Source organism: Palleronia aestuarii (assembly GCF_003253995.1).
Taxonomy (GTDB): domain Bacteria; phylum Pseudomonadota; class Alphaproteobacteria; order Rhodobacterales; family Rhodobacteraceae; genus Palleronia; species Palleronia aestuarii.
On the sequence record NZ_QKZL01000012.1, the window covers coordinates 1 to 96,003 of the forward strand.

Below are 96,003 nucleotides of genomic sequence, written 5' to 3' on the forward strand. Positions count from 1 at the left end.
CAACAGGCTCGCCACGAAGCCCGTTGTCTGGCGAAGCGGCAGGCCGAACAGCACCTTGATGGTCAGGCACGCTTGGATCGCCGCGTCCGAGAAGGTTTGCTGCCGCCCCTGCTTGCCCGAAGGCGCCGCGTGCCAAGCCATGCCCGGGTCGAACCAGACCGTCAGAGACCCGCGCTCACGCAGCGACGCGTTGTAACTCGACCCGTTCAGGGTGCGGCAACGGGTGGGCGCAGGCTTGGACATGCCGGACAGCTATGTCGCTGGACTCACGATGTGAATCCCACGCAGGCTTTCTGCAACAAGGCCAGTCACCACTATAAACCTCTTGACCGGCGGCATTAGCTAATAATGTAGTCTCCACTACAAATCATCATGATAGGACATGCAATTACGTCAGAGGCATGATCCGTATTGGTTTTGGGAGGTAGCCGCGGCATCGGTGCAGCCATCGTGCGGCGCTTCGCCGAGGAGGACGCCCGGGTGACGTTCACCTATGCCGGTTCGCATGAGGCAGCCGAACAGTTCACCAGGGAAACGGGCAGCGTCGCGGTACAGACCGACAGCGCCGATCGGGACGCAGTGATCGCCCGCGTGAGGGACAGTGGCCCCCTCAATGTCCTGGGGGTCAACTCTGGCATCGCGATCATCGGAGATGCGCTCAAGCAGCCCCCGGACGAGATCGACCGGTTGTTCCGGATCAACGTCCATGCGCCGTACCACGCCTCGGTGGAGGCCGCGCGGCAGATGCCGGATGGCGGCCGGATCATCATGATAGGCTCCGTGAACGGAAACCGGATGCCCGTCCCCGGAATGGCATCCTATGCGCTCAGCAAGTCCGCCCTGCAGGGGCTCACGCGCTGACTTGCACGCGATTTCGGACCACGCGGCATTACGATCAATGTCGTGCAGCCCGGGCCGATCGATACCGACGCCAATCCGGCGGACGGGCCAATGAAGGATCTCATGCACAGCTTCACGGACATCAAGCGCCACGGACAACCGGAAGAGGTAGCGGGCATGGTCGCCTGGCTGGCCGGTCCCGAAGCCAGCTTCGTAACCGGTGCGATGTACACAATCGACGGTGCATTCGGCGCGTGAGGGCCGTTTGCTTCGCACCACGGCACACGCCGCCAAGCGCGGGGCGTATCTGCGCGAAACCTTCAGGAGGTATAGGTGACAACGATTGCGATCATCGGTGCGGAAGCTAAACGGCCTTGCTGTCGGTGATGGCATGGAGCTTGGTGTTCATACCGCCGTCCTCGGTGAAACGATCCGCTGGATCGTTTCCTGATCCTCGAACTCCGCCGGATCAGCCTGCCACGCCCCCCTTTTTCAATCGTAGCTTGGAGGCCGTGCAATGTACTTTGGGATACTTTCGCAGGATCTCCCGAACGCAAGGCGTTCCCCTGCTCACTTCGATCATGATCGTCTTGCGCTCTGGGCTATCGGCCGCCAGGCCATCCATGATCTTGGCGAACACCCCCATATCGCTCCACCGCTTCCACCGGTTGTAAAGCATCTTCGGCGGAGGTCCTGAGCCTAAGCTGCACTCCCTGCGCCGCGCCTTGATGACGCTTCTTCTTGGGAAACCAAGTGACATTACGAATGCTCTCGGCACAAATCGCGTGCTGCCTCAGTTACGGCGCTTGCAAGTAAATGGGGTTTACAGCGTAGGCCTGATCTTCTCAAAAGCTGAAGCGAGCGAGAGTTTCGCCGTCGGACGGCTCATCGTTTCGCTCTGCCTTTAACGTATGTACACTGCCACGATCCCGATCTATGGGTCCCCTTTCTCCCAATGGATCGCGTAGTGCGACACCGCATGCCCGAGCGCAGATCGGCCCCGCCATGATTAATTCCCTGTCTGACGCTCTCGAAGAGCGTGGCTATACCACGTTGACCCCGGTTCAGGAGGCCGTCACCGCGCCGGGTCTGGAAGGCGCCGATCTGCTGGTCTCCGCGCAGACCGGTTCCGGCAAGACCGTGGGGTTCGGCCTTGCGATCGGCTCCACGCTCCTGGGCGAGGACAACCTTTTCGGACCCGCCGCGTCGCCCCTGGCGCTCGTGGTCGCTCCGACGCGGGAACTGGCGTTTCAGGTCATGCGCGAGCTTGGATGGCTTTACGCGAAAGCCGGTGGACGGGTCGTCTCCTGCGTGGGCGGCATGGACATGCGCGACGAACGCCGGGCGCTCGAACGGGGCGCGCATATCGTCGTCGGCACGCCCGGGCGGCTGCGGGACCATATCCAGCGCGGCTCGCTCGACATGGGATCGCTGCGCGCCGTCGTCCTCGACGAGGCCGACGAGATGCTCGATCTGGGCTTCCGCGAGGATCTCGAATTCATGCTCGGGGAGGCACCGACCGGGCGGCGCACGCTGTTGTTCTCGGCCACGGTCCCACCGATGATCGCCACCTTGGCGCAGCATTATCAGCGCGATGCGATCCGGGTCGACACGAAGTCCGGTGGCTCCCAGCATGCCGACATCGCCTACCAGGCCCTGAACGTCGCGCCGCAGGATGTCGAGAACGCGGTCATCAACGTCCTGCGCTACCACGAAGCGCCGAATGCCATCGTCTTCGCCAATACCCGTGCGACGGTGAACCGACTGACGGCGCGCTTCGCCAATCGTGGATTCCAGGTCGTGTCCCTGTCGGGAGAGCTGAGTCAGACCGAGCGCAGCCACGCCTTGCAGGCGATGCGCGACGGGCGGGCGCGGGTCTGCGTCGCGACCGACGTGGCCGCCCGCGGCATCGACCTGCCGAACCTGGACCTGGTCATTCACGCGGAGCTGCCGTCGAACGCCGAGGGTCTTCTGCACCGCTCGGGCCGGACGGGGCGCGCGGGGCGGAAGGGGATCTCGGCCCTGATCGTGCCGTCCCGGGCGACCAAGCGCGCCGAACGCCTTCTGAAGACCGCCCGTGTCAACGCGGAATGGATCGCCGCCCCCACCGCCGAGGAGATCCGGGCCCGAGACGAAGAGCGGCTGCTCTCCGACCCGACCTGGGCGGAGGAGATCTCGGACAGCGAGGCGGCCTTCGCCGAGCGCCTTCTCGCGAGCCGGGACCCCCGCGCCATCGCGGCGGCCTATCTGCGCCTCTACCGGACGCAGCATTCGGCCCCTGAAGAACTGAGCCCCGCAGGCGCACGCCCGACCCCGAAGGAACGGACCCCGTTCGGGGATAGCGCTTGGGTCGCCCTGTCGGTCGGCCGCAAGCAGGGCGCGGAGCCGCGCTGGCTGCTGCCGCTTCTCTGCCGCACCGGCGGTCTCGACCGGGACGCCGTCGGCGCGATCCGGATGCAGGAGGACGAGACGAGCGTGGAAATCTCCGCCGCAGCCCTGCCCGCCTTCCTGGAGGGTCTGGGGCCCGATGGCGTCATCGAGAAAGGGATCGCTGTTCGGCGGATCGACGGACCGCATGGATCGGCCGCGGCCACTTCCCCCCGAGAAACGGCCGAGGAACGCCCACGCGACCGCAAGGCGCCGGCGCCGAGTGCCGGAGACAAGCCCAATCCGAAGATCGCCATGGATGTCGATCGCTCCTCGGCAACGGCAAAACCGCAAAAGCCCCCGCGCCGTGCCGATGCGGCATCCAAGCCGCCCCGCGACGCAAGACCGACGAAGCCGGCAAAGTTTGCCGCGAAGAGCGGAAGGAGCGTCAAAGCCGGGAAGGCCGGAGACGCATCCAACACGTCGAAGCGATTCAGCCCGTCGAGCAAGCCAGACCGTGCTAAGACGAGGGGCAGCGGTCCCAAACGACCCTCCCCTGCTAGTGGCAAACGCGGAAGCCGATAGGGTTCGCTCGGCGCTACTGGCGCCAGCGTACTGCCAATTGTTGGAATATCCGTGCCCGCGTGGTGGCAACTACTTCTACCCGCATTCGAGCGTTTACGGGCTCGATCGGCAGGGATACAGGACCCGGGCAGGAAAAGTCCGAACGTCGAGTGGAATTGCCCCCCGAACGGCGACAATTATGGGAGCAGGGTACGACTTGAAGATCCGACGAGCAGCTTTGGATCGGAAAGTCCCCTTCCGAGGAATAGAGAATACCCACGGAACTTTCAGGGGAAAGGACGGCTGCTGGCTACCGCGGGCGGGATCCGGTCGATCTACTTCTTCCCCGACCGGACAGCGGAGCAGTCGCGGATCTAGCCGAGGCCGTCGAAGGCGACTTGGCGGAGCTCGCTCAGTACCTCGTCGAGATCAATAGCCGGAAATCCGCCAACCGGAACGCCAGCGCGGCGAAAGAGATTAAGGGAGTCGCTTACTCAGAGCTCCGCCCCATAACTCACGCCGGGGTGATCCGCGGCGCTCGGGCGCTGATGTAAGCTATGATCTTAGATCGCCAGTTCTTCGGTCGTCAGCTGCCCAGATCGGCTTTCCACCTCGCCGGCATCCCCGGCTCGCGTGCGTCAGCCATCGTTAATCGCGCGCCCCGATCTTGCTGAAGCGTCAGCGAGCCTCGCCCACCTGTAGTATCCGCAGAAAGGCCGGCACGATCAGAACGAGGAGCAGGATCCGCGCGAAATGGTGGATCGCAACGTAGGCGGGCTCTGTTGCGCGGAACGCCTGAAGGCCGCGTTTCTCCTCTTTGTTGCCTATGTCAGCCGACGGGTTGCGTGACGGGGATGCCGAGGGCGGTGAAGCGGTTCGGGATGGCAATGCGGATTTGAAGCTCGGCGGTCTGTCGGTCGAAGGCGAGGCATCGAGCCGCCATCGGTCCGAGGCCGATGCCGAACGGCCATGAGCTTCTGACCGAGCAGCTTCATGCAGTTCATTTTCGTCTCGGCGAAACTTCGGCGATGGTATCCGCTCCAGCGCCGCCAGATAGTCCGGCCGAGGCGTATCATGGCACGCAGCGCCTCGTTCCTGCTTGTCGCTCCGGGGCTGTCTTTCTTCAACGGCCTTGCATTGCGCCGGGGCGGCACGACCGCGTCCGCGCCCCGGGGCGCGATGGCATCGCGGCAGGTGAGCTGGCGCGGCGCCACCGGTTCAAGCCCGCTGGCGAACGGTGTCGTAGGCACCGTCGGCGGTAACGGATGCGATTGGTTCGTCCACAGGGACTTGGCCAAGCAGGTCGGGCAATGAGGAGGAACAGGGATCGATCCAGTGGATCGATCCCCCGACGAATGGCGCATCGCCGACGCCGCTGCCGTCCACTGGCTCTCTCGGACCAGTGGCATTCGCCAGTGAACTCTCAACTGCACGGATCTCGAGCGTGCTCTCATCGACGGCGAGGTGGACCTTGCACCAGACCCGCCTGCGCGCTCCACCATGCTTTCGGGCATGCCATTCGCCCTCGCCGCGGACTTTGACGCCATTCGGCATCGTCCTCGGACCGATGGCGGTCGATGCCTCATTGTCTACGAGCAGGTGCAAAGGGTCGCCGCTACCACGGTCAGGCAACTGCACGGCCTAGGTCTTATGCCGTCGGCAGAGCGTCGAGACTGAGGAGGATCAGCAAGCCTTCCAGTGGAAGGATCGCCCGACGAAGGGCACCGGCCAGTCGAGGTCTGCCAGCTTCGGAAGGCTCGCGACGAAGCCCGTCGTCTGACGAAACGGCAGGTCGAAAAGGACCTCAATCGTCAGGCAAGCCTGAATCGCGGCGTCGCCGTAGACCGGTTGGCCGCCACGCTTGCCCGATGGCACCGCGTGCCAAGGCGTCGAAGGGTCGAACCAGACGGTCAACGACCCACGCTCGCGCAGCGAGGCGTTTTAGGCGGACCAGTTCAGGGTGCGGTAGCGGGTCGGGACGGGCTAAGACATGCCGCCCAGCTATGCTGCTGGGCTCGCAATGTGAATCCCAGGCAGGCTTGGTACAACAAGGCCTTTACAAGACGATGAGGACGGAGGGGTTCACCGTCCAGCCCGATGTCGTGATCTCTTCCGCCATGGACCTGCAGGTGGCGCTGGTGAACCTGGAGATGGCAAGACGCATCTATCTCTCCGCCGCGACCACTCCGCCCGACCGGGCCAATTGGCGATCCGAACTCTTCGGTTTCACGTTCGAACCCGCCGCCATGATCTATGATCGTCGCGCCATCTCGGAAGACGAGATGCCTCGCAACCACCAGGATCTCGCGGCCTTCGTGCGCGATAACGAGGCGCGCTTCGAGGGTCGGATCGGGACCTACGACGTCGGCGCTTCGGGGATCGGGTATCTCTATGCGACGCAGGACAGCCTGCAGGGACCGCAGACACAGCGACTGATCGAAGTGCTGGTGCGCGCCGGTGTGCGGACCTTCTGCTGCACGTCGGAGATGTTCGACGCGACCGCCCGCGGTGAGCTTATTCTGGCGATCAACACGATCGGCTCCTACGCCGCCGCGTATACCCGGAATGCGCCGCATGTGGGTCTTCATTTCTTCGACGACTACAACCTCATGATGACCCGCACAGCGTTCGTCCCGAAAAGTGCGCGGCATCCGGCCCTCGCGACGCGCTTCGTCGAATTCCTCCTGTCGGAAGCAGGACAGAGCATCATGGCCGCGTCTTCCCCGCTGATCCCGCTCGATCCCGGTCCCGACCTGCGACAACCCATTCTGGGCAGATCGCCGAGCGACGGGGGAGTTTCCTGCCGATCCGCCTGAGCCTCGGCCTCATGGCGTTCCTCGATCAGTCGAAACGCGACAGGTTTCTGAAGGCGTGGGACACTTCGCTGAGTGATCGGCCTCTGACTTCAGACCCTTGATGGTGAACGCCGGGAGCGTAAGGGGACTACAGACAAGAGGAAGCCCGTCGGATTCCGCCCGTCAACGCCTCTTCGACAGTCGAGCCTGCCCGCACGATCTCGATCCGGTCCCGCCGCCTGAGCGACGCACGGCGTTCAGGATGAGCTTGTCGACGAATCCGCGACTGGAATGCAGACGCGGATCTCCCTGCCTTTCGATGCGCTCCGGAAGCACCCGGGGCCGTTGCTAGGATCAAACGGGCTCCAAATTCACGTCGAGTCGGAGAGAATGGCATGAACTTTCGCGCTCGCGCCCGAGAGATCCCCCAGCATCTCGCCCGAAGCGATGCGGCCGCGGTTGCGGTTCGCGCGGGCTTGCCTCGCCTGGCCTTCGATCAGCACGTCCTCCGCTTCGTCGGCGGGCAGGACGAGCGCCCCGGAATTATCCAGCAGGACGAGGTCTCCCGGCAAGACTGGAACCCCGCCAACCGCAACGGGAAGGTTCAGCGCGCCACCCAGATCGTCTAGTCGCGAGGTGATCGCCGAGATCCCGCGGCAGAAGACCGGCAACCCCACCTCCGCGATCTCCTCGGCATCGGTGCAGGGACCGTCGAGAAGAACGGCGAGCGCACCAGCCGTCTTCGCCGCGAAGGCGACGCCGCCGCCAAGGCATGCATGTCGATCGTCGCCCAGCCGGTCGATCACGAGCACGTCCCCGGGCCGGATCGCGGAGATAGCATGGTGCAGCATGGTCGAATCCGTTCCGGGGATGGCAACGGTGATCGCCGTGCCGGCCATTGTCCCGTCGATCCGTCCGAGGGGGCGGATCGCATTGTGAACGAAGCCGCGATGGCGGAAATGACCGATCGTTGCGATCTCGATTCCCGCGAAGGACGTGATCAGTTCGGCTGGAAGACGGGCCGGATCTTGTCCAATCGCGTATTTTTTCATGTGGACTCGTTCCTTGCGGGATCGGTGTAGAGATGCCCCTCGCGGCCGGGAACGGCGGCGAGGAGTTCGCGGGTATAGGCCTCGCGCGGATTGGCGAAGAGTTCCGCGGGCGGGCCTTCCTCGATGATGCGGCCCCCGCGCATGACGGTGATCCGGTCGCAGATGCGGCTCGCCACGCGCAGGTCGTGGGTGATGAAGAGCATGCCGAACCGGAGCCGCTTCTGCATGCTCGCGAGCAGATCGAGGATTTGCGCCTGCACCGAGACGTCGAGGGCCGAGACGCTTTCATCCGCGATGAGCAGATCCGGCTCCACGGCGAGCGCCCGCGCGATGCAGATCCGCTGGCGCTGCCCGCCGGAAAACTCGTGCGGGAAGCGCTCCGCCGCCGAGGCATCGAGGCCCACCGCCGCCAGCAGATCGCGCGCCCGGGCCCTCGCATCGCGGCGCGAGACCCCGTGGATGATCGGTCCCTCCGCGACGGCATCTCCCGCGCTCTGCCGCGGATCGAGCGCGGCGTAGGGGTCCTGGAACACGATCTGCACCCGCTGGCGCGCGGTGCGCAGGGTCGCCCCTTCGAGGTCGGTGAAATCGCTCCCCGCGATCGAAAGCGCCCCTTCGTCGGGTCGTTCGAGCCGGATCACGCATTGCGCGAGCGTCGATTTCCCGCTGCCGCTTTCGCCGACCAGTCCCACCGTCTCGCCGCGACTGATCGACAGATCGACCCGGTCGACGGCGCGCGTCTCGCGCAACTTGCCGAAGAGGGTCCGGGTGCGGAACGTCTTGCTCACGTTGCGCGCGGAAAGCGCCACGTCGCCGAAATCCGTGCGCCGCTCGCGCGGCTCGAGGCGCGGCACCGCGTCGAGAAGCTCGCGGGTATAGTCGGCCTTCGGTCGGGTCAGCACCTCCTCGGCCGTGCCGATCTCGACAAGCCGTCCGTGACGCATGACGCCGACGCGGTCCGCGATCTCCGCTACGACGCCAAAATCGTGGGTGATGAAGAGGATGCCGGTGTCGTGCGTCCGCCTCAGATCGAGCATCAGCTTCAGGATGCGCGCCTGCGTGGTCACGTCGAGGGCGGTCGTCGGCTCGTCCGCGATGAGGAGCGCGGGATCGAGGGCGAGCGCCGTCGCGATCATCACTCGCTGGCATTGCCCGCCCGAGAGCTGGTGCGGATAGGCCCGGACGATCTGCTCTGGATCGGGCAGCCGCACCTCGCCGAAGAGCTCGATCACGCGACGGCGGATCTGGGCGTCCTTCATATCAGTGTGCAGGCGGAAAACCTCCGCCACCTGCTCCCCGACGCGGTAGACGGGATTGAGGACGGCGATCGGCTCCTGGAACACCATGGCGAGCCGCCGTCCAGTCAGCCGCCTGCGCTCCGCGGGGGAGAGGCGAAGGAGGTCGCGGCCCTCGAACCGGATCTCGCCGGTGGGTTTCGGGAGGTTCGGCGGCAGGAGGCCCATCGTCGCGAAGGCGCTGAGCGACTTGCCGGAGCCCGTCTCGCCCACGATGCAAAGGATTTCACCCTTCTCCAGCGTGAGGTCGAGCCCGTCGACCGCGAGGGGTCGGTCGGCGCCGGGGGGAAGCGGAACGCGGAGGTCGCGGATGTCGAGCAGCGGTTCCGTCATCGCGCGCCCGTGCCCATGGGATCGCGCGGGTCGCGCTCAGCCAGGTGAGTGACGAAACGGGCGCAGTGATCCACCAGATGCTCGAAGATCGCGCGTCCGATCTCGGCGGAGGCGAGAGCCGGGTCGCCTCCCATCATGCCGTCGGGGTTCACCTCGTCCGCATCGAGCGGCAGGGCGATTGTCGCACCGTCGAAGAGGACCCCGCCGGCCCCGACCGTCGGCAACCCGAAGGCCGCGGCGCGGACGGAGGGCGTGGCGAGGTCGGGACGCATCCTCTCGGGGTGGAGATACATGCAGACGGAGGTGATCGGATCGCCGCCATGACCTCGCGCCTCATGCGCGCGCTCGCCGTGGAGCCGCGTCCAGAGATCGGACGGGATCGACCGCCAGAGGTCGATGGACGGAACGGCGATCCCGCTCGCCCGGCGGATGTCGCGCAGGGTCTCGTCGATCAGCGGCGCATTGGAGGAATGCCCGTTCAGGATCAGGACCCGGTCGAGCCCATGATCGAGGAACGCCTCCACCATATCGCGGATCACGGCGCGGAAGGTCGGGGCGCGGAGCTGCATCCCGCCCGGAAACGGGCGGAAGAACTCGGCGCATCCGAAGGGCAGGCAGGGCGCGGTCACGGCGCCCGAGCGTTGCGCGACCGCATCCGCAATGTCGGCGGTCAGCGCGAAATCCCCCATCGGGCAATGCGGGCCCTGCACCTCCTGGCTGCCCAGAGGCAGGAGGATGACGGGATTCTCGGGCAGTCGGTCGCGAAACTCCGCGACCGTCATGTCCTGCAGCGCGTACTTCATGCCGGCAAGGTGAGGTAGTCGCCGAACATCCGCATCTCCCCGTCGGGGCGCGCGATCCACTCGATATCGGCGCGGTGCGCCCAATTGTAGACGCTCTTCCAGAGGTAATAGCCGGGATAGACGTCGAGCCAGGCCTGGCGCAGCTTCTCGAAGGCCGCCTGACGCTCCTCGAAGGTGATGGCCGCCTCGAACTCGCGCCCCGCAGCGAGATATTCGGGCGTCGGATCCCAGGTCTTCCACTGCGCCGTCGCCCGGCTCGAGGTCGGGCCCCAATCGAGCCAGAGCGGCTGGTAGGGGTCGCCGGGGATGAAGTCCGTCGACATCGACATGTTCATCATGTGGTAGGGCCGCGTGTAGACGAGCTCGAAATTGTCGAGGATTTCGGCACGCACGTTGACCCCGACCTGCCGCCACATCTCCACCATGATCTCGGCCGCGGCTTCGTAGTTGGGATAGAACTGCCGCGTGATGTGCCAGTCGAGCACCTGCCCGTCATAGCCGGATGCCGCGATCTTCTCGCGCGCCGCCTCCGGGTCGTAGGGCAAGGGGTTTTCCATGTCCGGGCGGTAGTAATCGCCGTATTCGGGGAAGTTGAAGGGCACGTCGGGGTGGAACGTCTTGTCCCCGAAAAGCGCCTGGACGATCGCATGCATGTCGATGGCCTGCACCATCCCCTTGCGGAGATTCACGTCGACGAGGGGATTGTTCTCCGGGTCGGCGCGCGTGTTGAACGCGAAGGCCGGGTAGTTGCTGGCGAGCGCGCGGGCGACGGTGACGCCGTCGTAGCTTTCGAGTTGCGGTTCCTGGTCGGTGGGGATGTTGACCATGAAGTCGAACTCGCCCGAGACGAGGCCTGCCATCCGTCCGGCGAATTCCGGCACGATGCGCCAGACCACCCTCGCGGCGGGCGGCGGGCCGTCCCAGTACTCGTCGAACGCCTCGAGTTCGAGCACTTCGCCGGAGCGGAATGTCGCGACGCTGTAGGGTCCGGTCCCGACGGGCGCCTGTCCGAACGCATCGACGCCCACCTCGAGGTAGTACGCCTTCGGCACGACGAACCCGATATACCCCGTGAGCTTGCCGGGGATGAACGGATCCTCTTCCGCCGTCTCGATCTCGACGGTCAGGTCGTCGACCGCCTCCACCCGGACGAAGCCCGCGGTGAAGGTCTTGCCGCGCGGCTCGAACGGCTCCTCGCCCCAGAGGCGTTCCGGACCGAGCGTGAAGGCCACGTCCTCGGCCGTCATCGTCTCGCCGTTGTGGAACTTCACGCCCTCGCGCAGCTTCAGCGTCCAGACCTTGCCGTCGCGGCTCCATTCCGTGGCGAGGCCGGGTTTCAGCTCGATCCCCTGTTCGTCGGAAATGTAGTCCCGTTCGACGAGGTGCGAATAGAAGTTGGGGAAGAACCGCCGCGTCGTCGTCGAGATACCGTTGATCGGGGCGATGTTGGCCCAGAGATTGTCGACCGCCACGGTCAACGTCGGACGCTCGCCCTGCGCGCGGAGCGGGCGCGCATACCCCGGAAACGCCAATGCTCCCACGCCGATGGAATACTTGCCGAAGGTGCGTCTCGTTATCATGGGATGACTCCTCTGGTTCAGGTGGTTCGTTGCTTGAGCATCGGATCGAGCCGGTCGCGCAGCGCATCGCCGAGGATCGACATGGAGAGGGTGATCACGAAGATGAGCGTGCCGGGCCAGACCGAGATCCACCATGCCGTCGAGAGATAGTCGCGCCCGTCGCCGAGGATCTGCCCGAGGCTTGTCAGCGGCGGCTGGATGCCGAGGCCGAGAAAGGAGAGCGAGGTCTCGAGAAGGATGATCTGCGGGAAGGTCAGCGTCAGCTGCACGATGAGCGCGGAGGCGACGTTCGGAAGGACATGGCGGAGATAGAGCCGCATCGGATGCGCCCCGAGCGCGACGACCGCCTTGGCGTAGGGCTGGGAGGTGGCCGAAAGAACGACGCCGCGGGCGAGGCGCGCGTAGGTTTCCCACCCGAAAAGGCCCATGAGCAGGATGAAGAGCGTCAGCGAATTGCCGAAGAAGGCGAGAAGCGTGAGCGCGATCAGAATGAAGGGGAGCGAGGCCTGGAAATCGACGAGCATCATGAGACCCTCTTCGACGAGCCCCCGGAAATGGGCCGCGACGAAGCCGATCAGCGTGCCGAAGACCGCCCCGATCAAGGTCCCCGCGAGCGCCACCGAGAGCGACATCCGAAGCCCCTCGACGAGCCGCGCAACCATGTCCCGGCCGATCCGGTCGGTACCGAGCGGATATTCCGCGGGACCGCCCAAAAAGGCCGGGCGGGCGAGCCGGTTCAGCAGATCCTGATCCGTGGTCGCGAAGGGCGTGAACACGTTGCCGATCAGAGCGACAAGGACGACGGCCGCGAGAAAGAGCGCCGCGAGGAGGACCGGTACCGACGGGCGGCTCATCGCGCACCTCCCCGAATGCGTGGATCGAGCAGGCCGTAGAGCAGATCGACGAGAAGGTTGGCGAGCACCATCGTCGCCGCGATGACGAGGACGAGGGCCTGCACGACGGCGAGGTCGCGGGACGACACGGCCTGCACGAGCAGCCGCCCGATGCCGGGCCAGCCGAAGACGGTCTCCACCACGATCGCGCCCGCGATGAGCTGCCCGAGGTTCAGGCCGATCACCGTGACGATCGGGATGGCGGCGTTCGGCAGGGCGTGGAACAGGACGCGCTTCCAGGCCGGCACCCCCTTCGCCGCCGCGGCCCGCATGTAGGGACGATCGAGCACCTCGAGCATCGCCGAGCGGGTGAAGCGCGCGAGCGTTCCGGCGGTGAACGTGCCAAGGGTGATCGCCGGCATCACCAGATGCGCGAGGGTGCCGGAGCCGGAAGAAGGCAGGATTTGGAGAAACAGGGAGAAAAACAGGATGAGCAGGATGCCCAGAAAGAAGTTCGGCAAGGCGAAGCCGAACACCGCGAAGGCCATGATCGCACGGTCGAGCGTCCGGCCTCGCCGAAGCGCGGCCGCGATCCCGGCCGGAATGCCGATGACGAGCGCGGCGCCGTAGGCCACGAGCCCGAGCGCGAGGGTCGCCGGAAGCCGCTCCATGATGATATCGATGACCGGGCGCTGGTCGCGCAGGGACGTCCCGAACTCACCGAGCGCCATCTGACCTACATAGCGGAGGTACTGGACGAACAGGGGCTGATCGAGGCCCCATTGCCGCCGGAACTGCTCGATCTCGGCGGGCAAAGCGTCGGCCCCGATCAATGCCACCACCGGATCGCCGGAGGTTCGCAGCACCACGAAGGCGAAGGTGACGACGAACCAGAGCGTGAGGATCGTTCTGAGGAACTTTATCGTCCAGAATCGGGTCATGTTCGGGAGGGCAACTCGCGGTAATGTTCAATCGAGCGTGAGCGAAGCACGACATTCATTGTCGATCAATTCGCAATAATCCCATGATTTGATATGCAATGGATATGAATACCGGGATCGACCTCAGACAGCTCAGATACTTCGTCTGCCTCGCGGACGAGCTGCATTTCGGACGGGCCGCTGAAAGACTGGGCATCAGGCAGGCCCCGCTCAGCCAGCAGATCAAATTGCTCGAGGATCGGCTCGGGACGATGCTGTTTCACCGCACGACGCGGCGCACCCGATTGACGCCCGCGGGCGAGACGATGCTGCGTCACGCGCGGGAGCTCCTCGACGGGATGGACCGTGCGATCGCGCATACGCGCGCGATGGCCAGCGAATCGACGGGGCGGCTGACAGTGGCGGGCGTGCAGGTCGCGCTGAGCCACGTCCTGCCCCCGATCCTCGAGGCGTTCCGGCAGAGCTGGCCCGCGGTCATCATCGACGTGCGTCACCTCGGGACGGGGGACCAGTTGCGGACGCTCGAGGCCGGGGAGATCAACATCGCGCTGATCCGGCCGACCGGCCAGGCGCCGTTCATGCAGACGCGGCGGCTCGTAAGCGAACCCCTGCTCGCGGCGCTGCCGCGAACCCACCGCCTCGCGGATCGCGCGGAGCTCCGGCTGAGCGATTTCGAGGGCGAGGACATGGTGGGCTATGCCGATGTTCTGGGCGCGCCCTATTCCGGCGTCGTGGCGGAGGCGTTCCGCCGCGCGGGCGTGCATCCGCGGGTGGTTCAGAAATGCACCCACACGATGACGATCGCGACCCATGTCGCCTCGGGTCTCGGCCTGGCAATCGTTCCCTCGTGGATCTCCAACATGCGCTCGCCGCGCCTCGTGTTCCGGCCGATGCCCGAACTCGACCAGGGCATCGATCTGCTGATCGCGTGGCCCTCCGGAGAAACCGCGCCCGTCATCCTCGACTTCGTCCAAACCGCGGAACGTGTCTGCGCGGAGATCGCGCCGGAGATCGGGATGGTCTCCGTCGCACGCGCGAAGTCCGGTCGGGGCGGCTAGACGAGGACGTCGATCTCCTGCGGCGGCGTGCCCGTCGCGATAGCGTTCAAGTTGCGCATGATGCGGGTGATCGAGGTGCTGAAGCTCGTCGCGGAGACAGCGCCGATATGGGGCGTCAGGATCACCCGGTCGAGACCAATGAGGGGATTGTCCGGCCGGATCGGCTCCTCTGCAAATACATCGATCGCGGCACCGGCAAGATGGCCGGACCGGATTGCCTCCGCGAGGTCGGCCTCCACGAGGACACCGCCGCGCGCCACGTTGACGAGCAGCGCGCCTGGCTTCATCGCGTCGAGCGCGGCTCGGTCGATGAGGTTCCGCGTGCTGTCGTTCAGCTCGCAATTCAGCGTCACCACGTCCGCTTCGGAAAGGAGAACATCGAGCGGAGCATAGCGCACGCCGAGCGCGGCCGCCTCCGCCTCGGGGATGGGGGTGCGCTTGGTGTAGAGGACGTCGCAGCCGAACCCGACGAGGAGCCGCGCGAGGGCGGCGCCGATATATCCCAGCCCCACGATCCCCACGGTGCGCCCGGAGAGCGTCATCGAGCTCGGCGCGAGTTCGCCCTTCGCCCAAGCGCCTGCCGCGATGCCCGCATGACCCCGCACGAGGTTGCGCCCGAGCGCGAGGATCAATCCGAGCGTCGTCTCCGCCACGGCGACGGCGTTGGAACCGGTCGTCCGCAGGACCCGGACGCCGGAGGCACGCGCGGCGTCGATGTCGATGTTGTCGTACCCCACCCCCCATTTGTGGACCGCCCGAAGGCCCGGGACGGCCATCATCCGGGCGTCGACCGGCGCATCGCCGGTGATCGCGAATTCGGCTTCGGAGAGGGCTTCGAGCTGATCCTCGGACGCGCGGGACGTCGCAGTATGGAGCGTCCACCCGTCAGGCAGGTAGGGCCGGATACGGTCGAGCCGTTCGGGTGCGGCCGGGTCGAGAAGGACGATGCGAGCCACCGACGTCAAACCTCGAACCGGGCGCCGGGCCGCGTGGGGCCCCTGCCCTTCGCACTCACCGCGAAGCCGGGGGATAAGCCAGGGGTATCCGCTCGGCCGCCGATCGACAGAAATTCGTGGATAAATTCGCCAGCCGCCGCCAGAAGATCCCGAATCGGTCGAGAGATCGACCCCTGCGTGAACTGTGCCGCGATGGTTCCGGCACGCAGTGCTCCCCTCGTCTTTCGGACGGAAGGCAGAGCATACGGGACCCCGCGAACGCCGGACGCCGAGGGGCTCATGCAAAGGAAAACGGCGGATAGCATGGCACCTCCAGCTGGTGGATCGATCATCCTCCGCGTCCCCATGGGGGCGCCCGGAGGACGGGACCATGTGAAGCGCGCCCGTGCTGGAATGACAAGGGCGAGACGTCGCGGTCCTCTCACGCCATCGCGGGCGTGCTTTCCTAGTGCATCGAGTTTCGACCCTTGCCCAAGGCAGGGGGTCCTGATCCGACGAACAGATCGCAGGTGTGTTGATGCAGACGGAAGTGCATCGAACATTTGGAGGATGGGCTGCAACCACCACCGGCCGCATTCGGCGCTCGGAAACTTGGCGCGGAACGCCTTCACGGCTTCACCGAAACCGGCCCGAAAGCGCGCGTCACGTCCTGGCAAGGGGCGGGGTGAAGTTCACCCCCTCATGCACTAGGACTGGATTTGGACCACCCGACAGAGGCAGGCCACGAAGACGCCCTGCCCTCGACCAAGAGACTCGGTGCCGGCAACGGCTCCATCAATGCCCAAGGGAAACGAGCATGACCAAGGACATCGCCGCGATCCTCGCCTCTCCCGGTTTCGCCTCCGCCGCCGACGCTCTGCGCGGTCAGCACGACCGCTTCGTGGAGGAGATCATCGCGATCACCGAAATCCCGGCGCCGCCCTTCAAGGAGAACCGGCGTGCGGTGGCCCTCGAGCGGATGTTCAGGGAACATGAGCTGGAAGAGGTGAGGCGGGACGAGATCGGCAACGTCATTGGGCTGCGCCGGGGGCGGGCCAACGGCACGACCGTCGCCGTCGCGGCGCATCTCGACACGGTTTTCCCGGAAGGTACGGATTGCACCGTGCGACGCGAGGGCACGAAGCTCTTCGCGCCGGGCGTGGGCGACGACGGCCGCGGCCTCGCGGCGCTCCTCGCCTATATCCGCGCGCTCGACGCCGGCATGATCGAGACCGAGGCGGACCTGCTCTTCGTCTGCGACGTCGGCGAGGAGGGCAAGGGCGACCTGCGCGGCGTGCGGCACCTCCTTACCGAAGGTCCCTACCGCGACCGGATCGATGCTTTCTTCACGATCGATGGTCTGGAACTCGAGACGATTACGACGGTCGCCGTGGGCTCCTACCGCTACCGCGTGACCTTCCGCGGTCCCGGGGGACATTCGTTCAACGCTTTCGGAACGGTCAATCCCGCCTACGCCCTCGGTGCGTTCCTCGCGGGAATGGCGCAGGTCGAGGTAAAGGACGATCCCCGGACGACCTTCTGCGCATCGGTCTTCGGGGGCGGTTCGTCGATCAACGCCATTCCGGAGGAGGTCTGGGTCGAGATCGACCTGCGCTCGGAGGATCAGCAGGCGCTCGATCGTCTGGACGCGGAAATACGAAGGCTGATCGACGGCGCCGTCGAGGGCGAGAACGCATGCGCGGACAGATCGTCGGGAGAGATCGCCGCGGAGATCCGCCGGATCGGGAACCGCCCCGCAGGACGGACCGATCACGACCTGCCCATCGTGCAGGCCGCGTTCGCCGCGCTGCAGGCCTTCGACTTCGCTGCGCGGACGGGTGCGAGTTCGACCGACGCGAACATCCCGATGAGCCTCGGGATCCCGGCGATAAGGGTCGGATCCGGCGGCACCGGCGGGCGGGCGCATTCCCTTGAGGAATGGATCGACGTTGAGCCAGAGCTTTCCATCCGCGGCCTCACCGCGGGGCTCGCCACGATCCTCGGCACGGCGGGAATGCGGCACGATTGAAGAGGTAAGACATCGAACGCATGTCCGCCCATCGATCCGGACGGTTTCGTCGCCGCGGGAATGGAAGGGATCGCAATAAGGCCATCGGCCATGTCGATTTCCTGCAGGCCGATTGGCACGGCGACGCGGTCGGCGCGATACGATCTCCGCACGTCCATGCCGAAACTCGGCAACCAAGAGCCGGGCGACCGTTTTACGAAACCGGACCGGACCCCGATTCGGCCGACCGGTTCGAGGGTACATGAACCATACGCCACGGCTCCTTGGCGAGCGATGCCGCCAGCGCCTCGATGAAAGATTGCACCCTCGCTGCACGAAGCCGATGCGGGTTGAGAAGGGCGACGACATCGGCATCGTCGAGCCGCCAATCCGGCATCACCTCGACCAGACGCCCCTTTGCGAGATCCCGTGCGATGCTCCATTCGGAGCGCTCGACGATCCCCAGCCCGGCAAGCGCCCAGGCGCGGACGACCTCTCCGTCATTGCTCGAGAAGGAGGGCCGGATGCGGACGGTTTCCTCCCCGTCGGACCCTGCGAAGGACCAGCGCGTCGCATCGACCTGATCCTCGCGGATCACCCCGCAGGCATGTCCCGACAGATCGGAGGGGTGCAGGGGCGGAGAATGGCGCGAGACGTAGTCCGGCGCGGCGCAGAGGATCCTGCGGTTGGCGGCCAGCTTTCGCTGTATGACGGCGGTATCGGGCAATCTGCCGACATGGATCAGGACATCCCAGCTTTCCGTCGGCAAGGCGCTCCGCGGATCCTCGGTGAGCCGCAGATCGATTTCCAGTCCCTCGTGCCGGTTCGACAGGGACGCCATGATCGGGGCCACGTAGAGGCGGCCGAACCCGAAGGAGGCGACGACGCGCAAGAGGCCGCTGACGGAACTCCGCCGCGTCGCGAGGTCCTCGATCAGATTGTCGAGATCGCCGAGAATGCGGACCGCACGACGGGCCAGCAGTTCCCCCTCCTCGGTCAGGCAGAGCGGACCCACGCCGCGTTCCACCAGCCTGAGGCCCAATCTCGCCTCGATCTGCGCCAACCTCTGGGAAACGGCCGGCGGCGTGACGTCGAGCGCCCGCGCCGCCGCCGCCAGCGACGGCTGGCCTGCGAGAATACCGAAGAAGCGAAGGTCCCGCGCGCCGAGCATTAAGCTGTTCCTTAATGGCAAAGTCAGAACTCGTTAATATCCAAACCGGGCCTGCTTCGGTACTCCTTCCCGCATCCAAGAAGTATCCGGAGATTGGCCAGTGATCACCGCGCCGGAAAACAAGGGGGCACCGAGCGTGCCGGACGATCTGGTAACGCCATGCCTTCTCGTCGACGAGGCCGTCATGTCGCGCAACATCGAACGGATGCGACAGCAGGCAGACAAGCTCGGCGTGATGCTGCGACCGCATCTGAAGACGACGAAATCGGTGGACATCGCCCGCCGCGTCCTCGCCGAGGGCATCGGGCCTGCAACCGTCTCGACGCTGGCCGAGGCGGAGGTTTTCGCGGCCGCGGGCGTGCGCGACATCCTTTACGCGGTCGGGATCGCGCCTGCGAAATTGCAGCGCGTGATCGAACTGCGCCGGGGTGGATGCGATCTGACCGTCATCCTCGATTCCCCCGAACAGGCCGAGGCGGTGGCGCGGGCCTCGCGTGACGGCGGCCAGGTCATTCCGGCGCTGATCGAGATCGATTGCGACGGACATCGCGGCGGCATCGGACCGAGCGACCCGGCCCTCGCGGAAATCGGACGTCAGCTTCATCACGACGGGGCGGAGTTGCGCGGCGTCATGGCGCATGCAGGCGAAAGCTACCGGGCAGAGACCCGCGATGCGCAGGCGGCGTTCTCGGAAGCGGAGCGGCAGGCGGTCGTCTCCGCGGCGGAGGTCCTGCGACAGGCCGGCCTCCCCTGCCCCGTGCTCAGCGTCGGCTCTACGCCCACCGCGCTCGCCGCGCGCGAGCTTGGCGGGATCACCGAATTGCGCGCGGGCGTCTATGTCTTCTTCGACCTCTTCATGACGGGCATCGGGGTCTGCGAGATGTCCGACATCGCGCTCTCGGTCCTGACCCGCGTGATCGGGCATCAGTACGACCGCGGCCGGATCGTGATCGATGCGGGCTGGATGGCGCTGTCGCGCGACCGCGGAACCGCCAATCAATCGGTGGATCAGGGCTACGGCGTGGTCTGCGACGAAGCCGGGCGTCCGTTCCCCGACCTCATCGTGATCGAGGCCAATCAGGAGCATGGCGTGGTCGGGTCGCGGTCCGGAGACGGCGCATTGCCCGACCTGCCGATCGGCACGCGCCTGCGGATCCTTCCAAATCACGCCTGCGCCACCGCCGCGCAGCACGCGCGCTACGAGGTGCTGGCCTCACGCTCCGGCACGGGACGGCAAACATGGGAGAGGTTCGCGGGATGGTAAGGGCAAAACGATGATCCATCTGACCGAAGAGGAATCGGCACGCTACGCCGGTCACGAGATCGCGTTCGATGCCGCGCACAAGGCGCTCGTCGCCGCGAGCGATCCGGCCTCCAAAAACTTTCCCGTCGTGCTTGGGCATTGCAGCGACCCGGCCGACCGCTTCACGGTGAAGTCGGGGACCGGCGGACCGCTCGCCGGGCTGAAGGTCGGGTCGTATTTCCCGGGCAACGACGCGATCGGCCAGCCCCGCCACAATTCGCTCATCCTGATCTTCGACCAGTCGACCGGCCGCATCGGCGCGACGATCGAAGGGGGCAAGCTCAACGGCTATCGCACGGCCGCGGCCGACGCGGTCGCCACCGACGCCCTGGCGCGCGCGGACGCCTCGGTCCTGACGCTGTTCGGAACGGGGCACCAGGCCTTCTACGAGGCCGAGGCGGTGGCGCGGACGCGCGATCTCGACCGTCTCCTCGTCGTCGGACGGTCGACCGACAAACGCGACGCGTTCATCGCCCGCCTCCGGGATGCGGGTCTCCCGGCCGAGGCCGGCGACGCCGAGGCGGCCTGCCGCGCCGCCGACATCGTCGTGACGGCCACGACCGCCACCGGGCCGCTCTTCGACGCGGCGTGGATCAAGCCCGGCACCCATGTCTCGAGCATGGGGTCGGACCGCACCGGAAAACAGGAATTACCACCGGCACTCCTGCGAAGCGCCCGTCTCTTCTGCGACCTGCCGTCTCAGTCCCGCGTGATCGGGGAATTCCAGCACGCGTACCCGGAGGCCGAGATCACCGCCATCGGCGCGGTGCTGTCGGGCGATGTCCGGGGCCGCGAAACCGCCGACGAGATCACGGTGTTCGACTCATCTGGCATTGCCCTCCAGGATCTCTACATCGCCGAGGCCATCCTCGAGGCCGCGGGACGCTCGATCGGGTCCGATCGATGAGCCCTGCCCGCTCCCGACAACGGGCCGGGGATCGCCGCCGAGAGACCCCGATACCGCGGCTAATTCCGATGGAGGTGCAGCGCGCGTTTGCCGCCGGATCGGCGGCGCTCTCATGAGCTGGCGGACGGCGGAACTCCTCGACAGGCTGGTGGCCTTCCCGACGGTCAGCCGTGACAGCAACCACGCGCTGATCGACTGGCTCATAGGCCATCTCGAGGGGATCGGGGCCCGTGTCTTCCGCGTGGACGATCCCGAGGATGCGAAATCGGGTGTCTTCGCGTCGATCGGCCCTCCCGGCGAGGGCGGCGTGCTCCTCTCCTCCCATTCCGACGTCGTCCCGGCGGACGGCGAGGGCTGGTCCTCCGATCCGTTTCGCCTTCGAAGCGCCGAGGGGCGCCTCCATGCGAGGAGGGCGTGCGACATGAAGGGGTTTCTCGCCGCGAGCCTCGCCGCGATGGAACGCGCGGCGCCGCTGGAACTCTCCGAACCCCTGAAACTCGCCGTCTCGTGGGACGAGGAAGTCGGCTGCGTCGGCATCGCGAAGATGGTGCCTGAGATCGACCGGACGACCGGCCGGCCGCGATACGTGCTCGTCGGAGAGCCCACGGGCCTCGTTCCGGTCATCGCGCACAAGGGCAAGCTCGTCATGCGGGCGACCTGCACGGGGGTGAGCGGCCATTCCTCCATGGCGCCCGCCTACGTGAACGCGTTGCACCTCGCCTCGGACCTGATCACGGCCCTGCGCGAGATGCAGGCCGTGCGGATCGCCGACGGGCCGTTCGATCCGGCCTACAGGATGCCGCATTCGACGCTTCATGCGGGGCGGATGTCGGGCGGCACGGCCCTCAACGTCGTTCCCGAGCGGGCGGTCGTCGATCTCGAATTGCGCCACCTGCCCGCGGAGGACGCCGACGCCGTTCGCGACGAGATCGTTTCGCGGGCAGACGCGATCGCGGCTGCCTATCAGACAACCCATCCCGATGCCGCCATAGACCTCGAGGTGGTCACCTCCTATCCGCCGCTCGACACCGGGGAAGGCGACGATATCGTGCGCTGGCTCGGGCGCTATGTCGGCGATGCACGCGCCCCGGCGAAGGTCGATTTCGGGACCGAGGCGGGCGTGTTCGCAGCTGCGGGCATGGCGGCCATCGTCTGCGGTCCCGGCGATATCGCCGATGCGCACCGACCAGACGAATCAATCAATGCGGAGCAACTCCGCCAATGCGATGCGCTGCTCGAGCGTATCGCGCATGACCTCGTAAAGAGGTGAAGACCAGGACGTCCAGCAAGGAGACACCGCAATGTCCAAGATCACCGGAATTCTAAGAGGCACGTCCATCGTGGCCGCCAGCCTCGCCTTCGCGACTGGAGCGATGGCGCAGGCGGTGACCCTGAGCTTCGCGACCAACACGCCGCCCAACAACATGCGCGGCGAGGCCGAGCAGATCTTCCTCGAGGAACTCGCCAACGCCTCGAACGGCGAGATCACGGTGATCCCCTATTGGGGCGCCTCGCTCCTCGAAGGGGCCGAAACCCTCGGCGGGGTGCGCGACGGCGTGGCCGACATGGGGTTCGTCAACATCAACTACTATCCGAACCAGCTCCTCCTCAACAGCGCTTACAACCTTTTTCCCAAGGGGCCGTCCGAGTACGAGAACATCGTCTGGGCCTTCGACCAGATGTACGAACAGATCCCGGAACTCGACCAGGAATTCGCCGATCTCGGCCAGCGGATCGTCTACAAGTACGGCGTCACGCCCTATGCCGGGACGTTCAAGTCGCCGGTGGAGGAACTGTCGGACATGGAGGGGATGCGGGTCCGCGCGGCGAGCCGGTGGTATCTGAACCTCCTGCAGGGGATCGGCGCCACGCCGGTGTCGATGCCGTGGGGCGACCTCTACCAGGCCCTGCAGACGGGCTCCATCGACGGCGTCTTCACCAATATCGACGGCATCCACCGTGCGAGCCTCGATGAGGCGGCGCCGAACGTCTACTTCATGCCGGACCTGTGGCTCGCGATCCCGTTCATCATCACCATCAACGAGAACAAGTGGCAGTCCCTCTCCGACGCCCAGAAGGAGGCCTTCGCCACCGCGGCGGAGGCCGCGACGGAACGTTTCGGCGACGTGTGGGACAGCACGATCGAGCGGATCCTGAGCGAGGAGGAAGCGGCCGGCATCACCGTCGTCACCGCGCCCCCCGAAGCGACCGAAACCTTCGCTGCCCTGCCCGAGGTCGAGACGAACCAGGCGCTCTGGGCCGACGAGGCCAGGTCGGCCGGTGCCGAGGATCCCGAGGCGATCCTCCAGAAGTTCGACGACATCATCGCCGAGGCGATCGACCGCTGATCGCGCCGGAGCCGGCGGCGGGCCACGGCCACGCCGCCGCGCAACTCTTCAATCGGGAAAACGCCATGCTGGGCAAGCTCGTCGACGCAGTGACCAATATCCTGGCCGAACTCTGCGGCTGGTTCCTCCTCCTGGTGATGGGGCTGATCATCACCGACCTGATCAGTCGCGCAATCGGAACCCCGATCTATGGAGTGGCCGAGAGCGCGATGTTCGTGATGATCGCGATCGTCTACATGGGGCTGCCCTATGCCGAGGCCACGCGCGCGCATGTCCGGGTCGAACTCGTCCTCGACGCGCTGCCGCCGCGGGTCCGTGCGGTCTTCGATCTCGTCATCTACATCCTCGTCGCGGGAACCATGGCCATCGCGCTCTACGCGGTCGTGCTGAATGCCCAGACTTCCTACTATTCGCGCCAGGCCATCGCCGGGCCGACGCCCCTGCTGATCTGGCCCGTCAAGTTCGTCATGGTCGCCGCCCTCGCACTCTACGGCCTGCGCATCGTGATGAACCTCGTGCAGATCGCATCGGGCGTGGTCGCGCCGGACCGCCAAGAGAAGGTGAACTGAGCATGGATCCGTTCACCCTCACCGGGATCGTCGCGATCGTGGCGCTCCTCGGTCTTCTCCTTTTCGGCGTGCACCTCGCCGTGGCGTTCCTGCTCGTGGGCTTCATGGGGACGCTGACGCTCCTCAATTCCACCGCGGCGATCTCGCTCATCGGGGAGACGATGTACTCGGCCATCGCCACGCCGACCTACACCGTCCTGCCGCTCTTCGTGCTGATGGGCGCGTTCGCCGCGGCAAGCGGCTTCGCGGAGCAGGCCTACCGCTCGATCCACCAGGCGGCGGCGCGGGTGCCGGGATCGCTGGCGATCGCGACCTCGTTCGGCAGCGCCGCCTTCGCGACGATCTGCGGCTCGTCGCTGGCCACGGCGAGCGTCTTCGGACGGATCGCCTATCCCGAGATGCGCCGCTACGGATACGACCGGGCCTTCGCGCTCGGCTCCATCGCGTGCTCGGGGACGTTCGCGAGCATGATCCCGCCCTCGGGCATGTTCATCCTCTTCGCCATCTTCACGGAGACCTCCGTGGGGCGCCTCTTCATGGCCGGGATCGTGCCGGGCGTCCTGACCGCCACGGTCTACGCCCTGTCGATGTGGCTCAGGGCCAAGCGCAATCCCCGCCTCGCCCCGATCTCCGACGAGGAGCGCGCGGTCGCGCCCCGCGACCGGGTCAAGGCGCTCGGCGGCCTGTGGCAGATCGCGATCCTCGGAACGGTGGTGATCGGCGGCATGTATGCGGGCTTCTTCACCGCCACCGAGGCGGGCGCGATCGGCGCCATGGGCACGCTCCTCTTTGGGCTCGCGAACGGTCCCCTGCGCCGCTTCCAGGCGTTCCGCGGGGCGCTGCGGGAATCTGCGCAGATCACCGCGACGCTCTTCTTCATCATCATCGGCGCGCTGTTCTTCAGCCGCTTCCTCGGATTGACGCGGATCCCCTACAACCTCACCCTGTTTCTCGAAAGCTGGGACGTGCATCGCGCCGTCATCCTGACCCTGATCCTCGCCACCTGGTTCGTGCTCGGGATGCTTTTGGTGCAGACGGCGGTGTTCGCGCTGACGCTCCCCATCCTCTTCCCGATCGTCGTGGGGCTCGGATACGACCCGATCTGGTTCTGCGTCATCGCGATGAAGATGAACGAGATCGCGGGCGTCTCGCCCCCCGTGGGACTGAACGCCTTCAGCCTGGCGGGCTCGGCGGGCAAGGACGTGCGGGTCGATCACGTCTATCGCGGGGTGTTCCCGTTCATCCTTTGCGATCTCGCGGTCCTCGCCCTGCTGATCGCGGTCCCGTCCATCGTGACCTTCCTGCCTGACCTGATGTTCGACTGAGGAGCCGCTCCATGCCGCAGACCTACGACACCATCCTCCGCAGGGGTCTCGTCGTCGATCCCGTCAACGGCGTCCACCGCCAGGCCGACGTGGCGATGTCGGACGGGCGCATCGCCGCGATCGGCGAGATCGACGGGACCGCGCGCGAGGATCGTGACGTCGCGGGGCTGATGGTCATGCCGGGGATCGTCGACGCGCATGTCCACCTCTCCCCGTGGCTCGGCGGGGGCGCTGGCCACCGGATGCTCGCGCTGGCAGGGGTGACCTTCGCGCTCGATCTCGCCGGCCCCATCGACGGCGTCACGCGCCTCGCGGCCGAGAGCGGCTGCGGCGTCACGATCGGTTGCATCGACTACGTTCGTCCGGGCCATACCGTCGGGTCGGAGGATCCGGGGGAGGACGAGCTGCGCGATGCCCTCGCGAAGGCGCGACGCGCGGGGGCGATCGGTTTCAAGATCCTCGGCGGGCATTTTCCCCTCACGCGGGAGGCGTCGGCCCGCGTGATCGACGTCGCCGCGCGGGAAGGGGCCTACGTCGCCTTCCACTCGGGCACGCTGTCGACGCCGCAAAGCGTGGCGGGCATGCGCGAATCCTGCGAGCTCGCCGCCGGAAACCCGCTCCATCTCGCCCATATCAACAGCTATACCCGCGGCCTCGACGCCTCGGCCGTGATCGAGGCGGAGGAGGCCATCGCGATCCTCGCGGAGACCCCGAACGTCTGGTCCGAAAGCTATCTCGCGCCGATCAACGGCAATTCCGGCAAATGCGCGGATGGCGTGCCCGAAAGCGTCGCGACCCAGAAGAACCTCAAGCGCGGCGGCTTTCCGGCCACAACCGAGGGCATGGTCGCGGCGATCTCGGCCGGCTGGGCGCAGGTCCATGTCCTGCAGGACGGCGTCCACGTCCTCACCGGCGGAGAGGTCGGGCTCACGGCCTGGCGCGCGGCGGAATCCAACATCGGCATCAGCTTCGAGGCCAACCCGCCGGAGCCGCGCATCCATCTCGCCACGGCGAAACGCGCCGATGGCAGCTTCGCCGTCGATGCCCTCGCGACGGACGGTGGCGGCATTCCCCGCAACGACCTGATCTCGCGCGGTCTGGCGCTCTACCACCTCGACGCCCTCACGCTCGACGATTTCGTGCTGAAGACCTCCGCCGCCCCTGCCCGCGCGCTCGGCCTCGCGGGCCGCAAGGGTCATCTCGGCATCGGCGCGGACGCCGACGTGACGGTGATCGACGTCGCTCGTCTATCGCCGGTCGAGAGCTACGCGCATGGACGCGCCGTGCTCCGCGACGGAGAGGTGGTCGGCCGCGGTGCCCGGATGCTGGTCCCGCCCGAGGGGCGGGCGCATGTCGAGAGCCTCGGGATCGAGACCCTCGTGGCCGAGCCCGGATCCATGCTGTCCGGCCGCGGGGCCTGAGCCATGTCGCTCCATCACGAAGTCACCGGCACCGGCCCGAACGTCCTCCTCGTCTCGGGGCTGAACGGCCGGACGAAGTTCTGGGCGCCGGTCGTGGACCGCCTCGCGGACCGGTTCACCCTCGCGACCTACGACCAGCGCGGCTGCGGGCGAAGCCCGGACGACGGCGCGGCGTGGACGATCGGCACGATGGCCGAGGATGCCGCGGAGGTCGCCAAGGCGGCTTTCGGCGACGCGCCCTATGCCGTGATCGGCCATTCGACCGGCGGCGCGATCGCGCAGCTTATGGCGGTGAGCGATCGCGGCGGACCGCATTGCACGGTCCTGTCGGGGACGCTGGCCCGGGCCGACGCGTATTTCGAGGAGCTCCTGCAGCTGCGTCTCTCGCTGCTCGACCGCGCGCCCGATCTCGACCCGATCCTGAGCAACCTGCTGCGCTGCGACCCGGCGGAGTTCTCCACCGGAGGCACCGCGATCGCCCTCGACACCGACGTCACGATACGGCGCATCCGCGCGTTGCTCGGACATCGCGGGTACGAATTGACCGAACGCTGGGACATTCCCGCATTGGTCGTCGCGGCGGAGGACGACCGCATCGTGCCGCCCCACCTCTCGCGCGCCTTGGCCGAACTGATCCCTACGGCGCGGTTCGAACTGCGCAGGGACGGCGGGCATTTCTTCCCGCAGACCCGGACGGACTGGTTCTGCGAGATCGTCGGTGACTGGATGGTGTCGCTCGACCCTACGGCGCGGTCCCGCTGAGCCGGGCGCCGTTCGCGCGGGCCGGACAATTTCGGAGGCGGCGGCGGCGCGGATCTGGCGGACCTTGCGGCATATCCACAGATCGTGGGGATGATCCTGTGTATAAGGACGTGATCATCTCCGGGGCACTTCGGCGCGCCGTCTTTCTTCCCCTTTCTCCCCTCGGCAGCCTGTCCCGCTCGCGGCCCGGTGGGTCCGATCAGCCGGCTCGCGCAGCGATACGCGTATGAGTGTCGGCGGCATCCGTGCCCGAGTTCGGATCGACAGACAGCGCCTTCGAGAGCACCTCGATCAGCTTCGCGCGGCTCACCGGTTTGGCCAGGAACCCATCCATGCCGGCCTCGAGGCACCGCTTCTGATCCTCTTCGTAGGCATTGGCCGACAGGCCGATGATCACGCACCGCCCCTGACCCCGTTCGCGCAGGCGGATTTCGCGGGTCGCATCGAGGCCGTTCATCCGCGGCATGGAGATATCCATCAAGATCGCGTCGGGCAGGTTTTCCTCGGCGCTCGCGACCGCCTCGATCCCGTCCTCGGCCTGCCGGATCCGGGCATTCACGCTCGCGAGATACCGCTCGGCCAGGAACCGGTTCACCTTGTTGTCGTCGACCACGAGGATATCGAAGCCCGAAAGATCGGGAAGCGGCTCTGGCCCGGTGGACCCGATAAGCGCGCGGGCCGCGACGGCGCGGGGGAACGGCAGGACGAGGGAGAATGTCGAGCCTTCTCCGACCACCGACAGGACCCGGATGTCTCCCCCCATCTGTTGCGACAGCATCCGGCTGATCGAGAGGCCCAGCCCGGTGCCGCCGAAGCGCCGCGTCGTCTCCGCATTCTCCTGGGTGAACGGCTCGAAGATGGCCGCGAGGCGGTCGCGGGAGATGCCCACGCCGGTATCCTCGACATCGATCCGGCACTGACCGTCCGTCCAGGACAGCCGCAGGGAAACGGAGCCCGCATCGGTGAACTTCACGGCATTTCCGAGGATGTTGGTCAGGACCTGGCGAAACCGCCCGGCATCCCCCACGACCTGCCCGTCCGGGCAACCGTCGAGCTCGAAATCGAGGCCGATCTCCTTCGCCCGGGCAAGGGGCTTCAGGAGATCGACGACGGATCGGACGGTCCCCGCGAGGTCGAACGGCTCGTTGTTCAGCGTCACCTTGCCCTCTTCGAGGCGGGTGAAATCGAGCAGCATGTTGACCAGCGAGAGAAGCCCGTCGCTCGACTGCGCCATCGTGTCGACATAGCCGCGCTGCCCCTCGCCGAGTTCGGTGTCGCGCAAAAGATCGATCGTGCCCATGATGCCGTGCAGCGGCGTCCGAAGCTCGTGGCTGACCGAGGCCAGGAACAGGCTCTTGGCACGCGTACCCTCCTCGGCCGCCACCTTCGCCTTGCGCAGATCCGCCTCGCGCGCCCTGATGATCTCCTCGCTCTTCAGGCGTTCGCGCTGATCGCGGAACGCGAACACGGTCTGGTTCTTCCGTCCGACCTTCACCTCGCCTCTGAGTACCCGGACCGGAACGGGCGTTCCGCACGCCCGGGCGAGTTCCATGTCGTATTCCTCGCGCTCCGTCATCTCGAAGGGGGCGTCGATGGGGATGATCTCGGTGACCGGCCGTCCGATCACGTCCTCGGCCGCGACGCCCGTCAGCCTCGTGAAGCTGTCGTTGACGATCGAGACGATCTCGCCCTCGCAGACGACGAGGCCTTCGAGCGCGAGGTTTGACAGCTCGCGCAGCCGCGTCCGGTCCCGACGCAGCTGTGCCTGCGCCTGCAGGCTGAACCTCAGGCCGAAGAAGGCCAGCACGACGAGGGCGGAACAGACACCGGCGACGATCGGCGCGATCACCTCCGCCGCGACGGCGAAGTCCGGCAGGCCGATCGACGGATCGTAGGACAGCGTCATCGCCGTCATCCCGCCGACATGGAGCACCGCGATGGCCACGAAGAGCAAGGGCGGGGCCAGACGCCGCACGGCGCGCCGCCGGTCCACTGCGACGACCATCGCGGCACCGAAGATCAGGAGGCTTGTTCCGATGGAGCCCGCGACGAGGGGCAGATCCCAGGACATCGTTCCGGTGACCCGGTAGCCGTACTGGCCGAGATAATGGAGAACCGTGATGGAAAGCCCCAGAAGAAGGCCCGAGGCGAACCGGCGCCATCGATCCTGACGTCCGATCATGCGGCTCATGCTGAAGCCGATGCCGGCGATCACCGCGAGGAGCGAGAGCGCCGTCAGCGGCAGGTCGAAGGCCGCCGGCATACCGGGCCGATAGGCGAGAACGGCAACCATGTGCGTCGCCCATGCCGTGCAACCGGCCGCGACGATGCTGACGCTGGCCCAGTTGCGCCTCGCGGAACCGTCCGACCGGCCGGCATGGCCCGAGAGCGCGGAGGCCGCGTATATCCCGACAATGCAGATGAGGCCCGCCGCGATCAGCAGCTTCCGGTCATGACCTTGAGCCAGACATGTGATGACAGCTTCCACGCGCGCCTCGTCCGTTCGATCCGACTGCGGACGAGGCTCCGGGATATCTCCCGCAAACTCCACGGACGGCTGGCGTATCCCGCAATGAGGATACGGGACCGACAGCTATCTCCGAGAGGTTAAGAAAGGACCCGCTTCGTAAGATGCATGGGTCCGGCCTTGCGGAACTCGCTCATACCGGTGGCGCGGTTCCAGCATCGGCAAAGCAAAAATCCGCCTCGGCGTGCGAGACGAAAGGATCCCTTGCGACATCGTCCCGTGGGAGCCGGCGGCGACCCGGAAGGCGGCCGGCGATACCGGGTCCCGCGCGTACCGTCAGAAACCTACGGCGCAGCCATCCTTGCGGTGGTCCGATCCGGCGACATAGCCCGCCTCGCCCCGCATGACGAGCTGCGCACCGCCGAAGCCGAAGGCGTTGTCGGGCGCTTCGCGGGTGATCTCGTGGCCGCGCGCGGCAAGGCCCTCGACGATCTCGGTGGGCATCCCCCATTCGACCGCGACCTTTCGACAAGCGACGACGCGCCAGCGCGGCGCATCGCTCGCGGCCTGCGGGTTCTGGCCGTGGAGTGCCGTGCGCACCACCATCTGGACATGGCCCTGCGCCTGCATCGGCCCGCCCATCACGCCGAAACTCATCTCCGGCCGCCCGTCGCGCATCACGAAACCCGGAATGATCGTGTGGAACGGCCGCTTGGAGGGTCCGACGACGTTCGGATGATCGGGCGCGAGGTCGAAGCCCGCGCCGCGGTTCTGCAGGTGGATCCCCGTCCGCGGCACCACGACGCCGGATCCGAACCCGGCATAGTTCGACTGGATGAAGGAGACCATGCGCCCCTCCGCATCGGCGGCCGAAAGATAGACCGTGCCTCCGTCCCGCGGCGCGCCCGCCCCCGGATCGCCCGCCTCCGCGCCGATGAGCCGGGCGCGTTCCGCGAGATAGGCGTCGTCGAGCAGCGCGCCGGGTCCCACCTCCATCGCCGCGGGGTCGGCCACGTATCGTTCGGCATCGGCCAGGGCGAGCTTCACCGCCTCGATCTGCAGATGCATCGCCTCCACGCTGTCGGGCGCATGATCCGCGATATCCGTCCCCCGCAGGAGACCGAGGGCGATCAAGGCGGCGATCCCCTGCCCGTTCGGCGGGATCTCGTGGAGATCGACCCCGTGGAACGCCGTCGAGATCGTGCCGCACCAGTCGCAGCGATGCGCCGCGAGGTCTTCCCGGGTCAGCGCCGCTCCGTGCCGCGCCGCATCCTCCGCGATCGCCTCGGCGAGCTCACCCTCGTAGAAGGCCAGTCCCTTCGTGCTCGCGATGGCCTCGAGCGTCCGGGCGAGGTCGGGATTGACGAAACGCTCGCCCGCGCGCGGCGCACGTCCCTCCGGCAGGAAATGCGCGGCGAAGCCCGGCTGCCCGGACAGCGTCCGGCCCCCCGCCTGCCAGAGCGCGGCGATCGTCGGCGAAACGGCGAACCCGTTTTGCGCATAGTTCAGGGCGGGCGCAAAGAGCGCTTCGAAGGGCAACGCCCCGAACCGCTCGGAAAGCGCGACCCAGGCGGAGACGGCGCCGGGTACGGTGACGCTTTCCCACCCGCGCTGCGGCATCTCCGTGGCGCCGGCGAAGCGCTCCGGCGTCCAGGATGCGGGCGAGCGGCCCGACGCGTTCAGCCCGTGAAGCTCCGCGCCGTCCCAGACGATCGCGAAGGCGTCGGAGCCGATGCCGTTGCCGGTGGGCTCCACCACGCTCAGCGTGATCGCCGCCGCGAGTGCCGCGTCGATCGCGTTGCCCCCCGACGCGAGCATCGAGAGCCCGGCCTGCGCGGCCAGCGGTTGCGACGTGGCCACGACGTTCGCCGCGAGAAGCGGCACCCGCCGCGACGGATAGGAAACCCCGAAATCCATGTCCGGCCTCACTTTCGGTTTAGAGACGCCCGCCCGCCGGACGCGTGGCGGCGGCGAGACGGCGGTGGCGGTTTCATCGTGCAGCTCCCCGGCTCCGGGCGATCTTGCCCAAGGTCCGGTACGGCGACAAGCCGGAAGCGGATCCGGCCCGCGCCCTGCCCCGCCCGCAGCCCGGGCGGACGCGGACGCGGGCCGGGATGACTCTAGAGCGTCGGCATGGAGAATTGCGCGTCGTCGCGGATCCCCGTGGGCCAGCGCAGCGTCGTGGTCTTGATGCGGGTGTAGAACCGCACGCCCTCCATCCCGTGCATGGCGTGGTCGGAGAAGACCGAATCCTTCCAGCCGCCGAAGGAATGGAACGCCATCGGCACCGGGATCGGGACGTTGACGCCCACCATGCCCACCTCGATGTCCTGCGCGAAACGCCGCGCCGCGTCGCCGTCGCGGGTGAAGATCGCCGTGCCGTTGGCGTAGTTGTGCGCATGGACCAGATCGACGGCACCCTGGTAGCTGTCGCGGCGCACGATGCCGAGGACGGGGCCGAAGATCTCCTCCTTCCAGACGTCCATCTCGGGCTCGACGCGGTCCATCAGCGTGCCGCCGATATAGAAGCCGTTCTCGTGACCCTGCGGGGCCTTGAAGGTGCGCCCGTCGACGACGATCCTCGCGCCCTCCTCTTCGCCCCGGTCGATATAACCGCGCACCTTGTCGCGATGCGCGCCGGTGACGAGCGGCCCCATCTCGGACGCCTCGTCGGAGGCCGGGCCGATCTTCAGCGCCTCGATCTTCGGTACCAGCTTCTCGATCAGCGCATCGGCCACGGCGTCGGTCACCGGCACAGCGATCGAGACCGCCATGCAGCGCTCCCCCGCCGAGCCGAAGGCCGCGCCCATCAGCGCGTTGGCCGCCATGTCGAGATCGGCGTCGGGCATGATGACCGCGTGGTTCTTGGCCCCGCCCAGGGCCTGCACCCGCTTGCCGTTCGCCGTGCCGGTCCGGTGGATGTACTTCGCGATCGGCGTCGAGCCGACGAAGCTCACCGCCTTCACGTCGGGATGCGCGAGAAGCGCGTCCACCGCCTCCTTGTCGCCCTGCACGACGTTGAAGACCCCCTCGGGCAGGCCCGCCTCGGTCAGCCACTCGGCGATGAGGAGCGCGGCAGACGGATCGCGTTCGGAGGGTTTCAGCACGAAGGTGTTGCCGCAGGCGAGCGCCACCGGGAACATCCACATCGGCACCATCGCGGGGAAATTGAAGGGCGTGATGCCCGCCACGACGCCCAGGGGCTGGCGCACCGAATAGCTGTCGACGCCGCTGCCCACGTTCTCGGTGAAGTCGCCCTTCAGGTGCGAGGGGATGCCGGTGGCGAACTCGACCACTTCGAGGCCGCGGGTCACCTCCCCCATCGCGTCCTCGTGGGTCTTTCCATGCTCGGACGAGATCGCGCGGGCGAGCGCGTCGCCGCGCTCCCACAGGATCGCCTTGAACCGGTCGAGAATACGCGCGCGCTTGAGGGGCGTTGTCGCGGCCCAGTCGGGCCAGGCGTCGCGCGCCGCCTCCACCGCGCGTCCGACCTCATCGCCCGAGGCGAGCGCCACGACCTTTTCCTGTTCGCCCGTCGCGGGGTTGTAGACGGGCGCGGTCCGGCCCGACGATCCGGCGACGCCGGTCCCCGAAATGTAGTGGCCGATCTCGATCATGGGTCTCTCTCCTGTGACATTCCGCCGTCTGCGATGGTCCCGTCTTCATACAATTCTTCCGGCCCGTCCAACCGTTATCTGAGATCGCATGCGCCTGCGCGACGACGCCCCCGCCCGATCTCCTCGGGTGCGGACGGGAGATCCTCGATACCACGCCATGCTCTTGACCAAGGACCTGAGGGCCCTCCGCTCCCTTCCCTGCCGATCCGACATTCAGGATGCAGGACCGGCTCCGCCCTCCGGACGCTCGATCCGCGCGAGTTCGAGGAGGCGCGCCTCGGGGATCTCGCCTTCCACGACCGTGCGGCCCACCACGAGCGCCGGCGTGCCGACGAAACCGAAGAGCCGGACGAGGGCGCGGGTTCGCTGCAACGACGCTTCGACCTCTTGCGCCTGCATGTCCCGTTCAAGCTCCGGCCAGGAAAGGCCGACCGCGAGGGCGAGCTCCTCGAGATAGGACGGGGTGACGCGGATCGGCGTCTGCATCAGCCGCGCGTGAAGCGCGTCGTCATCGGTCTGCATCCCGGCGGCAAGCACGGCGCGGGCGGCGAGGTCTGACGAGGCGCCGAAGATCGGCCAATGATGCCGCGTGACCGCGATCTCGGCCGTCGCTCGCAACGATGCGAGATGCTCGGACAGGACCCGGCAATATGGACAGTAGTAATCGAAGAAATACGCGATCCGCGTCGGACCATTTGCCGGGGTGTCAAAAAGGGCCGACTCCGGATCGGACGCCACCTTCTCCGCAAGACCCGGCGGAAGCGGCTCACTTCTCCCGAGGCCCGTCAGCACGTCGAACCCCGCCCCTGCCGATCGCGCCCCCTCGCTCGCGATCCGGCGGTAGCCGGAGACCCGCTCGTGTGGCTCGAACCCGATCCCGCGGAAGCGCTCGACGATATCGGGTCCGTACCGGAACGCCCCGACCCAAAGGCCAGCGGCTCCGCCAAGAACAAGCAACTGCCGCCGTGTGCCCATCCCACTTTTCCCGCCGTTTCCGGATTCGGTGTGTAAGACCCCAGAGCGGCGCCAGCCGCCGACGCGGAGATCACATTCGACCGCGCATCCCGTCGCGATCACCAGACATTGTTGCGGCCCTAGACGGAGTTCAAGTCCGCGGAAGTCGATCCGGTGTCCGGCTCAGGATACCGCGGTGACGCCATCGATTTCCGGGGAGTTGACTCACTCGGGAAACCCGGATTGATCCTGAAGAAGGCCCCCTGCCCCGCTCTCCCGGTACGACTTCTTCGTCGCCACCCGGCACCCTCATTTCGTCGCCAGTGACGCGGCCGTATCCTCGTATGGCCCAATCTGCATACTCGGCCATACTTCACTGGATCGTGGGATATGCGCTTGACGAAGACGCTCGTGGCACTCGGATTAGATTCCGACGAGGTGATAGGCTGTCACGTTGGTAGTGTGGTTCCATGGCGAAAGTTTACCTTTTCTTCGTGCGCCTCGTGCGCCGGTAAGATGAGATATCCGATCACCCTAATCCTAATAATATCTTGGTAAATCAGTTGGTTAGAATTTTTTCATTGACCATCCTAGACGGACGGGAGGTAGATACTCGGTGAGTTGAATGGTTTACAGCTAGATCTGGGATTGAAGAGCATTGGGATGGGAGGCATTTGATCCGCACCTCCATCTCGGAGTTTCATTTTGAGACCAAGCGCCATTCGTTCTTCTCTCGGCCAGCAGATCGTCGTAAGCCTTAGAACGGTTCCGAAAGGGGCGTCGCTCAATCACCTAGCGCAAATTCGCGAAGAAAAGATTATTGCCGCTCTGGGCACCGATGCTTGGAGCCGATCCGCGGCCTATGAGTCGATGTGCGAGTGGAATGCTCGTGGCGTTGTGCAATATTTACGTTGGGGTCCTGTACCGCAGTCCTCTTTCAGTCATGTGCGAACTCAGCTCATTTAACTTCGAGCGTCGAAGCAAGCATTCATGCGAAGTCTTGTATGCCGATCATCGTTCAGCAGCGGATAGGCAATTGCAATCTGCTGAGATCCCCTATCGCGCTGCTACCCTTGGCCAAGACCATGAAGGCATTCTTTATGAATCCTATATTCCATTAACGTGCCGTTCTTAAAATAGTGACCGTAAATATTTGCCTCGTCTCACCGGGATACCGCACCGACAGCACCAAGTTGACAGCTGACAACACGGTTTGCACGTCGGATATCGGCTAGAATCCGGATCATGTTCGGTAGTGTTTCCTTCCAAAGTACAGCACAACTCAATCAAAGACCGGCCGTTGTAGAAGTGTTGATGGCTGTAGTCGACCCGCCGAAATCTTACGAACAAGCGTCCGGAGATATCCCCCAGGATTTCGGATCTCATCTAGCCGTTCGAGGATATACAGGAGGCAGATTGCCGCGACGTCCCGGCCGACCATTCCGGTCGAAGACGTCCACGTACTCTGGTCGACACTCATGAGCTTTCGAATGTTACCCGCAAATTCTACGAAATCTTGCCAGTTCGATAGAGGCCGGTCGGTAAGTTCTATAGCTTTCGGAAACGCCGTGAGCGCATTTGTGACAGTCATCCCATGTGATTGAGTCGAGAGCTGAGAGCCAGCGTAATCAGAAGGATCTTCTTCTGGTTTCTGTAAGTGCCGCTCAAATTCAGCGTCTTTGACGTTCGAAAGTCTCGATTCTGTGGTCTGCTCACCAGCTAGGTTGTCCCTCAGATTTGTCATACGTTCCGCAAGCGCTTCCAGAATGGAACGGTTCGGTTTGCGGCGGACAACTCGCTGCAGTTCCGCAAGACCGTCGCTGATCGTGTTTGCTTCGGTGTGATCTGCGTAGCCGTCAGCAAAAGCGAGAAGGTCACGCTTGAGGAGGCTCAGGCGCTCTTTGAGGCGGCGACAGATGTCGCGATCTTCCTCGACGCGGGTCGCGGCCTCGGCGATCTCTTCGCTTCTCTCCACCAAGGGGCGGAGGTCGAAGCCGAAGGCGTGGAGCATTTCTCCGCCGCGTCCTCGGGCGGCGTATCGCTTGCCGTTGGGGCTGTCTTGCCGGTTGATGAGGCCGGCCTTTAGGAGCGCGGCGAGGTGACGTCTCAGCGTGCTCTCCGGCATCCCGTGAGCGCGGTCCGAGAGGGTGCGGTTCGAAGGGAATACGACGAGCGGTTTCGTGCCGTCGAGCTCGCGCTGGGGCAGGAAGGTGAGGAGGGCGTTCAGGACGGCTAGGTTTCGATAGCTCACGCCGAAGGCCTCGTGTCCGATACGGAGGCGCTCGAACAATTTCCATTTGTCGATGCTCCCCGTAACGGGGCTTGTGCGGGGCGCAGGAAGTTTGCTGCGGGCATGCGAATGCGATTGGCGCCCGAAGGGCGTCAGGGTAAGTCGTTCCATTGCTGTTCACGAGACGAGAAGAAGCGTTCGCCCAAAGACGTGAGTTGACAACAGTCAACGGAAGGACGTAGCTTCGTAAGTGTCTAGGTTACGAACCTTGGTCCTTCGGGTGTCACCTCAGGGTGACGTCCGGAGGGCTTTTCGTTTCTGCCTGCCTGATCGTGCCTCCTTTTGTTGCTCTTATCAGCCCTTGTCCGGGCTGCTCTTCGCGTCCGCCTGGGTGACCCATTGGCGGTGGAAGTCTTCTAGGTGTTCGACGAGCCATTCCTCGAACCCGCCCGAACCGTCGCGGGGCAGGGTGAGGACGACGGCATCACGTTTCCGTGATACCTTGGCGACGGGCAAGCCGTTCGCGCTCTTCACGAGGGTGGACCGGGTGCGCGGTCCGGCGGTGCGGCGGGGAGCGCGTGGGGCGTCCGACTTGCGAACCGCCGCAAGAGCGCCCTCGAACCGTTCGGCACTGGTGGGACCCTCGGCGAGGGCGGGGATCGCGTCGGCCACCTGTTCCGACGAGATCCCGAGTTCCTGCATCCGATCCGCGAGGAGCGTCCAGCGGTCGCGACCGATCCCGTGGGCCGCGCCGATCGTCTCGATCACGGGCAGCCCGACTCGATCCACCACGGAAAACATACGCGATATCAACGTCTTGTCGATGCTGAGCGCGTCACAAATCGCCTTGCGGTCGTAGCCCGCCTCGCGCATCTGCCGGGCGAAATTGCACTTCTCGATGAAGCTCAGGTCCCGCCGCGCGGTGTTCTCCTGGCCCTGCGCCATGACGAGCGCGGCGTCGTCGAGATCGCGAACCATCGCCTTCGCGAGGAGGCCCAGATCGCGCAGGGCGAGGACACGGCGCCGTCCATAGACGATCTGGAACCGGCCCTCCGTCTCGGGATGGGGTCGGACGAGGATCGGTACCTGCTGCCCATAGGTCTCCAGCGAGGCCATGAGCGCCGCGTGGTCGGTCTCGTCGTGCTCGAGCCGGTCGGTCACGCCACCCGCCTCGATCGCATGGGGATCGATCTCGATCACCGACCGGCTCTTCAGATCGGCGATGGATTGGCCGACGGCGCCGATGGCACCCTTCGAATAGGCCGGTCGCCGGGTTTCCGCCTTGCGTTCGGGCGGGGCAGGGGGGGCGGTGCGGCCGGTTTCGGGCGCGTCGGACGGGGCAGGGGGGACGAGGCCCGCGAGAAGGTTCTTACGTGCCATTCGTCCGGCCCCAGCTTTGCTTGATGAGGTCGATGATCTCGCCGTTCACGGCGTTCACCGCCTCGATCGCCCGCTCGTAGGTCGTGCGGGTGAACTGCGACTTCTCCACCTCGTAGAGTGTCTGCTTGGTGATGCCGGCATCCGAGATCGCGGTCGATTTCAGCATGGTATGGTTCAGCACGTGGTCGCCGAACATGGAGCGCATGAAGCTCACCATCTGGTTCTGCGGCCCGTCGCCGGGCTCGTAGCGGGTGATGACGTAGCGCAGCCAGTCGTAGCTCATGTCGCCGCCCGCCTCGGCCACGACCCCGAGGAGGTTCGAGGTCATCAGCAGGAACTGGCACATCGACATCACGTCGAGCATCTGCGGATGCACGGTGACGAGGACGGCGGTGGCGGCCGAGAGCGCCGACATGGTGACGAAACCGAGCTGCGGCGGGCAATCCATCACCACGACGTCGTATTCGGATTCGACCTGCGCGAGCGCCTCGCCCACGCGGGTGAAGAAGAGCGTGCCGTCGCGAGCGGCGAGCGCACGCGGCGTCTCGTGCTCGAATTCCATCAGGTCGAGATTGCCCGGCACGATGTCGAGATTCGGGAAATAGGTTTTCTGGATCACGGACTTGAGCGGCGCCGGGTCCTCGTATCGGATCGCGTCGTAGAGCGTGCCGCCGTCGCGAAGGTCGAATTCCGGCTGGAACCCGTGGAGCGCCGAGAAGCTCGCCTGCGGGTCGAGATCGATCCCGAGCACGCGGTAGCCGTCGAGGGCGAGCTTCTGCGCGAGATGGGCCGAGGTCGTGGTCTTGCCCGATCCGCCCTTGAAGTTGATGACGCTGACGACCTGCAGGTTCTCTCCGGCGCGGCGGCCGGGGAGGTACGTGCCGGGCGTCTTGGTCCCGTGTTCGAGGAATTGCCGAAGCGCGAGAATGTCGTGGGGCGAATAATAGCGACGGCCGCCCGCCCGCGTCTCGGGCGCGGGGCCCTTGCCGTCGAGGCTGAGCTTGCGGAGATAGGCGTCCTTCACGCCGAGAAGCTCCGCCACCTCGCCGGAGGTGAACTTTCTGAGCGACCGGCGGCTGTCGGGCGGGTAGAGTTGCGCGCGGTGGGCCTGAAGCTGATCGGACAGACGCTGGGCGTGATCGCCCACGAGCGTGTCGATACGTTGGGTGTAATCCCTCATCGGTTGCACCGATGCGGGAGACCGAAGGTCGCCGGGCGGGTCCGTGTTCTGCTCATCTCTGCTCCAACATCCGGTCAGTTACGCCGAAAGTCGTTTTATTCTTTTGCTTGCGTAAATAACTGACCGGAAGTGTCGATTCCATCAAGTGCTTTTCGGTCTCGGCGTTGGCGCAGGCCGTGAAACCGGCGGATCCCCGTCCGGGACCGGCCGCCATGCCTTGCTTTTCGAGGTGTATCCTTACATTATAGGAGAGGTAAGGAAAAAGTCCGCGCGGAGCGGAGAGACGGAGGACCGGCGATGTTCGAATCGACCCTGACGGTGAAGGGACAGACGACGCTGCCGCGGGACGTGCGCCTGGCGCTCGGTCTCGAGCCGGGGGACCGGGTGCGGTATCTCGTGCTCGACGGGGGGGAGGTGCGGATCCTGCCCGTCCTCAAGGCCGCCTCGCTCGCCGGGCTGCTTTCCCGTCCGGGCCGCGCGGCGGTGACGCTCGAGGAGATGGACCGCGCGATCGCCGAAGGTGCGGCAGAGTGATCGGGATCGACACCAACGTCCTCGTGCGCTTCCTCACGGGCGACGATCCGGCACAATCGGCGGCGGCGGGCCGGCTGATCGGGTCGCTGAGCGCCGAACGGCCGGGCTTCGTCTGCAGGGAGGTGACGATCGAGCTCGTCTGGGTGCTCGAACGGGCCTACCGGTTCGGGCGCAGGGAGATCGCGGGCGCGCTCGAGGGGCTTCTCGGTGCGCGGGAACTGGTGATCGAGGCGGCGGAAATCGTGGGGCTCGCGCTCAGCCGCTATGCGCGGGGCGGGCCGGGCTTCGCGGACCAGATGATCCTCGCCCAATGTGCGACGGCGGGATGTTCGGAGGTCGTGACCTTCGACAGGCAGGCGGCCGGCGGGGCAGGGGGGCGGCTTCTGGAGACGACGCCCCCCTGATCGTCGGGCCGGCCCGGAGCGTTCCGGACCGGCCATGGGGTCAGCAGATCGACATGACCTTCTTGCGCTCTTCGGGCACGTCGTAGCGGTCGAGCATCATCACCTTGTGCCAGGCCGCCACGAAATCGTGGACGAGCCGCGCATGGCCGTCATCGGCACCGTAGATCTCGGCGACCTGACGCAGCTGCGCGTTGGCGCCGAAGACGAGGTCGCAGCGCGTGGCGGTGAACTTCGTCTCCCCGGTCGCACGATCGTTGATGTCGAACATCATCTCTCGGCTGTCCTGCGGCGACCATTCGTAATCCATCGAGGTGAGGACGCGGAAATAGTCGTTCGTCAGCACGCCCGGACGGTCGGTGAAGAGACCGTGCCTGGAGCCGTCCCAGTTGACGTCGAGCACCCGGAGCCCGCCCGCGAGCGCGGTCCATTCGGGCGCGGTGAGGCTCAGGAGATGGGCCCGGTCGAGGTAGAGATGCTCCGGCGCCACCGAGAAGCCCACGCGCGCATCGTGGAAGTTCCTGAAGCCGTCGGAGACGGGCTTGAGGAAATCCATCTGCTCTTCGTCGGTCATCTCCTGCGTGGCGTCGGTCCGGCCCGGCACGAAGGGCACGACGACCTCGATCCCCGCGTCGCGCGCGGCCTTCTCCACGCCCGCGCAGCCCGCGATGACGATCATGTCGGCCATCGAGACCGGTGCGGTGAACTCCGACCGGACGCGCTCGAGCACGTCGAGGGTGCGCGCGAGCGTCTGCGGATCGTTGGGCTCCCAGTCCTTCTGCGGCGCGAGACGCAGCCGGCCGCCATTGGCGCCTCCGCGCTTGTCGCTATCGCGGTAGGTGGAGGCCGAGGCCCAGGCGACGGAGACGAGCTGGCCCACGGTGAGGCCGGTGACGAGGATCTTCTCCTTAAGCTCGGTCACCTCCGCGTCGCCCACGAGCGGGTGCTCGACGGGCGGGATCGGGTCCTGCCAGAGGAACTCCTCCTTCGCCACGTCGGGCCCGAGATAGCGGGAGGTCGGCCCCATGTCGCGGTGGATGAGCTTGTACCAAGCCTTGGAGAAGGCCTCGGTGAAGTAGTCGAAATCGGCGAGGAACTTCTCGCAGACCGCGCGGTAGGCCGGATCCTCCTTCAGGGCGATGTCGGAGGTCATCATCATGAGCTCGTTCATCTGCCCTTCGACATGGGCGTCGGGGGTGCGCGGCGCGTTCGGGTCGCGGGGCTTCCACTGCACGGAGCCCGCCGGGGATTTCGTCTGCTCCCACTCGAACTTGAAGAGGTTCTCGAGATAGGTGTTGTCCCAGGTCGTCGGATGCGGGGACCAGGCGCCCTCGATGCCGTTCGTCATCGTGTACTGGGCGAAGCCGGTGCCGTTCGGGTTCTGCCAGCCGAGGCCCATCGCCTTCATCGGCGCGCCTTCGGGGGCCGGGCCGATCTCGTCAGGGGCCGTCATGCCGTGCGACTTGCCGAAGGCGTGTCCGCCCGCGATCAGCGCCACCGTCTCCTCGTCGTTCATCGCCATGCGCGAGAAGGTTTCGCGGATGTCGCGGGCCGAATCCATCGGGACGCCGTTGCCGTTCGGGCCCTCGGGATCGACGTAGATCAGCGCCTGGTGGGAGGCCGCGAGCGGGTTCTCGAGGTCGTAATGCTCTTCCTCGACATCGCCTTCCCAGCGGATCGTGCGGGTGACCATCTGGTTCGGGTGGCCTTCGAGCGGTCCGGCGGGCACTTCGCCGGGACGCTTGCCGTTCCAGCCCTCGGGGCCCCAATAGGTCGCGCGGTCGGGCTCCCAGGCATCGATGCGGCCGAAGGCGAAGCCCGTCAGCGGCAGACCCATATCCTCGAGCGCGATGGTGCCCGCGAGCATCATGAGGTCGGCCCAGCTCACGGCGGCGCCGTATTTCTGCTTGATGGGCCAGAGGAGACGCCGCGACTTGTCGGTATTGCCGTTGTCCCACCACGAATTGATCGGGGCGAACCGCTGCATCCCCTGCGCGGAGCCGCCACGCCCGTCCGCGATGCGGTAGGTGCCGGCCGAATGCCAGGACATGCGCACCATCTGCGGTCCGTAATTGTCGTAATCGGCAGGCCACCACTCGACGGGGGTGTGCAGGAAGGCCCGCACATCGGCCTTCAGGGCCTCGACATCGAGCGACTTGAAGCGCTCGGCGTAATCGTCATGCGTGCCATAGCCGTTGGCCTGGATCGGATCCTGGTGGAGAAGCTCCACCTTCAGGCGGTTCGGCCACCAATGGTCGAGCTGCGGTTCCGAGCCGAGGGCGCCGCCCATCCGCGTTCCGCGGAACGGGCAGGCCCCTTGTGTCGCTGCGTGATCTTTCATCTCTCTGATCCCACTTTTCTAATTTTCGAAGTCCCGGGCCAGATACCTGAGTGACCGGCAGGGGGCGTCAAGGCCTTCGCCGGTTTTCGGCTCTCCCCAACACGATGGGCGTAGATAGTTCGCGGTCGGCCAGAGGCCATGCCCCATGGCGTTACGCGCAGAATGCCGCACCGGTCCGCGCACCTAAAAGGAGAGTAAATCTACATACTAAGCCTAAAGTCGCCTTTGACGCGAACGATCGGGCGGGACGCCGGTGATCGCCGATGCGGACGGGAAGGCGGTGCGGGTGCCCGCGTATGCTGGTGGGCTGCCCCGTCACCTGGCCCGGATCCATCGGGACGAAGGCCGCATGATCGTGCCGCCCGGTGAGGATCGTCGCGAAACGCCCTTTGGCATGACGGACGGGACAAGGCATGTGCGCCATCGCCCTTATCACGATTGCGGCTCCGGTCTTCCATTGCGCGCCGTGCCGCGTATTCATCTCCCCCACCGCCTCGCCGGGCGTCGGGGACTTGCAAAGGAGACATCCGTGACCCTCGCACTCGACACGCATTTCATCTGGGACTCGTGGTACGTGAAGGAGGGAGGTCGCTGGCACGGCTATTTTCTCCAAGCGCCGAAGTCGATTGGCGATCCGGAGCTCAGGCACTGGAACGTGACCCAGGGCCACGCGGTCAGCGACGATCTCGTGACGTGGGAGCATCTGGGCACCTGTCTCGCGCCCCAATCGAGCCCGGCCTGGGACGATTACACGACCTGGACCGGATCAGTCGTGGAGGGCGATGACGGGCTCTGGCATCTCTTCTACACCGGAACGAGCCGCGAGGAGGACGGGCTCTACCAGCGGATCGGTCATGCGACCTCGACCGATCTGCATGGCTGGGAGCGGGTGGGCGATGGGCTCTGCCTCGATCTCTCGGGTGACGCCTATGAGACCTCGCTGCAGGAGGGATTCTGGCACGAGCGCGCGATGCGCGATCCGTGGGTGATGCGCGACCCCGAGGGCTCCGGCTGGCTCATGTTTTTCACCGCCCGCGCGCCGGGCATCGTGGAGCCCAATGCGGGGGGCGCGATCGGCCTCGCGACCTCGCCCGATCTGATGGAATGGACGCTGCAGGCGCCGGTCTTCACGGGCGATTTCGGCCAGCTCGAAGTGCCGCAGGTCTTTAAGGCGGAGGGGCGGTGGTACTGCCTCTTCTGCACCGCGGCCGAGCATTTCTCGAAGGACCGGGCCGAGGCGATACCGGGCGGGCCGGTCACCGGCAGCCATTACCTGATGGGGGAGGGGCCGCGCGGCCCCTGGCAGGTGGCCGAGGGGCCGTTCCTCGACGGTGCGCTGCCCTGCCGCCGCTATGCCTCGCGCATCGTCGAGACGGAGGAGGGGCTGCGGATCCTGGGCTTCGCCGACCGCCCCGAGGGAACGTTCGTCGGCCATGTCACGGATCCGGACCCCGTGGAGATCGAGCCCGACGGACGGCTCGTCATCCGCTCCGGCTCCGGGCGGCGGGGCTGACGCGATAAATCGCTCGGCCCGCTAGGCCGGGTCGAGCTCGGGCGGCCAGCGCCGGGGATGCTCGGTCATCTGCAGCCAGACATCGGCGCCCTCGAGCGCGGCGCGGGCATCGGCGATCATGCGGAGATTGAGCCGGTCGAGCTCCGCCGCCGTGATCGGGCGTCCGGGGTCGTAGTAGACGGCGATGAGCCGCAGCCGCCCCATCCGGATGATCGAGAGATCGCGGAGCCGCCCGCCATCCTCGGCGATGGCCGGCCGCAGCGCCCGGCGGGCCGCGGCGAGTTCCGCGGGCGGCGCGGTGGCCCCGGCGAGCTCCCTCAGCCCGCGCCCGAAATCGCGCAGGTAAGTGCCCGTCGCGGCGAGGCAGAGGAGAAGGACGACGAGTGAATCGCCGATGGGAGCGACGGGCGCGAGAAAGCCGTCCTGGAAGAAGTAGACGAGCGCGAGCCCGCCGCCCGCGGCCGCGGTGATGACCCCGTCGAAGAGCGCGGCCGTCATCTCGAGCCGCAGCACGCCGCTCTGCCGGTTCGTGCGGCGCCAGGCGACGAAATGGCTGGCCCAGAGGGCGAGGCAGATCGCCCCAATGAGCGCGAAGTAGACGAGCATCGGCGCGAAGATCAGCGGCTCCGGCGGCGCGCCCCGGACGTAGTTTGCGATGTTGCGCCCCGCGGTGGCGACGGCGAAGAGGACGAGGCCCAGGAGCGAGAGGGCGCGGAACGTCGTGAAGATCGCCTCGTCGGCGGCGTAGCCGAAGGGCCGGATGCGATCGGGCGGGGCGTCCGCCCGGACCGCCACCCGCCGCCCGAGCCAGGCCGCGCCGAAGCCCACGAGCGAGAAGAGGCCGTCTAGCAGGATCGCGTTCGAGTTCGACAGCGCGCCCGCGACGAACCCGGCTGCCGCCATGACGAGGTTGCCGGCCATGGCGAGGCCCAGCGAGCGGGCCTCGATGCGCTGGCGGGTGGTGCGGTCGGGTCTCGTCATGCGGCGCGCTCCTGTCTCGGCCCAACCCTACCACGGGTCGCGGCGGCGGCCGCAACGGGCATCGCGCCCGGCCTCCGCTCCCGTCTTGGAAGGCGGGTCCGGAAGGCTCCCCCTTCACGGGCATCGGGTGGACCGGCGTTTCACGGGCCTGTAGCTTGCCGGAACACATCGTCGATCCGCGCGGTCGGCGGATGCCGTCGCGATGGCACCAACTCGGGATCGAGATGCACATGACTTCGAAGACCCTGAAAGACGTCCGCCCGATGGGTAGGGCCATGACCGATCTGCATATATCGGAGGGCCGCTTCGTGGCCGGTCCGGTTGCGGGCGCGGAGGTGATCGATTGCGGCGGAGGGCTGCTGATCCCCGGCCTCGTCGAGGCGCATACCCATCTCGACAAGACGCTTCTGGGCCTGCCGTGGTACCGCAACGAGGTGGGTCCGCGCCTCGTCGACAAGATCGAGAACGAGCGGGCGGTGAAGACGTCCCTCGGCCTCGATCCGGCGCTGCAGAGCGCGCGGCAGGTGGTGCAGACGGTGGCCTACGGCACGACTCATATCCGCAGCCATGTCGATGTCGATACCGAACACGGGCTTGCCGGGATCGAGGGGGTGCTCGCCACGCGCGAGGCATTCGCGGGCATCTGCGACATTGAGATCGTGGCCTTTCCCCAATCCGCGATGATGGCGCGTCCCGGTACGGTGGAGCTGATGGACGAGGCGCTGGCGCTCGGCGCCGACGTGGTGGGCGGGCTCGATCCCTGCGGCATCGACCGCGACCCGAAGGGGCAGCTCGACGCGGTCTTCGCGCTGGCCGAGAAGCACGGCAAGCCCATCGACATCCACCTCCACGAGCGGGACGCGCTCGGCGCCTTCTCGATGGAGGAGATCGTCTCGCGGACGCGTGCGCACGGGATGGGTGGCATGGTCACGATCAGCCACGCCTTCTGTCTCGGCATGACCGACCGCGCGGCGGTGGCGATCCTTCAGGTGGCGCTGGCGGAGGCGGGCATCCACGTTGCGACGACCGCCCCCGCTTCCGCCCCCGTCCCGGCGGTCAGGGAATTGCGGGCGGCGGGCATCGTGACCGGCGCGGGATCGGACGGGATCCGCGACACCTGGGGGCCCTACGGCAACGGCGACATGCTGGAGCGGGCGATGTTCGTGGGCCTCAGGAACAACCTGCGCCGCGACGACGAGGTGGAACTCGCCCTCGACATCTGCACGTTCGGCGGCGCGCGGATGATGGGGCTCGAGGGCTATGGCCTCGGTATCGGCGATCGCGCCGATTGCGTGCTCCTCGAGGGCGAGACACTGGCCGAAGCGGTGGCGCTCCGCGCGCCGCGCAGGCTCGTCCTAAAGGGCGGAACGGTGGTGGCGGAGAACGGACGGGCCACGGTCTCGACGCCCTGAGCCGCCGCGTCTGCGTTTGGCGGGTGGGACATGAGGGGATGCATCTTGGGCTGCGGGTGCGTCTTCGGTGGCGGGAAATCCTCGGTGTCGAGCGCTCGGCCTTTCGATCTCGGCCCGACGACCCGCGGTTTTCGAGGTCGAGGGTCATTCGAAGCCGGGGCGCGTCCGGGCCGGAGGCGAGGTTGCCGGTTGTCAACCGTGCGCGGACGGCCGGGTCGGCTTGCACTTCCCGGCGGAAGGGTGGACACGGATCTCGCCTCTGATCCGGTTCACCCGATGCTTCGAGAATTCGCGAGTTACTATCGACCCTGGCGCGGCCTCTTCTGGCTCGATTTCGGCTGCGCGGTGCTCTCGGGGCTACTAGAGCTGAGCTTCCCGCTCGCCATCATGCTCTTCATCGACGTGCTCCTGCCGCAGGGCGATCTGGCGCTGACGCTCCTGGCCGCCGCGGGGCTCCTCGTGGTCTACGCGGTCAATACGGGGCTGATGGGGGTGGTGATCTACTGGGGCCACATGCTCGGCATCAACATCGAGACGGAGATGCGGCGGACGGCTTTCGATCAGCTCCAGCGCCTCTCCTTCTCCTACTACGACCAGATGCGGACCGGGAAACTCGTCGCCCGCGTCACCCGCGACCTCGAGGAGATCGGGGAGGTCGCCCATCACGGGCCCGAGGATCTCTTCGTCGCGGTGATGACCTTCGTCGGCGCCTTCGTCATGATGTGGGCGATCGATTCGGAGCTCGCGCTCATCACCTTCGCCATCGTGCCGGTCTGCGCGTTCATCGTCTTCGTGTTCGGCGGGCGGATGACCCGGACCTGGCGGTCGATCTACGCCCGCGTCGCCGATTTCAATGTGCGGCTCGAGGAGAACGTGGGCGGCATCCGCGTCGTGCAGGCTTTCGCCAACGAGGCGCACGAGGCCCGGCTCTTCGCGCACGACAACGCCCGCTACCGCGACACGAAGCTCGCCGCCTACAGGGTGATGGCCGCCTCCTCCACGCTCAACTACATGGGGATGCGGCTCGTCCAGGTCGCGGTGATGGTGGCGGGCGCGGCCTTCGTCCTGGACGGCTCGCTCACCACGGGGGGCTATGTCGCGTTCCTGCTGCTCGTGGGGCTGTTCTTCCGGCCGCTCGAGAAGATCGCCGCGGTGATCGAGCTCTACCCCCGTGGCATCGCGGGGTTCCGCCGCTACCGCGAGCTGATCGCGCTGCGCCCCGACATCACGGATCGCCCCGACGCGGTGGAGGCCCCACCGCTCAGGGGCCGCGTGCGTTTCGAGGATGTCCGGTTCGGCTACGATCCCTCCCGGCCGATCCTCAAGAGCATTTCCCTCGACGTGGCGCCGGGCGAGACGCTCGCGCTCGTCGGTCCGTCGGGGGCGGGCAAGACCTCGCTCCTCGCGCTCGTGCCGCGCTTCTACGATCCGCTGGGCGGGCGCATCACCATCGACGGGATCGACGTGGCGGACATGACGCTGCGCTCCCTGCGCCGCCAGATCGGCATCGTCAGCCAGGACGTGTTCCTCTTCGGCGGCACGCTGCGCGACAACATCGCCTATGGCCGGATCGGCGCGACGGAAGAGGAGATCCGCGAGGCCGCCCGTCGCGCGCGGCTGTCGGAGATGATCGCGGGCCTGCCCGCGGGGCTCGACACGGTGGTGGGGGAGCGGGGCGTCACGCTCTCGGGCGGGCAGAAGCAGCGGGTCGCGATCGCCCGGATCTTCCTCAAGGCGCCGCCGATCCTGATCCTCGACGAGGCCACTTCGGCGCTCGACGGCGAGACGGAGCGCCAGATCCAGCAGGCGCTGGCGGAGCTCTCGCAGGGCCGCACGACGCTCGTGATCGCCCACAGGCTCGGTACGATCCGCGACGCCGACCGCATCGCCGTCATGGAAGAGGGCCGGATCGTCGAGATCGGCGATCACGACGCGCTCATCGCCCAGGCCGGCGCCTATGCGCGGGTCAACGCCGCCTGACGTCTGGCTCCGCGTCTTCGGGGCGGGTGATGCCGGCGCCGCCTCGCCCCGCTGGCGCTATCTGACGAGGAGGATCGGCACCCGGCAGGTCCGGATCATCTCGAGCGAGGTCGATCCGACGAAGAGCGCGCGCAGCCGCGAATGGCCCGCGGCCCCCATCACCATGTGGCCGATCCCGCGCGCTTCGATGATCTCGGAGAGGACCTCCTCGGGCTCGCCGCCGAGCATCTCGCTCTCCACGTCGATCCCGGCATTGGAGAGGAGGGCACGCGCCTCCTCAAGGCGCTGGCGCGCACGTTCCGTTCCGTCGCCCACCGTCACGATCCGGACCGGCAGGCCGCGATAGAGCGGGCTCTCGGCGACAAAGCGTACCGCCCGCAGCGCACCGTCGCTGCCGTCGAAGGCCACGAGCACGTTGCGGATCGGCTGGAACGCCCGCGACGCCACGAAGAGCGGGCGCTTCGTCCCGCGCATGATCCGCTCGAGGTTGGAGCCCAGATGCTCCTTGGCGAAACCGGCGCCCTCGCCGCGCTTGCCGATCAGGATCATCTCGGCGGTGCCGGTCACGTCGCCCACCGCCTCGAGCAGATCGCCCCGGCGCAGGGTCCCGTCCGCGTCGACCCCGTCCTCGTGCAGGATCGTGCGGGCATCCTCGAGGATGGCGCGGCCGCGCTCCATGGCGAGCTTGGCGCGCTGTTCGTCAAGATCGGAGAGCGTCTTGAGGAGCGAGGAGCGCGCGCCGAGCGAGATCTGTCCCGACAGGTCTCCGCCGCCGCTGCCTTCGCGGCGGCCGAGGACGTGCAGGATCTCCACCGGCAGATCGGTGCGCTTCGCGATCCAGGCGGCATGGTCGCAGACGCTGCGCGCGTAATCCGATCCGTCCACCAATGCGACGAGTTTGCGTGTCATGTGATCTCCTCCCTCAATGCGCCGACAGCTTGTCGAGCGCGCCCGGCTTGTCATGCACCGCCAGCCGGTCGACGATGGTGCGCGAGGCGTCGTCGAGCCCCCTGATCTCCACATCCGCGCCTTCGCGGCGGAACTTCAGGACCGCCATGTCGAGCGCCTCGACCGAGGAGATGTCCCAGATCTGGGCATCCGTCACGTCGATGACCACCCGCTCCGGCGCCTCGCGGAAATCGAAGGCCCGCATGAACTGCTCCGACGAGGCGAAGAACATCTGACCCGTGACGCGGTAGGTGCGGACGCGCCCGTTCTGCGACGTCTCCGACGTGATGCGGAAGAGCTGCGCGATCTTCGCGGCGAAGAAGATGCCCGACAGGAGCACGCCGACGAGCACGCCGATGGCGAGGTTGTGGGTGTAGATCACGACCGCCACCGTCGAAAGCATCACGATCGAGGAGGAGGCGGGATGCACCCGGAGGTTCTTGATCGACGACCACGAGAAGGTGCCGATCGAGACCATGATCATGATCGCGACGAGCGCGGCCATCGGCACTACGGAGACCAGATCGCCCAAAACGACGACGAGGATCAGGAGGAACACCCCCGCCGCGAAGCAGGACAGACGGCCGCGCCCGCCGGATTTCACGTTGATGATCGACTGCCCGATCATGGCGCAGCCCGCCATGCCGCCAAGGAACCCCGTGGCGGTATTGGCAAGGCCCTGGCCGACGCATTCCTGGTTGCGGTTCGACGGCGTGTCGGTGAGTTCGTCGACGATGTTCGCGGTCATCAGGCTCTCCATGAGCCCCACGACGGCAATGGCGACGGCATAGGGCGTGATGATCGCCAGCGTCTCGAGATTGAGCGGGATCTGCGGGATGAGGAACACCGGGAGCGTGTCGGGCAGGCTGCCCATGTCGCCCACGGTCCGCACCTCCCACCCCATGAGCGTCACGACGATCGTGAGCAGGATCAGCGCGACGAGAGGCGAGGGCACCGCCGTCGTCACGCGCGGGAAGAGGTAGATGATCGCGAGCCCGACGGCCACGAGCGGATAGGTCAGGACCGGCACGTCGACGAGCTCGGGGATCTGCGCCATGAAGATCAGGATCGCGAGCGCGTTCAGGAACCCGGTCATCACCGAGCGGGAGACGAAGCGCATGAGATTGCCAAGCCGCGCGGCCCCCATGGCGATCTGCACGAGGCCCGCAAGGATCGTGGTGGCGAAGAGGTACTGCAGCCCGTGATCGGCCACGAGCGTCACCATCAGCACGGCGGTCGCCGCCGTTGCGGCGGAGATCATGCCGGGACGCCCGCCCGCGATCGCGGTGACGACCGCGATGGAGAAGGAGGCGTAGAGCCCGATGGCCGGATCGACCCCGGCGATGATCGAGAAGGCGATGGCTTCGGGGATAAGCGCGAGGGCCACGACGATCCCGGAGAGCAGATCCCCGCGAACGTTACCCAGCCATTGGCGCCGGTAGGCGTCTAGTGTCATGTCAATCTTTTCCGCTTCGCACCGGCACGGACCCGTGGTCCCGCACCGATCATCTTGTGATGCTTGTGGTTGCCCGGCGGATCGGCGGCCGGGAGAGCCACCCGTGCGTCTCGTCACGGGTCCTGATGATGGGCTGGCCTTATCGCCCTCCCGTGCCGGACGCAATGACGCCCTGCACCGGACCCGCCGGACGGGGCGCGGAGGTCACGATTTTGCGCGAAATGGTCCGATTGACGGCATTATCCGTGCCGTCCGGTCGACGTGAAGTCTAGAGCAAGGACCGATCCGGCGGGTTGGCGTTCCGCGCCGCGATGGGCTAGGACCGACCGATCCCCTTCCCTCGAGACGAGACAGGCGGTCGCGGCATGGCCACACAATATCTCCCCTCGTGCAACGCGCTGTTCCTGCACGTGCCCAAGACGGCGGGCTTCTCGATCTCGACGGCGCTCTCCGAGGCGTTCTCCGATTCGGAGGCCCATCCGGTTCGCGGCATGACCACGCTCGAGGGCGCGGCGCAGCAGATCGGGCACCGGCTCGGCCCCGACATTTTCGCCCGGACGTGGAGCTTCTGCTTCGTGCGCAACCCCTGGGACTGGGCGGTGTCGGGCTGGCTCCACGTGACGCGCAACAAGCGCGTCTATGGCGACACGCCGCCCGATTTCGACCAGTTCCTGCGGGAAGGCTGGGACCGAGGCATCCTGCGCAATCCCAACCCGATGAAGTTCGAGACGCCGGTAATGTTCGTGGCCTATCACACTCAGGTCACGCAGGAGGAGCATCTCGCGGCGGGCGATGGCGGCCCGGTGCCGCTCGCGTTCCATGCACGATTCGAGCAGCTACAGGAGGACTGGACGCGGATCTGCGAGCGGCTCGGGAGGGAGATCGCGCTGCCGCACCAGAACCGCTCCGAACGCAGGCATTACAGCGAATATTATTCCGACGAGCTTCGCGACATCGTCGCCCGCCGGAATGCCGGGCTGATCGCCCGGTTCGGCTATACGTTCGACGCCTGAGGACGTCGGCGGCTACCCCGTCGCGTGGGCCTGGTCCCGCGTGCGCCAGAGGGAATAGAAGATGCCCGCGCCGAGGATCACGAAGGTGATCGCGAGCGACCAGATCGCCGGGAATTTCTCCCATCCCATGAAGTGGGCGATGAAGATCTTCGAGCCGATGAAGACGAGGAGCACGGCCAGCGCCTGCTTGAGGTATTCGAACCGGTGCAGGATCGCGGCCAGCGCGAAGTAGAGCGCCCTGAGGCCGAGGATCGCGAAGATGTTCGAGGTATAGACGATGTAGGGATCGGTCGTGATCGAGAAGACGGCCGGAACCGAGTCGACCGCGAAGACCACGTCGGCGAGTTCGATGACGACGAGGGCGAGAAAGAGCGGCGTGACGTACCGAACGAGCTTGCCGGTCTTCGGGTCGGGTTTCCGGACGAAGAAGTCGTGGCTCTCGATCTCGTCGGTGACCCGGAACCGGCGTCGCATGAAATTTACGACGGGGTTCTGATCGAGGTTCATCTCCTTGTCCTTCGAGACCAGCATCTTGATGCCGGTGAAGATCAGGAATGCCGCGAAGATGTAGAGGATCCAGCCGTATTCCGCGACGAGCGTGGCGCCGAGCCCGATCATCAGGCCGCGCAGCAGGATCACACCGAGAATGCCCCAGAAGAGCACGCGGTGCTGGTATTTCCGGGGCACGGCGAAGAAGCCGAAAATGAGCGCGATGACGAAGACGTTGTCGAGCGCCAGCGTCTTCTCGACGACGAAGGCGGTCAGGTACTCCGTCGCGGAGGTGCCGTCGAGCGTGAACCAGACGAAGCCGGAGAAGCCGATGCCGATGGCGATGTAGAGCGCGGAGAGGCGCAGGCTCTCGCCCACGCCGATCTCGTGATCCTCGCGATTGAGGATGCCGAGGTCGAAGACGAGCAGCGCGATGACGAGGGCGAGGAAGATCGCCCAGAGCCAGAGCGGCTTGCCGAGAAATTCTGAGAAGAGAAGGACGTCCAAGGTCTCGATCCTTTGCGGGATGCGCAGCGCGGCCTGGATGTCGTGGGCGACCAGGCTGGGCATCGAACGGTGAATTCGATGCGTCCCGACATCACGCCACCCGAAGGCAGCGCCAGAGGGGCCCGGTCCGCACTACTCGATATGCGCGTCCCGAAGGGCGATTCAAGGGCCGCCCGGAAGGAGGGTCATGACGGTTCGACCCGGCAGGGGCGCGTGTCGCACTTGGTCACGCGTCGCGTCCGCCCGGCGCTCTCCTCACTTCGGGCCGCGGAGCGCCGCCTCGATGCCCGCGATGTCGATCTTTCGCCTCCCCATCATCGCGGCCTGCGCGCGGGCGGAGGCGGCGGGATCGGGATGGGCGAGCGCGTCCATTAGGAGGCGCGGCGTGATCTGCCAGCGAAAGCCCCAGGCATCCTTGCACCATCCGCACATGATCGCTTCCCCACCATTGCGAACGATGGCGTCCCAGTACCGGTCGGTTTCCGCCTGGGTGTCGGTATAGACTTGCAGGGAATACGCTTCGTTCGGCCGGACGTTCGGCCCGGCGTTCAGAAGCGCGTAGGGCAGCCCCAGCAGCGTCATCTGCACGACCTGGACGCTGCCCGCCGGCGTATGGGGAACGCCTTCGGGCGTGCGCGTGACGCTCAGTATCTCGCTGTGGGAAAGGTTGCGGCATAGAAGTCGGCGGCCGCTTCCGCCTCCGTGTCGAACCAGAGAAAGACCGCGGCCTTACGTTTCGGCATCGTGTTGCTCCGCGCCGGGCACGTCGCCGATGGCCTTGCCAGCGCGGGACAGCCGATCCGGTCCTCTCACGCCTTCTCCTCGAAGATCGGCGCGAAGCCGCCCCACATCATGCGCTTGCCGTCGAAGGGCATGTCCATGTCCTGCCACCGGGGATCGCTCTGCATGGACGCGCCGCACCTGTCGTATGCCTCCTTGTCGGGCCAGATGATCCAGGCAAAGCAGACGGTCTCGTCCGGCTTGAGGTCCACGGCGCGCTTGAAGTCGGTCCGGGTGCCGTCGGGCACCTCGTCGCCCCAGGCCTCCATATGATGCAGGGCGCCGTAATCCTTAAAGATCGGCCAGGATTTGCGGGCGCTCTCAATGTATTCCTCTTTCCTGTCATTCGGGACGGGGGTGAGGAATCCGGCGACGTAACTCATGCGAGGTCTCCTTTCTTCGCTTCCATCTCTGCCAGCCATTCGTCGAAACCGGGCGGCGGACTGCCCGTGAAGCCCGCCAACTGATCGGCGAGGGCGCGTTCGAAAGCCGGGCGGCCGGTCCCGCGGGCCACGTAGTCCACCAGGTTCGGATAGGGATCGAGAAGTCCGGTCCCCTCGAGGGCTCGGAGCACGGAGACCATCATCAGATCGCCCGCCGCGAACGTACCAGCGAACCACGCGGCATCGCCGAGCCGCGCCGACGCTTCCCCTAGACGTTCTGCGATCCGGGCCTCGACCGCGCGGCGGCGCGGCGCCGACCAGCTCTCGCCCGCCTCGAAGATCGTACAGATGGAATAGTCCGTGATCGGCGGCTCGATCGTATTCAGCGCGGCAAAGAGCCATTCGAGGGACCTGGCGCGGGCGGTCGGATCCTGGGGCATCAGGCCGTGGAACCGTTCCGCCACGTGCCAGACGATGGCGCCGGATTCGAAGAGGGTGAGATCCCCCTCCTCGAAGGTCGGGATCTGTCCGAAGGGCTGGATCGCCCGGTGCGCCGCCGCTTTCTGGCTTCCCAGCGGCAGCAGGCGGACGGCATAGGACTGCCCTACCTCTTCAAGGGCCCAGCGGACGCGCAGATCGCGGACCTGTCCCCTGGCGAAGTCGGGGACCCAGTCGAAAGCGGTGAGGGTGATCGCGGCATCGGGATCAATGGGCATGGGGAACCTCCTCATGGCTTTCGTCAAAGGCCGCTTTCTGGGCACGGAAGGCGCGGAGGTAGGCCGGGCGGGCGGTTCCGCGAGCGACGTAATCGGCGAGAGTCCGGTATTCCGAGGCGAGATCGGTCCCCTCGAGCCTTCGCAGCACTGTAATCATGATAAGATCGGCGGCGCTGAACTCGCCCTCGAGCCAGGCGCGCTGACCGAGCGCCGCGGCGAGTTCTCCCAGGCGCAGACGGATGCGTTCGTCGAGAAGCGCCTGTCGCGCCGCGAACCACGGACGGTCCCGTTCGAGATATCCCGCCTGCTCGCGTTCCACGATCGGCGGCTCGATCGTGGTGAGGGCGGCGAACATCCAGGACACCACCCGCTCCGCCGCCGTCTCGTCCGTCGGCAGGAGGCCCGGGTCGCGCCGCGCGATGGAGAGGACGATGGCGCCTGACTCGAAAAGCATGAGGTCGCCACGTCGGAACGTCGGGATCTGACCGAACGGATGGCGGGCGCGATGCGCCGAGGCCTTCAACTCCGCGAGGCTCACCCGCTCCTCATCGTAGCTCCGTCCCACTTCCTCGAGGGCCCAGCGGACGGGCATGTCGCGGGCAAGGCCGCGTCCCCCGTCGGGGGAGGCGCGGAAGACCGTGAGGACAGGATCACTTGGCATCGACCGATGCGGGATCGCCCGCCTCGGGGTTCATCGAGAGCGTCTCCCAGATATGCCCGTCGGGGTCCTCGAAGGCGCCGCCATACATGAAACCCTGATCCTTGATCTCTCGTACATTGCGCCCTCCGGCGGCGACGGCCCGACGGTGGATGTCGTCGACCTCGGCCTTGCCGTCGAAGGTGAGGCAGAGCAGTGCACCGCTCTGCGTCCTGGCGTCGATGATCGTCTTCTCGGTGAACGTCGCATAGAAGGGACGGTCGAGGAGCATGACGCTGATCGCCTCCGACCAGCGCATCGCGGAGGCCTGCGCATTGGAGAACGCATCGTTCTTCTCGAACCCCACGGCCTCGTAGAAGGCGGTCGCCCGGGCCACGTCCTCGACGGGCAGGTTGATGTAGATCGCTCGGGTCATTTCGGGTCCTCCTCGGTCACCGAACCAGCCGGATCGGCCTGACAAGAGGAGGCTAGGCGAGGACGGTTACTTTAAGCAACAAGAAAATTCCTTAAAGCAACTTCGCCTGCGGAATAACGCCGAGGCGTAGCGGTTCACTGGGCTTCCTATTCGCGAAGACCCCGCCTGGCACGGGAAAGGCCGCCGCCTCGACCGGGGCCGCGGCGCGTCTGCCGTGGAGGATTGCGCAGATCGTCGGGCCGCGCGCCGGCCCCTTCACGGGGGCGCGGCGCTCGATTGGCTAGAACGCCACCCGGTCGGCGCCTTTCAGCGACAGCATTTCGCGCGCTTCGTCGGGTGTCGCGAGTTCGAGGCCGAGCCCCTCGATGATCTTGCGGACCTGCTGGACCTGCTCGGCGTTCGAGGTCGCCATCCGGCCCGGGCCGCACCAAAGCGAATCCTCCAGACCGACGCGGACATTGCCCCCCATGGCGGCCGCGATCGCGGCGATCGGCATCTGGTTGCGCCCTGCGCCGAGGACGGACCAGCGGTAGGTGTCGCCGAAGAGCCGGTCGGCGGTGCGCTTCATGTGCTGCACGTCCTCGGGATGCGGACCGATGCCGCCCATGAGGCCGAAGACCGTCTGGATGAAGAAGGGCGGCTCGACCAGGCCCTGATCCGCGAAGTATCTCAGATTATAGAGATGCGAGGTGTCGTAGCACTCGAACTCGAACCGCGTCCCGTTCGGCCCGAGCGTCGTCAGGATATGCTCGACCTGTCCGAAGGTGTTCGAGAACAGGATGTCCTTGTTGCCGACATAGTCGCGCTCCCATTGATGCTCGAGATCGGGAAAGCGCTTGAGCATCTGGAAGAGGCCGAAGTTCATCGACCCCATGTTGAGCGAGGCGACCTCGGGCTGATAGGTCGCCGCGGGGCGGACGCGCTCCTCGATCGGCATCGTCGGCGCGCCGCCGGTGGTGATGTTCACCACGCAGTCGGAGCGCTGCTTGATGACGCCGAGGAACGGCGCGAACGCCTCCGGCGACTGGTCGGGGCGGCCGTCTTCCGGATTGCGGGCATGGAGGTGGACGATCGCCGCCCCGGCCTCCGCCGCCCCGATGGCGGCCTCCGCGATCTCCGAGGCGGTCACGGGAAGCGCCTTCGACATCGACGGCGTGTGGATCGCGCCCGTGACGGCGCAGGTGACGATGACTTTGCGGGGTTTGGCCATGAACTTTCCTATTGGTTTCCGGCGTTGTGCAGATGTCGGCGCAGCGCGGCCAGGCGGAGGTCGCGCCGGTCCTGCCGGGCCCGGATCGCCTCCGGACCGCGCTCCTGCGGCCAGCTCTCGGCGATCCGCGCAGCCCGGTCGAGATCGTAGACCTCGGGGCCCGCGGGATCGCCGGCGAGTCGGCGGTAGAAGCCCGCATAACGCGCCATGTAATCCTCGATCCCGCCCGGTGCGTTCAGGTCGATCGTCTCGATCGGCCCCATCAGGACCCAGCGTAGCCCAAGTCCGTCGCGGATCGTCGCGTCGAGCCCCTCGACGGAGACGATGCCGTCGCCCAGGAGACGCATCGCCTCCGCGAGGAGCGCGCCCTGCAAGCGGTTGAGCACGAACCCGTCGAGTTCGCGGGTCATCCTGACGGGGCTCTGCCCGATCCGCGCGTAGAGCGCCTCCGCCCGGTCCATCGTCGCATCGTCGGTCCAGGGGGCGGGGCAGAGCTCGACCACGGGGATGAGATGGGGCGGATTGACGGGGTGACCCACGAGGCAGCGATGCCGCCCCGGCAGCGCCTCCGTGAAGAGGGAGGGCACGATGGCGGAGGTGGAGGAGGCGAGGACGGCATCCTCCTCGGCGGCACGGTCGATCCGGGTGAAGAGGTCGATCTTCACCTCCCGGTCCTCGGGCCCGTTCTCCTGGACGAAGCCCGCGCCCGCGACGGCCTCCTCCAGCGTCCGGGCGACCGTCACCCGCGCGGCGGCGCCCTCGGGATCGTCCATCATCCCTTCCGCGGCGAGGCCTCGTGCGAGCGCCGCGAACGCGGAGGGAAAGTCGGCGCGGACCTTCTCGTCGGGATCCCAGATCTGCACGTCGAGACCGGCGCGGGCGAAGAGCGCGGTCCAGGACCGTCCGATCAGTCCGGCTCCGATGATGGCGATGCGTCCGCCCGTTGCCGTGTCGTTCATAGCCAGAGCACCTTTCTACGCAGTTCGATATCCTCGGCGAGGTCGCGCGAGGGTCCCTCGTGGATCACGGCGCCGCGTTCGAGCGCCACGGTCCGGTCCGACAGCGACAGCGCGAGGTCGAGGTTGTGATCGACGATGATGAGCGAGATCTCCTGCCGCAGCGCGTCGAAGCTCTCGAAGAGCTGTTCGACGATCGCGGGTGCCAGACCCTCGAACGGCTCGTCGAGGAGCAGGAGCCGCGTATCCCCCGAGAGAGCGCGCGCGACGGCGGCCATTTGCTGCTCGCCGCCCGACAGGTAGTCGGCCGGCGTGTCGATCCGATCCTTCAGGCGCGGGAAGTATTCGAAAATCCGGTCGTCGTCCCAGTGCACGCCGGTCCCGTTGCGCCGCTTCAGCCGTCCGAGCTCAAGGTTCTGTCCCACGCTCATCCCCGCGAAGAGGCCGCGGCCCTGCGGGACATAGCTGATCCCGCGGCGCGCCATCTCCGCGGCGGGAAGGCCCGCGAGATCGGCGCCGTCCATGCGGATCTCGCCCGACCCCACGGGCGCGATGCCGATGAGCGCCTTCAGGAGCGTGGACTTGCCCGCGCCGTTGCGGCCCAGGAGCGCTAGGATCTCGTTCTCGTGTACGTCGAAGGTGACGTCGTTCAGGATGTGGCTCTTGCCGTAGCTCACGTTCACGTCCCGAAGCGAGATCAGCGCCGCGTCGCGAGCGGCGGAGGCACGCGGCGTGGCCGAGAGGCTGTCGGCGCCCGAGCCGATGTAGATCTCCTGCACCTCCGAACTCGTGCGGGCCTCGTCCACGCTTCCATCGAGCAGGACCCGCCCCTCGTTCATCACGGTGACGCGGTCGGCGAGTTCGAAGACCCGGTCGATGTCGTGCTCGACGAGGAGGATCGGGATGTCGGAGGAGAGCGACTTGATGAGCCGTCCCACCCGTTCCCGCTCCGCCGCGGAAAGACCGGCAAGCGGTTCGTCGGCGAGCAGGATCCGCGGCCCTGCCGCGAGCGCGATCCCCAGATCGAGCAGCCTCTGCCCGCCGTAGGAGAGGGCGTCGGCCCGCGCCTCGCCCATCCCGGCGAGGCCCATATAGGCCATCACCGCCTCGGTGCGCTCGTTGACCTCCTCGAGGTCGCGGGCGCGGCGGAGCGGATGCATGCGCGCCGGGTCGTTCGACTGGACCGCGATGCGGACATTCTCGCGCACGGTGAGTTCAGGGAAAAGGTTGGTGATCTGGAACGACCGCCCGACACCCGCCGCGGCGATCTCTTCCGGCGTGCGTCCCGAAAGTGGCTGACCGCCGAGGCGCACGGCGCCCGCATCGGGGGCATGGAGGCCCGACATGAGGTTGAAGGCGGTGGTCTTGCCCGCCCCGTTCGGCCCGATGAGCGCATGAAGGCTCCGGTCGGCCACGCGGAGCGAGACGTCGTCCACGGCGCGCAGACCGCCAAAGGACTTCGCGAGACCGTCGGCCTCCAGGATGGCGCCGTCGCGATGATCGCGGGGCTTCAGGAAATCGGGCAGGGGCGTCGTCTCCGCCCGGCGACCTGCCATTGCCGCGCCGCTTTCCGGGTCCGGCCGGAGCGCGCGCCGGATCTGGCCCGGGAGCCCCACCAGCCCCTCGCGGGCGAAGAGCACGAAGCCCATGAAGACGAGACCGAACCAGAGAAGCCAGTTGTCGGTGTAGATCGACAGGTATTCGCGGAAGAGGATGTAGAAGAGCGCGCCGATGCAGGGCCCGAGAAAGCCGCGCATCCCTCCGATCACGACCATGGCGAGAAGCTCGCCCGAGAAGATCACCGACATCGGCTCCGCCGACGTCATGCGATTCTTGTAGAGCAGGAGCGCGCCCGCGAAGGCCGTGATCATCGCGGAGACGATGAAGGCCGCGAGCTTGTAGCGATCGACGCGGTAGCCCAGGAACCGCGTCCGCTCCTCGTTCTCGCGAATGGCGAGGAGCACGGTGCCGAGCGGCGAGTTGACGAAGCGCCAGAGGAGCCCGAGCACTCCCATCGCGAGGACGGCGACGAGCCAGTAATAGGGGGCCGACATCTCGAAATCGAGCCCGAGGAAGGCGGGACGCGCGATCCCTCCGAGACCGTTCTCGCCGCCCGTGACCTCGGTCCAGCGATAGGCGATGGCGAAACCCATCGCGGCGAGCGCGAGCGTCAGGAGCGAGAAGTAGACCCCCCGCCGCCGGAGGATGAGCGCACCGAAGACCGACGCGACGATCCCGGTCAGGACCAGCATCCCGAGGATCGGCAGCCAGAATCCGCCGCCCATCGCGAGTGAAATGAGCCCCGCGGCATAGGCGCCGAGCCCGAACCAGGCGCCGTGACCGAAGGAGACGAGGCCCGTCTGGCCGGCGAGCACGTTGAGGCCCATGCAGGCGACGGCGAAGACCACGACCTCGGTGGCGGAAGTATAGGTGAGCCCCGCCGCGATCAGAACGAAGGGCAGCGCGACGAGCCCCGCGCCCGCGAGGAGAAGGGGGTGGAGGAGGGCGAAACGCCGGGTCTGCGCCGCGTCGTACCCGGTCGTGGGACTATCGGTCATGGCCGCTCACTCGAAGCGCAGGATGCGCTCGCCCAGCAGTCCGCGCGGGCGCGCGAGGAGGACGAGGAACATCAGGAGGTAGATCGCGGCCGTAGAATAGGCGGAAAGGCCGACCCCGATGAGCACGCCCTTCGTCAGACCGACGAGGAGCGCCGCGAGGATGACCCCCCAGAAGGAGCCGAGGCCGCCGATCACCACGACGACGAAGGCCGGCACGATAACCTCCGCCCCCATCGCGGGATGGACGGAGTAGATCGGCGCGAGGAGCACGCCCGCGAGCCCCGCGAGCCCGATCCCGATCCCCGCAACGATCGAGAGATAGGGGCGCAGCGAGATGCCGAGCGATCCGACGATGTCGGGATTCTGCACGCCCGCCCGCACGATCCGCCCGAACGCGCTACGATTGAGCAGCACCCAGAGCGCCGCGACCGCGACGATCGCCACGGCGATGAGGAAGACGCGGTAGCGCGAATAGATGAAGTCGCCCAGGAAGACCTGTCCCCTGAGGATGTCGGGCATCGCGTAGGAGAGCGGCGCGGCCCCGAAGATCCAGCGCAGCCCCTGCTCGATCACCATGGCGAGCCCGAAGGTCAGTAGCAGCGAATAGAGCGGGTCGATGCGGTAGAACCGCGTGAAGAGCGTCCGCTCGACGATCATCCCGAGGCCCGCGACGAGGAGCGGCGCGAGGATCAGCGCGCCGAAATAGCCCGTATAGGGCGTGATCAGGATCGCGGCATAGGCGCCGATCGCGAAAAAGGCGCCATGCGCGAGGTTGATGATCCCGCCGAGCGAGAAGATCAGCGACAGGCCGAGCGCGATGAGGAGATAGTAGACCCCGTCGAGAAGCCCGTTCAGAACCTGCGTCAGGAAGAGTTCGATATACATCTGCGCGGATCCTCCCGCAGGTGGACGGGACGCACGGCCGACCCGTGCGTCCGCGCCCCGGTCAGCTGGAGAAGGTGCAGGCGCCCTCGGTACTCTGCGCGAGCACGTCGAGCGGCTGGTCCTCGCCGGGGATCGGTCCCGACGTGGTGAAGATGTCCCATTCGTTCTCGACCGCGTCGGGATCGAGCGCGGTGATCGCATAGATCTCCTGGATCAGCTGGTGATCCTCGGGCCTGAAATAGGCCTGCCGCGTCTTCTGCACGTCGAACTTGGCCTCGTCGCTCTCGAAATAGGCGATGAGCTCGTCGCCGTTGGCGCCGCCGATCGCATCGATCCCCTGCGCCACGATCTTCAGGGCATTGTAATCGCCCCAGGCCTGGTTCTCCGGCGGCTTGCCGTATTTGTCGGTGAAGGTCTTGGTGAACGACTTCGATTCCTCGGTATCGACAAGGTGGTTCCAGACATTGGGCCAGGTGCCGCGGAAGTTCCGCGCCCCCGCGGCCCAGGCGGCCACCGTGTCGAAGCCGAAGCCCCCGAGCGTGAAGTCGAGGCCGAACTCGCCGTACTGCTTGAAGAAGTTGGTGATCTGCGTGCCCGCGAGGTTCAGCGCGACGACATCCGGCTCCACCTGCCGGATCTTCAGGAGATACGAGGAAAAGTCGGTGGCGTCCGTGGGTACCATCTCCTCGGCCACGATATTGCCCCCGTTGGCCTCGAGGAAGCTCTTGGCGGCGCGCAGCAGGTCGTGGCCGAAAGCGTAATCTGCGTTGAGCGTGTACCAGTCCTTGCCGTCGACGAGGCCCTCGTTCTGAAAGTACCGCCCCTCCGCGTTGACGTACATCGCGTTCTCGGTCTCGACATGGAACATGTAGCGGTTGCAATCCGACCCGCGAAGCGCGTCCGAATTGCCGCCCGTATTCACGAAGAGCTTGCCGTAGCGGGCCGCGACTTGGCTGATCGTCAGGCAGGATGCGGACGAAATTTCGCCCAGGATCATCTCCACCCCGTCGCGCTCGAACATCCGCTCGGCCTTGGTTGAGGCCGTCTGCGCGTTGACGCTGTCCTCCTTCAAAAGCTCGATCTGTCGGCCACCGACGCCGCCATTCGCGTTGATCTCCTCGAGAGCGAGGTCGACGCCCATCTGCCCGTATTCCCCGAGCGGTCCGAGAAAGCCCGTGAGCGGCGTCAGGTGCCCGATCTTCAGCGGACCCGACTGGGCGCGGAGATAGGTCGGCGCGGCGAGACCCAGGGCAAGCCCGGCCGTTCCGCCCTGCAGGAAAAGCCTGCGGTTCGTCCTTGTCTTCATGGTGTCCCCTCCCTTCGAACGTCCGGCTCGGCCACTGGCCGTCTCCCCCCGGATTGTCGATCTGTGATGTGAGATCACAGTTGTCGCGGGCGGGGGTGTGTGTCAAGACTTGTCTCAACGATGACCCGCAAGCTCGACATCCTGCAGCCCGCGACCCGCGTGACGCTCTCGGACCAGGTTCATGCGGCGCTTGGCGACATGCTCCTGTCGGGGCAGTTGAGCCCGCTCGACAGGCTGTCGCTGCGCGAGCTTGCCGAGCGGATTGGGGTCTCCATCATGCCGGTGCGCGAGGCGGTCGGACGGCTCGCGGCGAGCGGCGCGCTCGAGGTGATGCCGAAGCGCGCGGTGCGAGTGCCGATGCTCTCGGCCGAGGCGTTCCGCGACCTCACCCGGATCCGCGTCCTGAACGAGGGCTGCGCCGCGCATCTGGCCGCGACGCGGGCAAGCGATGCGGAGATCGCCGAGATTTCTCATCTCACCCGCCGCTTCGACGAGGTGCTCGACAGCGCCTATGGGACAGCCCTGGCCGTGGCGGCGAACAAGGATCTGCATTTCGCGGTCTATCGCGCGGCGGGGTCGAAGGCCCTGCTCGACGTGATCTCGGTCCTGTGGCTTCGCGCCGGTCCGATCATCAATTTCGACATCGGCGTGGGGGAGGCGGCACCGGGCGGTGCGCGGCCGCATCATTCGCGCCGCAACCACGCCGCCCTCTGCGCGGCGCTCGAGGCACGCGACGGCGCCGAAGCGGAAGCCGCGGTCGCGCGTGACATCACCGAGGCGTCCGAACTCATCCTGGCGGCGGCCGATCTCGAGAAATCCCCGACATTGAGGAGCGCATGATGGATCTCGGATTGCAGGGCCACAGGGTGATCGTGACGGCGGGAGCGGCCGGGATCGGTCGCGCCATCGTCGAGGCGTTCAGGGCCGAAGGTGCGCGTGTCGTGACCTGCGACATCGACGAGACGGCCCTTTCGACCCTGCCGGACGACGTGACGGGATTTTCGGCCGACATGGGCAACGCGGAGGCCGTGGCCGGTTTCATGGAGCGGGCGATCGATGTGCTTGGCGGCCTCGATACGCTCGTCAACAATGCGGGCACGGCCGGTCCGACCGGGCCCGTGGACGAGATCGATCCCGCCGATTGGGAGGCGTGCCTCCGAATCTGTCTCACGTCGCAGTTTCATTGCACGCGCCATGCGGTCCCTGCGCTGAAGCAAAGCGACAATGCCTCGATCGCCAATATCTCCTCGCTCGCGGGACGGCTCGGTTTTGCGCTCAGAACGCCCTATGCGGCGGCGAAATGGGGCGTGATCGGGTTCACGAAATCTCTGTCGCTCGAGCTTGGCCCCGACGGGATCAGGGCCAACGCGATCCTGCCGGGCCTCGTCGCGGGCGAACGGCAGCGACGAGTGCTCGAAGCCAAGGCGCAGCGCCAGGGGCGGTCCTTCGCGGAGGTCGAAGGCGACGCGCTCTCCTATACCGGGCTTCGCAGCTACGTGCAGCCCGAGGAGATCGCGGACCAGATCCTGTTCCTCGCCAGCCCACGGGGTCGAACTATCTCGGGCCAGGCGATTTCCGTCTGCGCCGATACGCAGATGCTCGCCTGAACCAAGGCAGCCATCGTCCAATCCGTGACGGACGGCCGTATCCGACTTCGCCTGCACCGATAGACGCCCGTCGCCCGGATCCGGGTCGACGATGCATGCTTCGCAGGCATTCCGTGCCCGCCTGACGGCTCTTCGTTCAGATCGACCGCGTGCTGCCCATCCGGGGGGTTGACTTGAGGGAAGGGTTGTAGATCATTCCTGTATGGAAACGTAGTTCTCATATATGAACAACATCAAATCGGCAGTTCGTGTTCTCGACATCCTCGAAGTCCTTTCGACGCGGGCGGCGCCGATGCGCTTTGCCGATCTCGCCCGTGAGCTGTCGATCCCGAAGAGCAGCCTGCATGGGCTGATGGGAACGCTCGTCAGTCGCGGCTACGTGATGCGGGACGAGGCGGACCGGTACCGGATGGTCGACGGGCTGCGGGACGGGTTTAACTGGATCGGCGGGTTCCGCGCGCGGCTACAGGCCGTCGCCGCGCCGATCATCGCCGCCACCCGCGACCGGATCGGCGAGACGGTCTTCGTCTGCGTGCAGCGCCCCGATCTCGACGTCACGCTGGTCTGCAAGGCGGTGAGCGAACGGCCGATCCGCTACGACGCAGCGGAGCAGTCGCGGCTGCCCGCCTATGCGACGGTGATGGGGCGCGTCCTCCTCGCCCATTCCGAGCCCGACGCGGTCGACGCCTATTTCGCGCGGACGGAACTGCATGCATTCACCGCGCGCAGCGTGACGGGCGAGGCGGCGCTCCGGGCGGAGCTCGCCCGGATCCGCGAGGCGGGCTACGGCACGATCGAGGAGGAGTTCGCGGAAGGTGGCTGCGGGATCGCCGCGCCGATCCGCGACGCGAAGGGCAACGTCGTCGCCGTTGTCGACATCGCGACCGTGGCGCAGCGTTACCGGGAGCGTTCCGACGAGATGCGCGATGCGGCCCTCGAGACCGCGGCACAGATCAGCCAGCGCCTGGGACGGGCGGGGAGCCAGGCATGAATAACCGGAGAGGCGAGCGATGAGCTACAGGGTCGGGGTCGATATCGGAGGGACCTTCGCGGATTTCTGCGCCGTCGACGAGGCGACGGGGGAGATCGGCACGGTCAAGGTGCTGACCACGCCCGACCGCCCGGGGCAGGAGGTCATCGACGGGCTCGGCGCGCTGCACGAGCGGCTGGGAATCGCACCCTCCGACATCTCCTATTTCACCCACGGCACGACCGTCGGGGTCAACGCGCTCATCATGCGCAAGGGGATCCGGCTCGCGCTCTTCACGACGGAGAACTTCGTCGACGTGCTGGAGCTCGCGCGGCTTAAGATGCCCGATCCCTACGATCTCCTTTCCGCCCGGCCGGAGCCGCTCGTCACCCGCGATCTCGTCTTCGGCGTGCGCGAGCGGCTGGACGCGCAGGGCGGGATCGTGACGCCCCTCGACCGCGACAGCGTGATCGCGGCGGCGGAGGCGGCGCTGGCGCGGGGGGCCGAAGGGGTCGTGCTGTCGTTCCTCCACGCCTACCGCAATCCCGACCACGAGGCGAAGGCGGCGGAGATCCTCGCGGAGGCGTTTCCCGATCTGCACGTCTTCTGCTCGCACCGGATCCGGCCGATCATCCGGGAATACGAGCGCACGTCGACCGCCGTCATCCACGGCTACGTACAGCCGCGCGTCTCCTCCTATCTCGGCGCGCTGCAGGAGGCGCTCGGGGGGATCGGCGTCAAGGCTGCGCCGATGGTGACGAAGTCGAACGGCGGGATCATGTCGGCCGAACTCGGCAAGTCCGCCTGCGTGGAGATGCTGCTGTCGGGGACCGCCGCGGGCGTGATGGGCGCGGCCTATGTGGCGGAGGAATGCGGCGCGGGCCGCGTGCTCTCTCTCGACGTAGGCGGGACGAGCGCCGACGTGGCGATCATCCGCGACGGCCGCCCCGGCTTCGGCTCGGCCGAGACGGTGGGGGATTTTCCGATCTACGTGCCCACCGTCTCCGTCACCTCGATCGGGGAGGGGGGCGGCTCCATCGCGCGCCTCGACGCGGCGGGCCTTCTCGCCGTCGGTCCCGACAGTGCGGGCTCGCAGCCGGGGCCCGCCGCCTATGGGCGCGGCGGGACGCAGGCCACGATCACCGACGCCTTCGTGGCCTCCGGCCTCATCGATCTGGGCGCGCTCGGCTACGGGATGGTCGCGCTCGACGCGGACCGGGCGCGGGCCGCGATCGCACCGCTCGCCGAAGGGCTCGGACGCAGTGTCGAGGAGACGGCGGAGGGGATCGTGGGCGTCGCCGTATCGGGCATGTACCGCGAGGTGAGCAAGCTCTGCTCGCGACGCGGGGTCGACGTGCGCGACTTCTCCCTTCTCGCCTTCGGCGGCGGCGGGCCGATGCTCGCGGGGTTCCTCGCCCGCGAGCTCGGCATGGCGGAGGTGATCGTGCCGCCCGCGCCGGGTGTCCTCTCGGCGCTCGGCGGTCTCACGGCGGAGGTGCGCAACGATTTCACCGCGGTCGCCTATTACGACCTCGCATCCGAGAACATGGGCGATCTCGCCGCCTGCGTGAAACGGCTCGCCGAAACCGCGCGGCACTGGATCGTGGAGGAACAGCGCCACGAGGGCGAGGCGGTCTATCAGGCGGTCGCGGAGATGCGCTACCGCGGGCAGAGCTTCGAGATCGACGTGCCCCTCGACGCCGCCGCGCTCGAGGCAGGCGATCCGGGCCCGCTGGCGGCGGCGTTCCATGCGGAGCATCATCGCCTCTACGGCCATGCCGACCCCGAGGCACCGATCCAGATCATCGCGGTCAACATGATCGTGACGGGCCACGCCCCGCGTCCGCCCCTGCCGCGATCCGGGGAAGTAGTGCGTGATGTGGCACCGGACCGTGCCCTTTCCGTCCATCTCGACGGCGCGCGGCGCGAGATCGCGTTCTACCGCCGCGATGCGCTCACCGCCGGGGCGCGCTTCGAATGTCCCTGCGTCGTGGCGCAGGACGACACGACGGTGATCGTGCCGCCGGGCTTCTCGGGCCGCGTCGACACGTTCGGAAACCTGATCCTGACAAGGGAGCGTCCCGATGCGCACTGATCCCGTCACGTTGCGCGTGCTCGAGAACCACGCCCAGGCGGTCGCCGAGAGCATGGCCTACACGCTCTTCCGCACCGCGCATTCGACCTTCGTGAAGGAGACGGAGGATTTCACCACCGGTCTCACCACGCCCGCCGGCATGACCTTCGCGAGCCCCCGCGACCTCGGCGCGACCTGGTTCATCGGGCTCGATTACGCGGGCGTGATCGGCGCGATCGAGGATTACGAGGAGGGCGACATCTGCGTCACCAACGACCCCTATAGCGGGTACGTCTGCACGCATACGCCCGACATGCATATCTGGAAGCCGATCTTCTGGGAGGGGCGGATCGTGGCCTTCGCGGTGGGCCACATCCACAACACCGACATGGGCGGTGCCGTGCCCGCGAGCCTCTCGCGCGCCAATACCGAGGTTCACCAGGAGGGAATCCGTTTCCGTCCGACGAAACTCGTGAGCCGCGGGGTAATGAACGAGCAGCTTCTCGAGACGATGCTTCTCAACGTGCGGATGCCGGAGCAGAACCGCGGCGATCTCAACGCGCAGATCGCGGCGGTCAATACCGGCGAGGCGAAGATGCACGAGATGATCGCCAAGTTCGGCGTCGAGGTCGTGGAGGCCGGGATCGAGGACCTGCTCGATACCGGCGAGGCGAGATCGCGCGACGTGCTCTCCCGCCTGCCCGACGGGGAATACCGCTTCGTCGACTACCTCGACGAGGATGCGCCGGGCGGCGTGCCGGTGCGGCTCGAGCTTGCGCTTCGGATCCGCGGCGACGGGGCGGAACTCGACTTCACCGGGTCCGATCCGCAGCTTCAATCGGCGCTCAACATGCCGACCGGCGGCAATTCGCGCCATATCCTGCTGATGGTAGGGTGGAATTACTGCCTCTACACGCTCGACCCGTCGATCCCGCTCAATGGCGGGCTGCTGCGCCCCGCGGAATGCATCGTGCCGGAGGGCAGCGTGCTCAACCCGGTCCACCCGGCGGCTGTGGGGATGCGGTCGCTGACCTGCGGGCGGCTTCAGGGCGTGCTGATGGGCGCGTTTCACGCCGCCGCCCCCGACCGTCTGCCGGTGGGGGCCGCGGGGGGCGGCGGCATCGTCAACGTCAAGACCTTCGACATCGCCACGGGCCGGATGGCCATGGCCTCCATCGACCCGGTGGTGGGCGGCGCCGGCGGCTCCGCGCGCGGCGACGGCACGGACGGGTCGGGGGCCAACAGTGGCTTTCTCAAGAACACGCCCGTGGAGATCAACGAGGTCGAGGTGCCGATCCGCATTCGCCGCTACGGCCTCGTTCAGGATAGCGGCGGCGCGGGACTGGCGCGGGGCGGGCTTGCGACCGAGCTCGAGCTCGAGATCTTCGCGCCGGACACGGTGGTGACGGCGCGCAACCGCGACCGCACCGTCTTCGCGGCCTGGGGCGGGCAGGGGGGCGGTGCGGGCGCGCCCTCGACCTTCACCAAGATCGCCCCCGACGGAATCCGGACCGATCTCGGCAATACCGACGTCGTGCGGCTCGAGCCGGGGGAGATCATCAACCTGACCTCGGGCGGCGGGGCAGGCTGGGGCTTCGCCCACGAGCGCGACGCCGTCCTCGTGGCCCGCGACGTGGCGCGGGGCGCCGTTTCCATCGAGGAAGCGTCGCTCCGATACGGGGTCGTCCTCGAACCCGACGGGCGCATCGACCTCAACGCAACCGATCATCAACGGGAGAAGATGGCACGGACCGCGAGGATGTCGCCGCCCTCGACCTACACCTACAACGCGGGCCGCATGGCGTTCGAGGCGATCTGGACCGATGCGAATTACGCGGCCCTTTCCACGGCCCTCGCGCGCGTGCCGGTGCCCTGGCGCCACTACGTCAAGCGCAGGGTCTTCGCCCATGTCGCACAGCTGTCCGAGCGGCAACGGAGCGGCGACGGTCGCGACGTGGAGGCGGCGATCGCCCTGGCGGTGGCCGCGATGCCGCAACTCGCGGAGCATCTGCCCGAGTACGCCCCCAGCCGGGACGCGGCGGAATGATGCGCCTAGACCTGATCCCGGGCGATGTCCTCGTCACCGGCGCCGCCCGCGGCATCGGGGCGGCGATCGTCGGAGGCGCGCTCGCGGCCGGCGCGCGGGTGCTCGCCCTCGATATCGATGCGGCGGGGCTCGACGAACTCGCGCGCATCCATCCGGGCGGCGCGCTCGAGACCGCCTCCCTCGATCTCGCGGATCGCGGCGCGGTGGAGGCGCTCTGCGCGGATCGCGGGATCGGCGTCCTGATCCATGCCGCGGGGGGCGTGCGCGGGCAGCGACCAAAGCCGCTCGAGGAGGTCGAGGACGACGAATGGCAGGCGATCTTCGATGCCAACGTCACCGGCGCTCTCAACCTCGCGCGCGCGCTCGCGCCGGGAATGAAGGCGCGGGGAGAAGGGCGGATCGTCACGATCACTTCAGGCGCGGGATTGAGGCCGAGCCTCACTGGCATCCAGGCCTATTGCGCGTCCAAGCACGCGCTCGTGGGCCTGACGCGCCAGCTGGCGCTGGAATTCGGACCGCACGGGATCACCGTCAATTCAGTGGCGCCGGGCTTCCTGCGCACGAGCCCCGATTACGAGCGGCAATGGGAGGGCTACGGTCCCGAGGGCCAGCGCCGGCTCGTCGAGGGGATCGCGCTCCGCCGTCTCGGCACGGCCGAGGATATCGCCCATGCCTGCCTGTTCCTCGCCTCCCGGCAGGCGGGCTTCATCACCGGGCAGGTCCTGCCCGTCACCGGACACCCGTTTCCCTGAAGGAGAGCCCGATGAGCACAGAACAGGAACCCTGGCAATGGGACGAGGCGATCTGGCGCGGCAAGGTCGACCGCGTGCGTGCCGGCGCCGCCCTCCGCCCCGACTCCTGGCCGGAGGGAAAGCGGTGCGCCGTCGCGCTTTCGTTCGACGTGGATCACGAGACCAACGAGTTGCGCGATGGCGGCCACTCCATCGGCGCGATGAGCCGGGGCCAGTACGGCAACCGCCAAGGCATCCCGCGCATCCTCGACATTCTCGACCGTCACGGAATTCCCGCGAGCTTCTACGTCCCCGCGGTCGTCGCGATGCTCTATCCCGACGAGGCGCGGTCCTTCGTCGACAAGGGCCACGAGGTCGGCATCCATGGCTGGATCCACGAGCGCAACTCCGTCCTGCCGCCCGAGGCGGAACGGGATCTGCAGATGCGCTCCGCCGACACGCTAGAACGGATCTGCGGCGCGCGTCCCGTGGGTATCCGCACGCCGTCCTGGGATTTCTCCCACACCACGCTCGAGATCACGCGCGACATGGGGCTTCTCTACGACAGCTCTCTCATGGCGGATGTCGATTGCTACCGCCTGCTGCTCGACGGGGCCGATACGGGCGTGGTGGAGCTGCCGGTGGAATGGATCCGCGACGACGCGGTCTACTTCAACATGAACCGGTATTCCGCGCTGCGCCCCTATACCCCGCCTGCGGCCGTGCTCGACATCTTCTGGCGCGAGTTCGAGGCGGCACGTGACGAAGGGGGCATCTTCCAGCTCACGATGCATCCCCACATGATCGGCTACCGCTCGCGGATCTGGATCCTCGAGGAGCTCGTGCGGCGCATGAAGGAGACGGACGAATGCTGGTTCGCGACCCATGCCGACATCGTCGCCCATGCGGCCGGAGCGGCTTGAGAGAGGTGCGGGCGTCCGCCGCCCGCGTCCAATAAGAAGATAACAACCCCGACAGTGGAGACAGATATGAGATACACGGCCATCGCGTTCGCCTCCGCCCTCGCCTTGGGCGTCCCCGCGGCAGTCGAGGCGCAGTCGCGCTACGTCCACGCAAACAATTCCGCCTACGACACGCTCGATCCGCATACGGTCTTCGACGTCGCCCGCGTCGCGACCCGGCTCAATTTCTACGATGGGCTCTATCGCTGGGTGGACAACCCGCCCGAACTCATTCCGTGGCTCGCGACGGAGCATACCGTCTCCGAGGACGGTCTGACCTGGACCTTTACCCTGCGCGACGACGTGGCCTTCCACGACGGCACGATGATGACCGCCGAGGACGTGGTCTATTCGATGGAGCGGATGCTGGCACTCGCGAGCGGCGCGGGCGCGCTCTTCCAGCCAATGCTCGAGCCGGGCGCCACGCAGGCGGTGGACGAGCACACCGTCTCCTTCACGCTCAAGGAGCCCTCGGCCATCTTCGCCTCCCTCGTTCCGGACATCCTCGTCGTCAATTCGGCGCTCTTGAAGGAGAACGAGGTCGACGACGATTGGGGGCAGGCCTATCTCACCGACAACGTCGCGGGCTCCGGCTCCTACATCCTCCAGCGCTACGATCCCGCGATCGGCTTCATAGGGGAACGCAACGCGGATCATTTCGCGGGCTGGGGCGAGCGGTATTACGACGAGATCGAGTTCCGCACCGTGCTGGAGACCAATACCCGTATCCAGGGATTGATGCGCGGCGATTACCAGGGCCTCGACGGTTATCTCGCCCCCGACCAGGTGAAGCGGCTTCGTTCCGACGAGGACGTTCAGATCCTCGAGGAAGAGTCGATGCGCGTCTATCACATCGCCATGCATAACGGGCGCCCGCCGCTCGACGACCTGAACTTCCGCATGGCGATGAACCATGCCTTCGACTACGAGGGCTACATCAACGCGATCATGCAGGGCACGGTCGTGCGCAATCCCACGATCGTTCCCGGCAACCTCTGGGGCGTACCGGACGTGGCGGGCTACGAGTTCGACCTCGAGAAGGCGCAGGAATATCTTGACGCATACAAGGCCGAGCATGGCGACGATATCCGTACGCTGAACATCGGCACGCTCGCAGGCTTTGCGGAGACCGAGCAGGCCGCGGCACTGATGCAGAACGGCCTTGCGCAGCTCGGCATCGACGTGGAGATCGCGAGCGCACCCTGGCCGGTGATCTCGTCCAACATGCGCAATCCCGAGACGATGCCCGACATGGTCCCTTACTGGAAGAGCACCTACTACGCCGACCCGAACAACTGGATCGGGGAGCAGTACGGCTCGCGCTACGCGCCGACGCGCAACGTCTCGGATTACCACAACGCGGAGGTGGACAAGCGGCTGGAAGAAGCACTCCTGACCACCGACCAGGAGGAGCGGGACCGGCTCTACAAGGAGGCGGGGCAGATCGTCTACGACGATGCCGCGGGGATCTGGATCTACAATACCAAGTGGTATGGGCCCTATGCCGACAGCGTCGAGGGCATCCGCTTCTCGCCCGTGGGCAACGGGCAGGACATGCGGTGGGCCTATCCCGCCGAGGAGTGATCCGGTCATGCCCGCGGCGCTGCGCCCGCGCCGCGGGTTTCCTTCCCCCCGAATGACGGAGACACGCCATGCGCCGCGTTGAACTCGTGCTGTCCCGACTCGTCTGGTTCGTGCCCACACTTTTGGGACTGATCATCGTCGTCTTCCTGATCTCGAACGTGGTCCCGACCGACCCCGCCCGGATCGTCGCGGGCGAGAACGCCACGCAGGCGCAGATCGACGCGCTGCGCGAGCAGATGGGGTTGAACGAGCCGCTCATCGTGCAGTTCGGCATCTATCTGCGCGACCTCGTGACGGGGGATATGGGGCGTTCGCTCTATACCCAGCGGGAGATCTCCTCCGACCTTCTCCACAGGTTGCCCGCGACGCTGGAGCTGACCTTCGCCGCCATGATCCTGGCCATCGGCCTTGGCGTGCCGCTGGGCGTGATCTCCGCGATCCGCCGCAATTCGCTCACCGACCAGATCCTCCGGCTCTTGTCGATCTCGGGCCTCGCGGTCGCGAGTTTCTGGCTCGCGATGGAGTTGCAGATGTATTTCTCCACCCGCCTCGGCTGGACTCCGCTCAACGGCCGCATCTCGGGCTTCGGGCCCGAGAACATCACCGGCTTCGTGGTGATCGACTCGATCCTGCAGGGCGATTGGGCCTCGCTGAAGAGCGCGTTGAGCCACCTGATCCTGCCCGCGATCACCCTTTCGCTGCCCGCCGCGGCGACACTCGTGCGCTTCACCCGTGCGGGCGTGCTCGAGGTCGTGAACTCGAACTTCGTCCTCTACGAGACGGCGATGGGCTTTCCGCGATCGCTCATCGTCTGGAAATACGTGCTCAGGAACGCCCTGATCTCCACGGTGACGCAGATCGGCCTCGTCTTCGGCACGCTCTTCGCGGGCGCGGTCGTGGTCGAGGCGGTGTTCGACTGGCCGGGCCTCGGCACCTACGCGGTGCAGTCGATCCTGCAATCGGACACCAAGGCGATCCTCGGCTTCTCGATCCTCGTGGGCGTGGTCTTCATCGTCATCAATCTCCTCGTCGACATCGTTCATACCTTCATCGACCCGCGGGTGCTGAAATGAGCCTTTTCGGACGCCTCATGCGTGACCGCGCCGCGGCCATCGGCACGCTCATCATCGGCGTGCTCGTCCTCGTCGCGATCTTCGCGCCCTGGCTCGCGCCCTATCCCGAGGACGTCGCGGCGTTCCACCTGACCGATCGCCTGCAGCCGCCCTCGGCGGAGCACTGGTTCGGCACCGACCGGATGGGAAGCGACGTGTTCAGTCGGATCCTCTTCGGCGCGCGGATTACAATCACCATCGCGGTGATCGCGGTGGGCGTGTCGGTTGCGATCGGCGTGCCAATCGGGCTCGTCGCGGGCTATTACGGGCGCTTCACCGGCGGCGTGCTGATGCGAACCTCTGACGTGTTCCTCGCCGTGCCGCAGATCGTCCTCGCGATCGCCATCGCCCAGACGTTGGGCCCCTCGGTCGAAAACGTGATCCTCGCCCTTTCGCTGACCTACTGGCCATTCTGGGCCCGGCTCGTCTATGCGGAGACGCGCGCGCTCAAGGGCCAGACCTTCGTGGAGGCGGCGCAGGCGCTCGGGGCCTCTGACCTCCGCGTCATGGTGCTCCACATCCTGCCCAACACGCTGTCGGCCATCATTGTGCGGACCTCCATCGGGATGGGCGCGACGATCCTCACCGCGGCGGCGCTGGGATTCCTCGGCCTCGGCGCGCCGCCCCCCGCGCCCGAATGGGGTCGCACGATCTCCGAGGCGCGGGAATTCCTACCGGAGGCATGGTGGTACGCGGCCGCACCGGGCCTCGCGATCTTCCTCGTCGTGATGGGCTTCAACCTCCTCGGCGACGGGCTTCGCGACGTGCTCGATCCGAAGCTCAGAAAGGGACGGTGATGAACGAGAGCCTACTCGACGTGGACGGTCTCAGCCTCGGCTTCTCGGGGGAGGCCGGCTTCGCGCATATCCTCGACGGCGTGACGCTGCGCATGAAGCCCGGAGAGATCCGCGGCCTCGTGGGCGAGTCGGGCTGCGGCAAGACCACGCTCGCGAGCGCGATCCTGGGCGTCCTGCCGCGCCACGCGCTAAAGATACGGGGCGGCACGATCCGCTTCGACGGCACCGACATGCTGTCGCGCACGGCGACCGCAGATCAGGCGCGGGTGCGCGGACGGAAGGTGACCTTCATCCCGCAGGATCCGTTCACCAGCTTCAATCCCGTCTTCACTATCGGCCAGCAGGTCGACGAGTTGATGAAGTGGAAGTCGCCGGAGCGGGAAAACGCGGGCGTGCCGCGCCACCCGCTCTTCACGCGCTATCCCCGCGCGCGGCGGCGGCGCGACCGCGAGCGGATCCTTTCGACGCTCGCCTCGGTGCAACTTCCCCAGCCGGAGCAGATCCTGAAGAAGTACCCCCACGAGGTCTCGGGCGGCCAGAGGCAGCGGCTGATGATCGCCATGGCGCTGCTGCCCGAGCCCGACCTCATCATCGCCGACGAGCCCACCACGGCGCTCGACGTGACGATCCAGGCGCAGATCCTCGGGCTCCTGCGCAAGCTCGCGACGGAGCGGGGCGCGGCAGTGCTCCTGACCACGCACGACCTCGGCTCGGCCTACGAGATCTGCGACAGCGTGACGGTGATGTATGCGGGTCAGGACGTGGAGGCGGCGCCGGTCGACGCGTTCTTCAACGCCCCCGCCCATCCCTATACCGGCAAGCTTCTCGCCAGCCGGCCCGAGGGGGCGGGCGGCATGACCGGCATTCCCGGGGAAGTCCCGAGCTTCTACGACCCGCCGCCCGGATGCCGTTTCGCCCCGCGCTGCCCGCGCGCGACCGCGGACTGCAAAAGACGACCGGATCCCAGTCACCCCGGGGAGGGACACATGGTGAGATGCTATCACCCGATCGACGCAGGCAGCGCGGCGGAGGCAGCGGAAATCGTGGGGGCGGAGCGATGAGCGCGCCGATCCTGCATACGGAGGGGCTCGAATGCCGCTTCCCGATCAAGGGCAGCTTCGGCCGCCGTCTGGGCGAGATCCGCGCGCTCGACGGGGTGAGCTTCGCCCTTCATCACGGCGAGATCCTGGGGCTTGTCGGCGAATCGGGTTGCGGCAAGTCCACGCTCGGCAAGACGATCATGGGCATCCAGTCCCCCGATGCGGGGCGGATCGTGTTCGACGGCCACGATATCGCCGGGCAGAGCCCGAAGGAGGCGCGCGCCCTGCGGCGGCGCCTGCAATACGCCTACCAGGATCCGGGCGCCTCGCTCGATCCGCGCTGGCGGATCGGCCGTTCCCTGGAGGAGCCGCTCGTCATCCATACCGATCTGCCCGCGTCCGAACGGCGCCGGAAGGTTCGGGAGATCCTCGTTTCCGTTGGCCTTCCCGCGGGACATATCGATCTCTATCCGCATGAGCTTTCGGGCGGGCAGCAGCGGCGCGTGGGGCTCGCGCGGATCCTCATGCTGAACCCCGAAGTGGTGATCCTCGACGAGCCGACGGCGGGGCTCGACGTTTCCGTGCAGGCGACGGTGCTCTCGCTCTTTCGCGACCTGCGCGCACAGTTCGACCTGACATACATCTTCATCAGCCACGATCTGTCGGTCGTCCGGCTCATGTGCCACCGCGTGGCGGTGATGTATCTCGGGCGGATCGTTGAGATCGGCCCGGTCGAGGACATCATGAGCCGTCCCACGCATCCCTACACCCAGTCGCTCCTCGCCGCGATCCCGCGGATCGGCGGGCGGCGCGTGACGGAGACATTCTGGCTCGAAGGCGAGCCCCCCGATGCGAGCCGGCTTCCGCAAGGGTGCCGTTTCCAGGGGCGCTGCCCCCATGTGCAGCCGATCTGCCGCGAGATCGATCCACCCGACCGGGAGGTCGGCGCGCAGCTCTCCGCGTGCCACTTCGCGGGCGAGATCGAGGTGCCACCTGCGGCGGAGGATGCCACATGACCGGAAAGACAGCGATCGTGACCGGGGGCGGGCGCGGCATCGGGCGCGGCACGGCGCTCGAACTGGCCGCGCGGGGCTGCGACATCGCGCTTGTCGATCTGATCCCCGAGGATCTCGCGCGGACGAAGGACGAGATCGAGGCGCTCGGGCGCCGCTGTCTGACCTTCGAGGCCGATGTCGCCGACCATGCCCGCGCCGCGCAGGTGGTGGGCGCGATCGTGTCGGAATGGGGCCGTGTCGACGTGCTCTTCAACAATGCCGGGCGGTCCATGCCGAAGGGGATCCTCGAGATCGAGGAGGCGGAGTTCGACAACGCCATCGCCGTCAATCTCAAGGGCGCCTTCAACTACATCCATGCCGCAGCTCCGCAGATGAAGCGGCAGGGTGCGGGCCGTATCGTCAACATGTCGTCGCTCAACGCGCATACCGGCGGCGTCACGAGCGCGGTCAGCAAGTTCGCCTATGCCGCGGCCAAGGCGGGGATCCTCGGCATGACCCGCGCGCTCGCCAAGGAGCTCGGCCCCGACATCCTCGTCAACGCGATCTGTCCGGGCATCATCAAGACGGAGCGTAGCAACGACCTGATCCGGGCCCGCGAGGCGGACCTCGTCCGCGGCATCGCCCTGGGACGTCCGGGCACGCCCGAGGATGTCGCACAGGTCGTGGCGTTCCTCGCGCTGTCGGATCCCTGCTTCGTGACCGGTCAGGACATCTCGATCGACGGCTTCCAATGGGTGATGTGATCCGGACCTATGCCGCGCGGGGTGTATCCTGACGATTTCGGACGGAATCTGATCGGCGATCTTGTCCTCCGAACCGGAGAGCCTCCGGCAAGATACGCGGCGATGCGTCATCTCCCGGAACGGAAATACATTGAGAAAGCTTCGGCACGTGCCGTTGCCAGCGATCGGCGGCATCGCCCGATGCCCCGCCGTCAATCGCCCTCGGAATAGCGCGACGTATCGAGACCTGCGCGCAGTTCGGCAACGAAGGCCAGCGCCGCGGAGGACGGCGCGTGGCTCGACGGCAGGAGCGCGTTCGCGGTGTAGCGGATCACGGGCCGGAACGGTCGAACGATGACGCCGCTGCCGATCTCGTCGGCGATCGGGAACGGATTGACGAGCGCCACGCCCAGTCCCGCGCGGACGAAATCCGCGGTCGCAACGTTGGTCGACGCTTCGATGAGGATCCGCCGCGAGACGCCCGCACGCTCGAAGAGGCGATCGATGGCCGTGCGTCCGGAATGTCGGCGCGAGAGGGTGATGAAGGGTTCGCCTTCGAGATCCCCGGGCTCGATCACCTCCCGCCGCGCGAGCGGGTGGCCTTCGGGCAGCAGGCAAACCGACACCGACGAGATCAGTGGCTCGGCCCGGATTCCGTCATGCGCCAGCTGGGTGTCGGTCAGGCCGACATCGTAGCGGCATTCCGCGATCCCCGTGATGAGGGCATCGCTCGCGAGCACGTCGAACACCACCTGTAGATCGGGGTTGCGCCGGCAGAAGGCGGCCACGAAAGGCGGGAGGAACCGATGTGCGATCGTCGGCGGCGCGGCGATGGAGAGGGTGCCCGAATGCGACCGGTCATCCTCTTCCGACTGGTTGACGATCCGCTCGAGCGTGTCGAAGACCGGGCGAAGCTGCTCGTTGATCGACAGCGCCTCCACGGTGGCGACGAGCCGTCCGCCGGACCTCTCGAACAGGCGAAGGCCCAATCGTTCCTCGAGCTGCGCGAGCCGCCGGCTGACCGCGGATTGCGAGATCCCCAGGTCGCGGGCCGCGTTCATCGCCGTGCCGGACTGGATGAGACGCTGCAAAACTTCCAGTTCGCGCAGGGTGATGCCCGATCGGCGGTCGCGGGCGAGGGAGCGGGGATCGTCCATGAACTCGAGTATGCATTTCATGCATGTAAATTTTGCGTTGACATTTGGTTAATGCATAATAGCGTGTCCGACAAGCCGGATCGCGGCCTGCCCCTCGGACGGGCCGCGGATCGAAGACGGCGCATTCCACAGGAAGGACACCATGATGAGAGCATCCGCGATCCCCATTCTCGCCGGTCTGGCCGCTGCAACCGTTCCGCCCGTCGCCGCACAGGACCTGTCGGTCGGACTGAAGTCGGAAGCGACCTCCATCGACCCGCAATACCATTCGCTCAGCACCAACAACCAAGTCCTGCAAACCATCTTCGAGCCGCTGACGTCGCAGAACGCGGTGCAGGAACTCGAACCGCTGCTCGCGACGTCGTGGGAAGCGACGGACGACACGACCTGGCGGTTCGAGCTGCGCGATGACGTGACCTTCCACGACGGCACGCCCTTCACCGCGAACGACGTGATCTACACCTTCTGCCGCGTGCCGATGGTGCAGAATTCGCCGTCCTCCTTCACGCTCTACATGAGCAGCATCACGTCGATGACGGCCGAGGACGACCATACGCTGATCATGGAGACGGCGGAGCCGAACCCGCTCCTGCCCACCGACATCGTGGTCCTGCCGATCCTGTCGGCCAAGGCGCTCGGCGGAGGGGACGACATCACCTTCGCGCCGAACGGCGAATGCGAGGGGATGGGCGACGTGCCGCAATCCCCGGCCTTCAACGATCCGGAGATCGCCGTGGGCACCGGCCCCTACACGTTCGAGAGCTGGAACCGCGGCAATTCGCTGACGCTCGCGCGATACGACGATTACTGGGACGGCACGCCCGATTGGGAGACCGTGACCCTGCGCCCGATCACGAGCGACGGTCCGCGCGTCGCGTCGCTGCTCGCAGGCGACGTCGACATGATCGAGAACCCGCCGATCCAGGACGTGCCCCGGATCGAAGGCGAGGGCTTCAAGGTCGTGAGCTCGCTGTCGAACCGCATCATCTACCTCCACATGTTCCAGGATCCGGAAGCCGAGGCTCCCGGCATCTCGAGCCCGAACGGCGAGAACCCCCTCCTCGATCCGCGCGTGCGGGAAGCGATCTCCCTCTCGATCAATCGCGAGGCGATCGCGGAGCGGATCATGGGCGGCTACGCCGAACCCGCGGGTGAACTCCTGCCGCCGCCGATGTTCGGCACCTCCGGGCGGGACGTCGATCCCTACGATCCCGAACGGGCGAAGGAGCTTCTGGCGGAGGCCGGCTACGAGGACGGGTTCACCGTCACGCTCGGCGCGCCCAACGACCGCTACATCAACGACGAGCAGATCGCGCAGGCCATCGCGCAGATGCTGGCGCAGATCGGCGTGACGGTGAATGTCGACGCGATGACTGCGAGCCAGTTCTTCTCCCGCCGCAACAACCAGGACTTTCCGCTGTGGCTTGCGGGCTGGGGTGCCGCGTCGGGCGAGATGTCGTCGCCGTTGCGCTCGCTCGTCGCGAGCTGGAACCCGGAAGCGGGGCTCGGCACGACCAATCCGGGCCGCTACAGCAATTCGGAGGTCGACGGGCTGATCGTGGAAGCGATGGCGACCCTCGACGACGCCGAACGCGAGAGCCTGCTGCAGGAGGCGGAAACGATCGCGCTCGACGAATACGGGATCATTCCGCTGCATTACGAGGTGACGGTCTGGGCGATGGCGCCCGAGCTCTCCTACGAGCCGCGCCGCGACCAGTACACGCTCGTCTCCGAGATCAAACCGGCCGAGTGATCTCGAGCCCGGCGGCCGCGACGCGGTCCCGCCGGGCGTCCTTCCCCCCGCCCGACGCCTTAGGAGAGCGGCATGATCGTCTATCTCATTCGCCGCTTCGGCCAGAGCGTGCTATCCATCGCCGCGATGGCCGTGCTGGTCTTTCTCGGCGTCTACGCGATCGGCAATCCGATCGACGTGCTGATCAACCCGGAAGCCACGCAGGCCGAGATCGCCGCCACGACGGCGCGGCTGGGCCTCGATCGGCCGCTCTACGAGCAATTCGGCATCTTCGTCTGGAACGCTCTGCACGGCGATCTCGGGAATTCCTTCGTCTATGGTCGTCCGGCGGTCGACATCATCCTCGACCGGCTACCCGCGACGATGGAACTGGCCTTCGTGGCACTGATCCTGTCGGTGGGCCTTGGCGTGCCGCTCGGCGTCTGGGCGGGGCTGCGTCCCGACAGCATCGCGGGGCGCACGATCATGGGCGGCTCCATCCTCGGCTTCTCGCTGCCGAACTTCTGGCAGGGGATGCTGCTGATCCTCATCTTCGCCGTGCTGCTGGGCTGGTTGCCCGCGGGCGGGCGCGGGGAGACGACGGAATTCCTCGGGATGCGCGTGAGCTTCCTCACGCTCGACGGGCTGTCACACCTGATCCTTCCGGCGATCAACCTCGCGCTCTTCAAGATGTCGCTGATCATCCGCCTTGCGCGTGCCAACACGCGGGAGGTCTGCCTGCAGGATTACGTCAAGTTCGCGCGGGCCAAGGGCCTTTCGGGCCGTCGCGTCGTCCTCGTGCACATCCTCAAGAACATCATGATTCCGGTCGTGACGATCATCGGGCTCGAACTCGGCTCCATGGTTGCCTTCGCCATCGTGACGGAGACGGTCTTCGCCTGGCCCGGCATGGGCAAGCTGCTGATCGACTCGATCAACCTTCTCGATCGCCCGGTGATCGTGGCCTACCTCATGCTCACCGTCCTCATCATCGTCACGATCAACTTCGTCGTCGACGTGATCTATTCCCTGCTCGATCCACGGATCGGCCTGTCGGAGATGAAGGGATGACAGACGCCGCGACCGACGACATACCGGCCCCCGACGGCCCGGTGGCCGTCAAGATCGACAGCCCCGCCAAGCGCTTCGCCCGCGAATTCGCCTCCGATCCGATCGCGGTGGTCGGGCTGATCCTCTTCGTGCTGATCGCGCTCATCGCCATTTTCGCGCCTCTGATCGCGCCGCAGGACCCGTATGACCTCGCGCAGCTCAGCATCATGGATGGCGGCCTGCAGCCCGGTGAGTCGAGTTTCGGGACGGGGATGACCTTCTGGCTCGGCACCGACACACAGGGCCGCGACATGGTCTCCGCGATCATGTACGGGCTCCGTATCAGCCTCTTCGTCGCCGCCGTCTCGCTCGGCCTCGCGATCACGATCGGCACGGTGATTGGGGTGACGGCCGCCTATTTCGGTGGAAAGATAGACAGCTTTATCATGCGGATCGTCGATCTGCAGCTGTCCTTCCCAGCGATCCTCATCGCGCTCATTTTGCTGGCTTTGCTCGGGCGCGGGGTGGACAAGGTGATCCTCGCCCTCGTCATCGTGCAATGGGCCTATTACGCGCGGACCGTGCGCAGCTCCGCCATCGTCGAGCGGCGCAAGGATTACATCGACGCGGCACGCAGCCTCGCGCTGTCGGACCGGCGGATCATGTTCCGCCACCTGCTGCCGAATTGCGTCCCGCCCCTCATCGTCGTCGCGACCGTCCAGATCGCGCAGGCCATCGCGTTGGAGGCGACGCTGTCGTTCCTGGGCGTGGGCGTGCCGATCACCGAGCCGTCGCTCGGGCTGCTGATCGCCAACGGCTACGACTATCTCCTGTCGGGGCGCTACTGGATCAGCATCTTTCCCGGCATCGCGCTGGTGCTCACGATCATCGCCATCAACCTCGTCGGCGACCGCGTGCGCGACGTCCTGAACCCGCGGCTCGACACATGACGAAGCTTCTCGAAATCCACGACCTGCAGACGCAGTTCCACACGCGCGACGGAATCGCCAAGGCGGTCGACGGGCTGAGCCTGTCGCTCGACCGTGGCGAGATCCTGGGCCTCGTGGGCGAGTCGGGTTCCGGCAAGTCGGTCACCGGCTTCTCGATCCTCGGCCTCGTCGATCCGCCGGGCCGCGTCGCGGGAGGCCGTATCCTGTTCGACGGCGAGGATCTCGTCGCGGGGGGCGAGAAGGCGATGAAGAAGCTCCGCGGCAAGCGCATCGCGATGATCTTCCAGGATCCGATGATGACGCTCAATCCGGTGCTCCGGATCGACACGCAGATGGTGGAGACCGTCCAGGCCCATGCCGATGTCTCCCGCAAGGCGGCGCTCGCCCGTGCGCGCGACGCGCTCGTCCGCGTCGGTATCTCGTCGCCCGACGAGCGGCTGCAGGCCTACCCGCACCAGTTCTCGGGCGGCATGCGCCAGCGCGTGGCGATCGCGATCGCGCTCCTACACGAGCCCGACCTCATCATTGCCGACGAGCCCACGACCGCGCTCGACGTGACGATCCAAGCTCAGATCCTGTCGGAGATGCAGGCGCTCTGTGCGCAATCGGGCACGGCGCTCATCTGGATCACCCACGACCTCGCCGTGGTCTCCGGCCTCGCTGACCGGCTGGCGGTCATGTATGCGGGCCGGATCATCGAGGAAGGAACGACCGCGGGCATCATCTCGAAGCCCATGCATCCCTATACGAAGGGCCTCATCGAGAGCGTGCCGCAGGGCAAGGAACACGGCACGCTCCTGCGACAGATCAAGGGCATGACGCCCTCGCTCCTCAAACTGCCGGAGGGCTGCAAGTTCGCGCCCCGCTGCCCCCGCGCGGACGCGGCGTGCAAGCCGGAACCGCCACTCGAGGAGCGGGAGACGGGCCGCCGCGTGCGTTGCGTCCATCCCCATACCGAACCCCTTGCCGAGGAGGCCGCCCCGACGTGACCGACACCCCCGTCATCGAGATCGACGACGTCTCCAAACGCTTCACGCGGCACCTCGACATCGCGGAGCGGACCGCCAACAGGCTCGGCGCCGGGATCAAGGAGCAGACCGTCCACGCGGTGGACGGCGTGCGGCTCAACATCCGCGGCGGCGAGGTGATGGGGCTCGTCGGCGAGTCGGGCTGCGGCAAGTCCACGCTCGGGCGCATGGTCGCCGGGCTCTCCGAGCCGAGCGATGGCCGCATCCTCTACCGCGGCCAGGACCGGAGCGCGATGAGCCGGGCGGAGGCCCGCAACGCCGCGCTGAAGGTCCAGATGGTGTTCCAGGATCCGATGTCCTCTCTCAATCCGCGCCTTCGCGTGCGCGACATCGTGGGGGAGGCGCCGCAGGTCCACGGCATCGTCGGCCGCCGGGAGGTCGCCGCCTACGTGGAGGACATCCTTGAGCAGGTCGGTCTCGATCCCTCCACCGCCAAGCGCTATCCCCACCAGTTCTCCGGCGGACAGCGTGCCCGGGTAGGCATCGCGCGGGCGCTGGCCGTCAAGCCGGACTTCATCGTCTGCGACGAATCCGTGGCCGCGCTCGACGTCTCGATCCAGGCGCAGGTCCTCAATCTCTTCGTACGACTGCGCGAGGAATTCGAGCTCACCTACCTCTTCATCAGCCACGATCTGGGCGTGGTCGAGCATATCTCCGACCGGATCGCGGTCATGTATCTCGGCCGGCTCGTGGAACTCGGCGCGGCCGAGGATCTGCTCAAGCAGCCGAACCACCCCTATACCGAGGCGCTCGTTGCGGAGATCCCGACCTTCGAGACGGAAAAGCGCATCTATTCCGCGATCAAGGGCGAGATCCCCTCGCCGCTCAATCCGCCTTCGGGCTGTCACTTCCATCCGCGCTGTCCACACGCGCACGAGCGCTGCCGCAAGGAGGTACCGGTCCTGAAGGAAGTCGCCCCGGGGCGGCTCTCGGCGTGCCATCTGAACGACGAGGCCTGACGTCGCGAAAGGCCCCCGTCCGGCCACGGGCGGAATCGATAAGGAGAACCCAATGCAAAACGAAAACCCGATCTGGTCGCATGTCGACGCCCGCGCCGAAGCCTTCACCGGCCTCGCTGACCGCGTCTTCGACACGCCGGAGATCGCCTATACCGAGAAACGCTCCTGTGCGGAGCATACCGCGATGCTGCGCGAGCAGGGCTTCCGCGTGACCGAGAACCTCGCCGGCATCCCGACCGCGGTGATGGGCGAGGCGGGCGAGGGCGGCCCGGTAATCGCGATCCTCGGTGAATACGACGCGCTGCCGGGCCTGAGCCAGGCGCCGGGTCTCGCCGAGCCGAAGCCGATTTCCGAGACGGGCATGGGGCATGGCTGTGGTCACAACCTCCTCGGATCCGCCGCGATGTCGGCCGCCACGGCGGTCAAGGACTGGCTCGAGGCCGAGGGGATCGCGGGCCGCGTCCGGTATTACGGTTGCCCGGCGGAGGAGGGCGGTGCGGCCAAGACCTACATGGTCCGCGACGGCCTCTTCGACGACGTGGACATCGCCATCACCTGGCATCCCGGAAGCTACAGCGCCGTCGACGACATGCGCTCGCTGGCCAACACGCGGATTGACTTCACCTTCACCGGTCGCGCCGCCCACGCCGCGGGCGCGCCGGAGCTCGGCCGGTCGGCGCTCGACTCCGTCGAGCTTATGAATATCGGCGTGAACTACATGCGCGAGCACATGCCGGACGCCGCGCGGGTGCATTACGCCTATCTCGACGCGGGCGGGATCGCGCCAAACGTCGTGCAATCGACCGCGACAGTGCGACAGCTCATCCGCAGCCCCGACCTCGCCGGCCTCGCGGACCTCGTCACGCGGGTGCGCGCCATCGCCGACGGCGCCGCGATGATGGCGGGCACGCAGGTCTCCTCCCGCGTCTTTTCCGCCGTCTCCAACCTCGTGGAGAACCGCCCGCTCTCCGAAGCGATGCAGCGGGAATTCGACGCGCTCGGGCCCGTACCCTTCGACGCCGAGGACAGGAAGTTCGCCGAGGAGATCCGCCAGACCTTCACGCGCGCCGACATCGCCGACACGTTCCGGCAGGTGGGCGCGAAGCCCGATTACGACCTGCCGCTCTTCGATTTCGTGGCGCCGCTCGATCGGCCGATGACAGGCGGGATGGGGTCGACCGATGTGGGCGACGTGAGCTGGGCCGTGCCGACCGTGCAGGCACGCGTGGCGACGTGCGCCGTGGGTACCGCGCTCCATTCCTGGCAACAGACCGCGCAGGGCCGCAACCCCGCCGCGCACAAGGGTATGCTGCATGCGGCCAAGCTCATGGCGGCGACGGCCCGGCGCGCGATGACGGACGAGCACCTGCGGGCCTCTGCCAGAAAGGCGCACGAGGAGTATCTGGCCGAACAGCCCTACGCCAACCCGATCCCGGCGGAGACGATGCCGCCCATCGCGGCGGAATAGGTCCGGCCATGAACAAGGACGACAGGTCGTCAGCGATCGCGGCGGCGCAGGATTATTTCGACGCGGGCACGTTCCGCGCCGATCTCGCGGCGCTCGTCGCCATCGGCAGCGAGAGCCAGAACCCAGATGCGCGCGACGAATGCCGCCGCTACCTCGCCGAGGGGATGCGACCGCGACTGTCGGCTCTCGGCTTCAACTGCGAGAGCTTCGAGAACACGGATCCGCGCGGCGGGCCGATCCTCCTCGCGACGCTGATCGAGGATCCGGCGCGCCCTACGGTGCTGATCTACGGGCATGGCGACGTCATCCGCGCGCAGGCCGATGCCTGGCGCGAGGGGCTGCATCCGTTCGACCTGAAGGAGGAGGGCGATCGGCTCTACGGGCGCGGGACGGCCGACAACAAAGGCCAGCACCTCGTCAACATCGCTGCGCTCGAAGCGCTGATGAAAACGCGCGGTGCGCTCGGCTTCAATGTCAAGATCGTCATCGAGACCTCGGAGGAGACGGGATCGGTCGGCCTGCCCGAGTTCTTCGAGGCGGAGAAGGAGCGGCTCGCTGCGGACGTCCTGATCGCGTCGGACGGCCCGCGTCTTCAGCCAGAAACGCCCACGATCTTCATGGGCTCGCGCGGGGGGACGAGCTTCGATCTCGTCCTAGAGCTGCGTGAAGGAGCGCATCATTCGGGCAATTGGGGCGGGCTCCTCTCCGATCCGGCCACGATCCTGGCCCATGCGCTCGCCTCGATCGTCGACCGGAGGGGACAAATCCTGGTCCCCGAATGGCGCCCGACGAGCCTGACGGACGACATCCGCGCGGCGCTTCGCGATCTGCCTCTCGAGGGCGAGGCGGGACCCGCCATCGACCCCGATTGGGGCGAGGCCGATCTCACCCCCGCCGAGCGGGTCTTCGGCTGGAACAGCTTCGCCGTCCTCGCCATGACGAGCGGCGTGCCGGAGGCGCCGGTGAACGCCATCTCCGCCTCCGCCCGCGCGACCTGCCAGTTGCGTTACGTCGTGGGTACCGATCCCGACGACATCCTGCCCGCGCTGCGCCGTCATCTCGACCGGGAGGGGTTCGGGGACGTGGAGGTCAGGGCGCATGACCGCGGCTTCTTCGCCGCGACGCGGCTGTCTCCCGACCATCCCTGGGCGCGCTTCGTCGCGGCGTCGATCGAGGAGACGTCGGGCCGCGCGCCGCATGTCCTACCGAACCTCGCGGGATCGCTGCCCAACGACAGTTTCGTCGACATCCTCGGGTTGCCCACGATCTGGGTGCCCCATTCCTACCGCGGCTGCTCGCAGCATGCGCCCGACGAGCACCTGCTGAAATCAGTGAGCCGCGACGCGCTCGGGCTGATGGCGGGTCTCTTCTGGGATATCGGCGAGACCGGAGGGCCCGAACGCGGCTAGGGCGCGTCGAGGGGATGGAGGCAGGCGACCATCCGCCCCGCCCCGTGCGATCTAAGTTCCGGATCGACGTCCCGGCAATCGGCGGCGGCCCGCGGGCAGCGCCCGGCGAACCGGCACCCTTTCGGCAGGTTCAGCGGGCTCGGGATCTCGCCGGGCAGGGGCTCCGTGATCGGCGCGGAGAATTCCGGCGCGGCCTTGCGCAGGGCCGCGGAATAGGGATGCGCCGGCGCGGCGAGGACCGCATCGGTCGGCCCAGTCTCCACGATTCGGCCGAGATACATGATCGCGATCTCCTCGCAGAGATAGCTCGCCACGCCCAGATCGTGGGTGATGAAGAGGAGCGTCAGCCCCATCTCCCGTTGAAGTCGCCGCAGCAGGTTCAAAAGCTGAGCCTGCGTCGAGACGTCGAGGCCCGAGACGGCTTCGTCGGCGACGAGGACCGACGGCTCGGAAGCGAGCGCGCGGGCGATGGCCACGCGGCGGACCTGCCCTCCTGAAAGCCCGGAGACATAGCGCAGCGCGGTGTCGGGCGAGAGGCCGACGCGATCCAGCAATTCTGCGATGCGGCCGGGGATCTCGCCCGGCGGGACGATCCCGAAATGGCGCAGAGGCTCGGCGATGGCGGCGCCCACGTTCATGCGCGGGTCGATGGAGCCGCGGGCATCCTGGTAGACCATCGCCACGTCGCGGGCGAAGGCGGGCCCGGCGCGGCGCATCTCCCCGATGGGTCGGGCGTTGTAGAGTGCGCGCCCGTTCGTGGGCTCGTCGAGCCCGAGAAGCACGCGCAGGAGCGTGGATTTGCCCGAACCGCTTTCCCCGACAAGCGCGACGCTCGCGCCGCGGCGAACCTTGAGCCGCACCCCGTCGAGCGCGGGCAGGCCGACCGTACGGCGCGAGAAGATGCTGCCCGGCGGGCGGACCTGGAACACCTTCTCGACGTCGAGAAGCTCGAAGACCGGTTGCTCGGGCCGTGCGGCGGTTCCTGGGGCCATGTCCGTCATAGCGGATTCCAGCAGGCGAGCGCCCGGTCGCCGTCGGGCGCGGGGACGAGCGGCGGGCGTTCCTCCGCGCAACGGGGCAGGGCGCGCGGACAGCGCCGGGCGAAGCGGCAACCCTTCGGCATCGCGGCGTAGGATCCGACGCTGCCCTCCGGCGGATCGAGGTCGCGCGTGCCGATCTCGAGCACGCAGGATTTGAGCTGGGCCGTGTAGGGATGGCGCGGGGCCTCGAGGATCTCGGCGGTCACGCCCGATTCCACCACTTGCCCGGCATAGAGCACGACGATCCGGTCGCAGGACTGGCTCGCGAGCGCGAGGTCGTGCAGCACGAAGATGCAGGACGCGCCGCGCGTGCGCGTCTCGTCGAGGATCAGGCGGATGATCTGGGCCTGGATCGTGACGTCGAGCGCGGAGGTGGGCTCGTCGGCGAAGAGGAGGTCGGGATTGCAGGCGAGCGCGATGGCGACCATGACCCGCTGCTGCATGCCCCCCGAGAGCTGGTGGGGATAGGCCGAGAGCCGCGCCTCCGCATCGTTGATACCCACCCTCTCGAAGAGCTCCAGCGCACGGGCGCGGGCAGCCGTGCGGCTCAATCCGAGGTTGCGGCGCAGCACGGTGACGAGCTGCCGACCCACGGTGAAGCATGGATTGAGCGCGGAGCCCGCATCCTGGAAGATCATCGACAGCCGCCGCCCGCGCAGCTTCGACCAGCGTCGCTCCGGCATGCCCAAGAGTTCGCCTTGCCCTTCGAGCCGCGCGTGCCCCTCGATCCTCGCGTCCTTCGGACCCAGAAGCCCCATGAGGGCGGTGGCGATGGTCGATTTGCCCGCGCCACTTTCGCCCACGAGGGCCAGCGTCTCTCCCGGCGCAAGGGAGAGCGTGACGTGATCGAGAATGCGGTTGCCGCCCCGATGAAGCGTCAGATCCTCGACTTCGAGAAGCGCGGCGGAGCTCATGACCCGCCCCGGAGTTTCGGGTCGTATTCCTCGCGGATGCCGTCGCCGAGGATCGAGAGCGCGATGAGGAGGAGCGCGAGGGCGAGGCCCGGCATGGCGGACATCCATGGCGCGAAGGCCACGAAGCCGCGCCCTTCGGCGATCATCAGCCCCCAATCGGGTGTGGGCGGTGTCACACCGATGCCGAGGAAGGACAGCGAGGAGGAGACGAGGATTGCCTCGGAAATGCGGATCGTCACCTGCACGGCGAGCGGGAAGACGACGTTCGGCAGGACGTGTCGCGCGATCACCTGCCAGCGCGGGATCGACATGAGCCGTGCCGCCTCGATATAGAGCTGTACGCGCACCTGCATGACGTCGGCGCGGACGGTCCGTGCGAAGGGCCCGATCATCGACAGGCCGACCGCGATCACGACCTTGTCCACGCCCTGGCCGAGAATGGCGATGAAGGCCACCGCCATGATCAGCGACGGAAGCGCGAGGATGGAATCGATGACCCGCATCAACGCCCATTCGACCCACCCTCCCGCGAGACCGGCGGCAAGCCCGATGACGAGACCGCCTGCCGCGCCGATCAGGACGGAGCAGAGGCCGATGACGAGCGCGTAGCGCGCGCCGTAGATGATCCGGCTTAGGATGTCTTGCCCGTAGCTGTCGGTGCCGAGCCAATGCGCGGGGCCGGGCGGCGCCATCATCGCGTCGATGCTCTGCTGCACGGGATCGTAGGGGGCGACCCACGGCGCGAAGACGGCCGCGCCGACATAGGCCAGCGTGGCGAGGAGGGCGATTGTGAAGAAGGGGCGCCGGAGGAAGAGGCTCGAGCGTCGTCCCGGCCCCGTGGCCGCGGCGGGTGCGGGCGTCGGGCTGTCCATGTCGGTGACGGCGGCCATCAGCGCGCCCTCAATCGCGGATCGAGGAACGGGTAGGACAGATCGACGAGTAGGTTGATCGTGATGAAGAGCGTGGCGGTCAGCATCACGCCGGCCTGCACGACGACATATTCGCGCGAAAGCACCGCATCGGTGATCATCTGCCCCAGGCCCGGCAGGGAGAACACCGTCTCCGTCAGGACTGTGCCCTGCAGGAGCGTGCCGAGTTGCAGACCGAGGATGGTGACGAGCGGCATGGCAATGTTGCGCACCCCGTGGACCCAGATCACCCGCCAGCGCGGCTCGCCCCGCGCGCGCGCGGCGGCGATGTAGGGCTGCTCCAGCACCTCGATGAGCGTGGCGCGCGTCAGCCGGGTGATCATCGCGATGAAGTAGGTCGAGAGCGTAAGAGCCGGCAGCACCATGTGGTAAAGCCCCGTGACCGGATCCTGCCAGGGCGAGACGTACCCCATCACGGGAAAGAGCCCGAGCTTCACCCCGAAAAGCCAGATCAGCAGGATGCCGAGGAGGAAGGACGGGAACGCCGTTCCGGTGAGCGCGAAAACGGCGGCGCCCGCGTCGAAGATGCTGTCCTTCTTCACCGCCGACAGGACACCGAGGGGCACGCCGATGAGGATCGCGAAGAACAACGACAGGGACGCGAGCGTCAGCGTGACCGGCAACGCTTCGAGCACGGCGAAGGTGAAGATGTCGGTTCGCGCGACATAGGACCTGCCCCAATCGCCGGTGGCGAAGTCGCGGGCCCAGGCGAGGTACTGCACGAGAAACGGCTGATCGAGGCCCATCTCCCGTTGCAGCGAACGATAGGCGGTCTCCGAATATTCCGCGCCGAGCGCCAGTTGGACCGGGTCGCCCGGCGCGAGTTTCAGCAGCCCGAACGTGGCGAAGGACACGATCAGCAGTACGACGAGCGTCTGGCCGATCCGGACGAGGCCGCGCAGGATCATCCGGTGAGACTGACCGAATGCAGGTTCACGAGATCTGCCGGGATATACTGGAATCCGTCCACTTTCGTGGAGAACACCTTGTAGATCGGCATATGCGCCATGATCGCGATCGGCGCCTCGTCCATCAGCAGATCCTCCGCGGCATAGTAGAGGCGCCGCCGCTCCTCGGTATCGAGCGTGACCTGGGCATCGGCGCAGTGCTGGTCGAAATCGGCGTTCTGCCAGCCGCAGTAATTCCAGGCGCCGTCGGAGCGGAATTCCGGATAGATCGCCTCGTCGGGGTCGAGATCGGCGACCCACTCGAAATCGTAGAGGTCGAAATCGCCCGCGTTGCGCCGCTGTACCCAGGTCGCGGGCTCGATCAGCTCGAGATTGGCCCGGATGCCGATCTGCGCCAGCATCGGCGCCACGGTCTGCGCCACACGGGTGCCCACGGGGCCGCGTTCTGCCATCATGTAGGTGGCCTGAACCTCGCCCTGATCGGCGGCCTGGGCGCGGAACTGCTTGGCCTTCTCGAGGTCGAACCACTGGCCCCGGCCAGAGGTCGCGATGTCGGGGTCGTAGAACTTCGTCATCGGCGGCGAGATCGGCGTATAGGCCTGGATCGCCCGGCCGAAATAGGATTGCGCGAGGATCGTCTCGCGGTCGAGCGCCCAAGCCACCGCGCGGCGCAGGTTGATGTCGTCGAAGGGCGCGCGCTGATTGTTCATGCCTAAGAAGGTGTAGTTACCCTCGATCTCGCCGTAGAGATTGGCGCCGGGAAAGGCCTCGATCTGGGGGACGAGCTGCATCGGGCAATCGGTCATGCCGTCGATCTGCCCCGAAATCATCGCCGCGACCGCGGTGGAGGCTTCGTTCATCAGGACGAAGGTCGCACGTTCGAGCTTCGGCAGGCCCGCCTCGAAGTAATCGGGATTGGCCTCGAGCTCGATCGCGTCGTTCTCCCGCCAGGAGACGAAGCGGAAGGGACCGGTGCCGACGGGGTTGCGGCCGTAATCCTGGCCGAACTTCTCGACGGCGGCCGGGCTCACGATCGTGCCGGCCCGCCCGGTGGAGCCGTTTAGGGCGACCGGCAGGAACGCGTTGGCCTGCGAGAAGTGCAGACGGACGGTCAGCGGATCGACGATCTCCACCTCCTCGAGCTGTTCGAGTTTCCAGGCATGGGGCGATTCCGGCTCTCCCTCCTTCACGCGCAGGAGCGAGAACTTCACGGCCTCCGCATCGCACGGAGTGCCGTCGTGGAATTTGACGTTCTCGCGAAGCTTAAAGAGGTGGGTCCGATCGTCCTCGAGCTCCCAGGTCTTGGCGAGGTCGGGTTCGAACCGCACCTCCTCGCCGTCATAGGTGATCTTCAGAAGCCCGTTATGGATGTTGTTGATGATCTGGATCGACGACAGGAAACCGGTGAAGTGCGGATCGAGCGTATCGATGACCTTGATCGACGCGATGCGGATATGTCCCGATTGCTGCGCCCGCGCGATGCCCGGAAAGACGCCGTTCCCTCCCGCCGCGATCAGTCCCGCCCCCATCCCCTTCAGGACGGCCCGGCGGCCCATCTTTGCGCTCATCCTCTCGAGGAATGCCTTCTTGAGTTCGGCCTTGTCCATTCGGAACATCTCCCGTTTTCGCGCACCCCGGCCGATAGTCTGCGGGGCGGGTCATGCGTTTCCCGGCAACGAGAAGAGGTTCGGTCGCACATTGGAATGGCTCGGGGGACCGTTTCAAAATCAGCGAGAGCAGATCGGATGCAGCTGCCTTCGAATTGTGCAAAGTGATGCAGGTTGCCGCTTCGGAGGAACTTCCACGAGCCTTCGGCTTCATCGGCGGAGGTCAATCCGACTGCACAGCCGCACCATCATGCCGCCTCGAAGCTGCGGAATCGGGCAAGTGCGAACGGGGTGGGATCGACGATTGGATGGCGGCCATCGACAAGATCGGCGGCGAGCCGCCCGACTCCGGGGCCGAGCCCGAAGCCGTGCCCGGACATGCCGGCCGCGATGAAGAACCCCGGATATCCGGGGATCTCGTCAATCATGGGGATCTCGTCGGGCGTCACGTCGATCATTCCGGCCCATCGCTCGGCCACGCCCACGCCCTGGAGGGCAGGGTAGAGATCGCGCGCCGTGGCGAGGACATCGTCGAGGAGACGGGTATCGGGCGCGGGGTCGAGCACGCGGTGGCGCTCGAAGGGCGTGACCTCGTCCTCCGACCAGCGGGCATGTCCGAGCGGCCCGAAGAACGAAGGACCGGCGCGGAGGGTCACGATCCGCCAGCGTTCCTTGAGAAGGGGCAGGTAGGCTCCGAAATGCCGGAACGCGGCCGGGATGAGGTCGAAACGCGCCGCGTTCGAGCGCGCGATCGTGTAGCCGCCATCCTTGCGCCGCCGGATCGAGGCACCGGCCGAGCCGATCGGGCCGTCCGCGATCATCGTCGCGGCCTCGGTGCGCAGGACCGAGGAGGTGATGGCGAGCTGGGGGATGTGGATGCCGAGATTTTCGAGAAACGTTCGGCACCAGGCGCCGCCGGCGAGTACCGCGGCCTCGCAGCCCGTGCGCCCCTGTTCCGTGATCACGGCGCTTATCCGTCCAGCGCGCGTCTCCACCCCGCGCACGGCACAGCCCTCGGCGATGGTGACACCATTGTCACGCGCGAGGCGCGCCATTGCGGGGATGGCGAGCCGTGGCTCCGCGCTCATGTCGGAGGGCATGTGGATCGCACCCGCGAAGCGTCGGTCGTCGCGGCCGATGACCGCGTCGGCCTCCGCCGGGCCCATCATCCGCGCGTCGAGCTGGAATTCCGATACGGCGTCGAGCCAGTCCTGCCGCGCGGCCATCTCAGCCTCGTCCTGCGCGAGATAGGTGATCCCGCGCGTGCCGAAGCCCACATCGGCATCGAGGCGCGGCGCGCGGTCCGACCAGATCCGCGTGCTCTCGATCATCAGCGGCATCTCCCGCGGATCCCGCGAGAGCTTGCGGATCCAGCCCCAGTTGCGGGAGGATTGCTCCCCACCGACGCGCCCCTTCTCGAAGAGCGCCACCGATCGGCCCCGCGCGGCGAGCTCGATTGCCGCGGAGATACCGGCGATGCCGCCGCCGATGATCGCGACGTCGACCTGTTCGGGCACGCGATGCTCGCTCATTCTCGTTTCCTTCCCGCACATGGATGTCGCTCGCGCCGTTTGTATAGGGGCCAGTCCGGTGTCTTCAATGGAACGATCATGCCAATGGCCGACACACCGTTGCCCGGACCGGCGTGAGGTGCGGAAAGGATTACGGGATTGCGAAGCGCTCTCGGGTCATGCGCGATCGACATGCGAATTACCCTACGGCGGAGGCTGAAAGGGGTTCTCGCTTCCCTGTCAGTTTCATGGGCAGGCCGGATACAGTCTTACTGGCATCGGCAGACCGGACGTCGAAGGCGATACCGTTCTGTTGTCCAGTCTCCTCATTCTCCGTCCGAGAACCGGGAGCGAGACCCATCCGATCCGGGAGCTCCTCGCCCTGCCAAGAGGCCCTTGCAGCAGGTGCAACTCGGCTCTTCCGAAGTGTCTGTTCCGAAGACGCGGTCCGAGTGGCATGTTCGCGCTAACGAAAATGCAAGCCTTTGGAGACAGACATGATCAGCTCGTTGAACCGCCGTATCGCCGCCTACTTCGCCGCTCTCGCCGGGGACCGTGCCGCGGGCGCGCCTCGCCTGGAGCAAAGCCTGAAGTCCCGGCGCTGAGCCCGGAACTCCCGCCGCCTCGCTGCGGCGGGTTCGGAGCGAGGGGCGGCCGTCGCCGCCCCCCTCGCGATCGTCACGTGAAGACGAAGTAGGTCGAGACGACGACCAGTACGATGGCCGCGCCCACGGGCTTGGCGAGCGACCACGGCGCCATGTCGACCGCGTGGCTGTCGCGGGCCACGAACGCCTCGGTCCGCGGGTACATCCTTCCGATCACCAGCATGATGATGACGTTCATCACGAAGAGCGTCGCCATGACGTGCAGGAAGTGCGGGTAGTTGTCGGCCCCTACGACCAGCGGCTTCAGGACGAACTGGCTGAGGATGTAGAGGCCGACGCCCAGGGCGAGGCCGATCTTGGCTGCGACGGGCGGCACGCGCCGGGTGAAGATGCCGACGAGGATGATCGTCAGGATCGGGATCGAATAGCAGCCGTTGACCTCCTGCAGGTAGCCGAAGAGGCCCTGCGGCGCGTTGGCGATGAAGGGGGCGATCGTCATCGACGCGACGGCGAGGAGCGCGCCGAACTTCTTGCCGGCCGAGACCGTCTGCCGGTCGGAGGCCTCGGGCTTGAAGTACTGGCGGTAGATGTCGACCCCGAAGAGCGTCACCGAGGAGTTCAGCGCCGAGTTGAACGACGACAGGATCGCCCCGAAGAGCACCGCCGCGAAGAAGCCCCGCAGCGGGAACGGCAGCACCTCGGTCACCAGCCGCGGATAGGCGCGGTCGGCCACGTCGAGATCGGAGAAGAGGTGGAACGCGATGATGCCCGGCAGCACGACGATGACGGGCCCGAAGATCTTCAGGACGCCCGCAAAGAGAAGCCCCTTCTGGCCCTCGGCGAGGTTCTTGGCGCCGAGCGCGCGCTGGATGATCGCCTGGTTGGTGCCCCAGTAGAACAGCTGCACCAGCATCATGCCGGTGAAGATGGTGGCGAAGGGGATCGAGGAGTCCTGTCCGCCGATCGCGTCGAACTTCTCCGGGTGCTCCACCCACAGGGTCGACAGGCCGTCCGCGAGGCTGCCGTTGCCGATCACCAGGAGGCCGAAGAACGGCACCATGAGCCCGCCGGCGAAGAGGCCCACCGCGTTGATCGTGTCCGACACCGCGACCGCCTTCAGCCCGCCGAAGATGGCGTAGATCGAGCCGATGATGCCGATCGCCCAGACCGTGATCCAGAGCGCCGCGGTGTCGCTCACCCCCAGGATCGAGGGCACGTCGAACATCGTCGAGAGCGCCAGCGCGCCCGAGTAGAGGACGATCGGCAGAAGCACCACGACGTAGCCCGACAGGAACAGCAGCGAGACCGCGGTCTTGGTCTGCGCGTCGTAGCGCTCCTCCAGGAAGCCCGGGATCGTCGAGATGCCCGATTTGAGGTAGCGCGGCAGCAACACCAGCGCGGTCACCACCATCGCGATCGCCGCGAGCGTCTCCCACGCCATCACGAGGATGCCCTCGGAATACGCCTGTCCCGTGAGGCCCACGATCTGTTCGGTCGAGAGGTTCGTGAGCAGCAGCGATCCCGCGATGACCGGCGCGGTCAGCGACCGACCCCCGAGGAAATAGCCGTCCGAATCCTCCTCGTCCGTCCCCCG

78 protein-coding genes, 3 pseudogenes and 1 other annotated feature are annotated in these 96,003 nt (G+C 66.9%); of the genes and pseudogenes, 39 read left to right on the forward strand and 42 right to left on the reverse strand.

Annotated features, from left to right (window positions below):
* A partial coding sequence (locus tag LX81_RS13355) for a transposase (RefSeq protein ID WP_211322762.1) occupies nt 1–243 on the reverse strand: 243 nt, incomplete at its 3' end.
* Nucleotides 244–417: 174 nt separating this feature from the next.
* Between LX81_RS13355 and bdcA the strand changes: the two are divergent.
* A pseudogene (bdcA, locus tag LX81_RS22830) lies at nt 418–1,098 on the forward strand (SDR family oxidoreductase).
* A gap of 115 nt (nt 1,099–1,213) precedes the next feature.
* Here the strand turns inward: bdcA and LX81_RS22835 are convergent.
* Nucleotides 1,214–1,528, reverse strand: a pseudogene (locus LX81_RS22835) (hypothetical protein); the annotation flags it as partial.
* Nucleotides 1,529–1,845: 317 nt separating this feature from the next.
* Between LX81_RS22835 and LX81_RS13370 the strand changes: the two are divergent.
* Nucleotides 1,846–3,792, forward strand: a complete 1,947-nt coding sequence (locus tag LX81_RS13370; RefSeq protein WP_111537834.1) for a DEAD/DEAH box helicase — start codon at nt 1,846–1,848, stop codon at nt 3,790–3,792.
* A gap of 808 nt (nt 3,793–4,600) precedes the next feature.
* Here LX81_RS13370 and LX81_RS13375 read toward each other — a convergent pair.
* A pseudogene (locus LX81_RS13375) lies at nt 4,601–5,703 on the reverse strand (transposase).
* 134 nt (nt 5,704–5,837) lie between these two features.
* Between LX81_RS13375 and LX81_RS13380 the strand changes: the two are divergent.
* Nucleotides 5,838–6,587, forward strand: a complete 750-nt coding sequence (locus LX81_RS13380; RefSeq protein WP_170133941.1) for an ABC transporter substrate-binding protein — start codon at nt 5,838–5,840, stop codon at nt 6,585–6,587.
* A 350-nt stretch (nt 6,588–6,937) separates the two neighbouring features.
* Here LX81_RS13380 and LX81_RS13385 read toward each other — a convergent pair whose 3' ends face one another.
* From LX81_RS13385 to LX81_RS13410, 6 genes are read right to left on the reverse strand one after another with little or no spacing between them, the layout of a single operon-like run.
* Nucleotides 6,938–7,618: an RraA family protein gene (locus tag LX81_RS13385; RefSeq protein ID WP_111537836.1), complete on the reverse strand. Its 681-nt coding sequence runs from the start codon at nt 7,616–7,618 to the stop codon at nt 6,938–6,940.
* A complete protein-coding gene (locus tag LX81_RS13390; RefSeq protein WP_111537837.1) occupies nt 7,615–9,246 on the reverse strand; it encodes a dipeptide ABC transporter ATP-binding protein in 1,632 nt (543 codons plus the stop codon). The genes LX81_RS13385 and LX81_RS13390 overlap by 4 nt, the downstream gene beginning before the upstream one ends.
* Nucleotides 9,243–10,049: a creatininase family protein gene (locus LX81_RS13395; RefSeq protein WP_211322765.1), complete on the reverse strand. Its 807-nt coding sequence runs from the start codon at nt 10,047–10,049 to the stop codon at nt 9,243–9,245. The genes LX81_RS13390 and LX81_RS13395 overlap by 4 nt, the downstream gene beginning before the upstream one ends.
* Nucleotides 10,046–11,629 carry an ABC transporter substrate-binding protein gene (locus LX81_RS13400; RefSeq protein ID WP_111537838.1) on the reverse strand — a complete coding sequence of 528 codons (1,584 nt, stop codon included), beginning with the start codon at nt 11,627–11,629 and terminating at the stop codon, nt 10,046–10,048. Before LX81_RS13400 ends, LX81_RS13395 begins: the two co-directional genes overlap by 4 nt.
* Nucleotides 11,630–11,646: 17 nt before the next feature.
* Nucleotides 11,647–12,483: an ABC transporter permease gene (locus tag LX81_RS13405; protein ID WP_111537839.1), complete on the reverse strand. Its 837-nt coding sequence runs from the start codon at nt 12,481–12,483 to the stop codon at nt 11,647–11,649.
* Nucleotides 12,480–13,403 (reverse strand): ABC transporter permease, encoded by a 924-nt coding sequence (locus LX81_RS13410; protein WP_111537840.1) that lies wholly within the window; start codon nt 13,401–13,403, stop codon nt 12,480–12,482. The genes LX81_RS13405 and LX81_RS13410 overlap by 4 nt, the downstream gene beginning before the upstream one ends.
* A 98-nt stretch (nt 13,404–13,501) precedes the next feature.
* Here LX81_RS13410 and LX81_RS13415 point away from each other — a divergent pair, with 98 nt between their 5' ends.
* The gene (locus LX81_RS13415) at nt 13,502–14,461 is read left to right on the forward strand and encodes a LysR substrate-binding domain-containing protein (protein ID WP_211322766.1); all 960 of its coding nucleotides are present in this window, start codon (nt 13,502–13,504) and stop codon (nt 14,459–14,461) included.
* On the opposite strand, the gene LX81_RS13420 is transcribed toward LX81_RS13415, so the two are convergent.
* Entirely contained in the window at nt 14,458–15,417 is a 960-nt protein-coding gene (locus tag LX81_RS13420; protein WP_211322767.1) for a 2-hydroxyacid dehydrogenase, read from the reverse strand. The two genes, LX81_RS13415 and LX81_RS13420, sit on opposite strands and share 4 nt — an antisense overlap.
* Before the next feature lie 796 nt (nt 15,418–16,213).
* On the opposite strand from LX81_RS13420, the gene LX81_RS13425 reads away from it, so the two are divergent.
* Nucleotides 16,214–17,425 carry a M20/M25/M40 family metallo-hydrolase gene (locus LX81_RS13425; RefSeq protein WP_111537842.1) on the forward strand — a complete coding sequence of 404 codons (1,212 nt, stop codon included), beginning with the start codon at nt 16,214–16,216 and terminating at the stop codon, nt 17,423–17,425.
* Between the two features lie 193 nt (nt 17,426–17,618).
* On the opposite strand, the gene LX81_RS13430 is transcribed toward LX81_RS13425, so the two are convergent.
* A complete protein-coding gene (locus LX81_RS13430) occupies nt 17,619–18,575 on the reverse strand; it encodes a LysR family transcriptional regulator (protein ID WP_111537843.1) in 957 nt (318 codons plus the stop codon).
* Between the two features lie 136 nt (nt 18,576–18,711).
* Here LX81_RS13430 and LX81_RS13435 point away from each other — a divergent pair, with 136 nt between their 5' ends.
* The 8 genes from LX81_RS13435 to LX81_RS13470 all read left to right on the forward strand — a co-directional run bounded on the left by LX81_RS13435 (nt 18,712) and on the right by LX81_RS13470 (nt 27,210).
* Nucleotides 18,712–19,839 (forward strand): DSD1 family PLP-dependent enzyme, encoded by a 1,128-nt coding sequence (locus LX81_RS13435; RefSeq protein ID WP_272939485.1) that lies wholly within the window; start codon nt 18,712–18,714, stop codon nt 19,837–19,839.
* 10 nt (nt 19,840–19,849) lie between these two features.
* On the forward strand, nt 19,850–20,785 hold the full coding sequence (locus tag LX81_RS13440; RefSeq protein ID WP_111537844.1) for an ornithine cyclodeaminase family protein: 936 nt from the start codon (nt 19,850–19,852) through the stop codon (nt 20,783–20,785).
* Between the two features lie 112 nt (nt 20,786–20,897).
* Nucleotides 20,898–22,055, forward strand: a complete 1,158-nt coding sequence (gene argE / locus LX81_RS13445; protein WP_111537845.1) for an acetylornithine deacetylase — start codon at nt 20,898–20,900, stop codon at nt 22,053–22,055.
* A gap of 31 nt (nt 22,056–22,086) precedes the next feature.
* Nucleotides 22,087–23,133 (forward strand): TRAP transporter substrate-binding protein DctP, encoded by a 1,047-nt coding sequence (gene dctP, locus LX81_RS13450; protein ID WP_111537846.1) that lies wholly within the window; start codon nt 22,087–22,089, stop codon nt 23,131–23,133.
* Between the two features lie 65 nt (nt 23,134–23,198).
* Entirely contained in the window at nt 23,199–23,702 is a 504-nt protein-coding gene (locus tag LX81_RS13455; RefSeq protein ID WP_111537847.1) for a TRAP transporter small permease subunit, read from the forward strand.
* Between the two features lie 2 nt (nt 23,703–23,704).
* The gene (locus tag LX81_RS13460) at nt 23,705–25,027 is read left to right on the forward strand and encodes a TRAP transporter large permease (RefSeq protein WP_111537848.1); all 1,323 of its coding nucleotides are present in this window, start codon (nt 23,705–23,707) and stop codon (nt 25,025–25,027) included.
* 11 nt (nt 25,028–25,038) lie between these two features.
* Entirely contained in the window at nt 25,039–26,448 is a 1,410-nt protein-coding gene (locus tag LX81_RS13465) for an amidohydrolase family protein (RefSeq protein ID WP_111537849.1), read from the forward strand.
* A gap of 3 nt (nt 26,449–26,451) precedes the next feature.
* Nucleotides 26,452–27,210, forward strand: a complete 759-nt coding sequence (locus LX81_RS13470; RefSeq protein WP_111537850.1) for an alpha/beta fold hydrolase — start codon at nt 26,452–26,454, stop codon at nt 27,208–27,210.
* A 199-nt stretch (nt 27,211–27,409) separates the two neighbouring features.
* On the opposite strand, the gene LX81_RS13475 is transcribed toward LX81_RS13470, so the two are convergent.
* The 7 genes from LX81_RS13475 to repA form a co-directional block, all read right to left on the reverse strand.
* Nucleotides 27,410–29,698, reverse strand: a complete 2,289-nt coding sequence (locus LX81_RS13475) for an ATP-binding protein (protein ID WP_111537851.1) — start codon at nt 29,696–29,698, stop codon at nt 27,410–27,412.
* A 315-nt stretch (nt 29,699–30,013) separates the two neighbouring features.
* Complete coding sequence (locus tag LX81_RS13480) at nt 30,014–31,594, reverse strand: gamma-glutamyltransferase family protein (protein WP_111537852.1); 1,581 nt, start codon at nt 31,592–31,594, stop codon at nt 30,014–30,016.
* 203 nt (nt 31,595–31,797) lie between these two features.
* Nucleotides 31,798–33,294 (reverse strand): CoA-acylating methylmalonate-semialdehyde dehydrogenase, encoded by a 1,497-nt coding sequence (locus LX81_RS13485; protein WP_111537853.1) that lies wholly within the window; start codon nt 33,292–33,294, stop codon nt 31,798–31,800.
* A 213-nt stretch (nt 33,295–33,507) separates the two neighbouring features.
* Nucleotides 33,508–34,269 carry a DsbA family protein gene (locus LX81_RS13490; RefSeq protein ID WP_111537854.1) on the reverse strand — a complete coding sequence of 254 codons (762 nt, stop codon included), beginning with the start codon at nt 34,267–34,269 and terminating at the stop codon, nt 33,508–33,510.
* Nucleotides 34,270–35,530: 1,261 nt separating this feature from the next.
* Complete coding sequence (gene repC / locus LX81_RS13495) at nt 35,531–36,649, reverse strand: plasmid replication protein RepC (protein WP_111537855.1); 1,119 nt, start codon at nt 36,647–36,649, stop codon at nt 35,531–35,533.
* A 183-nt stretch (nt 36,650–36,832) separates the two neighbouring features.
* Nucleotides 36,833–37,858, reverse strand: coding sequence for a plasmid partitioning protein RepB (gene repB / locus LX81_RS13500; RefSeq protein ID WP_111537856.1), 1,026 nt, complete (start codon nt 37,856–37,858; stop codon nt 36,833–36,835).
* A complete protein-coding gene (gene repA, locus LX81_RS13505; protein ID WP_111537857.1) occupies nt 37,848–39,038 on the reverse strand; it encodes a plasmid partitioning protein RepA in 1,191 nt (396 codons plus the stop codon). Before repA ends, repB begins: the two co-directional genes overlap by 11 nt.
* A gap of 297 nt (nt 39,039–39,335) precedes the next feature.
* Between repA and LX81_RS13510 the strand changes: the two genes are divergently transcribed.
* On the forward strand, nt 39,336–39,572 hold the full coding sequence (locus tag LX81_RS13510; protein ID WP_111537858.1) for an AbrB/MazE/SpoVT family DNA-binding domain-containing protein: 237 nt from the start codon (nt 39,336–39,338) through the stop codon (nt 39,570–39,572).
* Nucleotides 39,569–39,976 carry a type II toxin-antitoxin system VapC family toxin gene (locus tag LX81_RS13515; RefSeq protein ID WP_111537859.1) on the forward strand — a complete coding sequence of 136 codons (408 nt, stop codon included), beginning with the start codon at nt 39,569–39,571 and terminating at the stop codon, nt 39,974–39,976. The genes LX81_RS13510 and LX81_RS13515 overlap by 4 nt, the downstream gene beginning before the upstream one ends.
* Nucleotides 39,977–40,016: 40 nt before the next feature.
* Here LX81_RS13515 and katG read toward each other — a convergent pair whose 3' ends face one another.
* On the reverse strand, nt 40,017–42,314 hold the full coding sequence (gene katG / locus LX81_RS13520; protein ID WP_111537860.1) for a catalase/peroxidase HPI: 2,298 nt from the start codon (nt 42,312–42,314) through the stop codon (nt 40,017–40,019).
* Nucleotides 42,315–42,843: 529 nt separating this feature from the next.
* On the opposite strand from katG, the gene LX81_RS13525 reads away from it, so the two are divergent.
* On the forward strand, nt 42,844–43,827 hold the full coding sequence (locus LX81_RS13525; protein WP_111537903.1) for a glycoside hydrolase family protein: 984 nt from the start codon (nt 42,844–42,846) through the stop codon (nt 43,825–43,827).
* A gap of 21 nt (nt 43,828–43,848) precedes the next feature.
* Here the strand turns inward: LX81_RS13525 and LX81_RS13530 are convergent, their stop codons facing one another.
* Nucleotides 43,849–44,808 (reverse strand): cation transporter, encoded by a 960-nt coding sequence (locus LX81_RS13530; protein WP_111537861.1) that lies wholly within the window; start codon nt 44,806–44,808, stop codon nt 43,849–43,851.
* 230 nt (nt 44,809–45,038) lie between these two features.
* Here LX81_RS13530 and LX81_RS13535 point away from each other — a divergent pair, with 230 nt between their 5' ends.
* Together LX81_RS13535 and LX81_RS13540 are read left to right on the forward strand one after the other, a co-directional pair.
* Nucleotides 45,039–46,220: an amidohydrolase family protein gene (locus tag LX81_RS13535; RefSeq protein ID WP_111537904.1), complete on the forward strand. Its 1,182-nt coding sequence runs from the start codon at nt 45,039–45,041 to the stop codon at nt 46,218–46,220.
* Nucleotides 46,221–46,496: 276 nt separating this feature from the next.
* Nucleotides 46,497–48,200 (forward strand): ABC transporter ATP-binding protein, encoded by a 1,704-nt coding sequence (locus LX81_RS13540; protein WP_111537905.1) that lies wholly within the window; start codon nt 46,497–46,499, stop codon nt 48,198–48,200.
* Between the two features lie 57 nt (nt 48,201–48,257).
* On the opposite strand, the gene LX81_RS13545 is transcribed toward LX81_RS13540, so the two are convergent.
* Nucleotides 48,258–49,109, reverse strand: coding sequence for a universal stress protein (locus LX81_RS13545; protein ID WP_111537862.1), 852 nt, complete (start codon nt 49,107–49,109; stop codon nt 48,258–48,260).
* A gap of 13 nt (nt 49,110–49,122) precedes the next feature.
* Complete coding sequence (locus LX81_RS13550) at nt 49,123–50,604, reverse strand: SulP family inorganic anion transporter (RefSeq protein WP_111537863.1); 1,482 nt, start codon at nt 50,602–50,604, stop codon at nt 49,123–49,125.
* 67 nt (nt 50,605–50,671) lie between these two features.
* Nucleotides 50,672–50,730 (reverse strand) — a sequence feature (sul1 is cis-regulatory element that is thought to sense ions involved in sulfur or methionine metabolism; They are found in Alphaproteobacteria).
* 239 nt (nt 50,731–50,969) lie between these two features.
* Here LX81_RS13550 and LX81_RS13555 point away from each other — a divergent pair.
* The gene (locus tag LX81_RS13555; protein ID WP_111537864.1) at nt 50,970–51,617 is read left to right on the forward strand and encodes a sulfotransferase family protein; all 648 of its coding nucleotides are present in this window, start codon (nt 50,970–50,972) and stop codon (nt 51,615–51,617) included.
* 12 nt (nt 51,618–51,629) lie between these two features.
* Here the strand turns inward: LX81_RS13555 and LX81_RS13560 are convergent, their stop codons facing one another.
* The 12 genes from LX81_RS13560 to LX81_RS13610 all read right to left on the reverse strand — a co-directional run bounded on the left by LX81_RS13560 (nt 51,630) and on the right by LX81_RS13610 (nt 62,480).
* Nucleotides 51,630–52,676 carry a TerC family protein gene (locus LX81_RS13560; RefSeq protein WP_211322768.1) on the reverse strand — a complete coding sequence of 349 codons (1,047 nt, stop codon included), beginning with the start codon at nt 52,674–52,676 and terminating at the stop codon, nt 51,630–51,632.
* Between the two features lie 192 nt (nt 52,677–52,868).
* The gene (locus LX81_RS13565; protein ID WP_308418337.1) at nt 52,869–53,264 is read right to left on the reverse strand and encodes a VOC family protein; all 396 of its coding nucleotides are present in this window, start codon (nt 53,262–53,264) and stop codon (nt 52,869–52,871) included.
* Nucleotides 53,258–53,356 (reverse strand): VOC family protein, encoded by a 99-nt coding sequence (locus LX81_RS23245; protein WP_308418336.1) that lies wholly within the window; start codon nt 53,354–53,356, stop codon nt 53,258–53,260. The genes LX81_RS13565 and LX81_RS23245 overlap by 7 nt, the downstream gene beginning before the upstream one ends.
* A gap of 66 nt (nt 53,357–53,422) precedes the next feature.
* Nucleotides 53,423–53,776, reverse strand: a complete 354-nt coding sequence (locus tag LX81_RS13570; RefSeq protein WP_111537865.1) for a DUF1428 domain-containing protein — start codon at nt 53,774–53,776, stop codon at nt 53,423–53,425.
* Complete coding sequence (locus LX81_RS13575) at nt 53,773–54,492, reverse strand: glutathione S-transferase family protein (RefSeq protein WP_111537866.1); 720 nt, start codon at nt 54,490–54,492, stop codon at nt 53,773–53,775. The genes LX81_RS13570 and LX81_RS13575 overlap by 4 nt, the downstream gene beginning before the upstream one ends.
* Entirely contained in the window at nt 54,482–55,153 is a 672-nt protein-coding gene (locus LX81_RS13580) for a glutathione S-transferase family protein (protein WP_111537867.1), read from the reverse strand. Before LX81_RS13580 ends, LX81_RS13575 begins: the two co-directional genes overlap by 11 nt.
* The gene (locus LX81_RS13585; protein ID WP_111537868.1) at nt 55,143–55,565 is read right to left on the reverse strand and encodes a VOC family protein; all 423 of its coding nucleotides are present in this window, start codon (nt 55,563–55,565) and stop codon (nt 55,143–55,145) included. Before LX81_RS13585 ends, LX81_RS13580 begins: the two co-directional genes overlap by 11 nt.
* 280 nt (nt 55,566–55,845) lie before the next feature.
* Nucleotides 55,846–56,775: a 3,5-dioxohexanoate:acetyl-CoA acetone transferase gene (gene kce, locus LX81_RS13590; RefSeq protein WP_111537869.1), complete on the reverse strand. Its 930-nt coding sequence runs from the start codon at nt 56,773–56,775 to the stop codon at nt 55,846–55,848.
* Between the two features lie 8 nt (nt 56,776–56,783).
* A complete protein-coding gene (locus tag LX81_RS13595) occupies nt 56,784–57,734 on the reverse strand; it encodes a 3-hydroxyacyl-CoA dehydrogenase (RefSeq protein ID WP_111537870.1) in 951 nt (316 codons plus the stop codon).
* Nucleotides 57,731–60,289 carry a branched-chain amino acid ABC transporter ATP-binding protein/permease gene (locus tag LX81_RS13600; protein ID WP_111537871.1) on the reverse strand — a complete coding sequence of 853 codons (2,559 nt, stop codon included), beginning with the start codon at nt 60,287–60,289 and terminating at the stop codon, nt 57,731–57,733. The genes LX81_RS13595 and LX81_RS13600 overlap by 4 nt, the downstream gene beginning before the upstream one ends.
* Before the next feature lie 6 nt (nt 60,290–60,295).
* On the reverse strand, nt 60,296–61,174 hold the full coding sequence (locus LX81_RS13605; RefSeq protein ID WP_111537872.1) for a branched-chain amino acid ABC transporter permease: 879 nt from the start codon (nt 61,172–61,174) through the stop codon (nt 60,296–60,298).
* Nucleotides 61,175–61,235: 61 nt separating this feature from the next.
* Complete coding sequence (locus tag LX81_RS13610) at nt 61,236–62,480, reverse strand: ABC transporter substrate-binding protein (RefSeq protein WP_111537873.1); 1,245 nt, start codon at nt 62,478–62,480, stop codon at nt 61,236–61,238.
* A gap of 120 nt (nt 62,481–62,600) precedes the next feature.
* On the opposite strand from LX81_RS13610, the gene LX81_RS13615 reads away from it, so the two are divergent.
* From LX81_RS13615 to LX81_RS13675, 13 genes are all read left to right on the forward strand, one after another.
* Entirely contained in the window at nt 62,601–63,320 is a 720-nt protein-coding gene (locus LX81_RS13615; protein ID WP_111537874.1) for a GntR family transcriptional regulator, read from the forward strand.
* Complete coding sequence (locus LX81_RS13620) at nt 63,320–64,087, forward strand: SDR family oxidoreductase (protein WP_111537875.1); 768 nt, start codon at nt 63,320–63,322, stop codon at nt 64,085–64,087. The genes LX81_RS13615 and LX81_RS13620 overlap by 1 nt, the downstream gene beginning before the upstream one ends.
* 223 nt (nt 64,088–64,310) lie before the next feature.
* Complete coding sequence (locus LX81_RS13625; protein ID WP_111537876.1) at nt 64,311–65,078, forward strand: IclR family transcriptional regulator; 768 nt, start codon at nt 64,311–64,313, stop codon at nt 65,076–65,078.
* Between the two features lie 19 nt (nt 65,079–65,097).
* Entirely contained in the window at nt 65,098–67,152 is a 2,055-nt protein-coding gene (locus LX81_RS13630) for a hydantoinase/oxoprolinase family protein (RefSeq protein ID WP_111537877.1), read from the forward strand.
* On the forward strand, nt 67,142–69,178 hold the full coding sequence (locus tag LX81_RS13635) for a hydantoinase B/oxoprolinase family protein (RefSeq protein ID WP_111537878.1): 2,037 nt from the start codon (nt 67,142–67,144) through the stop codon (nt 69,176–69,178). Before LX81_RS13630 ends, LX81_RS13635 begins: the two co-directional genes overlap by 11 nt.
* Nucleotides 69,175–69,930 (forward strand): SDR family NAD(P)-dependent oxidoreductase, encoded by a 756-nt coding sequence (locus LX81_RS13640; protein WP_234822612.1) that lies wholly within the window; start codon nt 69,175–69,177, stop codon nt 69,928–69,930. Before LX81_RS13635 ends, LX81_RS13640 begins: the two co-directional genes overlap by 4 nt.
* An 11-nt stretch (nt 69,931–69,941) precedes the next feature.
* Nucleotides 69,942–70,832 carry a polysaccharide deacetylase family protein gene (locus LX81_RS13645; protein ID WP_111537879.1) on the forward strand — a complete coding sequence of 297 codons (891 nt, stop codon included), beginning with the start codon at nt 69,942–69,944 and terminating at the stop codon, nt 70,830–70,832.
* A gap of 66 nt (nt 70,833–70,898) precedes the next feature.
* Nucleotides 70,899–72,455 (forward strand): ABC transporter substrate-binding protein, encoded by a 1,557-nt coding sequence (locus tag LX81_RS13650; protein ID WP_111537880.1) that lies wholly within the window; start codon nt 70,899–70,901, stop codon nt 72,453–72,455.
* 68 nt (nt 72,456–72,523) lie between these two features.
* The gene (locus tag LX81_RS13655) at nt 72,524–73,528 is read left to right on the forward strand and encodes an ABC transporter permease (protein WP_111537881.1); all 1,005 of its coding nucleotides are present in this window, start codon (nt 72,524–72,526) and stop codon (nt 73,526–73,528) included.
* Nucleotides 73,525–74,364 carry an ABC transporter permease gene (locus LX81_RS13660; RefSeq protein ID WP_111537882.1) on the forward strand — a complete coding sequence of 280 codons (840 nt, stop codon included), beginning with the start codon at nt 73,525–73,527 and terminating at the stop codon, nt 74,362–74,364. The genes LX81_RS13655 and LX81_RS13660 overlap by 4 nt, the downstream gene beginning before the upstream one ends.
* Nucleotides 74,364–75,425 (forward strand): ABC transporter ATP-binding protein, encoded by a 1,062-nt coding sequence (locus tag LX81_RS13665; protein WP_111537883.1) that lies wholly within the window; start codon nt 74,364–74,366, stop codon nt 75,423–75,425. Before LX81_RS13660 ends, LX81_RS13665 begins: the two co-directional genes overlap by 1 nt.
* The gene (locus LX81_RS13670) at nt 75,422–76,420 is read left to right on the forward strand and encodes an ABC transporter ATP-binding protein (RefSeq protein WP_111537884.1); all 999 of its coding nucleotides are present in this window, start codon (nt 75,422–75,424) and stop codon (nt 76,418–76,420) included. Before LX81_RS13665 ends, LX81_RS13670 begins: the two co-directional genes overlap by 4 nt.
* Nucleotides 76,417–77,163: an SDR family NAD(P)-dependent oxidoreductase gene (locus LX81_RS13675; RefSeq protein ID WP_111537885.1), complete on the forward strand. Its 747-nt coding sequence runs from the start codon at nt 76,417–76,419 to the stop codon at nt 77,161–77,163. Before LX81_RS13670 ends, LX81_RS13675 begins: the two co-directional genes overlap by 4 nt.
* Before the next feature lie 191 nt (nt 77,164–77,354).
* Here LX81_RS13675 and LX81_RS13680 read toward each other — a convergent pair whose 3' ends face one another.
* Nucleotides 77,355–78,320, reverse strand: a complete 966-nt coding sequence (locus LX81_RS13680; RefSeq protein ID WP_111537886.1) for a LysR substrate-binding domain-containing protein — start codon at nt 78,318–78,320, stop codon at nt 77,355–77,357.
* Nucleotides 78,321–78,441: 121 nt separating this feature from the next.
* On the opposite strand from LX81_RS13680, the gene LX81_RS13685 reads away from it, so the two are divergent.
* From LX81_RS13685 to LX81_RS13715, 7 genes are all read left to right on the forward strand, one after another.
* On the forward strand, nt 78,442–80,052 hold the full coding sequence (locus LX81_RS13685) for an ABC transporter substrate-binding protein (RefSeq protein WP_111537887.1): 1,611 nt from the start codon (nt 78,442–78,444) through the stop codon (nt 80,050–80,052).
* A 72-nt stretch (nt 80,053–80,124) separates the two neighbouring features.
* Entirely contained in the window at nt 80,125–81,102 is a 978-nt protein-coding gene (locus LX81_RS13690) for an ABC transporter permease (RefSeq protein ID WP_111537888.1), read from the forward strand.
* A complete protein-coding gene (locus LX81_RS13695) occupies nt 81,099–82,031 on the forward strand; it encodes an ABC transporter permease (RefSeq protein ID WP_111537889.1) in 933 nt (310 codons plus the stop codon). Before LX81_RS13690 ends, LX81_RS13695 begins: the two co-directional genes overlap by 4 nt.
* The gene (locus LX81_RS13700; RefSeq protein ID WP_111537890.1) at nt 82,028–83,020 is read left to right on the forward strand and encodes an ABC transporter ATP-binding protein; all 993 of its coding nucleotides are present in this window, start codon (nt 82,028–82,030) and stop codon (nt 83,018–83,020) included. Before LX81_RS13695 ends, LX81_RS13700 begins: the two co-directional genes overlap by 4 nt.
* Nucleotides 83,017–84,018 (forward strand): ABC transporter ATP-binding protein, encoded by a 1,002-nt coding sequence (locus tag LX81_RS13705; protein ID WP_111537891.1) that lies wholly within the window; start codon nt 83,017–83,019, stop codon nt 84,016–84,018. Before LX81_RS13700 ends, LX81_RS13705 begins: the two co-directional genes overlap by 4 nt.
* Nucleotides 84,019–84,070: 52 nt before the next feature.
* Nucleotides 84,071–85,486, forward strand: a complete 1,416-nt coding sequence (locus LX81_RS13710; RefSeq protein WP_111537892.1) for a M20 family metallopeptidase — start codon at nt 84,071–84,073, stop codon at nt 85,484–85,486.
* Between the two features lie 8 nt (nt 85,487–85,494).
* The gene (locus LX81_RS13715) at nt 85,495–86,895 is read left to right on the forward strand and encodes a M20 family metallopeptidase (RefSeq protein WP_111537893.1); all 1,401 of its coding nucleotides are present in this window, start codon (nt 85,495–85,497) and stop codon (nt 86,893–86,895) included.
* Here LX81_RS13715 and LX81_RS13720 read toward each other — a convergent pair.
* The 7 genes from LX81_RS13720 to LX81_RS13750 form a co-directional block, all read right to left on the reverse strand.
* Nucleotides 86,892–87,896, reverse strand: coding sequence for an oligopeptide/dipeptide ABC transporter ATP-binding protein (locus LX81_RS13720; RefSeq protein WP_111537894.1), 1,005 nt, complete (start codon nt 87,894–87,896; stop codon nt 86,892–86,894). The two genes, LX81_RS13715 and LX81_RS13720, sit on opposite strands and share 4 nt — an antisense overlap.
* A complete protein-coding gene (locus LX81_RS13725; protein WP_111537895.1) occupies nt 87,893–88,849 on the reverse strand; it encodes an ABC transporter ATP-binding protein in 957 nt (318 codons plus the stop codon). The genes LX81_RS13720 and LX81_RS13725 overlap by 4 nt, the downstream gene beginning before the upstream one ends.
* The gene (locus tag LX81_RS13730; protein ID WP_234822613.1) at nt 88,846–89,739 is read right to left on the reverse strand and encodes an ABC transporter permease; all 894 of its coding nucleotides are present in this window, start codon (nt 89,737–89,739) and stop codon (nt 88,846–88,848) included. The genes LX81_RS13725 and LX81_RS13730 overlap by 4 nt, the downstream gene beginning before the upstream one ends.
* Nucleotides 89,739–90,686 (reverse strand): ABC transporter permease, encoded by a 948-nt coding sequence (locus tag LX81_RS13735; protein ID WP_111537896.1) that lies wholly within the window; start codon nt 90,684–90,686, stop codon nt 89,739–89,741. Before LX81_RS13735 ends, LX81_RS13730 begins: the two co-directional genes overlap by 1 nt.
* On the reverse strand, nt 90,683–92,293 hold the full coding sequence (locus LX81_RS13740; RefSeq protein WP_111537897.1) for an ABC transporter substrate-binding protein: 1,611 nt from the start codon (nt 92,291–92,293) through the stop codon (nt 90,683–90,685). The genes LX81_RS13735 and LX81_RS13740 overlap by 4 nt, the downstream gene beginning before the upstream one ends.
* A gap of 248 nt (nt 92,294–92,541) precedes the next feature.
* Complete coding sequence (locus LX81_RS13745; protein WP_170133942.1) at nt 92,542–93,825, reverse strand: NAD(P)/FAD-dependent oxidoreductase; 1,284 nt, start codon at nt 93,823–93,825, stop codon at nt 92,542–92,544.
* A gap of 657 nt (nt 93,826–94,482) precedes the next feature.
* A partial coding sequence (locus LX81_RS13750; protein ID WP_111537899.1) for a solute:sodium symporter family transporter occupies nt 94,483–96,003 on the reverse strand: 1,521 nt, incomplete at its 5' end.

Bases quoted from the DNA above. Each gene is read 5' to 3' on its own strand.
- LX81_RS13370 (WP_111537834.1), top strand. From the start codon at position 1,846: ATGATTAATTCCCTGTCTGACGCTCTCGAAGAGCGTGGCTATACCACG.
- LX81_RS13380 (WP_170133941.1), top strand. From the start codon at position 5,838: ATGAGGACGGAGGGGTTCACCGTCCAGCCCGATGTCGTGATCTCTTCC.
- LX81_RS13385 (WP_111537836.1), bottom strand. From the start codon at position 7,618: ATGAAAAAATACGCGATTGGACAAGATCCGGCCCGTCTTCCAGCCGAA.
- LX81_RS13390 (WP_111537837.1), bottom strand. From the start codon at position 9,246: ATGACGGAACCGCTGCTCGACATCCGCGACCTCCGCGTTCCGCTTCCC.
- LX81_RS13395 (WP_211322765.1), bottom strand. From the start codon at position 10,049: ATGAAGTACGCGCTGCAGGACATGACGGTCGCGGAGTTTCGCGACCGA.
- LX81_RS13400 (WP_111537838.1), bottom strand. From the start codon at position 11,629: ATGATAACGAGACGCACCTTCGGCAAGTATTCCATCGGCGTGGGAGCA.
- LX81_RS13405 (WP_111537839.1), bottom strand. From the start codon at position 12,483: ATGAGCCGCCCGTCGGTACCGGTCCTCCTCGCGGCGCTCTTTCTCGCG.
- LX81_RS13410 (WP_111537840.1), bottom strand. From the start codon at position 13,403: ATGACCCGATTCTGGACGATAAAGTTCCTCAGAACGATCCTCACGCTC.
- LX81_RS13415 (WP_211322766.1), top strand. From the start codon at position 13,502: ATGGATATGAATACCGGGATCGACCTCAGACAGCTCAGATACTTCGTC.
- LX81_RS13425 (WP_111537842.1), top strand. From the start codon at position 16,214: ATGACCAAGGACATCGCCGCGATCCTCGCCTCTCCCGGTTTCGCCTCC.
- LX81_RS13430 (WP_111537843.1), bottom strand. From the start codon at position 18,575: ATGCTCGGCGCGCGGGACCTTCGCTTCTTCGGTATTCTCGCAGGCCAG.
- LX81_RS13440 (WP_111537844.1), top strand. From the start codon at position 19,850: ATGATCCATCTGACCGAAGAGGAATCGGCACGCTACGCCGGTCACGAG.
- argE (WP_111537845.1), top strand. From the start codon at position 20,898: ATGAGCTGGCGGACGGCGGAACTCCTCGACAGGCTGGTGGCCTTCCCG.
- dctP (WP_111537846.1), top strand. From the start codon at position 22,087: ATGTCCAAGATCACCGGAATTCTAAGAGGCACGTCCATCGTGGCCGCC.
- LX81_RS13455 (WP_111537847.1), top strand. From the start codon at position 23,199: ATGCTGGGCAAGCTCGTCGACGCAGTGACCAATATCCTGGCCGAACTC.
- LX81_RS13460 (WP_111537848.1), top strand. From the start codon at position 23,705: ATGGATCCGTTCACCCTCACCGGGATCGTCGCGATCGTGGCGCTCCTC.
- LX81_RS13465 (WP_111537849.1), top strand. From the start codon at position 25,039: ATGCCGCAGACCTACGACACCATCCTCCGCAGGGGTCTCGTCGTCGAT.
- LX81_RS13470 (WP_111537850.1), top strand. From the start codon at position 26,452: ATGTCGCTCCATCACGAAGTCACCGGCACCGGCCCGAACGTCCTCCTC.
- LX81_RS13480 (WP_111537852.1), bottom strand. From the start codon at position 31,594: ATGGATTTCGGGGTTTCCTATCCGTCGCGGCGGGTGCCGCTTCTCGCG.
- LX81_RS13485 (WP_111537853.1), bottom strand. From the start codon at position 33,294: ATGATCGAGATCGGCCACTACATTTCGGGGACCGGCGTCGCCGGATCG.
- LX81_RS13490 (WP_111537854.1), bottom strand. From the start codon at position 34,269: ATGGGCACACGGCGGCAGTTGCTTGTTCTTGGCGGAGCCGCTGGCCTT.
- repC (WP_111537855.1), bottom strand. From the start codon at position 36,649: ATGGAACGACTTACCCTGACGCCCTTCGGGCGCCAATCGCATTCGCAT.
- repB (WP_111537856.1), bottom strand. From the start codon at position 37,858: ATGGCACGTAAGAACCTTCTCGCGGGCCTCGTCCCCCCTGCCCCGTCC.
- repA (WP_111537857.1), bottom strand. From the start codon at position 39,038: ATGAGGGATTACACCCAACGTATCGACACGCTCGTGGGCGATCACGCC.
- LX81_RS13510 (WP_111537858.1), top strand. From the start codon at position 39,336: ATGTTCGAATCGACCCTGACGGTGAAGGGACAGACGACGCTGCCGCGG.
- katG (WP_111537860.1), bottom strand. From the start codon at position 42,314: ATGAAAGATCACGCAGCGACACAAGGGGCCTGCCCGTTCCGCGGAACG.
- LX81_RS13530 (WP_111537861.1), bottom strand. From the start codon at position 44,808: ATGACGAGACCCGACCGCACCACCCGCCAGCGCATCGAGGCCCGCTCG.
- LX81_RS13535 (WP_111537904.1), top strand. From the start codon at position 45,039: ATGACTTCGAAGACCCTGAAAGACGTCCGCCCGATGGGTAGGGCCATG.
- LX81_RS13540 (WP_111537905.1), top strand. From the start codon at position 46,497: ATGCTTCGAGAATTCGCGAGTTACTATCGACCCTGGCGCGGCCTCTTC.
- LX81_RS13545 (WP_111537862.1), bottom strand. From the start codon at position 49,109: ATGACACGCAAACTCGTCGCATTGGTGGACGGATCGGATTACGCGCGC.
- LX81_RS13550 (WP_111537863.1), bottom strand. From the start codon at position 50,604: ATGACACTAGACGCCTACCGGCGCCAATGGCTGGGTAACGTTCGCGGG.
- LX81_RS13555 (WP_111537864.1), top strand. From the start codon at position 50,970: ATGGCCACACAATATCTCCCCTCGTGCAACGCGCTGTTCCTGCACGTG.
- LX81_RS13560 (WP_211322768.1), bottom strand. From the start codon at position 52,676: ATGCCCAGCCTGGTCGCCCACGACATCCAGGCCGCGCTGCGCATCCCG.
- LX81_RS23245 (WP_308418336.1), bottom strand. From the start codon at position 53,356: ATGCCGAAACGTAAGGCCGCGGTCTTTCTCTGGTTCGACACGGAGGCG.
- LX81_RS13570 (WP_111537865.1), bottom strand. From the start codon at position 53,776: ATGAGTTACGTCGCCGGATTCCTCACCCCCGTCCCGAATGACAGGAAA.
- LX81_RS13575 (WP_111537866.1), bottom strand. From the start codon at position 54,492: ATGCCCATTGATCCCGATGCCGCGATCACCCTCACCGCTTTCGACTGG.
- LX81_RS13580 (WP_111537867.1), bottom strand. From the start codon at position 55,153: ATGCCAAGTGATCCTGTCCTCACGGTCTTCCGCGCCTCCCCCGACGGG.
- LX81_RS13585 (WP_111537868.1), bottom strand. From the start codon at position 55,565: ATGACCCGAGCGATCTACATCAACCTGCCCGTCGAGGACGTGGCCCGG.
- kce (WP_111537869.1), bottom strand. From the start codon at position 56,775: ATGGCCAAACCCCGCAAAGTCATCGTCACCTGCGCCGTCACGGGCGCG.
- LX81_RS13595 (WP_111537870.1), bottom strand. From the start codon at position 57,734: ATGAACGACACGGCAACGGGCGGACGCATCGCCATCATCGGAGCCGGA.
- LX81_RS13600 (WP_111537871.1), bottom strand. From the start codon at position 60,289: ATGACCGATAGTCCCACGACCGGGTACGACGCGGCGCAGACCCGGCGT.
- LX81_RS13605 (WP_111537872.1), bottom strand. From the start codon at position 61,174: ATGTATATCGAACTCTTCCTGACGCAGGTTCTGAACGGGCTTCTCGAC.
- LX81_RS13610 (WP_111537873.1), bottom strand. From the start codon at position 62,480: ATGAAGACAAGGACGAACCGCAGGCTTTTCCTGCAGGGCGGAACGGCC.
- LX81_RS13615 (WP_111537874.1), top strand. From the start codon at position 62,601: ATGACCCGCAAGCTCGACATCCTGCAGCCCGCGACCCGCGTGACGCTC.
- LX81_RS13620 (WP_111537875.1), top strand. From the start codon at position 63,320: ATGGATCTCGGATTGCAGGGCCACAGGGTGATCGTGACGGCGGGAGCG.
- LX81_RS13625 (WP_111537876.1), top strand. From the start codon at position 64,311: ATGAACAACATCAAATCGGCAGTTCGTGTTCTCGACATCCTCGAAGTC.
- LX81_RS13630 (WP_111537877.1), top strand. From the start codon at position 65,098: ATGAGCTACAGGGTCGGGGTCGATATCGGAGGGACCTTCGCGGATTTC.
- LX81_RS13635 (WP_111537878.1), top strand. From the start codon at position 67,142: ATGCGCACTGATCCCGTCACGTTGCGCGTGCTCGAGAACCACGCCCAG.
- LX81_RS13640 (WP_234822612.1), top strand. From the start codon at position 69,175: ATGATGCGCCTAGACCTGATCCCGGGCGATGTCCTCGTCACCGGCGCC.
- LX81_RS13645 (WP_111537879.1), top strand. From the start codon at position 69,942: ATGAGCACAGAACAGGAACCCTGGCAATGGGACGAGGCGATCTGGCGC.
- LX81_RS13650 (WP_111537880.1), top strand. From the start codon at position 70,899: ATGAGATACACGGCCATCGCGTTCGCCTCCGCCCTCGCCTTGGGCGTC.
- LX81_RS13655 (WP_111537881.1), top strand. From the start codon at position 72,524: ATGCGCCGCGTTGAACTCGTGCTGTCCCGACTCGTCTGGTTCGTGCCC.
- LX81_RS13660 (WP_111537882.1), top strand. From the start codon at position 73,525: ATGAGCCTTTTCGGACGCCTCATGCGTGACCGCGCCGCGGCCATCGGC.
- LX81_RS13665 (WP_111537883.1), top strand. From the start codon at position 74,364: ATGAACGAGAGCCTACTCGACGTGGACGGTCTCAGCCTCGGCTTCTCG.
- LX81_RS13670 (WP_111537884.1), top strand. From the start codon at position 75,422: ATGAGCGCGCCGATCCTGCATACGGAGGGGCTCGAATGCCGCTTCCCG.
- LX81_RS13675 (WP_111537885.1), top strand. From the start codon at position 76,417: ATGACCGGAAAGACAGCGATCGTGACCGGGGGCGGGCGCGGCATCGGG.
- LX81_RS13680 (WP_111537886.1), bottom strand. From the start codon at position 78,320: ATGAAATGCATACTCGAGTTCATGGACGATCCCCGCTCCCTCGCCCGC.
- LX81_RS13685 (WP_111537887.1), top strand. From the start codon at position 78,442: ATGATGAGAGCATCCGCGATCCCCATTCTCGCCGGTCTGGCCGCTGCA.
- LX81_RS13690 (WP_111537888.1), top strand. From the start codon at position 80,125: ATGATCGTCTATCTCATTCGCCGCTTCGGCCAGAGCGTGCTATCCATC.
- LX81_RS13695 (WP_111537889.1), top strand. From the start codon at position 81,099: ATGACAGACGCCGCGACCGACGACATACCGGCCCCCGACGGCCCGGTG.
- LX81_RS13700 (WP_111537890.1), top strand. From the start codon at position 82,028: ATGACGAAGCTTCTCGAAATCCACGACCTGCAGACGCAGTTCCACACG.
- LX81_RS13710 (WP_111537892.1), top strand. From the start codon at position 84,071: ATGCAAAACGAAAACCCGATCTGGTCGCATGTCGACGCCCGCGCCGAA.
- LX81_RS13715 (WP_111537893.1), top strand. From the start codon at position 85,495: ATGAACAAGGACGACAGGTCGTCAGCGATCGCGGCGGCGCAGGATTAT.
- LX81_RS13720 (WP_111537894.1), bottom strand. From the start codon at position 87,896: ATGACGGACATGGCCCCAGGAACCGCCGCACGGCCCGAGCAACCGGTC.
- LX81_RS13725 (WP_111537895.1), bottom strand. From the start codon at position 88,849: ATGAGCTCCGCCGCGCTTCTCGAAGTCGAGGATCTGACGCTTCATCGG.
- LX81_RS13730 (WP_234822613.1), bottom strand. From the start codon at position 89,739: ATGGCCGCCGTCACCGACATGGACAGCCCGACGCCCGCACCCGCCGCG.
- LX81_RS13735 (WP_111537896.1), bottom strand. From the start codon at position 90,686: ATGATCCTGCGCGGCCTCGTCCGGATCGGCCAGACGCTCGTCGTACTG.
- LX81_RS13740 (WP_111537897.1), bottom strand. From the start codon at position 92,293: ATGGACAAGGCCGAACTCAAGAAGGCATTCCTCGAGAGGATGAGCGCA.
- LX81_RS13745 (WP_170133942.1), bottom strand. From the start codon at position 93,825: ATGAGCGAGCATCGCGTGCCCGAACAGGTCGACGTCGCGATCATCGGC.